Origin of the sequence: Hymenobacter translucens (assembly GCF_020685205.1) — a bacterium.
Taxonomy (GTDB): Bacteria; Bacteroidota; Bacteroidia; order Cytophagales; family Hymenobacteraceae; genus Hymenobacter; species Hymenobacter translucens.
Genome location: NZ_JAJERB010000010.1, coordinates 1 through 112,444, shown reverse-complemented (window position 1 = coordinate 112,444; position 112,444 = coordinate 1). Strand labels below are relative to the sequence as shown.

General features: G+C 56.9%; 109 protein-coding genes (1 of these 109 cut by a window edge). 45 read left to right on the top strand and 64 right to left on the bottom strand.

From position 1 onward, the window contains the following. Positions 1-821, top strand: partial view of a nucleotidyl transferase AbiEii/AbiGii toxin family protein gene (locus LJY25_RS19080; protein WP_227610081.1) — the 3' portion only. Its footprint begins 67 nt before the window's first position; 821 of the gene's 888 nt are visible here — the last part of the coding sequence; its start codon lies beyond the left edge, outside the window; it ends in the stop codon at positions 819-821. On the opposite strand, the gene LJY25_RS19075 is transcribed toward LJY25_RS19080, so the two are convergent. The 5 genes from LJY25_RS19075 to LJY25_RS19055 all read right to left on the bottom strand — a co-directional run bounded on the left by LJY25_RS19075 (position 808) and on the right by LJY25_RS19055 (position 4,852). Then, a complete protein-coding gene (locus LJY25_RS19075) occupies positions 808-1,674 on the bottom strand; it encodes a type IV toxin-antitoxin system AbiEi family antitoxin domain-containing protein (RefSeq protein ID WP_227610080.1) in 867 nt (288 codons plus the stop codon). The genes LJY25_RS19080 and LJY25_RS19075 overlap by 14 nt on opposite strands. Positions 1,675-2,239: 565 nt before the next feature. Further along, positions 2,240-2,716, bottom strand: a complete 477-nt coding sequence (locus tag LJY25_RS19070) for a recombinase family protein (protein WP_317206618.1) — start codon at positions 2,714-2,716, stop codon at positions 2,240-2,242. Positions 2,717-3,071: 355 nt separating this feature from the next. Continuing rightward, a complete protein-coding gene (locus tag LJY25_RS19065; protein ID WP_227610079.1) occupies positions 3,072-3,659 on the bottom strand; it encodes a hypothetical protein in 588 nt (195 codons plus the stop codon). 24 nt (positions 3,660-3,683) lie between these two features. Beyond that, positions 3,684-4,496, bottom strand: a complete 813-nt coding sequence (locus tag LJY25_RS19060) for a relaxase/mobilization nuclease domain-containing protein (RefSeq protein WP_227610078.1) — start codon at positions 4,494-4,496, stop codon at positions 3,684-3,686. Further along, a complete protein-coding gene (locus LJY25_RS19055) occupies positions 4,493-4,852 on the bottom strand; it encodes a plasmid mobilization protein (RefSeq protein WP_227610077.1) in 360 nt (119 codons plus the stop codon). Before LJY25_RS19055 ends, LJY25_RS19060 begins: the two co-directional genes overlap by 4 nt. Positions 4,853-5,347: 495 nt before the next feature. On the opposite strand from LJY25_RS19055, the gene LJY25_RS19050 reads away from it, so the two are divergent. Further along, entirely contained in the window at positions 5,348-6,409 is a 1,062-nt protein-coding gene (locus LJY25_RS19050; RefSeq protein WP_227610076.1) for an IS110 family RNA-guided transposase, read from the top strand. Between the two features lie 66 nt (positions 6,410-6,475). Here LJY25_RS19050 and LJY25_RS19045 read toward each other — a convergent pair whose 3' ends face one another. Further along, the gene (locus LJY25_RS19045; RefSeq protein ID WP_227610075.1) at positions 6,476-6,634 is read right to left on the bottom strand and encodes a hypothetical protein; all 159 of its coding nucleotides are present in this window, start codon (positions 6,632-6,634) and stop codon (positions 6,476-6,478) included. A 330-nt stretch (positions 6,635-6,964) separates the two neighbouring features. Here LJY25_RS19045 and LJY25_RS19040 point away from each other — a divergent pair, with 330 nt between their 5' ends. From LJY25_RS19040 to LJY25_RS19015, 6 genes are all read left to right on the top strand, one after another. Then, complete coding sequence (locus tag LJY25_RS19040; RefSeq protein WP_227610074.1) at positions 6,965-7,258, top strand: putative quinol monooxygenase; 294 nt, start codon at positions 6,965-6,967, stop codon at positions 7,256-7,258. A gap of 95 nt (positions 7,259-7,353) precedes the next feature. Further along, entirely contained in the window at positions 7,354-8,232 is an 879-nt protein-coding gene (locus LJY25_RS19035; RefSeq protein WP_227610073.1) for a helix-turn-helix domain-containing protein, read from the top strand. Positions 8,233-8,423: 191 nt separating this feature from the next. Beyond that, positions 8,424-8,831 (top strand): GlcG/HbpS family heme-binding protein, encoded by a 408-nt coding sequence (locus LJY25_RS19030; RefSeq protein ID WP_227610072.1) that lies wholly within the window; start codon positions 8,424-8,426, stop codon positions 8,829-8,831. Between the two features lie 85 nt (positions 8,832-8,916). Then, positions 8,917-10,146, top strand: a complete 1,230-nt coding sequence (fdhA, locus tag LJY25_RS19025; RefSeq protein WP_227610071.1) for a formaldehyde dehydrogenase, glutathione-independent — start codon at positions 8,917-8,919, stop codon at positions 10,144-10,146. Between the two features lie 225 nt (positions 10,147-10,371). Further along, on the top strand, positions 10,372-10,692 hold the full coding sequence (locus LJY25_RS19020) for an AraC family transcriptional regulator N-terminal domain-containing protein (RefSeq protein ID WP_227610070.1): 321 nt from the start codon (positions 10,372-10,374) through the stop codon (positions 10,690-10,692). A gap of 16 nt (positions 10,693-10,708) precedes the next feature. Further along, positions 10,709-10,996: a hypothetical protein gene (locus LJY25_RS19015; RefSeq protein ID WP_227610069.1), complete on the top strand. Its 288-nt coding sequence runs from the start codon at positions 10,709-10,711 to the stop codon at positions 10,994-10,996. Between the two features lie 101 nt (positions 10,997-11,097). Here the strand turns inward: LJY25_RS19015 and LJY25_RS19010 are convergent, their stop codons facing one another. The 5 genes from LJY25_RS19010 to LJY25_RS18990 all read right to left on the bottom strand — a co-directional run bounded on the left by LJY25_RS19010 (position 11,098) and on the right by LJY25_RS18990 (position 16,760). Further along, on the bottom strand, positions 11,098-13,371 hold the full coding sequence (locus tag LJY25_RS19010) for a xanthine dehydrogenase family protein molybdopterin-binding subunit (protein ID WP_227610068.1): 2,274 nt from the start codon (positions 13,369-13,371) through the stop codon (positions 11,098-11,100). Between the two features lie 6 nt (positions 13,372-13,377). Then, entirely contained in the window at positions 13,378-14,415 is a 1,038-nt protein-coding gene (locus LJY25_RS19005; RefSeq protein ID WP_227610067.1) for an FAD binding domain-containing protein, read from the bottom strand. Between the two features lie 19 nt (positions 14,416-14,434). Beyond that, complete coding sequence (locus LJY25_RS19000) at positions 14,435-15,022, bottom strand: (2Fe-2S)-binding protein (RefSeq protein ID WP_227610066.1); 588 nt, start codon at positions 15,020-15,022, stop codon at positions 14,435-14,437. A gap of 388 nt (positions 15,023-15,410) precedes the next feature. Next, on the bottom strand, positions 15,411-16,079 hold the full coding sequence (locus LJY25_RS18995) for an EthD domain-containing protein (RefSeq protein WP_227610065.1): 669 nt from the start codon (positions 16,077-16,079) through the stop codon (positions 15,411-15,413). A 111-nt stretch (positions 16,080-16,190) separates the two neighbouring features. Next, positions 16,191-16,760 (bottom strand): recombinase family protein, encoded by a 570-nt coding sequence (locus LJY25_RS18990; RefSeq protein ID WP_227610064.1) that lies wholly within the window; start codon positions 16,758-16,760, stop codon positions 16,191-16,193. 151 nt (positions 16,761-16,911) lie between these two features. Between LJY25_RS18990 and LJY25_RS18985 the strand changes: the two genes are divergently transcribed. Next, on the top strand, positions 16,912-19,887 hold the full coding sequence (locus LJY25_RS18985) for a Tn3 family transposase (RefSeq protein ID WP_227610063.1): 2,976 nt from the start codon (positions 16,912-16,914) through the stop codon (positions 19,885-19,887). A 93-nt stretch (positions 19,888-19,980) separates the two neighbouring features. Here the strand turns inward: LJY25_RS18985 and LJY25_RS18980 are convergent, their stop codons facing one another. Beyond that, entirely contained in the window at positions 19,981-20,487 is a 507-nt protein-coding gene (locus LJY25_RS18980) for a hypothetical protein (RefSeq protein ID WP_227610062.1), read from the bottom strand. A 10-nt stretch (positions 20,488-20,497) separates the two neighbouring features. Continuing rightward, positions 20,498-21,655, bottom strand: a complete 1,158-nt coding sequence (locus LJY25_RS18975) for a zinc-dependent alcohol dehydrogenase (protein WP_227610061.1) — start codon at positions 21,653-21,655, stop codon at positions 20,498-20,500. Positions 21,656-22,344: 689 nt separating this feature from the next. On the opposite strand from LJY25_RS18975, the gene LJY25_RS18970 reads away from it, so the two are divergent. Continuing rightward, complete coding sequence (locus tag LJY25_RS18970; protein WP_227610060.1) at positions 22,345-22,575, top strand: hypothetical protein; 231 nt, start codon at positions 22,345-22,347, stop codon at positions 22,573-22,575. A gap of 283 nt (positions 22,576-22,858) precedes the next feature. Here the strand turns inward: LJY25_RS18970 and LJY25_RS18965 are convergent, their stop codons facing one another. Both LJY25_RS18965 and LJY25_RS18960 read right to left on the bottom strand, forming a co-directional pair. Then, on the bottom strand, positions 22,859-23,197 hold the full coding sequence (locus LJY25_RS18965; RefSeq protein ID WP_227610059.1) for a T9SS type A sorting domain-containing protein: 339 nt from the start codon (positions 23,195-23,197) through the stop codon (positions 22,859-22,861). 37 nt (positions 23,198-23,234) lie between these two features. Continuing rightward, positions 23,235-26,306 (bottom strand): Tn3 family transposase, encoded by a 3,072-nt coding sequence (locus LJY25_RS18960; RefSeq protein ID WP_227610058.1) that lies wholly within the window; start codon positions 26,304-26,306, stop codon positions 23,235-23,237. Positions 26,307-26,499: 193 nt separating this feature from the next. On the opposite strand from LJY25_RS18960, the gene LJY25_RS18955 reads away from it, so the two are divergent. Then, positions 26,500-27,111, top strand: a complete 612-nt coding sequence (locus tag LJY25_RS18955) for a recombinase family protein (RefSeq protein WP_227610057.1) — start codon at positions 26,500-26,502, stop codon at positions 27,109-27,111. 374 nt (positions 27,112-27,485) lie between these two features. Here the strand turns inward: LJY25_RS18955 and LJY25_RS18950 are convergent, their stop codons facing one another. The 14 genes from LJY25_RS18950 to LJY25_RS18885 all read right to left on the bottom strand — a co-directional run bounded on the left by LJY25_RS18950 (position 27,486) and on the right by LJY25_RS18885 (position 42,981). Continuing rightward, positions 27,486-27,956, bottom strand: coding sequence for a LexA family protein (locus tag LJY25_RS18950; RefSeq protein ID WP_227610056.1), 471 nt, complete (start codon positions 27,954-27,956; stop codon positions 27,486-27,488). A 182-nt stretch (positions 27,957-28,138) separates the two neighbouring features. Beyond that, positions 28,139-28,504, bottom strand: a complete 366-nt coding sequence (locus LJY25_RS18945) for a hypothetical protein (RefSeq protein ID WP_227610055.1) — start codon at positions 28,502-28,504, stop codon at positions 28,139-28,141. Positions 28,505-28,553: 49 nt separating this feature from the next. After that, positions 28,554-30,242, bottom strand: coding sequence for an LlaJI family restriction endonuclease (locus LJY25_RS18940; protein ID WP_227610054.1), 1,689 nt, complete (start codon positions 30,240-30,242; stop codon positions 28,554-28,556). Between the two features lie 42 nt (positions 30,243-30,284). Next, a complete protein-coding gene (locus LJY25_RS18935; protein WP_227610053.1) occupies positions 30,285-32,390 on the bottom strand; it encodes an McrB family protein in 2,106 nt (701 codons plus the stop codon). Then, positions 32,390-33,655 carry a site-specific DNA-methyltransferase gene (locus LJY25_RS18930; protein WP_227610052.1) on the bottom strand — a complete coding sequence of 422 codons (1,266 nt, stop codon included), beginning with the start codon at positions 33,653-33,655 and terminating at the stop codon, positions 32,390-32,392. The genes LJY25_RS18935 and LJY25_RS18930 overlap by 1 nt, the downstream gene beginning before the upstream one ends. A gap of 4 nt (positions 33,656-33,659) precedes the next feature. Further along, a complete protein-coding gene (locus tag LJY25_RS18925; RefSeq protein ID WP_227610051.1) occupies positions 33,660-35,015 on the bottom strand; it encodes a site-specific DNA-methyltransferase in 1,356 nt (451 codons plus the stop codon). A gap of 457 nt (positions 35,016-35,472) precedes the next feature. Further along, the gene (locus LJY25_RS18920) at positions 35,473-36,918 is read right to left on the bottom strand and encodes a HesA/MoeB/ThiF family protein (RefSeq protein ID WP_227610050.1); all 1,446 of its coding nucleotides are present in this window, start codon (positions 36,916-36,918) and stop codon (positions 35,473-35,475) included. After that, positions 36,896-37,267 (bottom strand): hypothetical protein, encoded by a 372-nt coding sequence (locus LJY25_RS18915; RefSeq protein ID WP_227610049.1) that lies wholly within the window; start codon positions 37,265-37,267, stop codon positions 36,896-36,898. The genes LJY25_RS18920 and LJY25_RS18915 overlap by 23 nt, the downstream gene beginning before the upstream one ends. Further along, positions 37,267-37,611 carry a hypothetical protein gene (locus LJY25_RS18910; protein WP_227610048.1) on the bottom strand — a complete coding sequence of 115 codons (345 nt, stop codon included), beginning with the start codon at positions 37,609-37,611 and terminating at the stop codon, positions 37,267-37,269. The genes LJY25_RS18915 and LJY25_RS18910 overlap by 1 nt, the downstream gene beginning before the upstream one ends. A gap of 379 nt (positions 37,612-37,990) precedes the next feature. Then, the gene (locus LJY25_RS18905) at positions 37,991-39,049 is read right to left on the bottom strand and encodes an XRE family transcriptional regulator (protein WP_227610047.1); all 1,059 of its coding nucleotides are present in this window, start codon (positions 39,047-39,049) and stop codon (positions 37,991-37,993) included. 30 nt (positions 39,050-39,079) lie between these two features. Then, the gene (locus LJY25_RS18900; protein WP_227610046.1) at positions 39,080-39,736 is read right to left on the bottom strand and encodes a hypothetical protein; all 657 of its coding nucleotides are present in this window, start codon (positions 39,734-39,736) and stop codon (positions 39,080-39,082) included. Between the two features lie 187 nt (positions 39,737-39,923). After that, positions 39,924-40,976: a tyrosine-type recombinase/integrase gene (locus tag LJY25_RS18895; protein ID WP_227610045.1), complete on the bottom strand. Its 1,053-nt coding sequence runs from the start codon at positions 40,974-40,976 to the stop codon at positions 39,924-39,926. Positions 40,977-41,173: 197 nt separating this feature from the next. After that, positions 41,174-42,097: a hypothetical protein gene (locus tag LJY25_RS18890; protein ID WP_227610044.1), complete on the bottom strand. Its 924-nt coding sequence runs from the start codon at positions 42,095-42,097 to the stop codon at positions 41,174-41,176. A 545-nt stretch (positions 42,098-42,642) separates the two neighbouring features. Further along, on the bottom strand, positions 42,643-42,981 hold the full coding sequence (locus LJY25_RS18885; RefSeq protein WP_227610043.1) for a VOC family protein: 339 nt from the start codon (positions 42,979-42,981) through the stop codon (positions 42,643-42,645). Positions 42,982-43,129: 148 nt separating this feature from the next. Here LJY25_RS18885 and LJY25_RS18880 point away from each other — a divergent pair, with 148 nt between their 5' ends. Then, positions 43,130-44,509, top strand: a complete 1,380-nt coding sequence (locus LJY25_RS18880) for a phospholipase D-like domain-containing protein (protein ID WP_227610042.1) — start codon at positions 43,130-43,132, stop codon at positions 44,507-44,509. Next, positions 44,484-46,067, top strand: coding sequence for a tetratricopeptide repeat protein (locus tag LJY25_RS18875; protein ID WP_227610041.1), 1,584 nt, complete (start codon positions 44,484-44,486; stop codon positions 46,065-46,067). Before LJY25_RS18880 ends, LJY25_RS18875 begins: the two co-directional genes overlap by 26 nt. Before the next feature lie 110 nt (positions 46,068-46,177). Here the strand turns inward: LJY25_RS18875 and LJY25_RS18870 are convergent, their stop codons facing one another. Then, entirely contained in the window at positions 46,178-46,465 is a 288-nt protein-coding gene (locus tag LJY25_RS18870) for a hypothetical protein (RefSeq protein ID WP_227610040.1), read from the bottom strand. Beyond that, the gene (locus LJY25_RS18865; protein WP_227610039.1) at positions 46,455-47,543 is read right to left on the bottom strand and encodes a GIY-YIG nuclease family protein; all 1,089 of its coding nucleotides are present in this window, start codon (positions 47,541-47,543) and stop codon (positions 46,455-46,457) included. The genes LJY25_RS18870 and LJY25_RS18865 overlap by 11 nt, the downstream gene beginning before the upstream one ends. 116 nt (positions 47,544-47,659) lie before the next feature. Here LJY25_RS18865 and LJY25_RS18860 point away from each other — a divergent pair, with 116 nt between their 5' ends. The 5 genes from LJY25_RS18860 to LJY25_RS18840 all read left to right on the top strand — a co-directional run bounded on the left by LJY25_RS18860 (position 47,660) and on the right by LJY25_RS18840 (position 53,991). Further along, entirely contained in the window at positions 47,660-48,367 is a 708-nt protein-coding gene (locus LJY25_RS18860) for an FtsZ/tubulin family protein (RefSeq protein WP_227610038.1), read from the top strand. Between the two features lie 7 nt (positions 48,368-48,374). Further along, positions 48,375-48,584 carry a hypothetical protein gene (locus LJY25_RS18855; RefSeq protein WP_227610037.1) on the top strand — a complete coding sequence of 70 codons (210 nt, stop codon included), beginning with the start codon at positions 48,375-48,377 and terminating at the stop codon, positions 48,582-48,584. Between the two features lie 156 nt (positions 48,585-48,740). Beyond that, positions 48,741-49,652 (top strand): helix-turn-helix transcriptional regulator, encoded by a 912-nt coding sequence (locus tag LJY25_RS21420; protein ID WP_227610036.1) that lies wholly within the window; start codon positions 48,741-48,743, stop codon positions 49,650-49,652. An 81-nt stretch (positions 49,653-49,733) separates the two neighbouring features. Continuing rightward, positions 49,734-51,623 carry a GmrSD restriction endonuclease domain-containing protein gene (locus LJY25_RS18845; protein ID WP_227610035.1) on the top strand — a complete coding sequence of 630 codons (1,890 nt, stop codon included), beginning with the start codon at positions 49,734-49,736 and terminating at the stop codon, positions 51,621-51,623. Further along, a complete protein-coding gene (locus LJY25_RS18840; RefSeq protein ID WP_227610034.1) occupies positions 51,610-53,991 on the top strand; it encodes a DUF262 domain-containing protein in 2,382 nt (793 codons plus the stop codon). The genes LJY25_RS18845 and LJY25_RS18840 overlap by 14 nt, the downstream gene beginning before the upstream one ends. 144 nt (positions 53,992-54,135) lie before the next feature. Here LJY25_RS18840 and LJY25_RS18835 read toward each other — a convergent pair whose 3' ends face one another. The 12 genes from LJY25_RS18835 to LJY25_RS18780 form a co-directional block, all read right to left on the bottom strand. Then, positions 54,136-54,519, bottom strand: coding sequence for a hypothetical protein (locus tag LJY25_RS18835; RefSeq protein WP_227610033.1), 384 nt, complete (start codon positions 54,517-54,519; stop codon positions 54,136-54,138). 17 nt (positions 54,520-54,536) lie between these two features. Beyond that, positions 54,537-54,926 (bottom strand): hypothetical protein, encoded by a 390-nt coding sequence (locus LJY25_RS18830; protein ID WP_227610032.1) that lies wholly within the window; start codon positions 54,924-54,926, stop codon positions 54,537-54,539. A 155-nt stretch (positions 54,927-55,081) separates the two neighbouring features. Further along, positions 55,082-55,969, bottom strand: coding sequence for a hypothetical protein (locus LJY25_RS18825; RefSeq protein WP_227610031.1), 888 nt, complete (start codon positions 55,967-55,969; stop codon positions 55,082-55,084). A gap of 27 nt (positions 55,970-55,996) precedes the next feature. Continuing rightward, complete coding sequence (gene traM, locus LJY25_RS18820; RefSeq protein ID WP_227610030.1) at positions 55,997-57,412, bottom strand: conjugative transposon protein TraM; 1,416 nt, start codon at positions 57,410-57,412, stop codon at positions 55,997-55,999. A 14-nt stretch (positions 57,413-57,426) separates the two neighbouring features. Continuing rightward, positions 57,427-58,326: a DUF4138 domain-containing protein gene (locus tag LJY25_RS18815; protein WP_227610029.1), complete on the bottom strand. Its 900-nt coding sequence runs from the start codon at positions 58,324-58,326 to the stop codon at positions 57,427-57,429. Positions 58,327-58,353: 27 nt separating this feature from the next. After that, positions 58,354-59,118, bottom strand: a complete 765-nt coding sequence (locus LJY25_RS18810; RefSeq protein WP_227610028.1) for a conjugal transfer protein TraK — start codon at positions 59,116-59,118, stop codon at positions 58,354-58,356. Between the two features lie 63 nt (positions 59,119-59,181). Continuing rightward, positions 59,182-59,808: a hypothetical protein gene (locus LJY25_RS18805; protein ID WP_227610027.1), complete on the bottom strand. Its 627-nt coding sequence runs from the start codon at positions 59,806-59,808 to the stop codon at positions 59,182-59,184. A 20-nt stretch (positions 59,809-59,828) separates the two neighbouring features. Beyond that, entirely contained in the window at positions 59,829-60,950 is a 1,122-nt protein-coding gene (locus LJY25_RS18800; RefSeq protein ID WP_227610026.1) for a conjugal transfer protein TraG N-terminal domain-containing protein, read from the bottom strand. Beyond that, the gene (locus LJY25_RS18795) at positions 60,947-63,562 is read right to left on the bottom strand and encodes a VirB4 family type IV secretion system protein (RefSeq protein WP_227610025.1); all 2,616 of its coding nucleotides are present in this window, start codon (positions 63,560-63,562) and stop codon (positions 60,947-60,949) included. Before LJY25_RS18795 ends, LJY25_RS18800 begins: the two co-directional genes overlap by 4 nt. Then, a complete protein-coding gene (locus LJY25_RS18790; RefSeq protein ID WP_227610024.1) occupies positions 63,531-63,857 on the bottom strand; it encodes a hypothetical protein in 327 nt (108 codons plus the stop codon). The genes LJY25_RS18795 and LJY25_RS18790 overlap by 32 nt, the downstream gene beginning before the upstream one ends. A gap of 9 nt (positions 63,858-63,866) precedes the next feature. After that, complete coding sequence (locus LJY25_RS18785; protein WP_227610023.1) at positions 63,867-64,247, bottom strand: hypothetical protein; 381 nt, start codon at positions 64,245-64,247, stop codon at positions 63,867-63,869. A 102-nt stretch (positions 64,248-64,349) separates the two neighbouring features. Beyond that, positions 64,350-65,138 (bottom strand): hypothetical protein, encoded by a 789-nt coding sequence (locus LJY25_RS18780; RefSeq protein ID WP_227610022.1) that lies wholly within the window; start codon positions 65,136-65,138, stop codon positions 64,350-64,352. Between the two features lie 281 nt (positions 65,139-65,419). On the opposite strand from LJY25_RS18780, the gene LJY25_RS18775 reads away from it, so the two are divergent. Together LJY25_RS18775 and LJY25_RS18770 are read left to right on the top strand one after the other, a co-directional pair. Continuing rightward, positions 65,420-65,830, top strand: a complete 411-nt coding sequence (locus tag LJY25_RS18775; protein WP_227610021.1) for a hypothetical protein — start codon at positions 65,420-65,422, stop codon at positions 65,828-65,830. 104 nt (positions 65,831-65,934) lie between these two features. Beyond that, positions 65,935-69,012, top strand: coding sequence for a toprim domain-containing protein (locus tag LJY25_RS18770; RefSeq protein WP_227610020.1), 3,078 nt, complete (start codon positions 65,935-65,937; stop codon positions 69,010-69,012). 188 nt (positions 69,013-69,200) lie between these two features. Here LJY25_RS18770 and LJY25_RS18765 read toward each other — a convergent pair whose 3' ends face one another. After that, positions 69,201-69,980 (bottom strand): DUF2490 domain-containing protein, encoded by a 780-nt coding sequence (locus tag LJY25_RS18765; protein WP_227610019.1) that lies wholly within the window; start codon positions 69,978-69,980, stop codon positions 69,201-69,203. Positions 69,981-70,172: 192 nt separating this feature from the next. On the opposite strand from LJY25_RS18765, the gene LJY25_RS18760 reads away from it, so the two are divergent. Then, the gene (locus LJY25_RS18760; protein ID WP_227610018.1) at positions 70,173-71,540 is read left to right on the top strand and encodes a PQQ-dependent sugar dehydrogenase; all 1,368 of its coding nucleotides are present in this window, start codon (positions 70,173-70,175) and stop codon (positions 71,538-71,540) included. A gap of 100 nt (positions 71,541-71,640) precedes the next feature. On the opposite strand, the gene LJY25_RS18755 is transcribed toward LJY25_RS18760, so the two are convergent. The 7 genes from LJY25_RS18755 to LJY25_RS18725 form a co-directional block, all read right to left on the bottom strand. After that, complete coding sequence (locus LJY25_RS18755) at positions 71,641-72,567, bottom strand: alpha/beta fold hydrolase (protein ID WP_227610017.1); 927 nt, start codon at positions 72,565-72,567, stop codon at positions 71,641-71,643. A 195-nt stretch (positions 72,568-72,762) separates the two neighbouring features. Continuing rightward, a complete protein-coding gene (locus LJY25_RS18750; protein ID WP_227610016.1) occupies positions 72,763-73,335 on the bottom strand; it encodes an RNA polymerase sigma factor in 573 nt (190 codons plus the stop codon). Positions 73,336-73,550: 215 nt separating this feature from the next. Beyond that, the gene (locus tag LJY25_RS18745) at positions 73,551-74,723 is read right to left on the bottom strand and encodes an alpha/beta hydrolase (protein ID WP_227610015.1); all 1,173 of its coding nucleotides are present in this window, start codon (positions 74,721-74,723) and stop codon (positions 73,551-73,553) included. A gap of 187 nt (positions 74,724-74,910) precedes the next feature. Continuing rightward, positions 74,911-76,569 carry a sensor histidine kinase gene (locus LJY25_RS18740; protein WP_227610014.1) on the bottom strand — a complete coding sequence of 553 codons (1,659 nt, stop codon included), beginning with the start codon at positions 76,567-76,569 and terminating at the stop codon, positions 74,911-74,913. A 572-nt stretch (positions 76,570-77,141) separates the two neighbouring features. Continuing rightward, positions 77,142-78,131, bottom strand: coding sequence for a protein NO VEIN domain-containing protein (locus LJY25_RS18735; RefSeq protein ID WP_227610013.1), 990 nt, complete (start codon positions 78,129-78,131; stop codon positions 77,142-77,144). 16 nt (positions 78,132-78,147) lie between these two features. Further along, positions 78,148-79,839, bottom strand: a complete 1,692-nt coding sequence (locus LJY25_RS18730; RefSeq protein WP_227610012.1) for a UvrD-helicase domain-containing protein — start codon at positions 79,837-79,839, stop codon at positions 78,148-78,150. Between the two features lie 114 nt (positions 79,840-79,953). After that, positions 79,954-80,784 carry a hypothetical protein gene (locus LJY25_RS18725; protein WP_227610011.1) on the bottom strand — a complete coding sequence of 277 codons (831 nt, stop codon included), beginning with the start codon at positions 80,782-80,784 and terminating at the stop codon, positions 79,954-79,956. A gap of 416 nt (positions 80,785-81,200) precedes the next feature. Here LJY25_RS18725 and LJY25_RS18720 point away from each other — a divergent pair, with 416 nt between their 5' ends. From LJY25_RS18720 to LJY25_RS18700, 5 genes are all read left to right on the top strand, one after another. Then, on the top strand, positions 81,201-82,241 hold the full coding sequence (locus LJY25_RS18720) for an ArdC family protein (protein ID WP_227610010.1): 1,041 nt from the start codon (positions 81,201-81,203) through the stop codon (positions 82,239-82,241). A 93-nt stretch (positions 82,242-82,334) separates the two neighbouring features. Continuing rightward, positions 82,335-82,622, top strand: coding sequence for a hypothetical protein (locus tag LJY25_RS18715; RefSeq protein WP_227610009.1), 288 nt, complete (start codon positions 82,335-82,337; stop codon positions 82,620-82,622). Positions 82,623-82,699: 77 nt separating this feature from the next. Continuing rightward, positions 82,700-83,008 carry a transposase gene (locus LJY25_RS18710; protein WP_227610008.1) on the top strand — a complete coding sequence of 103 codons (309 nt, stop codon included), beginning with the start codon at positions 82,700-82,702 and terminating at the stop codon, positions 83,006-83,008. Next, a complete protein-coding gene (locus LJY25_RS18705) occupies positions 83,005-83,904 on the top strand; it encodes an IS3 family transposase (protein ID WP_227610007.1) in 900 nt (299 codons plus the stop codon). Before LJY25_RS18710 ends, LJY25_RS18705 begins: the two co-directional genes overlap by 4 nt. 34 nt (positions 83,905-83,938) lie before the next feature. Next, positions 83,939-84,880, top strand: a complete 942-nt coding sequence (locus tag LJY25_RS18700) for a leucine-rich repeat domain-containing protein (RefSeq protein WP_227610006.1) — start codon at positions 83,939-83,941, stop codon at positions 84,878-84,880. Between the two features lie 757 nt (positions 84,881-85,637). Here the strand turns inward: LJY25_RS18700 and LJY25_RS18695 are convergent. Beyond that, entirely contained in the window at positions 85,638-86,426 is a 789-nt protein-coding gene (locus LJY25_RS18695) for a ParA family protein (RefSeq protein WP_227610005.1), read from the bottom strand. A gap of 838 nt (positions 86,427-87,264) precedes the next feature. On the opposite strand from LJY25_RS18695, the gene LJY25_RS18690 reads away from it, so the two are divergent. The 10 genes from LJY25_RS18690 to LJY25_RS18645 all read left to right on the top strand — a co-directional run bounded on the left by LJY25_RS18690 (position 87,265) and on the right by LJY25_RS18645 (position 95,746). Continuing rightward, a complete protein-coding gene (locus LJY25_RS18690; protein WP_227610004.1) occupies positions 87,265-87,792 on the top strand; it encodes a BfmA/BtgA family mobilization protein in 528 nt (175 codons plus the stop codon). 6 nt (positions 87,793-87,798) lie between these two features. Continuing rightward, positions 87,799-88,818, top strand: coding sequence for a DUF5712 family protein (locus LJY25_RS18685; RefSeq protein ID WP_227610003.1), 1,020 nt, complete (start codon positions 87,799-87,801; stop codon positions 88,816-88,818). Between the two features lie 104 nt (positions 88,819-88,922). Then, positions 88,923-91,196 carry a TraM recognition domain-containing protein gene (locus LJY25_RS18680; RefSeq protein ID WP_227610002.1) on the top strand — a complete coding sequence of 758 codons (2,274 nt, stop codon included), beginning with the start codon at positions 88,923-88,925 and terminating at the stop codon, positions 91,194-91,196. A 70-nt stretch (positions 91,197-91,266) separates the two neighbouring features. Next, positions 91,267-91,536, top strand: a complete 270-nt coding sequence (locus LJY25_RS18675) for an antitoxin VbhA family protein (RefSeq protein WP_227610001.1) — start codon at positions 91,267-91,269, stop codon at positions 91,534-91,536. After that, a complete protein-coding gene (locus tag LJY25_RS18670) occupies positions 91,536-92,912 on the top strand; it encodes a Fic/DOC family protein (RefSeq protein ID WP_227610000.1) in 1,377 nt (458 codons plus the stop codon). The genes LJY25_RS18675 and LJY25_RS18670 overlap by 1 nt, the downstream gene beginning before the upstream one ends. Positions 92,913-93,712: 800 nt before the next feature. Beyond that, a complete protein-coding gene (locus LJY25_RS18665) occupies positions 93,713-94,225 on the top strand; it encodes a hypothetical protein (protein ID WP_227609999.1) in 513 nt (170 codons plus the stop codon). Positions 94,226-94,340: 115 nt separating this feature from the next. Next, positions 94,341-94,613, top strand: a complete 273-nt coding sequence (locus LJY25_RS18660; protein ID WP_227609998.1) for a hypothetical protein — start codon at positions 94,341-94,343, stop codon at positions 94,611-94,613. Between the two features lie 63 nt (positions 94,614-94,676). Further along, positions 94,677-95,129 (top strand): hypothetical protein, encoded by a 453-nt coding sequence (locus LJY25_RS18655; protein ID WP_227609997.1) that lies wholly within the window; start codon positions 94,677-94,679, stop codon positions 95,127-95,129. 8 nt (positions 95,130-95,137) lie between these two features. Continuing rightward, positions 95,138-95,488, top strand: coding sequence for a hypothetical protein (locus LJY25_RS18650; RefSeq protein ID WP_227609996.1), 351 nt, complete (start codon positions 95,138-95,140; stop codon positions 95,486-95,488). A gap of 105 nt (positions 95,489-95,593) precedes the next feature. After that, the gene (locus LJY25_RS18645; protein WP_227609995.1) at positions 95,594-95,746 is read left to right on the top strand and encodes a hypothetical protein; all 153 of its coding nucleotides are present in this window, start codon (positions 95,594-95,596) and stop codon (positions 95,744-95,746) included. Positions 95,747-95,817: 71 nt separating this feature from the next. Here the strand turns inward: LJY25_RS18645 and LJY25_RS18640 are convergent, their stop codons facing one another. Beyond that, on the bottom strand, positions 95,818-96,525 hold the full coding sequence (locus tag LJY25_RS18640) for a hypothetical protein (RefSeq protein WP_227609994.1): 708 nt from the start codon (positions 96,523-96,525) through the stop codon (positions 95,818-95,820). Between the two features lie 656 nt (positions 96,526-97,181). Here LJY25_RS18640 and LJY25_RS18635 point away from each other — a divergent pair. Together LJY25_RS18635 and LJY25_RS18630 are read left to right on the top strand one after the other, a co-directional pair. Further along, on the top strand, positions 97,182-97,499 hold the full coding sequence (locus tag LJY25_RS18635; RefSeq protein ID WP_227609993.1) for a hypothetical protein: 318 nt from the start codon (positions 97,182-97,184) through the stop codon (positions 97,497-97,499). A gap of 113 nt (positions 97,500-97,612) precedes the next feature. Beyond that, positions 97,613-97,954 (top strand): hypothetical protein, encoded by a 342-nt coding sequence (locus LJY25_RS18630; RefSeq protein WP_227609992.1) that lies wholly within the window; start codon positions 97,613-97,615, stop codon positions 97,952-97,954. 9 nt (positions 97,955-97,963) lie between these two features. On the opposite strand, the gene LJY25_RS18625 is transcribed toward LJY25_RS18630, so the two are convergent. The 4 genes from LJY25_RS18625 to LJY25_RS18610 all read right to left on the bottom strand — a co-directional run bounded on the left by LJY25_RS18625 (position 97,964) and on the right by LJY25_RS18610 (position 100,733). Then, complete coding sequence (locus LJY25_RS18625; RefSeq protein WP_227609991.1) at positions 97,964-98,251, bottom strand: hypothetical protein; 288 nt, start codon at positions 98,249-98,251, stop codon at positions 97,964-97,966. A 145-nt stretch (positions 98,252-98,396) separates the two neighbouring features. Beyond that, positions 98,397-99,230, bottom strand: a complete 834-nt coding sequence (locus LJY25_RS18620) for an agmatine deiminase family protein (protein WP_227609990.1) — start codon at positions 99,228-99,230, stop codon at positions 98,397-98,399. Beyond that, entirely contained in the window at positions 99,227-100,243 is a 1,017-nt protein-coding gene (locus LJY25_RS18615; RefSeq protein WP_227609989.1) for a hypothetical protein, read from the bottom strand. The genes LJY25_RS18620 and LJY25_RS18615 overlap by 4 nt, the downstream gene beginning before the upstream one ends. A 199-nt stretch (positions 100,244-100,442) precedes the next feature. Next, the gene (locus LJY25_RS18610; protein WP_227609988.1) at positions 100,443-100,733 is read right to left on the bottom strand and encodes a hypothetical protein; all 291 of its coding nucleotides are present in this window, start codon (positions 100,731-100,733) and stop codon (positions 100,443-100,445) included. A 523-nt stretch (positions 100,734-101,256) separates the two neighbouring features. Here LJY25_RS18610 and LJY25_RS18605 point away from each other — a divergent pair. Further along, positions 101,257-101,649: a hypothetical protein gene (locus LJY25_RS18605; protein WP_227609987.1), complete on the top strand. Its 393-nt coding sequence runs from the start codon at positions 101,257-101,259 to the stop codon at positions 101,647-101,649. 395 nt (positions 101,650-102,044) lie between these two features. After that, positions 102,045-102,293 carry a hypothetical protein gene (locus LJY25_RS18600; RefSeq protein WP_227609986.1) on the top strand — a complete coding sequence of 83 codons (249 nt, stop codon included), beginning with the start codon at positions 102,045-102,047 and terminating at the stop codon, positions 102,291-102,293. Positions 102,294-102,402: 109 nt separating this feature from the next. Here LJY25_RS18600 and LJY25_RS18595 read toward each other — a convergent pair whose 3' ends face one another. Together LJY25_RS18595 and LJY25_RS18590 are read right to left on the bottom strand one after the other, a co-directional pair. Further along, a complete protein-coding gene (locus LJY25_RS18595; protein WP_227609985.1) occupies positions 102,403-102,906 on the bottom strand; it encodes a M50 family metallopeptidase in 504 nt (167 codons plus the stop codon). Between the two features lie 308 nt (positions 102,907-103,214). Continuing rightward, positions 103,215-104,357 carry a replication initiation protein gene (locus tag LJY25_RS18590; RefSeq protein WP_227609984.1) on the bottom strand — a complete coding sequence of 381 codons (1,143 nt, stop codon included), beginning with the start codon at positions 104,355-104,357 and terminating at the stop codon, positions 103,215-103,217. Between the two features lie 1,003 nt (positions 104,358-105,360). On the opposite strand from LJY25_RS18590, the gene LJY25_RS18585 reads away from it, so the two are divergent. The 3 genes from LJY25_RS18585 (at position 105,361) to LJY25_RS18575 (ending at position 107,201) form a co-directional block, all read left to right on the top strand. Beyond that, complete coding sequence (locus tag LJY25_RS18585) at positions 105,361-105,645, top strand: helix-turn-helix domain-containing protein (RefSeq protein ID WP_227609983.1); 285 nt, start codon at positions 105,361-105,363, stop codon at positions 105,643-105,645. Positions 105,646-105,713: 68 nt separating this feature from the next. Beyond that, complete coding sequence (locus LJY25_RS18580) at positions 105,714-106,880, top strand: HNH endonuclease domain-containing protein (RefSeq protein WP_227609982.1); 1,167 nt, start codon at positions 105,714-105,716, stop codon at positions 106,878-106,880. A 3-nt stretch (positions 106,881-106,883) separates the two neighbouring features. Continuing rightward, positions 106,884-107,201 carry a nucleoside triphosphate pyrophosphohydrolase gene (locus LJY25_RS18575; RefSeq protein ID WP_227609981.1) on the top strand — a complete coding sequence of 106 codons (318 nt, stop codon included), beginning with the start codon at positions 106,884-106,886 and terminating at the stop codon, positions 107,199-107,201. Positions 107,202-107,321: 120 nt separating this feature from the next. Here the strand turns inward: LJY25_RS18575 and LJY25_RS18570 are convergent, their stop codons facing one another. From LJY25_RS18570 to LJY25_RS18560, 3 genes are all read right to left on the bottom strand, one after another. Then, positions 107,322-107,723 carry a hypothetical protein gene (locus tag LJY25_RS18570; RefSeq protein ID WP_227609980.1) on the bottom strand — a complete coding sequence of 134 codons (402 nt, stop codon included), beginning with the start codon at positions 107,721-107,723 and terminating at the stop codon, positions 107,322-107,324. 203 nt (positions 107,724-107,926) lie between these two features. Then, positions 107,927-108,790: a sigma-70 family RNA polymerase sigma factor gene (locus tag LJY25_RS18565; RefSeq protein WP_227609979.1), complete on the bottom strand. Its 864-nt coding sequence runs from the start codon at positions 108,788-108,790 to the stop codon at positions 107,927-107,929. Between the two features lie 341 nt (positions 108,791-109,131). Then, entirely contained in the window at positions 109,132-109,956 is an 825-nt protein-coding gene (locus LJY25_RS18560) for a DUF2971 domain-containing protein (protein ID WP_227609978.1), read from the bottom strand. Between the two features lie 181 nt (positions 109,957-110,137). Between LJY25_RS18560 and LJY25_RS18555 the strand changes: the two genes are divergently transcribed. Both LJY25_RS18555 and LJY25_RS18550 read left to right on the top strand, forming a co-directional pair. Further along, entirely contained in the window at positions 110,138-110,473 is a 336-nt protein-coding gene (locus LJY25_RS18555) for a hypothetical protein (protein WP_227609977.1), read from the top strand. Positions 110,474-110,519: 46 nt separating this feature from the next. Continuing rightward, the gene (locus LJY25_RS18550) at positions 110,520-111,077 is read left to right on the top strand and encodes a hypothetical protein (protein ID WP_227609976.1); all 558 of its coding nucleotides are present in this window, start codon (positions 110,520-110,522) and stop codon (positions 111,075-111,077) included. 68 nt (positions 111,078-111,145) lie between these two features. On the opposite strand, the gene LJY25_RS18545 is transcribed toward LJY25_RS18550, so the two are convergent. Together LJY25_RS18545 and LJY25_RS21480 are read right to left on the bottom strand one after the other, a co-directional pair. Further along, positions 111,146-112,015, bottom strand: coding sequence for a phospholipase D-like domain-containing protein (locus LJY25_RS18545; RefSeq protein WP_227609975.1), 870 nt, complete (start codon positions 112,013-112,015; stop codon positions 111,146-111,148). A 77-nt stretch (positions 112,016-112,092) separates the two neighbouring features. Further along, positions 112,093-112,293 carry a transposase gene (locus LJY25_RS21480; RefSeq protein WP_227609974.1) on the bottom strand — a complete coding sequence of 67 codons (201 nt, stop codon included), beginning with the start codon at positions 112,291-112,293 and terminating at the stop codon, positions 112,093-112,095. Between the last annotated feature and the right edge of the window lie 151 nt (positions 112,294-112,444).

Sequence of the window (112,444 nt, the reverse complement as noted above, 5' to 3'; positions counted from 1 at the left end):
TGAGTGAAGCCATTGTGCTAAAAGGCGGCAACGCCATCGACCTGGCCTACAGTGGCCAGCAGGGCGCGGTTTCGCGCACTTCCTTTGACCTGGACTTTTCCCTGGCCGACGGTGACTTCCTGGAAGACCTCCAGGTCATCAAGGACAGAATTGAGAAAACGCTGGTGCAGACCTACGCCGAAAACGGCTACGTGGTGTTGGAATACAACTTTGTCACCAAGCCCAAAACCAAGCCGCAGATAGCTGATTTCTGGGGTGGTTACCTGGTCGAGTTCAAAGTGGTGGAACAGCACGTGTTTGACCAGCCGATTGCGAATCCCAAAGCGCAGCGGCGGGATTTTATCCCCCTGCGCCCCAACAATTCCTCGAAGTTTCAAATCGAGTTCAGCAAGTTCGAGTACATGGGCGAAGGCAGCAAGCGGCCTATTAAAGTGGATGGCTATACCGTGTATGTATACACGGCGGAAATGATTGTCTTCGAGAAAGTCCGGGCCATTTGCCAGCAGCTGCCGCAGTACGCCGGGATAATCCCTTCGCATACCTCACGGGCACGGGCCCGGGACTTCTACGACATCCACTTAATCATGGAGTCCCAAGGCGTAACCTGCAGCTCCGCCGAGAGCCGGGCCCTGCTGCAACACATCTTTGACGCCAAGCGCGTGCCGCTGGCTTTTCTACAGCAGATGCGCCACCACAAGGCCATTCACCGCGACGACTGGGAAAACGTCCGGGCAACGGTTTCCCAAACGGAAGAAGTGCAGGATTTTGACTTCTATTTCGACTATGTGATGGATGCCTTTGAAGGAATTACAGCCCCTTAGGGAAGTAAAGCCGCCAGTCGGCGGAATAATCCTTCTCCTCCATGTCGTACGTCAGGTAGAAATCGAACGCCTTCGAGCGCTCCCGCAACTCGTCTAACTTCTTGCCCTGGTAGCCGGCGCGCTCCAGATAGAACCCGACCGCCTGGAAGTAGGGATAGATGAAATCCAACGCGTCCAGCGTAGCCACCAACTTATTTAACGAGAGCTTGCCCCGGGCCTGGCGATAAGCCTCCAGGACGGCAGAAACGCCCCCGGCGTAGCCGGGCCGCACGGTGCTGTCGAGCAGGGTGCGCTCCACGTTGGTGGTGGGAATGCCGTCCAGTTGATGCACGCCTAAGCGGTTCGTAAAACCGCCGTTGAGCACCACAAACGTGAAGTCCCCGTAGCGGATGCTGGCCGTGGTGCGGCGCTGGGGCTTGGCAAAAGCCGCGTCAATGCCAGCCTGCGTCAGGGACGCCTCCCGCTGGGGCTTCTTGGTTTGCTCAAACGTCACGTAGATAACCTTCGGTACCTGCATGGTTAAGCCGTTCGCCCACACGGCCGAGTAATGGGACAGGTAGGCCCGGGGGGCCAACGCCGTGGCAATGTGCATCACCGCAGACGCGTCCTGCGCATAGAGTTCTTTCGAGGGCAAGTACCCGTCAGACTCCAGCTTTATCTTCTGCAACACCTCCTTGGCCAGCAGCTGGTCAAGCAGCTTTTCCTCCGTGGTGGTCGGCGCAATGTTCCAGGTGGCTCGTTGTTCCTCCAGCACGGCAACCAGTTGCAGCTTGGTAAAGGCCTTCTTGGGGTGCTGCTTAAAGAACGTCCGTATCCGGGCTTCTGCGATAACAAACCGTGATTTACCGGCCATAGCAGCGTTTGAGCATTTCGAAAAGCAGGAAGTATGTATACTTCCTGCAAAGTTAAGGCATAAAAAGCAAAAAGTCAAATCCAAGGCCACTGCACCAGTTAGGTAGGGCCCGCAACGTCATACTATTCACAAATACAAAGTGTATACACTTTGTATTACGCAAAGTTAAAGCTTTTTGTTCAGTAATGCAACTTCCGTAGGTTGTTCAGACGCGTGCGGGCCAGCCACCGGTAACAGGCGCTGCACGGTCGTGGCATGAAATGAGTTGCCACGTCGCGTGCGGTAGCCCGCCTGGTTGAGTTCGGCCGCAATCTGGCCTTCTTATAGCAGCTGGGGGATAAACTTACTCTAAGAATAAAGACTATGTTTTATGTAGCTCATTCTAAACCGGTTCGCATTTTGGCACGGCTCAATAAGTTAGGTCCAATTAACCACAGGGCCATTTGTTTTTGGCCTGATTTTCTGAACCCCATTTTCAGGACATCTTTGCATAACAGGCCACATTTCACGGCAATTCAATAAGTTACGGCTTTCTGACCCAAGCCTTAAACTGCTTAGAGTAAGTTTATCCCCTTTCTGCTATAAGAAGGCCAATCTGCCAGAGGGTATGCCCTTGGGCGCGCAACAGCTCAGCGAGCCGGGCGGCCGGGCGGTTGGCTTGGTGCTCGCGGGCATTGGCCTGCATGGCCGCCTGGCCCTGGGCGATGACAGCCGGCGTGAAATTGGCCGGGCTGCCCAACTTGACGCCGCGGGCCTTCTTGGCGGCCAGCGCGTCCTTGGTGCGCTTGGAGATGGTCTCGCGCTCGTGCTGGGCAATGACGGCGAACAAGCCCACAGTCAACGTATTCGCGTCAGGCATATCGCAGCAGACAAAGTCCACACCCGAGTCGCGCAGGGCAAAAATGAAGCCCGCGTTGCGGCTGAGCCGGTCCACCTTGGCGATGAGCAGCGTCGCCCCCACGCGCCGGGCCTCGGCGATGGCGGCCAGCAGCTGCGGCCGCTGGTTCTTCCTTCCGCTCTCAATTTGGGTGCTGTTAAACAAATAGGGGAAAACCTCCGAGTCCGAGTCTGACCAGCTTGATTGCTCGTGATAAGGTGCTAAAGCGCTGTAAGAGCATCGAAAAGCGCTAGCATTACACGCCCCTTAAGGCAATTGAAAGAGAGTAGCGATAACGAACGTTAACTCTATCGCTCACGCCATTATACTAGGTATACAATTGTTTAACAAGGCATTAAGACAGAAAGGCAGGTATCTGTGCCGCTGAGTCGGAGGTTTTGCCCTATTTGTTTAACAACACCCTTTAAACCACTAGTAGGGCGATTCTAAACCTCTTTAATCGCTCGTCTGTGCTGCCCGGAAATCTCAGCATTTCACCTTATTTCAAAAAGCTCCATACCTACTTTTTGGCCTTTTTAGAAGTTGCCTCCTTTTCCAGTACCACCGCCTCAGCCCGTTTTCGCTGCGCTTCAAGTAGCAAACGTTCGCGTTCCTCCAGGCGAATGGTTTCTTCTTGAAACTTGACCGAATCCTGCCGCCACCGGGCGGTCACCGACGCAGTGTAGGTAGGATTGGTTTGCATAGTCTCACGCCATAACCACGCGCTACGCTCGCGCTGGTCGCGCACGGCCGCCGCGTTCCACCACCCCCACCAACTCGCCAGCAGCAACGCCAGCACGCCCACAAATACCCAGACCCCATACCGCACGGCCTGCGTTAACGGCCGCTCCGGGTGGTTCCGCCGCACTTCCTCCGCCACCGCTTGCCGCAACTGCTGCTCCAATTCCTTGCTCACCCCCACCGGGGGCGGGCTCACGAGGGCCGCCGGCTTGGCCACCGTTTCCTGCATGGCCAGCACCATGGTTGCCATCCGTTCAATACTTGGACGATAGTCTATGGGGGTCTGCTGCTCGGCTAGACTTTTTTTAAGGCTGGCTACGTCGTCGGTCAGGCCCTGCAGAAGTTCACCGATGAGTTCGTTATTCATAGAGAAAGGGTAAATGAGTACTGCTTAATAGCCCAAGCCACGGTCAGACGACCGGGGACTCGGCGTTACCTGTTGGGAGAGTTGCTGTTTCTGCGCTTGCTGCTCATTCTGTTCAAACGCCTTGGTCAGGCCTGCCAACGACATCGCACGCGCCAGCTGGCTCCCTTTGAACCGCTGCCCGTCCTGCTCAAAGCTGATGCCCGTCGCCTTCCCGGCGGCGTTATAATGCAGCTGCACCGTGATGCCGCGCGCTTCCACGGCTTGGGTAAACTCGGGCAAACTCTTGGCCTGTTGGGTGCACGCCTGCACCGCCTCCCGCAGCTGGATGCGAGCCTGGTCGTGGGCGGGCACGTTGGTCAGGTTTTTGCGTTTTTCCAAGCTTATAACAGGCGTCAACTCATACTTCTGCTCCAGCTCCCGCAGCAGCGTTTCACTGCGGGAGTAGTTGTGACCATCTCCCACCGTGTGGCCGTCGTCCGCTACCCGGTTTGCCACGATGTGAAAGTGTGGGTGGGGCCGGTCGTCGTGGCGAATCACCGCGTACTGTCCCTTGGCGAGTCCCATTCCTTCCAGGTAATCCAATGCGATAGCCGCCATTTTGTCATTGGTTAACCGCTCCTTTTCTTCTGGAGGAAATGAGATGGACGTGTGCCATACCGCTCGCCCCAGCGCGGGATTAAGTTGGCGCTGCTGCTCAAAATCCTGGGTCATGGCTTCCGCGTCGTAATCCCGCACACCCCGGCTCAGCAGCACCTCGCCCTCGCCCTGTTCGAGCTTCTTGAACTGGTACGCGACGCAGCCCCCGAAGCTGCGCCCGATAATGGTCTTGCCAATCATACTGCGAGTAGCTTGTTAAGCTCGTCCAGCAGGGCGTCGGCCTTGACCGCGATGCTCCGCACCCCATCCCCATGCGCCTTCTTCATCAGTTGATTCAGCGTATTGCCCAGCGCCCGCAACTCATGCAGGGCCGGCAGCGCGGCCGGGTCCAGCGTGGGCAGCACCTGGCCAGTGAGCACGGCCTGGCGGCAGTACTCTGCTACCGTTAGCCGCGCCGACTGGGCCCGCCGCTTTACCGCCAGGTATTCAATTTTAGTGAAGCGCACCGTAGCCCGGTCCGGGCGGGCCTCCGGGTTGCGGGGGCGGCCGCCATTACGCTTGGGCCGGGGCTCATCAGGAATCAAAGGAGCATCCATAGCAGAACAGGGGGAATAGGTCTTTGGCGACGACAGGAGCCAAAGCCAGCCGTTAATGGCGCAGAAACCGTAGGTTTTTGCCGCCATTAACATGGCTGGCTAAAACACGCGTCAGGGACCGTTGAACAGACGGGAAAGAACGAGGCTAGGTTACAGCTAGAGATTAAATTGTCTGCGCTAGTGAGCTGTGAGCCTGCCAAACTTCGGGTAGATGAGCGTTCCATAAACACCCTACTCTCGTATGATTGCGTGGCCTCAAGGTGAGGCCAGCCGGAAAAGGAAACGGGGACATCATCCTACTCTAAGCGCGGGGCCCTGGTGGTTTTGACGCTGTTCACTAGAAACGGTGCCCCGTTTCCCGTTTTGCCTGAAGACTGCACAGTATGGAGGGAGCTAGCCGGTCGCAGGGCCAGTAGCATCCCGCATTTGCACGAGAAAAGTTGCGGTAAAACCTGGCCTGGCTACGTCCATTTCCCCTTTTACTGCTGGTTGTGTATGGCTGCGTTCCCTTCCCCCACTGCCCCACTCAAATGCGTCGTCGGCATCGACATTGCCAAGGATAGCTTCGTCGCCTGCGTTGGCCACGCAACGCTCAGCCAGCAGCTGCACTTCGGCAAAGAAACGACCTTCGCCAATTCGGTGAGCGGCTTCGCGGCCTTGCTCAGCTGGGTCGTCAAGCAGCACGTTAGCGGTAGCCCACTCTGGTTTGTGGTGGAAGCCACCGGCGTCTACTACGAAGAGCTGGCTTACTTTCTGGCTGATAACCAGCAGCTTCTGAGCGTGCTCCTTCCCAATAAGGTGAAGCATTTTGCCCGCAGCACCGAACTCAAGAGCAAGACCGACCAACTCGATGCACGCCTGCTCTGCCGCCTGGGCCTGGAGCGGGCGCTACCGGCCTGGCAGCCGCCGACCCCCGCCCTGCGCCAGTTGCGCGCCTTGGCCCGCGAACGGCAAGTGCTGGTGCGGCAAGCCGCCCAACTCAAGATTCGGGCCCACGCCTACCAGCATAGCTATCAGCCCGATAGCCGGACGTTAGGGCGGCTAGCTGCGCAGCAGCAATTACTGGTCAGCCAGCTCAAAGCGCTGGACCAGGACCTGGCTGACCTGCTCAAAGCAGAGCCGGAATTGGCCCGCAAACTAAGTCAGTTGACCAGTATTCCCGGCGTTGGGCTCACCACAGCCATCGTGGTGGTCGCCGAAACCAACGGCTTCATCCTGGTCGAAAATGAGCGGCAACTGGCCTCCTACGCCGGCCTGGACGTAGTACAGCGTCAAAGTGGGCTCTCGGCTCATGCTACCCGCATTTCGCGCCGGGGCAATGTGCGCTTGCGCACGGCCCTTTACCTGCCCGCGGTCAGCAGCTTACGCTATAACCCGCAGCAAATTGCCTTCTATGCCCGCTTGCGGGCGCGCCAGCCCAGCGGCAAACCCGGCGTCATTGCGGTCATGCGGAAACTGCTCGTGCTCTGCTACTCGCTCTGGAAAAATGATTGCGTCTATGACCCGCACTACCACCCAGCGCACTTGGCCGAAAAAGAAATAGCCCCGACCGCGTGAGCGGGCCGAGGCTACACAGGATGAACCAGAAGGCTCTCCTTTAGGAAGACTAAAAATACAAAAATCTTACCCGACAGCAAACCCTTTCATCACAGTATCTAGTGAAACCCCGGTAGCGGCGCGCTCCACCACCACCACTTGCAGGCCGTAGTGCCCCAGCCAGTAAGCCAGCGTGGGCCCGGCAATGCTGGCCCCAGCAATCAGTACTCGGTGAACGGTTGGCATACAGGAATGGGGAAGAGCAGACAGTAACCCTGGACCGCCCGCCAGCACCCCGGGCGGCTGGCGGGGCCGCAAGGTAGCAGCGCCCACCCCGAAAGCCAGTTGGCTTCTGCTGGGTGCCGACCCGCTGCCGGGCCTGAAATACTATCAGCGTTTACTACTGGCTCCGAAAGACACACCTTTTGGAGCTAGGTGAACCGTGATAGGCTACCTCATTTAATGATTTGTAAAGGGCATGGTCTTTTTGTCCATCCACTGGTTGCGCCCGTCCATGTTAGTCCTTCAGGGAGGGAAGGACCTTTGTAGTGTCAATTCACCTAACCCCCCACTCCCATGAAGCATGTAGGATTGCTGGTCCGGCTCGAAGCCAAGCCCGGTAAAGAGCAGGCAGTACGCGATTTTTTGACGGGCGCTCTGCCTCTGGCTCAGCAAGAGCCAGCTACCACAACTTGGTATGCCCTTCAATTAGCGCCGGCCACCTTCGGTATTTTTGATACCTTTCCGGATGAAGCGGGTCGGCAGGCGCACCTTAACGGTCCCATTGCCGCTGCCTTGATGGCCCAGGCGGCTGACTTGCTGGCGGTGGAACCCGTCATCGAACAAGTAGCCATCTTGGCTGCCAAGTAGTTGTCTACCCCTAAAGCGACCCGTGCTTGCGTACGGGCCGCTTTAGAGGCAGGCGGGCAGTCAGTCCAAGTAACCAGCTAGTATTTTCCCACGCTATGCCGATTGACTGTCTCGTGCTAACTAACCCGTATACGGGTGAATTGGCGTTTCGAAGCTATTGCTTCACTGATGACACCCCGTTTAACTACCTGCAGCGTAATAATTACTATTCCCTCGTTCTGCTTACGCAGGGCAGCGGCGAGTTACGGGCCAACTTTGCCACCTACCGGTTTGCTGGGAGCACCCTGTGCTGTTTTGGTCCTTACCAACCCTACTCCATCCAGGCTAGCACCGCAGTAGCGGGCCTGGTCCTGGATTTTCATGCGGACTTCTTCTGCATCTACCGGCACCAGCAGGAAGTCGCCAGCAACGGCATCCTATTCAACACGATTTTCGAGCCACCCTTCTTTCTGGTTACGCCGGAGGCTGTGCGTGAATTTACTGCCCTGGCTGACCTGATGCAGGAGGAAATACGGCGCAAAGAAGTAGCGCAACAAGAGTCTATCGTGTTGTACCTGAAGCTCTTTTTGCTGAAAGCCATCCGCATCCGAACCGCACAGCCCGCGTTACTCACCGAGGAGAATCCGCCAGGCCGGGAGCCGTTGCTCCTACAGCAACTGCAGGACGCTATCGATACGCACTACCGTCGTCTGCACACGGCCGGGGAGTACGCCGACCTGTTACGGGTTCCCGCCCGAAGCTTAACGCGCCTGGTCAAGTCCTATTATCGGAAGACACTCAGCCAACTCATCACGGAGCGCATCATCCTGGAGGCGAAGCGCGAATTGTATCTGACTAGTCAATCCGTCAAGGCTATCGCCTTCGCACTGGGCTTCAGAGATGAATACTACTTCAGCCGGTTCTTCAAGAAGAATACGGCCGTGTCGCCGCAGTTTTTTCGCGAATCAGTCGGATTCGCAAAAGCAGAAAGCTAGTGCCTGTTATGAACTTGCGGCGTGTCGGGCGAGCATCAGACAGGCAAGTACCACGGCAGCCGTTGCTCCATGAGGTGCCACACAGCCTTCACAAAGTGCCTTATCTTGGTGGCCATAGGGCTTACAGTAATTTTATCCCCCCGCTGCTATAAGAAGGCCGACTTTCATTTCCTTCATACCCCACCAAACTCATGAGCATTTCCCTCGAACAGGCGCAAGCTGCGGTGCAAGCAGCCCACCAAAAATCGCTCGAAATAGGCGTTAAGATGAACATTGCCATCGTCGATGCCGGTGCCAACCTCGTGGCGTTTGCCCGCATGGACGACGCCTGGCTCGGCTCGCTTGACATTTCAATTAAAAAGGCCAAGACGGCCCGCTTCTTCGACATGCCCACCGGAGCCATCGGCGGCTTATCTCAGCCCGGCGGCCCACTCTTCAACATTGAGGTGTCGAATGGCGGCCTCATCACCTTCCCGGGTGGCCTGCCCATCAAGGACGGCAGCGGCAAAATCATCGGCGCCATCGGCGTATCCGGCGACTCGGTCGAAAACGACCATGCCGTAGCCGAAGCGGGCATGAACGCCGTGGCTGGCAAGTAAGCAGCCCACGTTTTCCGGGTGAAGCGTCGGGCCCGGCCGACTGGGCCTGACGCCTTTTCTTCCATTCTCTTAAACCATCCCCATTATGGCTAGCAACAGAGGCGTTGTGTATCTGGGTCCCGGCAAAGTCGAGGTGCAGAACATTGCTTTTCCCGAACTGAAAAACCCCAAGGGCAAGAAGATTGTCCACGGCGTGATTCTGAAGGTCGTATCCACCAACATTTGCGGCTCTGACCAGCACATGGTTCGGGGGCGCACTACTGCCCCCGCTGGCTTAGTGCTGGGTCACGAAATCACGGGCGAAGTCATCGAAGTAGGGGCCGACGTGGAGTTCCTCAAGGTAGGTGACCTGGTATCGGTACCCTTTAACGTGGCCTGCGGCCGCTGCCGCACCTGCAAGGAGCAGCAAACCGGCATCTGCCTAACCGTGAATGAAGGCCGCGCCGGTGGGGCCTACGGCTACGTGGACATGGGTGGCTGGGTCGGTGGCCAGGCCGAGTACGTGATGGTGCCCTACGCCGATTTCAACCTGCTCAAGTTTCCGAATAAGGACCAGGCGATGGAGAAAATCCGCGACCTGACCATGCTGAGCGACATTTTTCCGACGGGTTTTCACGGGGCCGTGAAGGCTGGCGTGGGACCGGGCAGGACGGTGTACGTAGCCGGCGCGGGCCCCGTGGGACTGGCCGCTGCGGCTTCGGCGCAACTGCTAGGGGCCGCGGTGGTGATAGTAGGCGACATGAATAAGGCACGCCTGGCGCACGCCCGCTCCTTCGGCTGCGAAACGGTGGACCTGAACGAGGATGCCAGCCTGGCCGACCAGATTACCCAGATTTTGGGCGTGCCCGAAATCGACTGCTCCATCGACTGCGTGGGCTTCGAGGCCAGCGGCCACGGTTCGCAGGCCAAAGTAGAAGTACCCGCCGCCGTGCTCAACTCGCTCATGGAAATCACCCGCGCGGGTGGCTCCATCGGCATCCCCGGCCTGTACGTGACCGACGACCCCGGCGCCAAGGAGGCTTCGGCCAAAACCGGCAACCTGAGCATCCGCTTCGGCCTGGGCTGGGCCAAGAGCCACTCCTTCCACACCGGCCAAACGCCCGTGATGAGCTACAACCGCCAGCTCATGCAAGCTATTCTGTACGATAAAATCCAGATTGCCAAAGCCGTCAATGTGGAAATCATCAGCCTCGACGACGCGCCGAAGGGCTACGCGGAGTTCGACAAAGGCGTGGCGCGCAAGTTTGTGATTAACCCCCACAACCTGATTCCGAGCGCCAAGCCGACCGCCAAAAAAGAGACAGCCGCCGTCTAGGTAGCCTCGTCCCCGCCGCTTTCAGCCGGACTGCCCGCAGGGGTGGTCCGGCTTTTTGGGTGATGCGAAAGCGGGAGTTTGCACAGTGCTTGCAATCGGGGACAGAATCCTCGCAAAGAACATTTTTGGGTGGCCGACAGGTTGTTAGGTCGCCGGCCGTTGCGTTAGCTTCGCATTGGTCGCTACCCGCCGCTTTCATTTTCCACTGTTTTTCGCCCCGTTCCCTTGCTGCCTTCCATCCCACTCACCCAACCCCACGAGCTAACCACGCTCATCGACCACCGCCGGGTGCAGACGCTGGAGAAGTACGAGCTGAGCATTCTCGAAACGCTGGCCCCCGGCGACCAGGTGGCGCAGTCCTTCAGCGACCTAGTGCTCACCAACATGCTGCGCGGCAAAAAGGTGATGCACCTGCGCGACCAGCAGGCGTTTGCCTACCTGCCCGGCCACACGATGGTAGTGCCCCCAAACCTGAAGATGCTGATTGACTTTCCCGAAGCCTCGGACGAAACGCCGACCCAGTGCGTGGCTCTGGCCATCGACTAATGAAATTTTTGGCCATTTGAATCAAAATAGAAATGAGCGTTTAAAGGAAGAGTATTTTAGGACTAAGGTTGTCGGTAATCTTAGAGATAAAGGAGTTTTGATTGCGTCAAGCCGTGACGGATATAAAATCCCTACGTCTTTAAAGGATTTAGATAAATTTATAAAACACGGTAAAAGAGTGATTTTGCCAATGCTAAATCGTATTAGAGAGGCTAGAGACACAATTAGATTAGCAACTGGTAATAGTTTAGATTTATTACAGAGCGAAGAATATAAAGAATTGAAAAGATTCTTTGATGCATAGTAATTGCCAGAAAGATTAGCAGTTATTTCAATAGAAAGGCCCCGCAACTAACTGTTACGGGGCCTTTCTATTTTACTCTAGCGGTACTAGTAACTAGGCTGCTACAGCAGCTTATCACTCGTCAACGGTAATTCGCGGACGCGCTTGCCGGTGGCGTGATACACGGCATTAGCGATGGCGGCGGTTACGCCCAGCATCCCGATTTCCCCGACGCCTTTGACGCCGATGGGGCTGGCGATGTCATCTTCCTCCTCCACGAAAATCACGTCGATTTTGTGGATGTCGGCATTCACCGGAATGTGGTACTCGGCATAGTTGTGGTTCATGTAGCGGCCGAGCTCGTTGTTGAGGTAGGTTTCCTCCATCATCGCCATGCTCAGGCCCCACACCGTGCCGCCCAGCACCTGGCTGCGGGCCGTTTTGGGATTCATGATGCGGCCGGCGGCCACGGCATTTACCACGCGCGTGACGTGGATGGTACCTAGGTCCTCGTCCACCTTCACTTCCACAAACACCGCATTGTGCGAGTGCATCGAGTACTTCAGTTGGTTGATGGGGTTGGGGCCAGCTTTGCCGTCGGCCTCAATCTTGTCTTCGCCACTGGCGGCCAGAATGTCCGCGATAGCTACCGAGCGGGTGATGTCCTCGTTTGCGCGGATGTGGCCGTCCACGAACTGCGCGTCCTCGAAATCGACGCCGGCCAGGGGCGAGTCGTCCATTTTCTGGGCCAGCTTGAGCAACTTTTTGCCTACTTCCTGGCAGGCGTCCTTCACGGCCGCGCCCACCGAGTTGGCGGTCCAGGAGCCGCCTTGTACGGGGGCGGCGGGCATGTTGGTATCGCCGAGGCTGAAGGTGACCTGCTGCATGGGTAGCCCGAGAGTCTGGGCGGCCATCTGGGTCATAATGACATATGTGCCAGCGCCCTGGTCGTTGGTGGCGCTGCTCACGGTGAGGTGGCCATCGGCCGAAAGCACGGCTTTGGCGGCGGCTTTCTGCATGGAGGCATCCCAGCAACCGGCGGCCACGCCCCAGCCTACGAGCATACCTTTCTCATCGCGCATCGAGCGGGGCTCAGGGTTGCGCTGGTCCCAGCCAAAGCGGGCGGCACCTTCGTGGTAGCAGTCGTCGAGGCGCTTGCTGGTGAAGGGCTTGTTCTCGGTGGGGTCGGAGTAGGTGTAGTTGAGCAGGCGGAAATCGAGCGGGTCTTTGCCAGCCTTGTATGACAGCTCGTCAATGGCACTCTCGCTGGCGAAGTTGCCAGTGGCCGCGCCCGGTGCCCGCATATCGAGCGGCGTAAACACGTCGATTTTCGACAGTTGGTAGTCAAAGTTGGTATTGGGCGAGTTGTAGAGAATACCCGTCCAGTTCACCACCGTTTCAGTCGCGTTCTCAAACTGCGACGTCTCGGCCAACGCCTTGTGTTCTAGAGCCTGAATGTGCCCTAGGTCATCCGAAGCAATGCGTAGCTTTTGCAGCGTGTGTGGCCGGTGGCCAAAGCTGAACATCTGCGTGCGCGTCATCACGACCCGCACCGAATGCTCCAGCTCCAGCGCCGCCATTACGGCCAGAAACACCTGGTACTGGGGCCGCAAGCCCGAGCCGAAGCCGCCACCCGTGAACTTCGAGATAACCCGCGCTTCATCCGAGCTCAGGCTGAAAATCTTCATCAGGTACTGCTGCACGTTGGGCGCGCCCTGCGTCTTGTCGTAGATTTTCATCTTCTTGCCATCGCCCAGCCAGTCCACGGTCGTCGCAAACATCTCCATCGGGTTCTGGTGCTGCGCGTGGTGGATATACTCGCCTGCTATCTTGTGCGGGGCCTCCTGGTACGCCTTGTCCATATCGCCCTTGGGCTTGGGCGGGGGCATAAAGCCCGTTTTGCCCTTAGGCGCGTCGTAAGCCTCGTCAATAACCGACTCTAGGTCAGTGTTGTGCTTCTCTACCTCATACTCAATGCGGAGCACCGAGGCCGCGTAGCGGGCCAGCTCGAAGGTATCGGCCACCACCAGCGCTACTGGCTGCAAGCTGAACATGATTTCGGGCTCGTGCAGCGGGCGGAAGGGCGAACCGCCGGGGGCCACGTCGTCCTTGTAGCTACGGTCGAACCAGGCAAAGGAGGGCACATTCTCGTGCGAGAACACCTGTTGCACGCCCGGAATGGCCAACACCTCGTCGGCGTGGATTTTGGTAATCTTGCCCTTGGCCACGGGGCTGTTCACGATGTAGCCGTACCACAGCGGGCCGGTCACGCCGAACTCGGCGGCGTACTTGGCCGCGCCGCTCACTTTAGCCGGGCCATCGGTGCGGTTGATGGGTTTGCCAATCACGTCGCTGTCGAGGCGCACGGTAGGCGGGGTGGCAATAGTCTGGCTCATACTAGCTTACGGATTAGAATTTAAAAACACGTTCGGGTTCACTACCTGGCTCATCTCGGTGGATTGCTTGAGCGCCCGCACAATGGCGCGCTTGCCCAGCTCAATCTTAAACGAATTGTGCAGCGAGCCTTCACCGTAGCCTTTGGCCTCGGCAAATACCTTGGCAGCCACTTGGCGGAACAAGTCGGGCGAGGCCGTTTGGCCTTCCAGCATCTTTTCAGCCTCTTGGTCGCGCCAGGGCTTGTGGGCCACGCCACCGAGGGCAAAGCGGGCCTTCTCGATAGTGTTGCCGTTCATTTTCAGTCCTACGGCCACGCTCACCAGCGCAAACGCGTAGCTGCTGCGGTCGCGCAGCTTGAGGTAGGTGAAGTGGTCAGCGTAGCCTTCCTCGGGCAAGTCGATAGCCGTTACCAGCTCGCCCGGCTTCAAGGTGTTGTCCTTCTCGGGGTGGTCGCCGGGCAGGCGGTGGTAGTCGTCGAACTTGATGGTGCGCTCGCCGTCAGGGCCTTGCACGCGCACCACGGCCTCTAGGGCCGCCAGGGCCACGCACATGTCGCTGGGCTGGGTGGCAATGCAGCTTTCGCTGGTGCCCAGTACGCCGCACACGCGGTTGGGGCCGGTGAGGGCTGAGCAACCGGTGCCGGGCTCGCGCTTGTTGCAGGGCGTGGCCAGGTCGTAGAAGTAGTAGCAGCGGGTGCGCTGATTGAGGTTGCCGCCGTTGGTTGCCGCGTTGCGCAGCTGCGGCGTGGCCCCGGCCAGGATGGTCTGGCTCAGCAGCGGGTAGCGCTTTTCTACCTCGGGGTGCCAGGCCGTATCGGCGTTGGTAGCCAGCGCGCCCAGGCGCAGGCCGCCATCGGGCAGGCTCGTGATGTCGGTGAGCGGCAGCAAACCCAGGCTGGTGAGGTGGGTCGGCCGCTCGAGGTTGTACTTCATCAAGTCCACGAGGTTGGTGCCGCCGCCTAGGTAGGCTGCGCCGTCGTGGCTGGTAAGGTCGCGCACAGCCTCGTCGGCGGCCGTGGCTTGGGTAAGGGTGAAGCTATTCATAAGGAGCTAAGGCTAAGAGTTATTCGACCGAGCTGGCTTTGGTAGACGCTACCGGGACGGTGATGAGTACGCCGTTATCCACCACAGCCTCGCCGTCGTGCAGCACTTCCATCACAGCCGACAAGATGTTGGTGTAAGCGCCGCAGCGGCACAGGTTGCCGCTCATGTGTTCGCGCACCTCATCCTCAGTTTTGCAGCGACCCTCGTTAATAAGGCCCTGCGCCGAGCAAATCTGGCCCGGCGTGCAGTAGCCGCACTGAAAGGCGTCGTGGTCTACAAACGCCTGTTGCAGCGGCGAGAGGTTATCCTCGGTGCCTAGGCCCTCGATGGTCTGAATTTTCTTGCCCTGGTACACTGTCGCCAGCGCCAGGCACGAATTGATGCGCTTGCCATCAACGAGTACGGTGCAGGCGCCGCACTGGCCGTGGTCGCAGCCTTTTTTGGTGCCAGTCAGGTCCAGGTACTCGCGCAGGGCGTCGAGCAGGCTGGTCCAGGGTGCAATCTGGATGGTGCGGTCCTGGCCATTGACGTTGAGCGTGACCGACTGGGCGGGCACCACGCGGGGCGCGGTTTTGTCGAGCGGCTCTTGGATGAATTGTAGACTCATGGAGCAGTAGGATAGAAGAAGTGGAGCGAGCAGCTACCTGGGGCAGCTAACTAGGCAGTTCTTCTACGCTACGGCTTAGCCTTGACCTTTGATGTTTTAAAACAATCTAAATAAGCCTATTACTTCGACTGTTAATAGGCTAGTGGCCTGTCTTTCAAGTTGCTTGGAAATTTAGTGGCTAGATGCCAAGCCTTAATCTTTTGTGAAATGCACCCACAAGTGGCAGTAGCTTAGCGTTATGTGAGCGTGTATATAACGAAGAAAATCAATCAGTTGATTTGCATTATGAAGCCCTAGGATAGGCTGCCCGCTTCTCCTACGGCACTCAGCCAGTGAACGGAGGACCGGGCGAACAACTACCCTAGGGCTCGTGGGGCGCAATAAACCCCTAGTAACGAGTGGCTAACTCGGGCAACAAGTGGTTGATAACGCTATAGTTTAAGCCGGTCCAGTACTCGGAGCGGGCGGCATCGGTGAAGGTGGCTTCGTCGGCGGCTAGGGTTCGGTAGTCGTCGGTGACCAAGAAGTCCTCCACGTCGTTGATGGACGCGAAGGCTAGCACCGAGATGGCGTCAATCAGCTCGCCCTCGGGGTCGGGCTGCTGGCTCGAGCCGATATTGTGCAGCTGAGCATAGCGGCGCACGTACTGGTGGGTGACGGGCTGGGCCAGCACCAGCGGCGCGTGTTGCCGCAGCAGTCGCTCCTGGAAAGCCTCGCGGCTCAGCTCGGGCCGGCGGTAGTGCAGCCGCACTAGGCTGATGGGGTCGCGGTGGCGCGGGCTAGGCAGCAGAATATACTCGCGGGTAATCTCGCGCGTCACCAACCGAAACGCCGTTTGCTCGTCGGCAATAATGCGCTCGGCATACTGCGGCTGCTTTAGCACTCGATTGATATCAGCTTCGGCGGCGTAGGCGATGTAGGCAAAGCCGTCGAAGCGGGGGCGCTGGTAGGCGGGCACGCGGGCGTAGGGGTCGGCTACGAGCTTGCCATCGGGCTCGGTCATGGCCAGGTAGGGCGGGTGGAAAAACGACGACGGCCCGCCCGCAATGCGGTGCACCTGGTCGTAGCGCAGTACCGGCTCGTTGTCGGTGCCGGGTTCCTCGTAGGCGGCCTTCTTATAGCAGCGGGGGGATAAAATTACTCTAAGCCCTTTGGGACAGTCATACTGTTAGGTAAGTGCGGCCTGCAGGTGCTTGCGGTATCGTTTGACGCTGGAGAGGCTGATGCCGGTCAGTTCCACGGTTTCGGCCACGGACAGGCCTTTTTCCAACGCCTTTTTTACTTTGCCCAGGTTCTCGGCGTCGAGCCCCTTGGGCCGGCCGATGTGTTTGCCCTGGGCAGCGGCCAGCTGCTGGCCGGCCTTTGTCTTCTCCAGGATGCTCTCGCGGTCGTATTCGGCCAGCGAGGCGAAGATGGAGAGCATAAACTTGCCCGCGGGCGTCGTGGTGTCGATACCCAGGTCCAGGGCCTTGAAGTGGATGCCGCGTTGGTGAAACGAGTTGACCAAGTGAATCACATGGTCGCGGCTGCGGCCCAGGCGGAAGAAGCGCGCCACGAGCACCGTGTCGCCTTCGCGTAGCAGTCCCAGCAGCTCATCGAGCGCGGGTCGCTGCAGGCTCATGCCGGTGATCTTGTCCTGAAAGATGCGGTCGCACCCGGCCTTAGCCAGGATATCAAGCTGCGTGTCCAGGTTCTGGTCGACAGTGGAAACGCGGGCGTAGCCAAAGGTTTTGTTCATGTGGGGTCATAAAGTCAGGTTCACAAAGATAAACCCCTGTTTATTTTTGGCCCGACTTTTTGGCCCTATCTTTTCGACCACTTGTCCTGGGGGCAAGGCTTGGGGAAGCATGGTTCAGGAAGCTTTGGCTTTTTGACCCACGCCCAGACGTATGATTTCCCCCTTTCTCACCGCGCCCGAACGCCAGGGCTACCAGCAGGTGCCGGCCACGCTGAGCGAAACCGACCTGCGCCAGCACTTCCACCTGACGGGAGCCGACCGTGAATTCATCCAGCGGCAGCGCCGCGACGGCAACCGCCTGGGCTGCGCCGTGCAGCTGGGCTTGGTGCGCCTGATGGGCTACCTGCCCGAGGACTGGTTCGAGCAGGTGCCGGCGCCCGTGGCCGCCTTTGTCGGCCAGCAGCTGGGCATCGCGCCGGACGCGCTGGCCAGCTACGGCGAACGAGCCGCCACCCGCAGCGAGCACCTGCAGCTGGTGCTGCGGCACCTGGGCTACCGCAAGTGGCAGCCGCTGGACAGCCCCGGCCTGGAAGCCTGGTTGCTGGAACGGGCCCTGGAGCACGACCAGCCGCGCTTGCTATTGCAGGCTGCCTGCCAGAAGCTGCACCAGGACCGCCTGCTACGGCCGGCTATCTCCGTGCTGGAGCTGCTGGTGAGTCAGGCGCTGCTGCAAACCGACGCGGCCACCTACCAGCGCTTGGCCCCGCTGCTCAGGCCGGCGGTGGAAGCGCAGCTCGACGCGCTGCTGGTGCCGGACCCGGCGTTGCGCGTGACCCCGCACCGCTGGCTGTGCCAGCCGGCGACGGCCAACACACCCGCGGCCATCAACCAGGCCCTGGCCAAGCTGGACTTCCTGCACCAGCTGGGCCTGGCCGACTGGGACACGAGCGGGCTGAACGCCAACCGGCGCAAGCGCCTGGCCCACCGGGCGCGCCACCGCACCAGCCAGGCCATCGGCCGTTACGCGCCGGCCAAACGCTACCCGCTGCTGGTGGCCTTCGTGCTGGAAACCTACCGCGACGTGCTCGATGCGGTGCTGACCATGTTCAGCGACTACTGGGCGCTGGCCCAACGCAAAGCGCAGCGCGAGCACGAAGCCCACCTGCTGGCCATCCGCCAGGCCCGCGAAACGGCCCTGCGCGTCTTCGCCCAGGTGGCGCGCACGGTGGTCGACGAGCAGATACCGGCGGGGCTCGTACGGGAAGCCGTGTTCGAGACCATTCCCCGGGAGCAAGTAGAGCGGGCCCTGCAGGCCTACTACGCCCTGAGTGATACCCGACTGGATTCGCCCCTGGCCTTTTTGGTGCGGCGCTACGCGCACCTGAAGCAGTTTTCCGCCCGTCTGTTGCGGCAAGTTTCGTTTGCCAGCGCCTTTGCCGGCGACCACTTCGCCGAAGCCCTGGGTTTAGTGGTAGACTTGCAAACCGGGGCCCGGCGCAAACTGCCGGCCGATGCGCCGACCGATTTCATTACCCCCTCCTGGCACGGATTTGTGCACCCGCAGCAGGCCCCAGAGCGGTTACCCTACGAGTTGTGCGTGCTGGCCACCTTGCGCGAGCGGCTGCGCTCAGGCGACGTGTTCGTGCCCGGCTCGCGCAAATACGCCGACCTGGAGAGCTACCTGATTCCGGCTGCCCAGTGGCCCGGCCTGCGCGGGGAAGTGCTGCGCCAGCTGGGCCTGCCGGAGGATCCCAGCCAGCGCCTGCACGCCCGTTTGGCCGAACTCGAAGCGCTGCTGCCACAGGTCACGGCCCTGCTGGCCGAAGGCGGGGAAGTACGCCTGGAAGACGGCGAACTGGTGCTCACGGCACTGCAAGCGGAAGAACTACCCGCCTCGCTCCAGGCGCTGGACGAACAGATTCGGGCGCGCATGCCAGCCGTGGAGCTGACCGACATTTTAGTGGAAGTGGACGGCTGGACCGGCTTCTCCGAGCTGCTGCGCGAGGCGTCAGCCAGTGGCCAGGAGGGCCCCGAACCCGTCTATGCGGCCCTGTTGGCCGCTGCCTGCAACATCCCGTTGTCTGACATGGCCCGCAGCACGGGCCTGGAATACCAAACGGTGTGGTGGGCCACGAACCAATTCCTGCACGAGCAGCCGCTGCGGGCGGCCACCACCCGCGTGGTCAACCAGCAGCACCGCCAGTGGCTGGCCCAGCACTGGGGCGGCGGGGGCCTGTCGTCCTCCGACGGCCAGCGCTTCCCCGTCAGCGGGGCCGTGCGCAACGCCAGAGCCCTGCCGCGCTACTTCGGCTACGGCCGCGGTGTCACGTTTTATACCCACACGGCTGACCACTACGCCCAGTACGGCAGCAAGGTCATCCCGGCCACCGAGCGCGACGCGACCTACGTGCTGGACGAAGTGCTGGGCAACGAGACCGACGTGGTCATCGTCGAGCACGCCACCGATACGCACGGCTACACGGACCTGATTTTCGGACTCTTTGACCTGCTGGGCCTGCAGTACTCGCCGCGCCTGCGCGACATCGGCGACCAGAAGCTCTGCCGCATCCGGGGCCGGGAGCTGAGCTATCCGGGCCTGCACTTCACGGGCCACGTGCAGCCCGGCTACATCGAGGCGCGCCTGGACGACCTGCTGCGAATAGCCGGCTCGTTTAAGCTGGGCTACGTGACGGCCTCGCTCTTCATCAGCAAGTTGCAAGCCTACCCGCGCCAGCACAACCTGACCTACGTGCTGCAGCAGTACGGGCGGCTCATCAAAACCAATTTCATCCTGCGCTACCTGCTCCGTCAACCCTTGCGACGCAAGATTCACGTGCAGCTCAACAAGGGCGAGCGGCTGCATGCGCTGCGGGTGTTTCTCTGGTTTGGCGGCGACGGGCTCATCCGCCGCAAACAGGAAGAAGCCCAACAGGAGGTCGTGGGGGCCCTGAACTTGGTCACCAACCTGGTGGTGCTCTGGAACACGGTTTACCTGCAGCAGGTGGTGCAAACGCTGCGGGCCGAAGGCGTGGAGGTGCGCGACGAGGACCTGGCCCGGCTCTCGCCCGCCCGCTACGAGCACATCAACCGCCTGGGCAAGTACACCTTCCCCAGCCAGGTGGAAGTAGAGCCCAATGGGCTGCGCAGCCTGCGAAAGCCATCGGAAGAAGCCCCGATGAGAGCTTAGAGTAATTTTATCCCCCCGCTGCTATAAGAAGGCCGTTTAGGATTAATGCTAGCTTGTGTCGCGGTTGTAACGGTCGCCCGAGCAGGCCACGCGCTAGCCCCGCTTTGGCTTTGAACCCTTGTTATTTGACGCCACCAAGTACACCACGCCGGCTGTCAGGGCGGCCACGGTGCCGAGCTTAATGAAAAGACTCTTCTTGTCGTGTTTCCATTCGGAGTTGTACCCCTTCTCGGCCCAGATATTGGGCACCGTGCCATGCGCCAGGTCATCCAACAGGCCTTCCACCACATTCACCTTGTCGGCCATCACCAGGGGCAGCCAGTGGAGGTAGCTGTTTTCGCTGTACTTGAAGGCGAAGCGCCGAATCATGCCGCTCAGGCCGGACGGCGGCACCGAGTTGCCGACCACGGCCGTGTAGTCGGGCCGCTCGATGGAGTGCAGCACTTCCCGGTCAAGAACCTGTTGGGTGGGCCGCTGCCAGGAGCGGCCGTCGTGTTCCTCGCCGGTGCGGTGCCGGTTCGGATACGTGGGGTCGTTTTTGGGGTCGGCATCAATGCCCCAGCCGGGGATGTGGGCAAAATCTTGTGCGGTCTTTTTCATGAGGCGCGGCTTAGCGATTAGCAGTGGGGGGGATGAGGACCGTCTTGATGCAATTGTCAAGCTTGGCCGAAAAAATGTGGTAGCCTTCGGCCACTTCCTCCAGGGGAATGCGGTGGGTTATCAGCAAGCTGGGCTTGAGGATTCCGTTCATCACGTGGTCAATCATGCGGGGCAGGTGGCGCTTCACCGAGGCCTGGTTGGCCCGAATGGTCAGGCCCTTGTTGAGCACGTTGCCGATGGGAATGAGGTTGTCGGTCGGTCCGTACACGCCCACAATGGAGATTACGCCGCCTTTCCGCACCGCGTTGATGGCCCAGTGCAGCGCCGTGGCCGAGCCACCCTGGAGCAGTAACTTGCGCCCGGTGATGGTTTGCATGACGTTGCCTTCGGCCTCGGCCCCCACGGCATCGATGCAGGCATCGGGGCCAATCCAATCGGTGATTTTCTTCAGGAACATGACCGGGTCGTCCATGTCGGTTCGGAAGTTGTAGGCTTCGCACTTGGCGAAGTTCTTGGCAAATTCCAGCCGGTAGTCGTACTGGTCGAGGATGATCACGCGGCCCGCGCCGAACAGCCAGCAGCACCGCGCCGCCATAATGCCCACCGGGCCTGCGCCAAACACCACCACCGTATCGCCGGGCTGAATGCCGGCCATTTCGGCGGCCTGGTAGCCGGTTGGCGTGATGTCGGTGAGCAGCACGGCGTCGTCGAGGTCCATGCCCACCGGAATCACCGTGGGACCGAAGTTGGCGTAGGGTACCCGGGCGTATTCGGCCTGGCCGCCGTTGTGGCCGCCCCCGGTATGCGAATACCCCAAAAAGCCGCCACCGGCCGTAGACTCGGAGTTAGACTCGTAGCAGTTGCCGTACATGCCCTGCTTGCAGCAGATACACCGACCGCAGGCAATGTTGAAGGGCACCATCACCCGGTCGCCCACTTTCACCTCGGTCACCTCGGCACCGATTTCCACGATTTCCCCAATGAATTCATGGCCAAACGTCATGCCGACGCGGGTATCCGGCACATTGCCGTTGTACAAGTGCAGGTCCGACCCGCAAATACACGTGCGTAAAACCTTCACAATCGCATCTTCGGGATGCAAAATTTCAGGCATGGGTTTTTGAACGGCGCGGACCCGCCTAGGGCCCCGAAAATCCATTGCTAACATTGGAAGACGCTTTAAAATTTACAAATAGAAAGGAAAACTATCCGTATACTCTCCTCCGATTCTTAAGTTGTGTCCGCTGCCCAAATCCGTGGGTCGAGTCGGGGGCTTTGCGTACGGGCCCCAAAGCAATTTGGCTTACCAAGCGAGTGCGGACACGGTGCTCGGCCTCCATGAAAAGGATGCGCTTTCCCACCGCGGGCGACGTTCACGAAACTTATCTCTGGACGAGGTTTCGTAAACTTTGAATCGTAGACGAGTTTCTTAAACTCGAAAACGGCAAACAGCCCCCTTGCCGCTCCAAATGGGTTCGGGCAACTGCCTGGTTTAGCGGTTCAGGAAAAGGAGCGTTCGAGTCAGACAGTGCATTATTACTTACTAGGCAGTCGAAGTGTCAAGGGGTAAGGAGTGCCCTTCTATCTTGCACCATGGTTTATCGGATTGGTTCATTTGTCTTCACTGGGCTGCTCTTGGGTGCCTGTGCATCTGACCGCTGTAACCCGCAGCAACGCAACCTTTCCCATGGTGGGCACCTCTACTTTAAGCTAGTTGATGCCCGCACGGGAGAACCGTTATGGGCCACCGATTCAGCCGCGCCCTCCCGCTATGTACTCGATTCAGCCCGGGTGTTTCGCGGCGAAGAACGGAGGTGGACTATCCATGATGAAGCGCGCCCCGGACAACTCGGGATTGTGGTGGAGGGCCTGGAGCGGGACAGCCTGCCACTGAAGACCGGTCTGGCCCAACGCTTCCTGCTCTGGCCCACCCGGTCCGATGCCGATACCATTGAGGTCCATTATTCCCTCCAAGAAAACGAGTGCGGCTTTCGCGAGTTTCGGCGCATCCACGTCCTCTACAACCGCACTACAGTATACGTTGACAGCGGCATCATCCGCATCCCCACCCTGACCTTTCGCAAGTAGAAAGTTTACTGAAACGGTAATTAGCATAACCGCAGTCCTTACCGGATTTTCGATTTTACTCTTGTACTATCCCTAACTGAGCTAGAACATCTAATGCGAGAAGGCGGTGATTATCGGAGGCTAATCCAGCCAAGAAAACCCTGACAATTGCTCCCGCGCAAAAGGCGGTCTGTCGAGTTACATTCCGCTTGGCAGACGATTACCTTATCAGCGTGGCGGGTGGGCTACGAAAAAGCCCCGCCGGCAAGTGCCAGCGGGGCTTTTCAATGGGTGCCTACGGCGACTAGTCGCGCACCAGGCGGCGGGTTTCCACGCCGTCGGTGTTGCGCAGGCGCAGCAGGTACACGCCCGTGGCCACATCCTTCAGGTTAAGGGTGTGGGTGCGGGTGGCGGTCCCGGCGTTGGCCGGCAGCAACTCGCTAATGAGCACCCGGCCCAGTGCATCCAGCACTGTGAGCTGGGTCGCGAGGCGATAGCCGGTCAGCTCCATGGTCATCTGGCCCGTAGGAGTAGGGTTCGGGTACATCTGCAGGCTGGCTCCAGCAATGCCGTTGCGGGCCGCTGTGATAACCAGCACTGCGGAAGGCAGCGACACACAGCCGTTGGCGTTGGTCGTCGTCACGGTGTAGTTGGCCTTGGTTAAAAGTTTGGTCCAAAAGTTAATCGGACGGGCCCGGAGCCTGCTCCCAGTTAAAAGCGTAGAGGGCTTCGAGGTCAAAGCGGAGGGAGTCTTTGAGGGCCTCGTCCGAGAAGTCGAATTCGCCGTGCAGGTTGAGGTGCTGCCAGCTCACGGGCGAGCTGGCGGCGATGGCGTCGGCCACCGCTTGGCGCTCGGCCGCCGGGGCCTGGAATAAGTACTGGTTTAAATAGAGGCAATTCCAGCACACAATCGCGTTCTGCACCAGTTGCTTGCAGGCATCGGCCAGCTGCTGCTCCTCCTTGCCGGCGTAGGGAATCTGGCCGTTTTGGCCGTAAAACACGGCCCGGGCGAAGGTATGGGTGCTTTCGAGCTTGTCCAGCTGGTCTTCGATGCGCTTGCGTAGGGCCTGGTCGTCCATGTAGCGGAGCAGGAATTCGGTGCGCACCACCCGGCCCAGTTCCCGCAGGGCCAGGTACACGGGGTGCTGTTGGGAATAGGAATTGAGTCGCCGCAGCAGGGTGGAGGCCGTCACGTGCTTCTGCTTGAGGCTGACGACCAGCCGTAAGAGTGTGTCCCACTGGTCCTCGATAAGGCCTTGGTCGATGTACTTGACGGGCGCCAGGCCGTAGGCCGTCAGGTCGGGCACGTCCATCCCGGCAAAGGCGTAGAGCTGCTGGTCCTGAAAAGACTGGATGCGGGGCGCGAATTCGATGCCCAGAAAGGCGGTGAGGGCGAAGTTGACTTCGGTGAAGCCGTGCGTGTCGGTGCTGTGAATGGTGGACTCGACCACGTCGTTGTGCAGCAGGCCGCCGACCAGGTACGGGGCTTCCCGCTCGGACGAGCTGAAGGTGGTGGAGTAGAAGAGACGGTGGCGGTCGTCGAGAAAGCCGTAGGAGACGATGCCCTTTTCCTGGCCGAAGTATTTATAGGAGTAGGTAGCGTGAATCGAATCCACGGCCACGTAGTACTTCTGCCCGTCGGAAGAGGTGTGGACCACCTCGGGGTGGCGTTTAAACAGGCGGCTGACGGGCAGCTTGCCGGTCAGCGCAATGACGGCGTCGTTGGCGCGGCGCAGGTTCTCCAGCGAGAAGTACCAGTTGACGGTGTTTTCCAGCGAGGCGAGCGCTACGTGCTTGGTGGCGTGGGCCATGCGCGTCAGGCCCAGGTTGCAGCCGTAGGCCATGAGGCCGGCAAAGAAGACGCGCTCGGCGGGCCGGGGCGGGCGGTTGCGGGGGCTCCAGTGTTCGAGGCAGTCGGTGAAGCGACACGCTTGCTGGACGGTGTGCAGCACCTCGTGCAGCGACACCAGCCCCGGCCCGGGAAACAGCGGCCGCGGGGCCGGTGCGTCCTCGTCCACGGGCCGGGCCGGCGTCAGGAAGCGGGGCCGGCCGCCCCCGGCGCGCGGGCGCATGCCGGGGTTGGTGCCGGCGGCCAGCCGCTCGCAGGTGCGGGCGAAGGCGGTGGCCAGCTTGGTCTGCCACTCGGCCAGCAAGGGCCCCGGTGCGCGCAGGTGCATCAAGTCGGTCCGGACGAGCAACGGGTCCCGCTGGCGCTCCCAGGCCGCGGCGTCCAATAAGTACGTGTCGAAGGGCCGGTAGCGCAGCGAGTGGGCCAGGTTCAGCTTGCCGGCTTTCAAGTGGTCGGCCACGTGGCCCGCCAGCAGGGCCTTGTAGAGGGTGACCGGGCTGTCGGCCTGGGCCAGGGCGGCCCGTTCGGCCGCTTTCAAAAAGCCGGTGGTGGGCGGGCTGCCGACCTGCCCGTCCCGCGCCCGGTACTGGGCCAGGGCCTGGGCCAAGGGGCTGTCCGCTGCGCCTTCGTACGCCACGGTCCGCAGAATCTCGCCCAGCCGGTGCTGGAGCTTGCGCGAGCGGTCGGCGATCACCTGGTAGTAAGGGCCGCTGGTGCTGCCCCCGCCCCCTTTGCGTAAGTGCTGGGCCGTCTGGCGGAGCTGCGCGAAGGCGGTCACGTCCGGCGTTTGCAGCCAGGCCAGCAGGGCCGCCACTTTCTCTTCGTTGGTGCGGGCAAACGAAAAGGCCACGTCTTCGAGCCGGGCCAGGGCCGCGCCGTGGCTGACCACCCCGTCGAGCACCTGGCGCAGCTGGTCGGCCGAGTCCTGCTGCTGGCGGTAGACGCGCTCCTGGGTTTCGCGCTGGGCGGCATTGCGGTGGGTCTGCACGGCCTGCAGCAGCGTTTCGGTGAGCAGGTCGCCCACCTGGTAATACTGGTAGACCACGAAGCAGAGCACCATCAGGTACTTCTTGTCGGCCTGCTGCTGCACCTGAAAAACCTGCGCCCGCTCCACGTAGCGGGCGTAGTAGCGGACCATTTCCTCCGACAACTCCAGGGCCTGCACCACGGGGTAGACCTGCGTAAACAGGGCGTGGAGCACCCCGTAGTCCTGTGCGTTGGCGCGGATGGCGGCCGGACGCATCAGTTCCAAGCGCCGCTTGAGGGTGGTCAGGCGGTAGGGGCGGTGGGAATGGGCCGGGGCGTCGTCGGGTGTAGTGAATAAGGCATCCAGCTGCTGGCGCAGGGCGGGCGTCAGGTGGTGCACCAGCTGGGTCGTGAGCTGGTGCTCGACCGTACGAAAGGCCTCGGTGACGAGACCGGCCAGGGCGGCGTAGGTCGGCAGTTCCCAGCGGTGGGCGCGGATGTAGTCGGCCGCGGAACGGAACACGGCCACCGGGTTCATCTGCTGACGCGCAAAATGCGTCACTTGCTGGCGCACGTCGGCTTCGGCCTGCTCGAAGGGCCGCACCCCGAACTGCTGCAAAATCTGCTCCCGGTGGTGGAAGCGGGTGGTTTTGTCGTAACGCGCCCACTCGACGGGTCCCAACTGGTAGCGCTGCTGTACATACACCCGATCCGCGGGCACGAACCGGTCGGCGGGAAAGAAACGCCCCGTGGCCTTGAAGTAGCCGACTTGCAACACGAAGCCGCCCCGGCTGTGTGGGGCCAGCAGCGAATCCAGAAACCGGGTGGCCCAGTCGGGCAAGGCGAAGAAGAGTTGCCGTTGTGGCGAATTGAAGACCGGGGGCTGGTCGAAGGCGCGACGCTGGGTCGCGTCGAGTAAGGGCAGGTGGCGGGCCATGGGGCAGGAAGTAAATCCTAAAAGTAGCCCGCCGGGTTGTACAGTGAAACGAACGTATTTCTGTACAAATAAGCAGGCGGCGCCCGCTGGGGTAAGGTAAAGCCAAAACCAGGCTATTTGGTACAGAAAACTTGTTCAGCAATCAAAGTACAAATAAGGGTACCTTCGCAACGGATAACCTGTACTTTGCCCCATGAAAATCGGCTACGCCCGCGTCTCCACCCGCGACCAGAACCTGGAACTGCAACTCGATGCGTTGAACAAAGCCGGCTGCGAAGTCATCTACCAGGAAAAGGTCTCGGGCGCCAGCACCAGCCGCCCGGAGCTGGAGCGGCTGCTGACGCAGCTACGCACCGGCGACACGGTTTACATCTACAAGCTGGACCGCCTGGGGCGCTCGCTCAAGCACCTGCTGCAGGTGGTGGGCGACTTCCAGCAGCTGGGCGTGGGCCTGGTTTCCCTCACCGATGCCATCAACACGACCTCCGCCCAGGGCCGGCTCGTGTTTAACTTGTTTGCCTCGCTGGCCGAGTTTGAGCGGGAGCTGATTCGCGAACGCACCCACGCCGGGCTGGCCGCGGCCCGGGCCCGGGGCCGGGTGGGCGGCCGCCAGCGGGGCCTCTCGGAGCAGGCCGAACGCACGGCCATCATCGCCGAAACGCTCTACCGCGAGCAGCAGCTTGGCGTCAACGAGATTGCCCAGCGCCTGAACATCTCCAAGGTTACCCTTTACAAGTACCTACGCCACCGAAAGGTGGTCATCCACGCCCACCGAACGCCGGCAGCGGCCAAGACCACCGATTAACTTTTGTACCAAACTTTTAACCAAGGCCAAACTTCAGCCCCAACACCGACCACGGTCCCTTTTGGGTCAAGCCTATCGGCATCCTTTGGCTTGGTCTGCATAACGGCGTTTGCGAAGGTTCACATGTGTTAGCCCTGTCATTCACGCTAGTCCTATTCCGCGTGATGCTCACGGAACCACCGTTCCCTCGCGGGTCAAGTGGGTTTCGGTCCATTGTCGGAAGGCTTGGCACGACTGGTTACCCAGCCGCACGTCTTCCTAGCGTACAACCAGTGGAATGGCTGGTTTTGTCCGGGGTTTCCCCCGGCAAAACAGTTCAGCATACGACTTTTCACGTCGCACAAAATTGTTGCAATCGACTAGGCCGAACATAGCTAATCAAGGCTTTGGACTAGCGCAGTCAGCTTACCGGGAATCAGCTCATGCACGACATGGGTAACCACTCCCCAAATCCGCAGCTCGTCCGTATCGGTAATCTCATAGGGCTGGTAGGCCGGATTTTCAGGTTTGAGCCACCATTTCTGCCCTTCGCGCACCAAGCGCTTTACCGTGCATTCGCCGTGCACCACGGCCACCACGATATGATTGTGGTCAGCTTCCATGTGCTTGTCCACGGCCAGCAGGTCGCCGGTATGGATTTCTGCGCCCGCCATGCTCTCCCCGCTAACCCGCAGCAGGTAGGTCGCGTCGGGATGCCGAAGTAGTAGCCGGTTTAAATCAAAGAGTCCTTCCAGGTGGTCCGAGGCCGGTGAAGGAAAGCCAGCGGGTACTAAGTAGCTAAATAGGGGGAGCAGGGATGGATTCAGGCTGAGTGCCGGCACAGGTATCAATTCAACGTTTTTCATGCAGCTGTAGCGTTTAATAGGCCGCAAGTATACGTTGTTGCTAATAAAATTAGTTTTGTAATGACTAATTAAATTGGCAGAATAGATTAATTATAGTGTTTAATAGTGATGATGTTGGATACCCTAAAGCTATGTGAGGGGTAGTTTTAACGTCCTCGCAATTTGGCAAATAAGGAAAGGGCTCACGTGTGGGCCAATTCTAAGTGAGCCTCGTCTTCGTTGAGTGCCAGACGCCAAAAAGTCAAGAACTGAAGCAGGGCGTATCCCGGTGGCCATGTTGTGGCATCTTCCGGGTCGTCGGTGTGCTCGCAGGCTAACTCCCAGACCAACTCCTCGGCATCCGCCCAAAAATTGGCCTTGCCAGGGCTACAGCCGGGAAATAAGGCATCCGGGCCATCATAAAACAGTTCCTTAAGACCCTGCGCATCGGCGGCTTCTTGCAGGGCTTGGACCGAGGGAAAAATGAGGGATGCAGGCGATTCCCACGTCGCCAGCGGCTCACCCATTGGGAAACCCTGCGCGTGCCGAAAATACAGGTGAATAGCCATTAGCAGCCCATCATATGTATAGAGAATGTAAGTCTATAGACGTTTCGCGTTAAGCAAGTAGCATCTTCGGCGACCAATCATTTAGTGATGCAGTGCGGCTCAATTCGGCCTTAAACATCGCAGATTCCTTATGGGGTATGGCGACCAACATAGACTCCGTATAGCCTGAGGGCCGATACATCCGGCCGATTAGCTTGCGGAAGTTTATCGTGACATACTCGTCCAGCGTGCCCGTGAGTGGCTGCAACTCAAAGAAGGCATACTCATCAGCCAAGTAGTGTAGTAGCTGTTCACGAAAGCGTTTATGTGCATCGCTTTGAAACCTAGCTATCTCACTTGCTTTGGGCGAGACATAAGCAGTTATTACGTACAAAAAGTTGATGTCGTATTGCTGAAGCAACAAGGTATCACGGTCAAATAACCGTGCGTGGAAATGATAGCTAGGGCTGTGGCTTTCCTTGAATTGTAGACCAGGGGTGCTAAAGCTTAGCTTTTTGTCATAGCTAGCGCTGATAAAGAAGTTAGGTGTTGGATTATACCCTTCTGTCAGCTCATCCCGATAGCGTAAAGGCGTAGGTAAGCTGCCTTTATTGAGACGCTTGATGTTCTCGAATATCAGATTGCGGGCGTATGTATATTGCTTATATACAGCTAGCTTCCCAACAGGTGCTCCTATCTTGTAGTACTTGCTATCCCCAATGTGATAAATAGTATCTATCTCGCTGGTGAGGTCTTTGTACTCATACAAATGGTCGATGATTTTGTCATCCTGCTGGGTTTTCAACCGCGCTGGCATTCGCGAACTGAATGGGTCCGATAGCAGTGAATCAATCATGTCCTCGAAGACAATGTTGAAATTGCGAACCAGCGTTTTCTCTTGCTTACTGATTTGAGCATTTAGTTGCTCTGCCTGCTCGTAATAAAGATGAAGCAGGTTCCACAACCTGACTAGCTGGTCGTTAAAATAGCGACCCCTTATCTGTTTCAGATGGCGTGTAGGAGCCTGTTTGAACTTACGGAAGGCATGCCTGGTAAGCGGTTCGTAAACCGAAGTGATTTCAATACGAAACCCGTATTCAGCTTTTAAGTCTGCGAGTGTGGAAACGAAAATGCGAATCAGCTCCTCGTCATAATTTATATGTTGCTGCTTAACAATTGGCTGTGAATAAACCGGGGTGCCATTCTGTATGAATGGAGTCGTGCGGTTTACTGTACGTGACCAGTTTACGGTTCTTTGCTGATTGGTATTGTATCGCTTTATAAAGGTCAATAACGATTGGTTCTCCCGGTAAAAGTGCAGCAGGCTTTGAATGACCTCAAGTGCTGACCGTCCGGGGCCTCCTTCGCGTGAGACGATATGAAGTTCTGTTTGCTGGATTAAATCGGTGCCTTTTTTGCGCCGGGCAAATTGTCCGATGGATTGATACAGCCAAACCGATATGCGAAACAAAAACTCTAACGTGCCGGAGTGCGCCAACTGGGCCCGTAGCTCGGGATTGGTAGAGAGCTGGAGTAGGTGTTCTGGCTCATAAATACCGAGGGCTTTATTGTCTTCCGATAAGAAGACTTTGGGTAGCATCACTACCGCTTGAGCCCCGGTCACGCCGGGGGTGGGGCCAAGGTATCCAATATGAATAACCTGAGCTTGCCCGTTTGACAATTCGCGAATGTAAGCATCCGACAGAACCGTGCGCAGCAGGTTGCTTGGGTAAGTGTAACCCTCAAATACAATGTTCATTGTCTAGCAAGCAGTATGCATTCACTGTTCTTTCGCATGTCCTTACGCAGGAGTAGCGCTGCTTTCTGGACTTACGGTAGCCTCCTCAGGACTACCTGCTGCCGTGGATGATTCCGTGGTAGCCAAGCCGCCAGATTCCTCGTCAGAGGGTTCCAAGTCCAAGCCTTTCATGAACGAACGTAAGATGCGCTCATCAGCTCCCGGCTTGTACAAATCAGCGAATGTAAAGGGTATGCTTTCCGAGCCATCTCCTTCGGGGCGATAGAGGAAGATGCTTTTTCCACTCTCGGTTTCGAGTTTGTAAATCTCGCTCCACAAGTAAAATAGAACCTTAGACTTAAAATCACTTGTCGTTATAACCCGCGGTATTGTTTTAGGGTCGACGAAGCGGTTCCCAAGCTGCTTGTCTTCGCTTTCTAGCAGCTGGTAAATACGCTTGTTAACCTCTTCAATGAATTTGCCCCAGTTATACTTACCAGCGCCCCCTAAGTCGATTGTTACATCATTGGCATCCTCTAGGTTAATCGGAATGTATTGCCAGTCCCAACGCCGCTTAAAGGCGCTATCCATGGGGTAGAGTGATTGGTCTGAGGTATTCATGGTGGCCCAGATGTACAAGTTGGCAGGTAGTACTATCCAGTCAACTCCACTCAGGCCGCGCTCCTTCATCTCCTGCTCGTACGCAGCGAGCGCATCTGCATCGGTTGCGAGTTCGGTATTGAACCAAGTAGCAAAGTCGGCGTCGGCGCGTGCTTCGTACCGGGAAGAACCGTGTTCGTTACGGTCAAGGCTTTGAAATAAGTCCCCAAAAATTTGAGCACAGTTGCCTCGGTTTATCTCCTCAATAAGTAAAAATTGGGCTTTGGCTGGGTTCTTCCATGCCGCCAGGTATGCTTCAGCAAAAACCTGTGGGCGAAATTCATAGGAAATGGTGCCGGTTTTCGAGACGGGCTTGTAGCTTCCTACAAAGCTTGCGTAGTCAGCGTCCGGATGAAAGGTGGTTCTCTTAACGGAGTACCCTTTTGTTACTTTTTCAGCTTCATGGGATTTGCCAGTACCAGGAGGTCCGAACAATATCTTCTGATAGGGTAAGTCCGTCGGTAGGCTAGGGGGCCGTGGTGGAGGCGAAGCCTCGACAACTGCATCTTCGCCATACAATTGCCTTACGGCTTCTAACGAACCTTCACGCAAGGTTTTCATAAGCTTCTGAACTGGTCGGGCAAGCGAAGGAATTTCGCTTAGCCTCTTTGTTATGGAAATTATATCCTGAGTTTCTTGGCTGGCGTCCTTTGTGAGAAAACGCTCAAAAGGCTCGTTACGATGGTGGCCGGAGAGGCGCAACAGCCTCGTCTCCTCTGCCGCGAATGAGCTTAAGAAGTCCCCACAATTCCGCGCTGCTTGCGAGTAAAGTCCACGCTGGTCAGAAGGTGAGCCTATCCAAAACAGGGAATGCTTACGCGGTTTTATGGTGACTAAAGAGGGCTCATCTTGCAGCAATTGACAGAAGGCAGCATAGTCTACCTCTCTGCTTTCCGTATCCCAAATGAAATGCAGCTTTACATCAGATGCAGGGCGATTTAACAGGAAGCTTGCTGCAAGCTCTTCACCCAGGGCATCCTGTTTAATGGTGCAGAACATCCCAGTAGACAAGTAGCGTAGCCACGTTACTGTCGGAATGCTCAATGGACGGGGAAAGATATTCTTAAGCCATTCAAAGAGGGATACATAGGAAATCCTCACCCCGCTAGCCAGAATAATATGGCTCTGCACAGCTATGAGAGCGGAAAGTGCCGATAACCCGGCCGCTATGGGAGGACTCTGATTGGACTTGTATGCCTCCCCCAGTAGGTAGCCTAAGTACCCAAGGGAGGTATGGGCATGTATTCCATCAGAAACAAGCTGCCAGCCTAATGGTGTATTTCGTCCACCACTCTGCGGAGGAACCAATGGTCCACGAAGAAACCCAACGTTGTAAATCTCCAAAGCCCTAGAACGGTCGCTAGAGCCAGAGCTTCCTGCTATGTCTTGAAAACCAGTTCGAACTCGAAACTGAGGTTCAGGTTGCTCAGCCAGATGCTCGTCCGACCAATCCGCCCATGTCTCGGCTAGCTTGTCAGGGTAATTGTAAGGAATGACGTCTTGCGGCATTAAAGGATTGGCTTTAACAGCGTTATGACGTGTTCGTGTTCGATTTTCCCCCCTGTAGTATTGTTTTGCCTTGGGATGGAAAGCCGGTGGTCCTTAAGCTTGTATCTAAAGTAGTCAGACCACTCGAAGCCCATTTCCTGGCCTAGCTTAGCAGTTAGCTCGTGGGTAGGGATTTCAAGCCCGCGCATGATACTGTTGCCAATGATTAGGTGGTAGCATCCCCCTGGGCGCAATGCATCAAACACACACTGGAGGTTGCGACGCATATCGTCAAAATAGTGAGCCGCAATTCCAGCTCGGCGCTGGTCAAGGGCCTCCAACTCATCCAAGTAGGGCTTGATGAAGACCGGAATTTCTACGCCTTTGCCTTTTCTGCTCTCATCTCCCACTTGTCCGTTTTTAACCTGCTTTATCACCTTGTCATCAGCACAGTCCAGCCAAGCACTTTCAATCTTGATGCATCGAGTGTAATCAATGGAGTTCAAGTACGGAGGCGAAGTAATCGCTAAGTCAACAGACTTTTCTGTGCTGAATTGAACAGCATCGTTACCAACCCATGTAAAGTTGGCGGCCTTGCCAGCCATCTCCTCACTGAACTCAGACAAGGCCGTAAAATAGTTCTCAAAGCTCTTCTCAAAGGTGGCCCCTACGGGTGCAGGGGTCTTTGTGAATTTCTTGGAAATGTACGGCTTAAGCGTTTGTCTTTCAGCACGTGAGCACGGCCGAATAACATCAGCAAGCACTATTAGGAAGAAATTTAATGCAGGACCACTCGGGCACACTTGATGGATGGCGTGCTTTAGTCTCAAGAGGTGCTCGAAATTCTCTTCACTGAACCAGTAATCGATGTTTGCCAGCTTTGGACGCAGCTTTTCATCAACTGGAGTGGATGGCCAGGAGAGGGCGATTTCGCTAAAGTATTGCCGAAGCTCAACCAGCTCAGATTTGGTAAAAGGAGTCGTACTCACTTCTGCCACTAAACGAGCGAATGGGTCAATCTCTACCCCGAACGTTTGAAAACCAGCCAATAGTCCTTCGATTGCAGTTGTGCCAGACCCCAAGAATGGGTCTAGTACCCGGCCAGGCCCATTCTTTTGCTTGTAAGCATGCAGGAGTTGCCGAGGCACCAGGTTAATACTTCTCGCCGGGTAACGATTGAAGATTCGATGCGTGTACAGGCGCATCGTGCGGGTTGTTGGATAAGAAAGGGTATCGCCCCACGCGAGATTTTGGGGAGCTTCTGCAAACGGCAAGACTAAAGTCATGTGATTACTTCTTTTTGAGAATCACCAAGCTTTCCCGCATATACTTGCGGTCCGTGGCTCGGGTAAATTGTTGTGAGGAAACCACCACGTTGCGATACACACTAATCTTAATTGGCTCGAAGCCATGCTGGCGCCCCAGCATACTAAGAATAAGGTCGGTAGCGATGGGAAGGGACCCATAATAAGAGTTGCCCACTACTAGGCCAATGGGTGCACCAGGACTGCAACGGGAAGACAGAAGATGTAGCAGATACCCCATATCAGCAAAGTATCCAGCCAGCATCGAGGGAATCTGGTTGGACCACAGCTTCTGAGTGGATAAAAATTCAAATACTTGGTTGTTAATCAGCTCACTGCCATACGTCGTATGCCTGTCTGCCCAGCGGGCATGAACATGTGACCGTAGGGACTGAGCACGGAATTCCTTTTGGCTGCTTTTATCCAAAAAGAAATCGCCCAGCCATAATTCAACCATGTATATTTTGCTGTAATCAAAGCAGTTGGCATACGGTGGTGAAGTAAGAACGGCGTCGAACTGAATCCCATCCGGATAGAGCGATTCATCTAAACAAGACCCAAGAGTCAACTGAAATGGTTTGACAGCCGGTTCTTGAGCTAAGTCCTTGCGAAAGACCCGCAAATCATTCAAAACCGTGTTGCGAATCTGTTCTATTGGAGACTCAGGTGAGCCTGCATAAGCAAATTTTGTTTTGCGCTTAACCCCGTTGCCAGCCTTTCGGTGAGTGGAATATCGCTCCAAACAGTTGAGGAAAGCGAGTTTGAACAGCGCGCTGACTTTAGGATTCTCTAAAGCGATATAAAAAGCTTTGAGCCGTAGTAAAGCGGATAGATAAGCAGGTTCAAAATAAGAAATGACAGTATCATTCTCTGGAGACGGAGCGACAAGTTGAAGTTCTGACTGCTGGAAGTCTTCCACTATGGCATCCAGTGACACTAAGTCAAGAGCATCAAAGCCTGCGGCTTTGGTTGAGGCAATAAAATGGCTCATTGGACTAACCTCAAAACCAAAGGCATTAAGGCCTAGTCTGCTGGATTCGATGAGCGTCGTCCCTACGCCACCGAAGGGGTCAAGTACATTTTGAACGGCACGTGGAGCATGGTCCTTTAAGAAGGACTGGACGAAGCTTGGTGAAAAACCCTCCTTATAAGGAAACCAGCGATGCCGGGGAGACAGCATTGACTCACGAAAGTTGACTGGTGATGCGTAGGTAACCTTACCAAAAACGCTCTCAACCTCCACTTTAGCTTCTTCAGCCTCATAGGCTGCTATGATTTCTTTATATAAGGCTGATGTAGATATGGTGACCTCTGGTTCAGCAAATAATGTTTCTTGACTCATTCCCCTGTCTTTTCGAGCGCCATGCCGCTAATTTAATTAGCAATATGCGACTTTTTGTAGTTAAAAGCTAACCGCGCACTTTGCGGGCAAGATGTTCAACCTGTCTACTAAAGTAAGCTTAAATACGCTGCCAGAGAACCCGCTTGAGACATATGAGAATGTCTATAAAACGCATTGGTCACGCTAACCAGCCCCCTATTACACAGCAGCACACTCTATTGTAATGCTACAGGTTTATGGGCGGGGCCATAAGGACTAAATCACTCTAGGCAAAATCAGTCTTTGCCCTACTACGCCACGAGTACCCCTGATACCTAACCATCTCTTGAGCGATGTGGCTGAGACTGGAGGGGCTACCTTTCAAAGGCATTGGTTTGTTTCAACCCTTTAGTTATAAGATAATACTGCCTGAATTCGAAAGAGGAAGACTGGTATTAGCCTTCCTCTTTCAGGTATTTCAATATGAATACTGCCTTTCTCGGGCCTTTACCACCGAATGGTCGTGCCCGATAGGCGGCGGAAACTGGGTGTCTCCGGTGGCTATGCCAGTCTGAAACAAACAACCTTCTTCGCACTTGCGGTCGTCGTGCACCCGGATGTAACCGTGCTTGTAGACGTAGCGCTGGGTGCCAAAATAGTATGCGTTGGCAATCCCCGTCACCTGCTCAATGAGCTGCATAACTTCCATCGAGGCCAGATTGGCGCTGAACGGAAAGATGTTTTCATTCCGCTTAAACCGATGGTCGGCAGGCAGCCCTTGCAAATAGGAGGGGTCATCCAGCTTGCCATCCCGCTCCGTAGAGACGTCCGCGCTTTCGTAGGCTCCCAAGCACTGTAGGCAGGGGCGGTTGGGTCCCACCGTCTGTACCTGCCAATCGGCCCCTTCGAAGTGGCCGGTAACCGGATGAAGCTTTACCCGAATCCCCCCGTCAATGACGGGAATGAGGTGATTATAGGCCAGATGGTTCAATACATAGCGCGGCCAGGGCCGGTCCACACAGCTGAAGATAACATCACAGTCTAACGCAGCTTGATAGCCGGCTTCTTCCGTTACACCGCTTAATACAGGCACTGGGGCCACTTCGCCAGCCGTAGCAGCGCGAGCAATTTGCCGCTGGGCTACGGCTATTTTGGTTTTGCCCAAATCCTCCTGGGTAGCACCTAGAAGGCGGTCAAGGTTGTGCTCCTGCACTTCATCGAAATCGATGAGCACAAAACGTTCCAGCCCCATGCGCGCCAGCGACTCAGCTACGATGCTGCCCACGCTACCCAGGCCCACAATACCCACCCGTAACCGGGCAAGTTGCGCGTGATTGTCTTCGCCCCACACAGTAACGGTGCGCTTATAGGCTTCTTTGAACCGCGGACGGGGCCGCAGCTGGTCGTGATACGACATGGCCAACTGCTGACCTACTACGCGCACAGTAGCGGCCCACCGGCGCTGGTACACATCGTCGGTGTATTCCCAAACCCGGGCGCTCCATGTCTCATCCGTGCCCAGCGTCAGGCCGACGAAAGGTAAATCTGTTAGCGTAAGGGCGGGAGCAGAATAGCTGTGTTCCGTCTTAATGTCATCGCGGCTCATATCCTGCCAACCGGGGCCTAAATGGCTATGCAGGAGCACCACCCCCGCCTGTTGAGCCGCCGCCAGCCGGCAGGCTCGGCGGAAGTATTGCGGTTGCAGGTCCACGTTTCCGTGCACGTCCCGGTCCCCCTCTTCGGGCAAAATCAGCTCAAAAATGAGTGCGGTAAAGCGGTTTCTGCCTACGGAAGGACGGTAGAGGGCAAAGGTGGCATCCTCTTGGTCATCGTCGCGCAGCAAATGGTGGCACAAAGCCACATGCAAATCAGCCGGAATGGCGACGCTGATTTCCCCCTGTTCAATTCTTTCGAAAGACTGCATTGATTTGGGTCATTAGCTCTCCCGTCGGATTGGCCGGGCGATTGATGAATTGATAGCTCCAATACTGCCAGTCAGGACCCAAGGGACTGTTAATCACATTGCGAGTGCCAGTGTTACCGAAGGGAACCAGGTGTGGAGTAGCCCGTAATTGAATGGATGAGTGCAGCACCCGCGGATAATCCGCCGGCGCTGGAATGGCCAGGTCGATAACCCGGCCGACAAAACTGCCGGCCGGGATTTCGAAGTTGGGTAGCACAGCATACGCTATGCCTTGGCCATCGGAGAGCGTTTGCACGTGCTCGTAACCTTGCTCACGCAGGTCGTGCACCAGGCGCTCAATGCCAATCATTACGAGACCGGCGTTGAGGTGTCGTCGAACAGGGCAAAGTGCTGGGCGCTGTGCAGCTCAATCACCTCCTCGAGGTTTTTCAGTTCCCGGAAGCCGCCATCCTGCTTTTGGGCCAACGTTTTGGCCGTAGGGTCCACTTGTGCGAAGTCCACCAGAATCTGGCGCACGGTCAGCGTAGGCTGGTCCGTTTCGTATTTCTTCTTCTCGATGAAGAAGTTATACTTTTTACGAACTGGAGCACTTGGCTCGGGTTTGTCCTGTTTCAGCTCAGCGGGCTGCGGTGCTGGCGTTGGGGAAGTAACAAGGGCTTTTTCGTCTTTCTCTTCTTTCTCTTTGTCGTTCATGACGGTTGGTTGTGCAATGGCACAGTAAGGACCGCCGGGGTGAAAACCACTCCCGGCAAGCTAGTCTTGACCCTATAGTTTGGGCAAGACGATGACTGCCCCCTGAAAATCAGCGGGAACAATAGCCGGGTCAGAACGAGAAGAGTTGTTGCGTTGGAACGGGAACCCGTTACCTTTGCACCCTCGTTTCAATTCACGGTAGGATTGCGCGGCCGGGGGACAACTCCCGGCACCAGTAAGGAAGGCGCCAACCAAATTTTACTGCAACTCTACCATGCCGGCTGTCACTGACCTGTGGCAGCCGGTTTGTGTTTTAGCGGTTCTTAGTCTGATATAGGGTGTTTAAGCAGTGTAGTGAAAGGGTATACCCCGTTCAGAATTATCGGTGAGAAACATACATGCCGCCTGAGCCCAGGCCCAGAGACAGCATTAACTGACTAAAGTCGCCATCGTTAAGATGGAGCATATCCCTGATTTGAGTAGTTGTCATACCAACCTCATCCAGGTGGTAGCGCATCATCAGGCTCATCAGTTGTGGTTGCTCGACAAAGCCATGCTTTGTCAAATCCACCGGTTCCTTTTTGCGGTAGGGTGAGAGGCCGATTAGCAGGCTCTTGTATCGGTCCTCATTTAGGAGCCCAAGGTCTCGACCCCGCCTAACCAAGGCAGTCATGGAGCTGCCCCAGCGGGCTTTTAAGGACATCAGGCCTTCTATGCGAAGATTGATTAGCTGGTCATGAATATCATGGCTGGGCATCAGAAATTCAGCGGCAAACCGGTGAGCTTCCTTCTCGCGTGCTTCATCAGGTAGGCAATCGGAATGCATGACGAGGTGGCCAAGCTCGTGCGCAATGCTAAAGCGCATCCGGTCAATGCTCATTTCCCGATTCACATAGATGACGGGCATGCCGGAATTTGTATGAAAGCTATAGCCATCTACGTTCTCGTTGAACATCCACGTTTTAGCTACCACAATTTTGTGGTTTTCCAGTAGTGTCGTCAGGCTGCGTATCGGCCCATTCGGCACCCGCCATTTTGCCCGAAGTTGCCGAGCCAAGTCTTCAGGAGAGGCGTCAGAAGGCGTGTCGTCCGAGAAATCAGGGCTGGCAATGCCATCCTCCACTTCTATTGCATCTTGGAGCTTGTTTACCCAGCCGCCCAATAAGCGAAAGTGGGATTCAAGCTGTGTACGTGATACTGCTTTAAGGGCGGCCTTTTTGCGGTAGTGGCCTTGCACGGGCGGCAAGTACACGTCGATTTCTTGCTGATAGAAAAAGCTCGTAGGGTAATTCAGTACGTTGGAGAGCAATGAAATATCCTCTTCGTTTGGCTCGCGCAAATTGTGCTCCCATTGGGAAACAGCGGCCTGCGTGCGATTTATGAGGGCCGCTAGTTCTTTCTGGGTGATTCCACGTGATGACCGGGCTAATTCCAGCATTTGGTAATTGAACCGAGTCTCCATAATTGTTTATCCTTTCGCTTGGCGTGTTTGAGTGGGTTTGCGTTTTTGCGGGGTAACCGCGGCCGTTTTGTCCTTCTTCTTGAAGCGGATGGTGAGGCCAGGTACCAGCTCCTCTACTACCTCTGCCTTCTTGGTAATCGCCAAGCCAGCTTGCTGAGCCGAGTTCTGGTGTAGAATATCAAAATCCTCAACCAGCTTGCCTCTTACAAAAAACAAGGCGTGGAAGCCAAGGAGCTGTGAATTCATTCGGTCGGAGAAGTGCTGCAGAATGACGCTCGGCAATTCTTCTAGGTCCCCGTAGAGTTCACCCTGAACGATGGCCTTTTGACGTTTTGAGGTCGCCTTAAAGGATGAGGTGGCGTTGCCCTTGTAGAAGTGAAACTGGCACACATCCTTTTTGATAAGGGTGAAGGTCATGCGGCTCTTCTTTACCTCCCATGATTCCTGACCAGCGAATACTTCCTCCAACTTACCCCAGATGCGAGGGAACAAGCATGAGGAGTATATTGCCCGAAATTGCGGAATGAATGGGTCCACCCCTTCAATTTCTACTGTCATCTGCATGGCAGCCTCCACAGCGCTAATAATTACCTGCAGTTCTTCGGCAGGAATTTGGCTTTTGAAGTCAATAAGGTTGATGGCAGGTCGTAGAGTCGGGTTCATAGATTAGTTTTTCATGATGCTCAAAAGTATCACGAAAAATATAACAGGCAACATCACAGAAGACTGCAAAACTGCAATTAATTGACTATGAGCGCAATAATTTTCAAAGTTTAGTGCTTCTATAAGCTAAACTGTGTGCCATCCTGCTATTAGGAAGCTTGCAGGTGCCACAAGGACCATTGAGTGGCTAAAGCCCCAGTGCTTGAGCGGCATTATAGGAAACAACATTGTTGAGCTGGGTATAGCGCTCAATCATGGCATCCGTTTTCTGCTTGGTTTGGTTCTTAATGGCCTTGTGGGACTGCCCGTTGAGCACGGCCACGGTCACAAAAGACACACGTAGCGAGTGGGCCGAGTAGCCCAGTCCCAGGCGCTTCTGCACCAGCTTGTTGATGGAGATGTCGGAGAGCCGCTTGTCTGATGGAACGGCCATTTGTCCAGGAGCTGCCCGCGGTATCTTCACGAACAGCGGCCCCGTCGTACGAGCCGATAGATTGAGCCAGGCCCGCAGGCAGCGCACGGGGCAGTAGTCGGCATTGGGAGCGTAGAAAATGGCTTTGTCTTCGACCGCGCCGTACTGGTTGGTTTTGCTTTTGGTTAGATGCACCAGTAAGGCCCGCTCCGTGAATTCCAGTTGCTCGATGTTGAGGTCCACCAACTCTGAACGGCGAAAGGCCCCCGCGAAGCCCAGCAGCAGCAGAGCCCGGTCGCGCATGCCCGCCGCCGTTTCTAGGTCGATGCGGCGAACCGCCTGTTTCAACTCCTCGACGGTAAATGCCTGCGCTTGGTCCTGGCGCTTGCCCAAGGTGCGGGCAATGCCTTCCATGACAATGTTAAGCGCATCTAAGGTGGCCGGCAGCCGGTGGCCAGCGAGTTGATGGGCTTTGCGGATGGCCGCTAGGTGTCGCTTAATCGTGGCCAGCGCGTGCGGCCCGGTTAGCGGCTGCTGGCCCTTCTTTTTTCCCCGACCGCCCCCAGTTTCTTGTTCCGGCTTCTCGGAAGCAAGGTGTGCGACGTATTCAGTGAGGGTATCCACATCGGCTGGCACTGCCACGAAGCCGTGCTGCTCACAAAAGGCCACGTAGCTTTTTAAGTCCGACGTGTAAGCGCGCTCCGTGTTGGCGGCGCCCTGCAAGCCAGCCTCTAGAAATCCAGCAACTTTGGCGGAGGCTCGAGCCAGTTGGGTGCTGACGGAATGGTTGGCGTTGGACGGCGGGACGAGGGATAAGTCTTCGCTCATGCGGGAAGTTGGAGGAGTCAAAGTGAGTACGAGCGCACACCTTATATAATAGGTGTTAGAACCGGTCGGAAAGCCCCTCTTTTCACGAGCAAATATAAGTTATGATAACTAAACCTTATCATAACTTAAAATCAATCCTACTCCTAAGGTTAAGTCGTGAAACCAAGAGCGCAGCCGAAGCGGTAACAGATGCAACGCTACAGCCGCGCAAGCAGCCGGTCGATTTGTTGACGCATTTCGACTAACTCTTCCCGAATGTCGTCGCGGGAGACATACAGTTCGGCCGGTGGGGCTTCCTCGCTGAGCGAGGCTTCTTCACCTTCTTCTGGTTCCTCGTAATCATCGGGCAGACCCGGCGAGTTGTCCGGGTCCCACCCAAACTGTACCGCACTGCTGGCATACGGACCGTACCAGCGCCGGTAGTCGTTGGGCGCGCCATCCAACCGGTCGGCGTTAGCTGGCCCGGGATACGGACCCGCGAGCAGGGCCTGTATCTGAGGGTAGGCCGCGGCTGCGGAAGCAACCAGGGGAGCTAGCTGGCTGGAGTGGCAAGTATAGCTCGGCGGGCCCACGGCGTTCAGCATGTCCCGTAAGGCCTCCCAGTTCGCCGCCTTGTCAATTTGTTCCGAGCGTGTGCACCAGTCCCGCGCTTCAGCTGTGGTCAACCCCGCATCTTCCAGCAGGTACTGCCGCCGCAGCATCTTGTTTAAGAGTGGGGGCAGTTGCCGGCGCAGCTGCAGACCCTGCTTGCGTAAGGGGGCCAACCGCTCTTCGTTTTCGTATTCTACCTCCGGGGCATGGGGCAACGGCAGCGGCTGCTGCGTTTGCCGGTTGAGACAACGGATAAGGCCAGGGTACGCCGTTGACATCAGGGTTCGCCGCACGAGCGTTTGCCCCAACCGGGCGATGACAAGGTCCGTTTTAAGGTTCCGGCGCCGCAATTCTACCCGGGGCTCCATCCACCAGGTTGCGTCAGAACCCGCGTATTGGGTGAGCAGCTCCAGGGCTTCCGGCAGAAAAATGGCGTTTAAAGGTTTATCGTCAGCAGGTATCATTGCAACAACAGTTAGTAGACTTATGTAGGCCTTGGATTTTGCAACATAGGGCAACGTCAGCTGCATAAGCAGCCATTCGTTAGACTGCTACAGGTATCCCAGTCCTTGGTATTACTGCAGGCACAAGCCGGTTAGGTTGCGGGCATTATGGATGTCCCGGATGGAGTCGCCCTCCAACTTTACTAGTAGGCCTTTGCCGTCCCAGTCGATGCCAGCGGAGTGTAGGTGGCCAGCCGTAGCTACCGGCACGGAGTATTGAGCTAACTCTTCAGGAGTTGCATCCGTGAAGTACAGCGAACGTAGCTGCAGCTTATACTGCCGGCCCACTTGGAGCTTCTGACAATTAGGCACGGTGGCTTTGTCTGAGACTACCTTATATAAGGTGTCGCTGCGTCGAGCGTAAATCAGGTAAACCGATTGAAGCGAATCGATGCGCACGACCAGGTAACCGTGAGTTGGGTCAACGAACGCAGGATGGGTTATATGATTAGGAACGGCAGCTGATTTTTGGGGAAGAGCAGCCCTATGAGGCACAGTAGATGGTGAGCAGCTGACCAGAAAACTAATCAGTGAGCATAGGAACGCCTTCATAATGCCACAGGGAGTTAGGTTTAGCCGGCGGCGACGTTGCTCTGGTCGAGTGCCATCACTTGGTTTCCAGCCGGGTCCCGGAAGGAGGCAGAGTCGCCTTCATCGTGGTTGCCCATTAACCCAAGAACTTCTTCCAGTTGTATCCCCTGCTCTTTGAACCGTTGCCGGGCATCTTTAATGGAGGAGACCATCAAGCCAAAGATGCCTTTGTCTCCGCCCGGACTTAGCACCAGGGAATGCGTGCCAAAGTGGTACCGTAGCCCATAGTCTTCCTCCGTTGGCTCAAAACCAATAAGCGCGGTGTACCAGCGCCGGGTTGCATGAATATCACGAGCAAAAATGCGTTGAGCTGGTTCCATGAGAGATGGGGTTGGCATGAGGATACGAGTGATTATAAGCGAAAATAACTCTTAAAAAGCGCGACGCTGTAAAGGACGCTGGTTAGCTTTGAATTCTGCTAACAACAATGCCTCGCTTTTCTTAGTGTGCTTTTAACTCTGCTTAAAAATGCTTGTAGTCACAACTGAAGCTTATTTCAAAGGCATTAAAGAGAAGCTCTTGAGTGAAATCGGGCTGGCGCAGCAGTCCATTTATATCGCGGTTGCCTGGTTCACCGACCGTGACTTGTTTGCCGCGCTGCTGAGCCGTCAGCAAGCGGGGGTGAAGGTGGCACTGGCTGTGACCCGTGATGAGATTAACACCAACCTAGCGTATGAGACACTGGCTGCTGCCGGGGGAGAGTTCTACCGCGTAGATGGGGCTCTGATGCACAATAAATTTTGTGTGCTTGATGGGCGGGATGTCGTTACAGGCTCCTACAACTGGACGTACCGAGCCGCCACCGAGAATTATGAGAACATTGTCATCACCGCTGGTGACTATGATTTGGCATATCGGTACATCGCCGAGTTCAAGCGAATTACTGGTAGCGTAGGCGTGGCAACGGACACCCATGTTGATTTAGGGAAAGTCATCCGTCGGTTACAAGTAGTGCGGAGTTTGGTGCAGTTGGATGAGCGCGATGATGCATTACGCCAAACCCGCCGTCTGTGCACCGAGTGGAGCGACCCCTTAGCAGAGCAGCTCCTGACTCATCTGGAGGCCGGACACTATGCGCCGGCAATGGTGATGGTCGACGAGTTCATTCAAGCGCAATCGCGGGTTCTGGTGTATGAAGACCCGATTTTAGCAGTTTTGCGGCTCGAAATACGCGACCTAGAGTACCGGATAGTAGCTGTGGAGTCAGAAACGAGCGAGGCGGAAAAGCTGCTGAGTGACTATAACCACGCCTTTACCGCTAGATTGGGAACACTGGCTGAAGAAATTCTGCGGCTTAAAAAGGAGTATGCCTTTTCTCACCGGCAGGAAAGCCAGTATTCGCAGCAGGAATATGACGAGGCCCACCGGCGGTACGAAGAGTTTCGGCAGGAACGGGAAGCCGAGGCCTTGCAACCCTTTTTTGAACTCGATGCCGGCGGCCGGGAGCAGCTCAAGAAGTTGCACCGGCAATGTGTGTTGCTTTGCCATCCTGATAAAGTCGCTGACGAATTGAAAGACGCCGCAACGTATATCTTCCGCCAGGTGCAGGAATGTTACGAGCGTCAGGACTTGGCTCAACTCTCCACTTTAGCGCAGCAGCTGTCTCAAGGGCAGTTCCGTGCTGCCGCGGACACCTCTCGCATCGATGTGTTACAGGCCCGCCGCAACCGGCTGCAGCAGCAGCTAGCTGTTCTTGTCAAGCACCTAGCGAATCTGCGCCAGGGGGAGGCCTTCCGGCAGATAAGCGCTATTACCGATATGGAGGAACACTTCACGGCCCTCCACACTCAATTATCCCAGGAACTTACCCGCTGGCAATCCTATGCAGTCCAATCCGAACCTGCCTGAGCCCCGTCGCCTTGGGAATCTCGCCCGCCGCGCCGAGGTAGGCCTCAGTGCGGTGCATAACATTCAGTTGGAAGCAAGTGCACATCATTGGTTCGAGCGGGGAAGTAAGCACAAAGCGGCACTGGAATGGGAGGCTGCACGCTATTGTTTTTATAAAGCCTTAAGCATTGACCAATGGCATTGCCGGGCGTGGCTGTTCAATGCTGTGGCCAATTGCATGCTGGATAATGCAGAGGAGTTTTATGCTTGTATTGTACAGGCCTATTTGAAGGGGGTATTTGAGCCAGAGCGTTGGTTCGTTTCTGCCTTGGAAAAATCAGAATGGGAGCTGATTCAGAAAAAGGCAAAGCGCAGGTACTTAACCGGCCAAGTGTTGGATTACAGCTATGACTATGGTGAGTGGCCGTTTGACTGGACAAGCCTAGATACCCTTGAAAAGTCAACCAGCTTCCTGAACAAAGTACTCTCGGCGGCCATAGTTATATACAACGTTTGGCTTGACAAAGGGGGGTATTATAGCCAGTATCATGAGAATGATAATGATTTCTCCGGAGGCTTTTACGATAAAGCTCAGCCCATTGCGTTGGGCGAGTTGATTGACCGCATCCTCGACTGCTCAGGTATTGCTACAGAGTTCTATTCCCCTTGCCCCAAAGAAGGGAGAACTGTCTGGAAGCAAGATACTCAAGGCAAATATGCCGAAACCAATGAGTTTGAGGACAGGTCCCTGACGAAGCAGTTTACTGGGGAGCAGATGCAAAATCTGGTCGACGTAACTGCTTCCTTGGTTGGCGGTGCCAGGATGCGGCTACCTCGCTTTCAGAAGCGCATCGCAGAAGCCGGTTACGATAGCGCCTACATCAACTTTCACTTGGGCTTGTCGCTCCTGCATTTGGAGAAGTATGCTGAAGCGGTAGAGGCATTTGAGCATGCTCGTAGTTCTGAGCCCAGATTCAACAACAGTTCATTGTTTTGGGGCAAGATGGCTACTGCTAAGCTCCAGAATTACAGAGTTGTATGGGACTCTGATGCAATAGAATACCACCGGGTTGAATCTAAAGAATTATTGGGGCAACGTGATGTGGAAGAAGCAATTAACTGCTTAGAGAAAGCGGCAGTACTGAGTGGAAATGAGCCGATTAAATGGATAGCGGCAGGCAATGCAGTATTGTGGTATCAAAATGATTTCACTAAGGCAATAGCCTGCTATCAGACGGCTATTGCTTTATGCAAAGAGCTTGGTAGTGAAGAAATGATAATGCCTAAGCTTTGGGCATTGTATAACTGTTGTAGAGCACATTTTGCAATGGGTTATAACAGTCAAGCTCTTATCCTCTATCATTCACTTGCCTTAACATTGAATGTAGTTTTGGGAGAGTACTATGGTCAACATCATTCAGATAAAGCTTCATACGAAGACCAATTGGTTTTCTTAGAGGCAACAGGTTTAGATGATTTGATAAAAAGCCGACATACACTCAAGTTCGTGTCAGAGCATAGTTATCTGTTCTTTTATGAGCTTAATGAAAAAGCACTTGGACAAGCAATAGAGTCTTAGACTGGTTTCTTTTGATAACGATGGAAAATGCTAATTGACAAATCAATATCGTTATTGATTTGTTGGTCTGGTGTTAGAGATTGCTGCAGTAAAAGCTGCTGGAATGACCCCTATTGTATTCCATTAAGGTAGTCCTGCCAGATGTCTTCCCACTCGCTCAAGTGCGCCTGTGCGGATTCATAGCTGGGAAAGTCGTAGGCAATGACATCGGCCAGGTATTCCTTCTCCCACTGCTTCGTGCCCGGGTGCAGCACATATACCGGCCGGGTCTTGTATTCCACCAGCAGTTGCCGCGTGTCGTTGCCGTCTATGAGAAACGGCGACAGCTTGAAGCACTTAATTTGCGCCAGGTCGAGCGTCAGGCCCGCGTGCGTGGTAATGGTTGCGTTATCGTTCATCGGATGCTTTCTGGTTAAGGCCGTGGGCCCGGGAGCCGAGCTTTTTCATAAAGAGGTATTCGCGTTTGATGACTTCGGGCCGGGTCATGGTTTTGGGCAGGGTCATCAGGACCGTGAATTGGAAATGCCGGCCGTGCTGCGCGTCGGCCGCCAGGAGCTTGACCAATTCCACGTTGCCTCCGTGGCCCTGCGTGGCCACGTAGTCTTTCCAACGGCCCCAGATACCTTCCGTACCGGAGGCGGAGCCAATGTATTGCTTCCCGCTGGACTGGTCCAGTATCAGGTACACCCCGGCCGTGGCCGAGAGCATCCGGCACCACTCGTCGCGGGGCGACTGGCTGGTGACGAGCTGCGTCAGCTCCGCGAACGAAAGGGTGAAATCCAGGTAGTCGGTAAAGGGCTGGCTAAACGGCTTGGGCTGAATTTCCAGTACCGTCTTGCCCACTTCCGGCCGCAGCCATTGGTGCCAGCTGATGGCGGCCCTGCCCCAGTCAAAGATGACCCGCTCTTTCAGGTCGGCAAAGCCGGGCACTTCGACTAGGTTGTAGTAGTAATGTTCTTCGGTTTCGCGCTCGATGCCCTGTACCTGAAACACCCCCACGAAACGGGACTGGCTGCCCGGCTCGCCCAGGCAGGCCACGAGGAAGTCGCATTTGTCAAATACGCGGTTCCCTTGCTGGCGCTGGTAGTCGAGGAAGGCCGGCCGGTGATTGCGGTAGAGGTCGTGGATGTCAATCGTGCCGCTGGTATCGCGGTGCCGCACCAGCTTCGTTTTGGCCGTGCGCGGGAGGCCGCGAGCATAGAGCAGTTCCTGCAAGGTGATGGGATTACTGCGTCCGGCTTCATCCGGGGCTTCCTTATAATGATAGGCGCAGCCATCGAGTATCCCCTGGTCCAATTCGGGGTAGCTGAAGACGATTTCCCGCCCGTTGGCGTCCCGCAAAATGGTGCACAGCTGTTCCGGGCCAAACCCCATCATATAAGATAAGGGGCTCTCGGCCGCTGGAAACTTCTCCTGGTAGGCATCCAGCAACGCGGTAAGCTCGCTTTCCTGGTCTGAAAGTAGTGGGTTGGTCATTCGATTTGGGCCGTGGAATTAGCAGCCGGGCCTAATAAGAGCCAAAGAATCGGTCAGCGCAAATCGAAGATATCCCGAACATTTAGCTTAACCCCGGCAGCGATTTTCCGGCCCGGATGAGAACGACACGTTCTGTCGTCGCCCGCCTGCACCTTCGTTTAAAATTGGCACCTGAACCCATGCAGACCCCACTCATCCCACCCCTCGCAAGCCGCCTAGCCCAGGCGGATGCCCTGTTCACGTCCTGGCTACAGAAATGCGCCGACGTGCCGGCCGTACAGGCATTGACACCGGCCACAAAATCCGGCCTGTTGACCGTCTTGCAGCACATCCTGGCGGATACCGGGGATATCAATGTAGACCACCAAGACCTATGGACATTGCTGGCCGGGGCTACCTCTCTGCAATTTGGCATGGCCAACGGGGAGGGCCACAGCCGCGCCGCAGTTGTCGGACAGCAACTGTGGGCAGATTCTACCATGCTCGGAGATGCTACACTACCGGCCCACCGGATTTTGCTGGCCATTCAAAGCGGAACGGCGACGGAATTGGAGATGGACGAGCTAACCTACCTGCTGGAGTACGTGGTGAGCCAGGCCGGCGACCAGGCCGAAGTTGTTTTTGGGCACAGCCTCAATCCGGCCCTCGTCGAAAGCATCCAGGTGATGATGCTCGTCAGCCGGCAGGAAGCCCACTCCTACTCTTCAGAGTATCCCTATGCTACGACCGCTGCGCATTGTAAGACTGGAATGTCAGACCGAGGAAGACCGGCAAGCCCGGGAGGAAGTGCTGAACACTCCGGTACCTCCCGGCCTGCCACCTAACACCAACATGCTCCTGGTTTCCGTTGCCCGCCGCTACCGGGGGCGGGGCCTGAACTTAGCAGAACTGGTCGAGGCCGGAAAAGATGGCTGGCAGCGGGCACAGCGCTACTTTGGAGCGGATACCGACAAGTTCGAGCGGTGGGGGTTGCTGTGGGTTCAGGAGAGCATGTTGATAGCCCTTTACGACAATGAAAATAAGGCCGGCCCTCCATCATAAAGGGAGTTTGCCGGCCGCTACTAATCCTTACCTTGCACCTTGCTTACGCTTCTTCAGGAGAGCAGGTACCGTCCGTTTGCCTTCTACTCCAGGGGATGAAATAGGGCAGCGTATCCGGTTAAAATCCTGGACGAACGGAAGCACTTGCTTTCCTCTGTGACGACCCACGCCCATTTTCTTCGTCAACTGTTAGTGGTCCTGCGCCTGCAGCACCTCAAGCGGGCGGTGCCTTTTGAGGAGTTGCGCGACTACCTGTTGGAGCAGACCTCGCTGCGGGACCTAGCCGCTAACTATTCGCAGCGAACCCTGCAGCGGGACTTGCCCCAAATCGCCGAGCGCTTTGGCGTTATCATTGGGCACGACCGGCGAGCCGGCGGCTACGTGATTGTCTCGGCAGACCCGTTGCCCGAAGGCTACCAGCGGCTGCTCGATGCCTTTGAGCTGCAGGAGTTCCTACGCCTCCCAACGGCCCTGAGCCCGTTTGTGCAGTGGGAGTCCCGTCGGCCCTTGGGCACGGAATGGTTGCAACCGTTGCTGCGCGCCGTACAGCTGCGCCGGCAGGTAGCGTTTCAGTACCACAAGTTTTGGGATGAAGCGCCCACCGCTCGGACCGTCTCACCTCTATTGCTCAAAGAATTCAAAGGCCGGTGGTACCTGCTGGCTCACGACCCGGCCCGCCAGGGGCTGCGGTGCTTTGGGCTGGACCGTATCCGGGCGCTGGAATCAAATTCTCATTCATTTGAGCCGCCTGCTGACTTTGAGCCCGATACTTACTACGCTCACAGCTTTGGTATTATTCGCCCGGACCACGAGCCGCCGGCTGAGATTGTCTTGGCGCTAGAGCCAACCCAGGGCCAGTATCTCAAATCGTTTCCACTCCATTCCTCGCAGCGCGTGCTAGTTGATACCGATGAAGAGTTGCTGATTCAGTTGACCGTGTACAACACCTACGACCTGCTGATGGAATTGCTGTCCCTTGGCGACCAAGTGCAAGTGCTGGCCCCTGCGTCTCTAAGGATGCAGGTCAGGCAGATTCATGCCGCTGCAGTAACAGGTTGTCCCATATAGTTACCCGGAAGTGCCTAAAACCAATAAACCTCCAAACTCAGACTGTCTCATAATCAACATCATATTAATGCCTTGTGCTTCATGGAAAACGCTGTACGACTCTATTCCATAGGCGAACTACTTGGGAAAGATTTCTTTATCCCGTCTTATCAACGCGGCTACCGCTGGGATAAACAACAAGTAGTTGACCTGTTGAATGACATATCTGAATTTGCTAATAAAAAGAACAAGAACTCTGGTGAGTTCTATTGCTTGCAGCCTATTGTAGTTCGGTCCTGCCCTGAAGTTGCTACTGCAGCTGAACCAGATGACCTAAAGGAAAGCTGGGAAGTTGTTGATGGGCAGCAACGGCTCACAACCCTGAAAATCCTGTTTGTGTATCTGACGCGGGTGCATCTGCCGCAAGATGAGTCCTTTGCCAGTGCCTATGGTAATGATGTATTTACGCTACGGTATGAAACGCGGAACGATACCAACCGCTTCCTAGAGCACATTAGCGAAGGCAATGAGGATAGTATTGATTCTCATTACATATCCCAAGCTTATAGCTATATCCGGGAGTGGTTTGAAAGCAGAGGGCCACAGCGGCCAGCCCGTGATACAATAATCGGGACGCTGGTAGGAACCCCCGAGCATCCGAATGTACAGGGCATGGTAAAGGTCATCTGGTATGAGCTAGCTAAAGACGAAAACCCCATTGAAAGCTTCACCCGCATCAATCTGGGTAAGATACCTTTAACTAACGCTGAGCTAATCAAAGCCTTGTTTTTGCAGACCCGAAACTTTGGTCATGATGCCAATGAGTTAGGAAAACTGCAACAACTCGAAATTGCCGGCGAATGGGACCGCATAGAAAATGCGTTGCAAAACGATGACCTGTGGTGGTTCCTGAACAAAGGAGCAAACGATGCCAGCGCCCGTATTGAGTTTGTTTTCGAGGTTATTCGTCAACTGGAGCGGCAGAAGGACCCTGAATTAGATAAGAAGACGGGTACCGATAGCCACGCTACCTTCCGCTTCTACTACCTGCGGGCCAATGCTGACCCCTCGCATGATTTTATCAAGCAGGAATGGGGAACGGTGGTTACTCGCTTCAATCAGATGCTGGAGTGGTACCTGCATCCTGAGTGGTACCATTACGTAGGCTTTCTGATTCATTGCGGGGAGCGCGTAGAAGACTTATTGGCTCTTTACGATGCACCTACCAAGAGCGACATTACTAAGCGCTTAAAAGCCAAGATTGCGGCTAAGCTGGTGGATAAATCAGTCGGTGTGGTGGAATGGACCCACGATGCTAAAGCCGGGGAAGCCTACCTGAATGTAAGCTATGACAACCGTGAGTTGGTTCGCCGGGTGCTGCTGCTCTTCAACCTGCAGGAAGTAATCCGGCAGCGCCACTCTTCCCTGGGCTTCACACGATTCCCTTTTAAAGCCTTCAAACTTGAAAAGTGGGACATCGAACACATTGATTCATCCTCGGAAAATCCGCTTATCGTGTTGCAAGACCAACTTAGCTGGTTGGACGCGGCACTGCACGATTTGCCCCAACTCAGCAATAATGCTGACCTAGTTCAACGCATTGAGGACTTCCGGGCAGCACAAAAGAGTGAAGACCGGGAGGAGTTCCCGGATATCCAGCAGGATATTATCAAACTGGCGGGGGAAGAAGCCAATGATGAGCTAACGAAAAACAACATTGGTAATTTGACCCTGCTGGATGCGAGTACCAACCGCTCCTATGGAAACGCTCTTTTCGTAACCAAGCGGAGAATAATTATTGAAAATGATGGTGCCGGGAAGTTTATCCCGCCTGCTACTAAGAATGCCTTCCTAAAGTATCACGACAAGAAGGGTATCCACCGAACCAGTTGGGGCATCGACGACATTCGTGCTCACCGCAATCAGATAGCCACCGAATTACACGATTTTTTGCCCACCAAGCCGACCAATAAGCAAAATGAGAAAGTATAACTTGGAAGAGCTGCTGGCCGGTGAAATTGGCATGGCGGCGCAGGAGCCTATCAGCTTTGCCGGCGTGCAGGTTCCCATGATTCAGCGCGACTACGCGCAAGGGCGAAAGTCGGAGGAAGCTGTGCGAAGCCGGTTTCTGTCGGCTCTGTTCGGAGCGTTGGGGGGAAACAATCAACTAACACTCGACTTTGTATATGGCTCTGTCCAACTCTTGGACAAAAAGCCATATTTCGTGCCACTTGATGGGCAGCAGCGTTTGACAACGCTGTTTTTGCTTTACTGGTACATCGGAAACCGCGAGCTGACCGGCGAGCATAAGACGAGACTTAATGCCTGGCTGGGCAAGTTTAGCTACGCAACCCGCAGCACTGCCCGTGACTTTTGCGCCAAACTCACAAGCGTAGACATAGACCCTGCTTCCAAACCCAGTCAGACGATTCGCAACCTTGCCTGGTTTTACAGCAGCTACCAGCAGGACCCAACCGTCCAAGCCATGTTGGAAATGCTGGATGCCATACACAAGAGGTACGTCGAGGCAGCTGCAACAGACCTGTTTCCTGCGCTAAAACAGTTGTCGTTCTATGTACTGCCACTTGACGGTTTCGGACTTTCGGATGAGCTGTACATCAAGATGAACGCCCGAGGCAAGCAACTCACAGGCTTCGAAAACTTTAAAGCGGATTTCATCGACTGGTTGCGAGCCGACACAAATCCGGAGCGCGAGGAGTTTGCTGAACCTGTTGCTTTGGATGGTCGCAGTATTCCTTTCGTTGATGCCTTCACCATCAAGCTGGATACTACCTGGACCGACCTTTTCTGGCGAAACACTAGGGTCGACAACACAGTCGATGCAGCATACATGCGCTTTTGGCAGCGCTTTTTGCTGACTATGCATTATGTGGACCCAGAACAAAAAGGCAACTCATTAGCTGAAATCTTGGATAATAGTGCAAATAGCGACCCTTATAAAGGGTTTGCGCTATATGGTGCACTTCTTGCGAAACCTGGTCGTGTAAAAGCTGCAGCTTGGCTTTTAGATAAACTAGTTGACAACTACGATGCGATTGGCGTGGTTATCACAGAATCTTGGGGTGAGCAATCCAATAGCTGGCACTTACTGGCGGCTTCCATTACCCAGCAGCAACGCATCCTATTCTACGCAGTGATACGTTACCTGGAGGCCGAATCATTTGACCAGCAAACGCTACGGCAGTGGTTGCGCGTGATTTGGAACATCAGCGTCGACCCCGAAATGCGCAGCATTGAGGCCATGGTCGCCGTTATGCGTGTGGTAGGAAAGTTGGCATCAGGTGCCGGCAACATTTATGAATTTCTGCTGTCTGACGAATGCGCTAACATAATCAACGCCGAAGGCTCTCGTTTCATCAAGGCTCGACTGACGGAAGAGCGCACGAAAGCGCAGCTAATACAGGATGATGCCGCTTGGGAAGCTCTACTGGTAGTAAGTGAGAAGCATCCGCTTTTCCAGGGAAGCATCCAGTTTTTATTGCTCGGGGAACTGACAATTGACCGGTTCCAGCACCGGGTGGTTTTAGCTGAGCATTTGTTTTCCGCAAGGGGTACACAAAGCTTTTATAGAGAGAACCACTTATTGCTTCGAGCTACCATCAGTGCCGCGCCCAAATGGAATCATTTACGTTACCTCGAAATGCGCGATGATGCTGATAACTGGCGGCTGTTGCTCAGAAAGCCATGGTATATTCAGGGTTTTATTGCAGGATTAGTGGATTTAGAAAGCGAAGAGGCTATAAAAGATGAGCTGAATCACTTGGTGACCCAGCGTTCTACTTTCAGTTCAAGCCGTGAGCAGCGTCATATGCATGAGCACCTTTATCTCCAAGCTGACCTGCAAAACTGGATGCAAAGTTCAAATGTGGACGCTACGGTCCTCAGGGAGCGATATGAACACGTTTTTGCCCACAAATATTATGGGCGTGACTATACAAGGGTTAGACTTGACACATATCGCAACGAGTTAGCTAACGGCCTGATAACACATCTAGGATTTACCACTGGGCAACGCTGTGGTACCAGTAATTGCTTCTGGGGCGACACAGTAACGTTGAGTCGAGGTGAAGGCGATTGGACGATTACGGCCCTCTTCAATGTGTTTCAAACCTTGTATATAGGAGTGCTTAGGTCTGATGGGCTGGTATTAACAGCTAATGAATCTGTCTCGGAAGCGCAGCAGAATGAGTACTGGTTGTTACGTAAACCCTACGTTTACAAAAGTGTCTCCAGCGCCGAAGAGGCATCTGAATTTATCCAAGGTATTAAAGAAGAGCTGTTTGATAGCGGGTTTTTTCAAGCTCGCATTAATGTCCAAGCAGTTGCTACAACAAGCTGACACTCGCTTTTCTAGTTGCAACTACGTGTGATGCTAGTGCCCGTGATGAGGGCTGATTTTGATAGTATAGCAAGACTCCGATAATGACAAAGCCTAACCAGTCACTGGTTAGGCTTTGTCATTATCAGGAACGAACCTGAAACTCTATTCACCGATTACATACACCGGTACGGCCTGCGCGTCGACGCCACGGCCAGTCGCCTTCTTGACCTCTTTGCCATCCAGCAGGATAGCGCAGGTGATTTCTGAGGCCGCCGTGCCGCCGTCGATACTGGCCAATATGGTCAGGTTGTCCCCCTGCTTCATGGTCCGCTTAAACTTGTAGCTCACCGGCAGCGGTGTGTTGCTGAGCGTCGTATTGCCGCCGCTTTCGTTGGTGTAGCTCAGGTAGTCCGAGGTCGGAGCATTGGATGTAACCTTGTACTCTACCTGATACTCTTTCGGCCCGGAGGGCGTGGCATCGTTGTCCTTCGAGCAGCTCGTGGCCAGAGACGCGCAGCTCAGCAGTAGATAGGCAAATCGTTTCATAGTTCAGAAAGTGGAGATTAGCGGAAATGGTAGCGCAGACCAACGCCGGCCATGCCAGGCCATTGGTCCACCAGTGGATTATTGAAGAGGTAGCCTTTGGTACCAGTGGCGACCAGCGAGAGCCGGTTGCCCAGGAAGAAATCTGCTTCGAGGCCGGCTTGCGGGCCATAGGTGAAGCGTTGGGGTTCGTTTGAGCCATTGGCCGCTTCGCCCGTACCATTCTGGTTGGTCCATTCGTAGCCGGCTCCGGCTCCCACCAGCAGATGCACGTAGGCAAACTCCCCAAGACGGAACAGTTGGGGCGAGAGCAGCACCCGGCCCTGATAAACCGAGTACTCGCCGCGAGAAGCCAGGGCGCCGTGTTCATACCCGCCGCTCAGGCGCAGGGCCAGGCGGTTGGTGAGCATAGGCGTGTAGCTTAACTCATAGTAGTCGCCGGTTTCCGAGCGGCCGAGATGTGCGCCCCAGGAGGCAAGATGTTTAACGTGGCGTTGGGCGGAGGCCGGCAAGACGCCGGCCCCTGCCATTAAGAGCACCATCAAAAGAAGCTTTTTCATATTCGCTAGCGCGGCCGGTTACGGTCCATTTTAATGAGCGCGTTACGGCTAAGCGTCGAAGCATACACCGCTTCCGCGGCCTGGTGGGCCGGACCTGCCTGCGAAGCCTCCATGAACAGCCGGTCCCCCTGCTCGCGCAGCTGCATGGCTTTAATCATGTTGTCGTTGGAAGAGTTGAGCGCCGCTATCCGCTCCCCTTCTGTCATGGCGTAGCGGCCGGGGTTTTTGAGCGTAGCCTGCATCTCTACGCTTTGCGCGGTCATCTCGTCGGCAATCTTGTAGTAGTTCACGGCCATGGCCAGCTTGCGCTTGGCCATCATCTCTTCGGCCGCAAACAAGGAAACCGTCGACTCCTCGCGCTTGGCCTGGTACTGGTCGCTGGTCATGTTGCCACTAGGGTCCGTCGAGCTGGCCCCGAAGCGCGAGAACACGTCGTACATGGTGTTCACGTCCTGCGCGGGGTTGGTCAGCTGCAGGGCCTGCCGCAGGCGCTGGGCCTTGGCATAGACCGGCATCATCTGGTTGGTCTGACTCCGGCCGGACATGGAGAGCGCCCGCGCAAACAGCTCCTGCGGGTTGGAGAGCCGCAAATCCTGGATGCTCTGCACCTTTCGCAAGTCCGCCTGCACCTGCTTCTGCAGGTCCAGGGCTTCCTGGGTCAGGCTGCGGACCTCACTGGTAATGTCCTTGGTCACGCCGGCAATCTGGCGGGCGTCCTTCACGACCTGGTAGTTTTTGACCGTTTCGGTCCACTGTGCGAGGCGCTTGGCGAAGTCACCAATGTGCACCCCCATGTGCACCGGGTCATTAACGACCATCTGCGCCCGGGCTCGACCAGCCGGGGCGAATATCAACGCGACGGCCACCAGGGCCGGAAAAAGAGTCTTTTTCATTGTCGTAGAATTGGTGAATGGAAAGGTTTAGCGTCCCGACGCCGTGGCCGGCCCCATCTGGCCAGCAGCAGCCGTGGTAATCAGGATGGGGTAGCCGTCGGGCAGCAGCACCTCCCGCAGCTTGGTGCGGGTTTTCGGGCGGCTTAGCACGTTCATGGCCACGCGCCCGCCCACGCCCACCACCGAGTTGGCCGCAGAGGCCGAGCGGTCAATGGCGGTGCTCACTTCCTGCATGGATTGCTGCTGCAGGTCCTGGCCGGCCAAACTGGCGTCTTTGGCAACCCGCTTCACCGGGTCAATCATGATGCCCGGCATGTAGTTGTAGTCGTAGATGCTGGCCGCGACCCGGGTAGGCCCGAGACGGTTGACTTCCAGCATCACGTTGTTAGTGCCCACGCTGGCAATGCCGGCGAAGACGGAGTTCTTGGGAAAGGTGACACCGGACACCACAGCGTCTTCCTGCAGGCGCAGCATGACCACTGAGCCTGTGCGTACTTTCTGCTCTCCGTTGATAACGCACTTGAAGAATACGTCGGGCGCCAGCTCAGCCTGGTTGCCCTGGGCCATCATTCGGGCGGAGTTGCCCACCTTGACGGTGTTAAAGCCATCCATGCCCGCGGCCCCGGTGCGGTTAGCAAGGGTCTGCGCGGCCGCTTTTGGGTCGCGAAAGCGCTTGCCGGTCATGCGCTCGTAGGCGGCGCGGGTTTCGGGTGGCGAGCTGCCCAGCATGGCCAGCACATCCGGGTCTGTTTCAAAGGGGGTACCGTCAGTATCGGTCGGGGGCAGCAGGCCTGCCCGTAGACTACGGCCGGCCCGGGAGCTGACCCGGCGGGCCGTTGAGCCTACTACCTGGCCGGGGCGCCGCCGGGGGACTACCAGCGTTTGCGCATGGTAAGAACCCGTGGTGGGGTCCTGCACCGTCGTTTCAATCGTGTCCACGTCGGCCGCGGCTAAGCGGGCTTCCTCCTGCCGGCGACGGGCGGCCAGCGTAGCCGCCGCGGCCCGCCGCTTCCGGCGCAGGGCCTGACCCAGGGTATCGGCCACAAAGGCTTCCACCACCTCGTCGGTATTGGGGCGAGCCGGGGCACTCTGGGCCTCCTGCTCCAGTCGCCGCTGCTGCTCGATTTGCGCCGAGGGGGAAATGGCAGCAGCCGGCTCTTTCGGAGCGGCCTTAATCTCCGGCTCGATGTTCTCCGAAGCCGCCGCCACGACTTCCTTTTGTTGCTGCGCGGCCTGGGTAGCGGAGCGCAGCCAGAGAAAGAGACCCCCGCCGACCAGCAGGACCAGCAGGCCGGTCAGGAGTATCCAGTTGTTGCGTAGCACCTCCATCGGAGTTGCTTTCGCCTTGTCAGCCGCGGGCCGTTCCGGGCCAAAGCGCTCGTGGCTATCGTGCTCGGCCGAGCCCATGGATGGGGGTTGCGGGTTTGGGTTTGCAGGTTCCATAAGGGAGTACAGCGTTAGATGGTAGAGGCCCGATTGATGACCCGCGACGGCACGGGCAGCACCAGCACCCGCGCCCCGTTCAGCTCCCGCAGCGTCACTTCCAGGTAGCCCCGGTCGGTCGCCGCGTAGAGCGGAATGGCGTAGGTCAGGTAGCCCGTGGTGCGACCCGAAACAACCTGGTTGGCCAGGCCACCCGAGGGAGCCAGCGGACGCCGCGCTTCGTTCTTTTTCTTGGCCAGAAACTTCTTTTGGGCATTTTCAACCAACTGGAAGTCCGTGAAATCGACGTTGTAATCGATGGCCGAGTGGTTGATGACTTTGAAGCGCAGGTAGGTGAAATCCTTGTCGTTGCGCACGTTTGCCAACGAGAGTACCAGGTCGTTGTCGACCACGGCCACCGCCTGGTGCTCCTCCTTAGACTTGCGGAGCTTGCCGAGCTTGCTCTCAACGGCAGCCTTCTTCCCCCGCTCCTTGTCCAGGGCCAGCTCATTTTCCGGCGCCGAGCCCGCAACAGCGCCAGTACCGGTGCTCATGCCCAGGGCTCCGTCTTTTTGGAAGTCGTAGAGTTGCAGCACGGGCCGGTTCACGTACACCAGCCGTCCCATCCAGTACTTGCTGCCAAAGCGGATGAGCATGGGCGTTGGCGGCGCGGACTTGCGGCGGGCGCGCACAAACACGGCGTTGGCTTCAATCTTAACCAGGTAGTTGTTGGCCATGCCCACATCAACCAGCGAGACGGGACCGCTAAAAACGAGGTAGGTGGTGGAGCTATCCGATACGGCCACGTCCAGCAGTGTCGGCGCGGCGTGCACCGCCGAGGAGGCCGGCCGCAGCATGGCCGACGTGGTTTGAGCTGAGCTGGCCGAAGCCAGCAGTAATGGCAGGCCCAGGGCCAGCAGAAGGTTAGACAACATAGAAATACGCTTTAGGAAGGAAGAGACTTATTTGCCCGGAGCCGCCGGCAAGGCCTGGCCCGGGGCCGATTGGGAAGCGGGTACATTGCCGGCGTCGGGAGCCAGGGCTCCTGCGCTGCGCTGTGCTTCCAGCAGGGCCCGCTGCCGGTCGGCTTCCTGCTCTTTCAGGGCCTGCAGCTCCTCCCGCGATACCTGCGGGTTGTAGGGGATGTAGTCGAAGTTGGTAATCAGCATGCCGTAGGGGTTGGCATCCGAGCGGTTGGTTTCGGCCAGGTTGAACTTGGCGGCCAGCGGCAGGGGCTCCTTTTGCTCGCCCCCGATGAAAATGCGCTGCTTGATGTACACCCGGCCCGACCAGGGGCGGTGGTTCATGTCGATGCTCACGCTGTCCACCGTCACGACGTTGCGGGCGGCGTAGCGCTCGTAGTTCTGCAGTACCTGACCCCGCGTGAACCCGTCGTAAATGCGTCGGCCCCCGCGGCCTTCGATGAGTGGCAGGGCCGCATCCAGGTTGGCTTTGTAGGTGTATTGGTCGTGCCCAAACATGGTCAGCATGAAGTTGCGCACCAGGTTGCGGGCCTCGTAGGCGGTGTGCGTTTCGGTGGTGGGCGCGGAGAGCGCGGCCACCGAGCCGGTTTGGCCGACCACGTACACGCGGCGGCCGCTGTTCTCATAGGCGCGGTACACGAGAAAGCCCGCTGCCAGCGACACGAGCAGGAGGGCAAAAACGCTCCCCATCGCCAGGTTGCGCATGGTGGAGAAAGAGGTACTTAGGTTTTTGGCTGAATCCATTAGAATGGTGGTTAAGTCAACATGAGGGAGTTTAGGAAGCGGGGCTTTTCTTCCCCACTGCCCCTAGTTGGCCAGGTTCAGGTACACTTGCTTGTTCTGGTAGGGGTACACCAGCAGCCGCTGCGCATTGTCCCGGTCGATGTAGGTATAGAGCACGCCCTGCACCGTTACTGGCTCTCCCGGGCGCACCTGCACGACCTTGCTGCCCAGACCCATTTCCGAGATGTGAAAGCGCATCAGGGAATCTTTCGGCGTCTGCATGACCAGCAGGGCGGACTTGGGCTTGGTCTCGACGTAGCCTGTGGGTTTCCAGTGCAGCACCGCTTCGAAGGGAATCTTGTAGCCGGGCCCTACTTTAGGGTAGCCGGGCTTGACGCCGATGCGCCACGCCGGCGGGAAGCCGATGGTGATGGGTTGCAGGTTTTGGCCCTTCACCGAAACCAGCTCCAGGTAGCCTTCTTCGGGCAATAGCTGCTGGACACCGGCTCGCACATCGACGGCCGACGCCGGTAGGGCCGGGGGCAGAACGTAGGCAGCTTTTTGAGCTGCCATGCGGGCCTGCTCGGCAGGGCTCTCAGCCTGCGTCTGCAGCGCGTCAGCGAGGGCAGCATTGGCTTTTTCCTCCTTGGATTGGCAGGAGGCAGCCAGGCCCAGGGCCAGCAGGGCAAAGTAGCGGGTTGAGTAGTTCATTTGGAAAGGAGAGGTAATAATTAAGCCGTCCACAGCCCCGAAGGCCGCTGCCGGTAGGAGGGATTCAGGGCGTCTGACATGGTGATGGAGGGCAGGCCTGCGGAGGCTGAGCTGCCGCCGCTCGGAGCCGGCGTAGCCCCACCGGAGTTGCCGCCCCCACTATCGCCACTCCCACCGCCAGAACTGCCACCACCCGAGTTGCCACCACTGCCCATGGCGCGGCCGATGGCGCCGGAAACGCCGTGCCCGCCGCCGGCCATGCCAGCTGAGACACCGGCCCCGGCTGCCGCTGCCGATGCGGCCATGCCTACCACGGAGCCCACAAAGCCCTGGGCGGCCGAGGAGCCAATAAAGAGGCTCGTCAGGTAGGGCACCATCAGGTAGAGCATGATAAATGCCACCGATACAATCAGCTGGCGGGTATCCGACTCAGCAGCTACCGGGGCGGAGAACACCCCGCCGAACGTGGTATTGGAGGCCGTGTAGAATGTGTAGAGCAGGTCCAGCAGGGCGAACGAGAGGCCCCAGAGCTGCACGGCAATGAAGTTTTGCAGCCACTTGATAGCCAGCTGCCCAAAAGCCGGCACCACCGACAGGCACAAAGAGATGGGGCCGCAGACAAACAGAAACCCGAGAATGAATTGCTGGATGAACTGCATGATTTGCCGAATCAGCAGGACCACCTCTCCGGTAATGAGCTGCAGCAGGATATTGGTCAGGCTGAACGAGGTGATGGTTTTGAGCAGGTTCGTGATTTCCTGAACTCCTTGCTCAACCACCGTTTTCTGCGACAGCGTTTCCGAAGTGCTTATGGTCGCGCCCAGCGCCGAAGCGGCCGTGGAGCCGTCGGGCGTGGCGAACATGCGGGTGAAGCCCGCAATGCCCATGCTGAGCGTGTCAATCAGCTCCTTGTAGAAGAAAAGGAGGAAGAATATCCACACGGCCTTCAGGATGGGTCCCCAATCCATGGCCAGCCCGTGACCCGAGATAAACCCTCGCCCAACGGTGTAGAGCAAGGCAATGAGCATGAAGGTGGGCGTGATGTAGCGGCAGGCCCGCAGCACGATTTGCAGGGTCTGGTCGCAGGCGCTCAGAAACCCCGGGTCAGCCCCGTAGGCGACCATTAGGTAGCAGCCGCTCATTTGGCCAGGACGCCCGTGCGGGCCTGTTTATCTTCCACAAACTGGTCGACCGCGTAGTCCAGGCGCTGCACCTTGACTTCCTCGTATTGCGGGTTTCCCTCGGCGTCCACCTTCAGCCGCCCGCTCTTGTCGAGCACCGGCTTAAGGTTGGTTTGCTGGTAGAACTTGACCAGCTTGTTGAGGTAGTTGCGCTCCACGGGCTTGGAGGTGAGAATGGCATCGAGCTGCGGCGAGGCTTCCACCCCGAATATCTTGCCCTTGGCGCCCTGCTTGATGAAGATTTCGCGCAGCGCGTCCGTGGAACGCACCGACTTAATCAAATCCATCTCGTGACCCGTCAGGCCCAGCGGGGGCTGCAGCTGCGCCAGTGAATCGGGGTTGATGTGCCGCAGGATGATTTTAGTCGCCGAGTTATTAATGATGGCCGGGCCAATCTTGCTGCTGGTAATCTCCGTGATGCCCTGGGTGATAATGGTGACCGAGCCGTTGGTTTTGCGGATGGTGCGGTACATCGACTCGATGAATTCCGAGAGCACCCCCGAGAGCATGGTCCAGGCCTCGTCCAGGGCGATGTACTTGACGTCGTCGGGAAATTTGCGGAACAGGTCTAGGCTCAGCTCGGTGATGAGCATGGCCACCACGGGATATAGGTCCGGGTCAGCCTGCACCTTGGCCAGGTCGAAGCAGATGAGCCGGTACTCGCTCAAATCCACGTCGCGCTGCGCATTCAACACCTTCTCATAGCGGCCCCCGGTTACGTACTGACCCAGCACCAGGAAGAACTGGTGCATGTCGATGTACTTCAGGTTTTTCTGGTACTGCCGGCGGGCGCCGTCCAATGGGTCGGCTTCCATGCCTTCGCCGGGCACGGCCACGGGCTTCTGCATCTCGTGGTCGAACTGCTCGACGAAGCGGTAGAAGCTTTCCATGCCGGGAAACTCCTCGTCTTTCTGATTAAGCCGGTCGCTCTCGTTGAGGCAGGCGTAGTACTCAATCAGAAAGCGCGAGAGAATGGTCCGTTCCGACTTGTCAAGGCCGGTATCCTTGCCTCCCTTCCAGAGTGCGGCCAGCAGGGCCAGGTGGAAGTTGGTTTTCTCGTCGTTGTAGAGCCACTTGCCCGAAGCGTCCCGTGGCACAATGAAGGGGTTGAACTCAATCGGCCGGGCAGGGTCGTACTCGAAGTAGGTGTTGTCGAAGTCTTCGCCGTTGAGCGACTGCAGCACGTTGCGGTAGGTACCGCCCACGTCCATGATAATCTGGCGGGCGCCCTTCTCGAAGCGCTGCACAATCAGGTTGCCGAAGGTGTAGCTCTTGCCCGAGCCCGAGGGGCCGATGACAATGGCATTCTGGTTGTCCAGGGCCGTGTTAAAGAGGTTTACCTGGACCAGATTCCGGAACCTGTCGGTGAGGTACTCCCCTACCGGGTCCGTCTTGTAAGTAGCCGTCCAGTGCGTGTAGCAGGCACCCCGGTCGGAGGAACAGGTAAGCCAGCGGTCCGGCACCTGGTAAGCGTTACCCGGCAGCAGGCCAAAGAACACGGGCAAAGCCAGGTAGCTTTCCACCACGCTTTCCGTGCCGAACATGTATCGGAACGCCGCCGTGGCCTTCTCGACGTTTTCGCGCCGGCTGTTGTCGTTGGTATCCCAGAGCAACAGGGAGAGGTGCAGGCCCACAATCTGCTTGTTCTCGGCCCTTACTTCAGCGGTGAACTCCTCGACTTCTGCCGCCCGCAGCGCATTGTCCTGCGTGGAGAGAAACGAGAGCGAAGCGTTCAGCTTGCGGTCGGTATCCAGGCTGCTTAGCTCGGCGCGGGTGTCCTGAACAAGCATGGCTTGGGTCAGCACGTGCGGGCACTGCAGCACGTGGGTGAGCGGGTAGAGCATGGGCGCGGTAACCCCGTAGCTGTTCTTTACCGCCGCGTGGGCCTCGCTGCCCTGGCCTACCATCGAGAGGATGTTGACCTTGTGCTCGCCCACGCTGAGCGTGCCCAGGTCGTTGCCGATTTCGCGCTCCTGCCGGGTAGGCTGGCCGTCGAAGTTGAGGTTGAAGTACTGCAGATACAGCTGGTGAATCTCGCGGCTGTTCATGCGCTCAAAGGCCACGCCTCCCAGGTTTTTGATGCCTTGGGTAAATTCCACGGCGCTGGATTCGGCTACCTCCAGGGTTTGCACGAGCTGCGCGAAGGGGTTCTTGATGAGGGCTTCTCCGGCCCGGGCCACCAACGCATTCACGGCATTGGTCCGGGTGGTTTTCACCGCCACCGGCGCGAACGAGAGGAATAGGTAGGACTTCTGGAACAGCACCAGCCGCTCAAAGAAGTGCTTGTTCATCTTGCCCTCGAAGTAGGTTTGCTGCGTCTTGTCTTCGCGGTAGGGCCGGTCGTAGTAGACGTCCGTTTTCTGCACGATGGTGCCCACGGGGAGCGGGCGCATCACGCCCACCAGCGTCGTCTGGAAGGCGTCGTAGTCTTCGACCGTCCAGCTTTCCATTTCGGCCGGCTCAATCACGAAGCCCACGGCGACGCGGCCATCCTTGAAGACCACTTTGTTTTCTTCAAAGGAATGCACCGGCATCACCGCGTTAAACGCGGTTGTTTTGGGTGTTTTTGCCATGGGCGGGAGGAGGTAATGGCCCCACCGCCAGTCGGCGGGGCTGAATGAAGGTGTAGGAGAGCCACCCCATCAGGAAGCCGGGGGCCTGCGTCCGGGTGAGGTAGCGCAAACCCAGGATGAGTCCGATTTCCGACAGGATGACCAGCAGGTAGAACATGCGCGGAATCTTGACCGCCATGCCCAGAAAGCCGAGCAGCAGCACCGAGCCGATAAATAGGCCCACCAGAATGCCCAGGTCTTGCAGGTTCATGCCCAGCACCTGGGCGGGCCGCTCGATGGATTTGTAGGAGCGCATGGCAGCGGCTTAGTTGGTTAGCCCACCGCCTTCGCTGCCACCTACGGCACTCACCAAGTCGTCCTTGAAGAGCTGGAAGCCAAACCAGAGCAGCACCCCGCCCACGAGCCAGCCCAGGGAACCCAGCGCGTCCGGCGAGCCCTGCACGAACTTCATGACCACCCGAATCAAGCCGATAATCAGGATAATGGCGAAAATGACCTGCACGATGCCAATCACCTTTTCCTTGACCTGCGTGAGTGCTGCTTCGGCACTTTGGGCCTTTGCTGCGCCGGTAGAGAGGGCCAGCACTGTCAGTAGTGCGTAGCCGCGCTGCTCCAATTTGGAAGGCTGGTAGGCTTGGCCGGCGACCATCAGGTTAGCCGCCAGATTGAGGGGTTTCTTAAACATAAGAATGATGGAAAGGGGGTTTGGTAGTGGGGTGCTTATCTCCCAAAAAGCAGGGTGAGAAATGCGCAGAAAGGAGGTGAGTCGTCAGTATCGGCGAGGCCTTTAGCCAGGCGCAGCGGCTTCGGTGATGAGAGCCGCAAGGGCCGCTTTCTGGCCATCCGTGCCCGTGCGCAATGCCGCCCGCTTGCGCTTCTTCAGCTCCACGGCAGCCTGGCGGTTTGCCTCGTCGTTTTTGGTGCCTGTCGCTTCCGTCAGCGGGTTGTTGAAGAGCGTTGCTGGCACGGGAGCATCTTCGGCCTTCGCACCGGCTGGCTGGGCAGGCTCCTCCCCTACCCCCGGATTCACTTCAGCAGCGGCAGTAGCTTGAATCTTGGCTGTGGCCGCCTCATCGGTGCCAAGCATATCCAGCACATTGAGCTTTGCGCCTGGTGCGTGACGAGAGGAAAGCAGCTGCGCCGCCGGCGTATCTCTTACTGGGTCTTCTTTAGCCTCTTTTGGGATAGTGGCTGTCGACGACACTGCTGTTGCCGCAGGAGTAGAAGCCGCTTCGTCGGCCTGCTCGGTGGGTTGAGGCCGCACTTCATTTTCGAGTGCCTGAGCTTCCTCGACACGAGCCGTTTCCTCCGCTTTTACTTGTTGTTCTTTTGCCTCAATGTCCTCCGGTATGAGTTGCGACAAAGGGCTGTCTGCCCCAGAGCGCGGGGATACTTTCGCAGTCTCCCGAATAGGAATGACTGACGCCGGGCCATAGTGAAAAGACCAAACAGATTTATGGTTGCTCTTTGCCACGAGGTCTGCTTTCGGCCCCTTGTTCCTGCCACGCCTCCAGGCCAGGCCGGACAGCACTCCAATTAGGAAAAGTGCAAAAGCAACGAGCAGAGCCATTTTCATATGAGCCCTGCTTACGGCCCCTCTTCTGAAATAGTTCTGAAAAATTTCTGAAACAATTCTTTTATGGTTCTTTATAACCTCTGAAAAGATTCTGCGTTAGGGCTAGTCAACCGGGCCCTAGCTGGCTGACTCCTCGGAGTTACCAGTTAGGCTCGGGGTATTATTGCGGGTTTTGGGTTAAGGTATTTGCAGCGATTGGCTGCAATTCGTGTCTTTGTGAATTATCCTTCGTTTACAGTTCACTGAAACACACCTTCACCCCTAATTCCTCACCACCCCGCATGGTACCATCTCCACACATCTCGGCCCCCCTGGGCTTCCCTGACCTACAGCTTACCGTTCCCTATGCCGATGTTTTACGCTACGCCCAGTTTCGATTACTAATGCTTGCCAAAGGGGAGCTAAAATCGTTTTGCGACCAGCACGAGCTTCCCTACACCAGCATCGTTGGCCTGAAAAACAACTCCCTCAAACGCGAAGAGCCCCGCCTGCTGCAACGCCTGCTGCGCAGCCTTGACGTCACGACGGAGCTAATCAGGATTCCCCCCAATAGCGTGACCCCACGCTTCCTGTTTGCCAATTCGGAGGCCCTGTCCACTTTTCAAAAGCAGCTCAAATGCTTTGACAGCGGCACCCCTCCCCTCCCCGATGCCGGGCATGCCGACGGCGCCCCAGCTTCTCCTGCCCCGTAACCACGACCGGATAGTATTCTTGGTAGCGTAGCGGTCCCACCCACCGCTACTCTTTCCCCGCCCGGAGCTACTGGTCAACAAAGACCACCAGTAAGCTTCCCGCAATGAATGCACCTACCCGAGAAAACGACCCCACCGAGCTTGACCGGTTCAAGCGTGACATTGACCTTGTCGACTATGCCGAGCGCCAGGGCTACCAGGTGAAAAAGGAAGGCAAGCGCGGTGATTGGCACCAGCTCGTCAAGGACGGGGAGGTGCTCATCGTCACCCGCAAAGACGACCATCAGGTTTACCTGAACACCGGCGACGACCGCGACAAGGGCAGCATCATTGATTTTGCGAAAACCCGGGGTGGCGATGGCCACGGGCTGAATTTGGGGCAGGTCCGGCAGCAGCTACGCGAGTACCTGAATGACGGGCCTGCCCCAACGCGCATCTATGCTCCCCCAGTGGACGTGAGCCGGCTTAACGCGTTGCCCGTGGGCGACCCGGACCACGAGCGCCAGCAGCAGGAAGACCGCAAAACGCGGCTGATTGCCGAGGTGCTGGGCGTCAATAAGGAGTTGACGGACCGCACGTATCTGCACAGCCGGGGTATTACCGATAGCACGATTGAGAGTCCCGCTTTCCAGGGCCGCATCTTCACCGCGCAGCAGAACGAGCACAAGAATACGGCCTTCCCGCTCTATAATGAGCAGGGCTTGGCCAGCGTCGAGCAGAAGAACGAGCACTACAAAAACCTGCTGCCGCTGCCTAAAAATGGCATTTGGGTATCGCACCCCACGCAGGGCAAGGATACGCCCGTCGAGCGCGTGGTCGTGTCCGAATCAGCCATTGACTCGCTCTCCCATTACCAGCTCAAACACGAGCAGGACCCTAAGAATACGATTTACATTGCCACCAGCGGCACTCCCACCGAAGCGCAGGTAGCCTTGATTCAGCGGGTCATTGACAAGCAAGAGCCCCAGGAAGTCGTGCTGGCCAATGACCGCGACGCCGGCGGGCGGCAGTTCAACATGAATTACATGAATGAGCTGCACCCAGCCCGGCCGCTGATTCCTGTAGCCGACCAAGAAGCCTACAAGGAAGCCAGCCGGCCGGTTCAGTGGCACGCCACCAGCGACAAGTACCACACCGCGCTTAAAGTGAGCTACCACCACGAGAGCGCCGAAAGCGGCGCCGCCCAGGTTCAGCAGCTCACGGACCGGGTAGCGAAGATGAACGGCACCGGGGAAGCCGGTCCTACTATTGAGTTGGAAGTCCAGCGCAGCACCGAGCGGGAAACCGTCCTCCGCTTGTCGGTGGCTAAGGCCGACACCGCCCAGCTCGAAGTCATCAGTCAGGAGCTTTACCGCCAGCGGGAGCAGCTACGGCCCGAGCAGGAGCGCAGCCAGGAAGCCTTTATTCGCGTTGACTATCCGCAGGCCAAGGACTGGAACCGTGACCTGGAGCTAACGGCCCAGGGCATGAATGCCGAGCAAATCCGGGCCCAAGCCGCGCTCGATGAGCAACAACGTGCCGCCGAGCGGGAACAGCGCCGGCAGCAGGAGGACCAGCAGCGCCAGGCGGAGTACGCCCGCTCCACCGCGATGGAACGTGATGAGCAGGAAACCCGCCGTCAGTACGACGAGGCCCAGAAACAGCGGGCACGGGATAACACCCCGGAAGCGCAGAAGGAGCGTCAGCAGGAGGACCAGCGGTTTAATCAGGCGGTGATGGGCGCGGCCGTCGCCGACGCCGGCAGCCCCGACGACGGGCGACCATTCCGCTCCTACCGCAGTGAGCAGGAAGCGGCGGAGCAAACCGCGCAGTTCGTGCATGCAAAAGATGCTGGCCTAGTGCTGCTGAAGGAGTACATCAACGATAACCCCCCTCCTACCGGCCGCAAGGTCGATGAAGCCGAGCAGGAAGAGCTTCGCAGCCGGGCCCGATATGCCGAGCCCGCAGCCGCCATCAACTTGCCCATTGGCCCGCCCGCTGAGGAGAAAACGGCAACGTGGAAAATTGACGAGGTAGCCGCCAACACCACCGGTCGTGCCGAGGCCTGGAAGGAAGTCCTGGATAATTCCGGCTACTCGATGCGCACGAGCGAAGTGCGGAGCACTGTGGACGAGCAGGGTATCCGCCGGGCCGAGTTCGATATGACGTATCGGAACGACCAGCCGGACATTGCCATCATTCACGCCATCGTGACCAACACCAATGCCCGCGCCGAGGCCGGCAATGAAAAGTATGCCGGTGTGAGCGTAGCTGAAAGCGAACCGGACCGCGCCGCTCGTCAGGCCGCAGCGGAAGCCGCTACCATCCAGCCCCATAACCGGGACCGCAGCCAGGACGTTGCGGACAAGCCTTCCGAAGTACAGTTGAGTTCCACGCCGGAAGCCGTATCAGCCGAAGCGCAGCAGCCCGAACGCAGCTTCACCGCCGCTCCCATCTATGTCAACGCTGTGCCCACCGCGGAGGGCCAAATCAACAGTCGGGACACCAGCCCGCAGGCGGCGAGTTACAGCCTCTATCAAATTCAGGTAGACGCGCATAACCCCGACCGGGCTGTACTGTTGCCTGCCCCCGGGGCCGACCCGCAGCTACTAAATGGTTATCACACCGTCATGCAACCGGCCTACAACCTGAGCGGCGCACCGAAGCAGGGCGATGCATACGTAGCCGTGAGCAGCCCCACGCAACTCGAACGCACCGAGGAAGGGTGGCGCATTGCCCAGCGTGGCCAAGCTGGCTTCTCCCCCACTCCTGCCCCGGGGCTGAACACCGGCCAGGAGCGCAGCACCGTGCCTACCCCTTCCGAAAAGGAAGCGGCCAATGTCAGTGCCCAGGGCAAGGGCAGCGAGAAGCAGGTTATTATCAAGGTGGACGAGCCACCTATCAAGGCGGGCGAACGGGGCCAGGCCGAGGCCGTGAAAGCGGCTATCACCAGCAGCGGAGCCAAAGTCGGCGACATTCAGAGCACCACCGACGAGCAGGGCATCCGTCACTCGGAAATGAAGGTATCATACCGAACCGAACAACCCGAGCTTAACAGAATCAGTCAAACGCTTGACGCAGTGGCTAATCAGAAAGGCAGCCAGGTAATCGAGCACAGCAGCGACCGGGCCGAGCGGAAGGATATTAGTCGGGGCCAGGAAATATCCCTTAAACGGACGCGCACCGCAGAAATCACCCGGTAGACGGTCACTTTGCGCCCGCCGACCGCGCCTAGGACAACTTTCGCCATGCCTTTTAGTGAATATCCAGTCGGCTCACGCAGGGGGACATCCAGACGAAATCCACCATTTTTGAACCGCCCTGTTCACATTGGTTTGCAATGTGTAGAATCCAGGGGCCCCTCTCGCTTTTACGCTGATGCGCCGAGCTTCTACTCCGAGCTAAAATCCAGGTTGTACAGGACGTTGAGCCGAAAGCCCTGGTTATGCTCAAACACGGGCCGGTTGGTAGCCGGGTCAGGAGTGGCGTGCTGGCTGATTTGGTAGAGGTAGTTCAGCTCGACTTTCGCATGCTCTTTAAACCGGTAGCCCAGGCCGCCGGACAGCCGGTTCTGGTTGAACACGTTGGCGCCGACGTTTTGGCCAAAGCCAATGAACAGCTCGTCGAATGCATTCAGGTACCATTCGCCGTCGTCCACCGTGGGGCCCTGCAGCGCCCACTCGCCGGCCAACTGGTAGCGGATGCGGTGCTGGTATTCCCAGTCCAGCACGCGGCCCCGGCCATCCTCGCCACGGGAGCCCAGCCAGCGTTGCTCCAGCCGCAGGCGGTGCGTCAGGGTCAGGCGCCCCAGCGGCTCGTCCTGCAGGGTCAGGTCCTCGTACAGCCGCTGCTCGGGCGCAGCCTCACTCGTCACGGTGGGGTAGCGGCCGTAGCGGTGGGTCTGGAAATACGTGTAGCCACCCGAGGCCTGTACCCGCTTGCTGAGTGTGCGCACCAGCCCCAGGCGGGCGAGCTGGTTTTGCGGCGCCTTGAGCCAGTTCACCCGCCGCGCCTGGTACTCGGTGTGCACCGCCCACTTTCTAGTTACCTGATGGTCGCCCGCGTACACAAACCAGCCCAGGGTGTTGTGGTCCGTAAGCCGGGGCGTCTGGCCGAAGCCAGCACGAGTTGACAGCAGGAACAGTCCAGCCAGCAGCAAAGGGCGGCTCATCAGCCCGTGGTAAAAAAGACGAATAGCTGGTGGTGTCATTTCAGGGGGCAGCCGTTGGTGCGCACAACAACCTGTTTTGCTTCGCCGTAACCGATAAGCTGCCTTTTACGGGCGTAACGCAACAACGCCGGTGCTCACTCCGCCCTCAAGGGCTTCCGGGCACTGGTTTATGGTTCTCAATCCTTTCCTTTCATGGTGATAAAATCTCTTCGGCTTCTGCCCCTGCTGGGCTTGGTGGCCGCCTGCGGCGGGCCTTCTGCCCAGGAAAAGCAGGAGGCCGCGGCCACGACGCCCGCGCAAACGGTGGAAACGGCCACCAAGTCCCTCGACCTACCAACGCCGTACGCCACCGAGTCCGCCACGCGACGCAGCCACGTCACGGGCTGGCCCGCGGACAAAACGCCCACCGCGCCGGCTGGTTTTGCCGTGGCCGAGTTCGCCGGCAGCCTCGACAGCCCCCGCTGGGTGTACGTGGCCCCGAATGGCGACGTGCTGGTGGCCGAGTCGAACACGGTGCCCAAAACGGTGAAGAAAAAGGTAGCCGCCGCGCTGAAACTGGACCCTTCCAAAGCGATTAAATCGACCAGCGCCAACCGCATTACGCTGCTGCGCGACGCCGACGGCCGGCCGGAAGTGCGCACGGTGCTGCTCTCGGGCCTTAACCAGCCCTTGGGCATGCTGGTGCTCGGCGATGCGCTGTACGTGGCCAACACTGACGCCGTGCTGAAATATGCCTATAAGGCCGGGCAAACCAAAATTACCGGGCCGGGGCAGAAAATCATGAGCCTACCGGCCGGCGGCTACAACAACCACTGGACCCGCAACCTGCTGGCCAGCCCCGATGGCGCAAAGATTTACGTGACGGTGGGCTCGGCCAGCAACGTGATGGAGCACGGCGCCAAGGAAGAGGAGCGCCGCGCCAACGTCTTGCAAATCAACCCTGATGGCAGCGGCGAAAAAGTGTACGCCAGCGGCCTGCGCAACCCCGTGGGCCTGGCCTGGGCCCCCGGCACCCAAACATTGTGGACGGCCGTCAACGAGCGCGACGAACTGGGCGATGAGCTGGTGCCCGACTACCTGACTAGCGTGAAAGAAGGTGGCTTCTACGGCTGGCCCTACGCCTACTTCGGCCCCAATGAGGACCCACGCCGCAAGGGCGAGCGGCCCGACTTGGTGCAGAAAACCCTGGTACCCGAAGTGCCCCTGGGGGCCCACACCGCCTCGCTGGGCCTGGCCTTCTACGATAAAACGGCTTTTCCTGCCAAGTACCGTGGCGGGGCCTTTATTGGCCAGCACGGCTCGTGGAACCGGACAGCTTTCTCGGGGTACAAGGTGGTGTTCGTGCCTTTCGCGGGGGCCAAGCCCAGCGGTCCCCCCGAGGACTTCCTGACCGGCTTTCTGGCCGGCGGCGACTCGGACGATGCTTACGGACGGCCCGTGGGCGTGGCAACCTTGCCCGATGGCTCGCTGCTCGTCGCCGACGACGCCGGCAACAAGCTGTGGCGCGTGAGCGCCACCTCCAGTACCCAGGCGGGTGGAAGCGGACGCACCAGCCACTGAGCAGCGGCTCGGCCGTGGGTCCCGTTTAGTTTACTTCAAAAAAGCCCGGGCAGTATACACTGCCCGGGCTTTTTTACCTTAGGATTCTTCAACCATCCTTTCAGCGCTTGCGGCGCCGTAACAGCCAGACCACACCGGCCACCAGGGCCAGGCCCGCGGCCGCCACGGCTGCTTTCGGCACGGCGCGGGAAGCAACTGTCCCTTCGGCGGGTGGGGCAATGTCTTCGTCCCGGTACGCCTGGCGGGAGAGCGTGGCCAGAATGAGCCGGGTGGCTTCGGCCGGCTGGTCCCACTGCGGGAAGTGGCCGCAGTTTTCAAACCAGTACAGGCGGGCATCCGGGAATTTAGCCAGGGCCCGCGGAGCCTGGCGGGGCAGGCATACCCAGTCCTGCCGGCCCCACCCAATGACCACGGGCGCTGATAGACTGCCGGCCGGTGCCCCCTGCTGCACTTCGCCGTGGGCCAGCTGGTCGAGCATCTCTCCAAACACGGGGGTGTGGGCGAAGGAGTGCATCTCCGCTTGGGCCTGGTCGGCGTCCACGGCCCAGGGCCGGGCCGAAAACTGGGGCAGCAGGGCCGTGCGGCCCGCGGCCGAGTGCATCAGCGCGGGCATGAGCGGCTGCAACGCCGCGACCAGTTTTTGCGACACGGCCACCGAATGATAGAACACGGGCACTTCCCAGCCCTCCCAGAACCCGCCGGGGTCCAGTGACACCACCGCGCCCAGCACGCCCCCGCGCCGGGCCAGCTCCAGCACCAGCCGGGCGCCCATGGAGCTGCCCACCGCGTCGATGCCCAGCAGGTGCTGCTCGGTGAGAAAGTCCGTCAGCGCATCGGCCAGCGCGCCAATGGTCTGCGCGCCGGGCAGGGGCGCCGAGTCGCCGTGGCCCGGCAAATCCACGGCGATGACCTCGTGCTTGGCTGCCAGCGCGTCAAGAATGGTGTTCCAGGAGCGCCAGCTGCCGCCAATGCCGTGTACCAGCAACAAGGGCGTCCCGGTGCCGCGCCGAATAAAGTGTAAGGCCATGGAGGGGTCGTATAGGCCACCCGGCAGCGCAAGGTCTACGGGGCAGCGATGGATGGTTAATGAGAAGAATGTAGTGCCTGCGGGCGAGGCACAGTGGAGCCTTTACGTGCCCGGTGATAGAACCGCCGTGGAGCGGTTGTCTTTTGGTTGCGGTATTGGTTGGAGCCGGGATGGCATCACGGGGCGCATGGCCCGCTAGTCGCCCACTCCGCCCACCCGTGCGACTCGGGCCAGCGCCACCAATGCCGCCCGCGCCCGGGTCTTCACCGTGGCCAGAGGAATACCCAGCTCCTCCGCTGCTTCCGCCTGCGTGTAGCCCCCGAAGTACAGCAAGTCGATAACCGCCCGCTGCGCGGACTTGAGTTGCAGCGTCAGTTCACGCAACCCAATGTGCTCCGGCCTAAAGGACGGTGGGGCCGGGGCCCGCTGCGCCCCGGCGACCTCCAAGGATTTGTTGCCTTTGTGAAAGCGGTAGCGCGGGCTGCGCATCGCGTCAACGGCTTGGTTGCAGCACACGCGCACCATCCAGGTAAATAGCCGCCCCTTGTCCGGGTCGTAGCTGCCGATGCTCAACCATACCTTCAACAGCCCTTCCTGCAGCACGTCCTCGGCCAGCTCCCGGTCGCGCACCAGCCGAACCAGTACCGAGAGCAAGTTGCGGGCATAGCGCGCTTCCAGCAGGTGCAGCGCCTGCTCGTCCCGGGCTAGTAGCCGCCGCACCAGATTTTGTTCGTCGGTATGTTCAGGTAGCGGTACCGCAGGCAGCATAGAGAAAAAAGGAGAAAGGCAACCTAAAATGGCCCGCCGGTAAGCTTAAAAAGAAATATAATGGGCCATAAAGGAGGCAAAAGACCAGAAATGGCGCCAACACGTTTAAACGTTTGAAGTTCCCGCCCGACCAGTCCCTCGCCAGTTGCTCCCTCGCCAAAAAAGCCCCAACTCCAAGGAGTCAGGGCCTTTCGGTACGTCAACGTCGGGGTGCCTTATTTCAACGCCCCTTTCAGGTCCCCGGTGGCTACGCCTTGGGCGTCCTTCGCCTCGGGCACCACGGCCGCCATGCCAAAGAATTCGTGGGTTGTGCCATCGTAGAGCTTGTAATTCACTTTTACGCCCGCGGCGGTGAGCCGGTCGGCCAGGGTTTTGCCCTCGCTGGTCAGCGGGTCATACTCAGCACCGATGATGGTAGTGGGGGGAAGTCCTTTTAGGTTGGCCGCCACCAAGTTGATGCGGGGGTCCTTGGCGTCGGCGGGGGTGCGCAGGTAGTTCTTAAAGAACCACTCCATGCCGCCTTTATTAAGGGGCGCGGTTTCGGTGTTGGCCTGGTAGGAAGGCGTGTTGGTGTCGGAGCCGGCAATGGGGTACACCAGCACCTGATATTTGGGCATGGCCACTTTCTTGTCGCGGGCCATGATGCTCATGTTTAGGGCCAGGTTGCCGCCGGCGCTTTCGCCCACCACGGCCACCCGGTTGGGGTCGCCCTTCATAGTGGCGGCGTTTTTCAGCACGTACTGGTACGCGGCAAACGAGTCGTCGTGCGCCGTGGGGAACTTGCGCTCGGGTGCCTTGCGGTACTCCACCGACACCACCACGGCGCCCACCTGCTCGCACAGGGCCTGGGCCGAGGCCGCGTAGGTGTCGTTGGTGGCAATCACCCAGCCGCCACCGTGGTAATACACAATGACGGGGTACGAGGCCGCGCCGCCCTTGGGCGTGTAGATGCGGGCCCGCACGCCGGGCATCAGGGTTTTGGTCACCGTGTCGCACGCCATGGGCGGCGGGGTGATGCCGCTGGCGCGCATCTGCTTCATGGCCGCGTCGGCGGGGCTGGGCTGCTTGCGGGCCTGCACGGCGGTGAGTTCGGGCAGGGGCTTGTTTTTGAAGCTCATCAGCTGCTCAATCACGGCCTGCATCTCGGGCTTGAGGTTAGGCCCCCAGCCCGGCTTGGCGCCGGTGGGCTGCACATTGCCGTTGCCGCTGGAAGCAGTGGCCGTGGTGGCAGCGCTATCCGATGCCGCGTTGGTTTCTTCGGAAATAACGGTGGCAGTCTGGTCAGTTTCGGTTGCCTTGGGTTTCGAGTCGCAGCTGCTCAGCAGCAGGCCACCGGCCAGGGCCGGGGCTAGCAGCCACGCTGGCCGCGGGGAAGAGGGAGAAAACATCATCTGAAAGAATGTCGCGTAAGGTGAAAGAATGGAGATGCTTGTCACCTGCTTACGGCCACGGGATCGCGCAAGTTGACGAAATGCCTACCCGCCGCTCATGCCATCAGCCCCGTCCCGGAAAGGCGCGTTGCGCCTCGGACCGTTTCGGTTTACTGTCCGCCACAATAGGCATTTGAAATGCATGCTACTGGCTAGCGTTCCCGGCCTGCTGCGGGGCCTGGCCCAAGTACACCCGAAACGTGGCCCCCTCGCCCACGCGGCTGTCCACCTCCAAGCGGCCGCCGTTGGCCTGCACCAGCCGGTTCACCAAGTAAAGCCCCACCCCCGTGCCCTCGGTGTGGTCGTGGAAGCGCTCAAACAACTGGAACAGCTCCGCGCCGTGCTTTTCGGCGTCGAAGCCCAACCCGTTGTCCTGCACCCACAGCACGGGCTGGCCCGCGTCAAGCAACAGCGAGACGTGCACCCGGCCCGGCCGGGCCGGGTCGGCGTACTTGAATGCGTTGCTGAGCAGGTTGAGCACGATGGTGCGCAGCGTGGCCCGCGGGTAGACCACCACGGGCCGGGCCGCAAAGTCGGTGGTGACGCGGGCGCGGGCGGCCCGCACCTGCGGCTCGAGCACCTGCAGCACGTCCGCTACCACATCGGCCAGCGCCACGGCCTCAACCGACGCGGTGTGTTGCACTTGCCCCAAGGCGGCTAGGTCGTCGAGAGTCGCGGTCAGTTCGCGCAGGGTTTTCTCAATCAGGGGCACCATCACTCCTTCTTCGGCGGGGTCAACGAAGGTGACGCTGCGGCGCAGTTCGCCGATGAGGCCGGCCAGGTTGAGCACGGGCAGCTTCAGGTCGTGGCTGGCCGCGTACACAAAGCTGTCGAGGTTGGCGTTGGTGCGCGTGAGCTGGCGGTTGCTCTCCTGCAGCTCCTCGTTGCTGGTTCCCAGCTCCTGCGTGCGTTGCTGCACGCGGGCCTCCAGCTCCTGGTTGAGCTGCTCGACCTGCCGGCGGGAGCGCACCTGCTCGCTTACGTCGTACGTGAAGTCCATCACGCCGTCAATGTGGCCCTGCACGTTGCGCAGCGGGTGCAGGGAAATGTTGAGAAAGACCTGCACGGGCTGGCCGTTGCCGTGAAAGTCGAACCAGCCTTCCATTTCGCGGAGGTAGACCGGCTCCCCGGTCTGGTAGACCTGGTCAAACAAGGCCACTACCCCCAGCGCTTCGGCCTCCGGGGTGCCTTCGCGAAATGGCTTCCCCAGGAAGGAGCGGTGGGGAAACAGGCTCTGGTAGGCCGGGTTGACAAACTGGTAGATGTGGTCGGGGCCCTGGTAGACGGCAATGTAGGCCGGCATCTGCGTGAGCACCTCGCGGAAGCGCTGGCGCTGTTGCTCGACCTGGGCGCGCGCCGCCTGCTCGACCGCCTGGCTTTCCTCAAGCCGCGCCTGGGCCTGCACTTCGGCCGTGACGTCCACGGCGGCGTGAATAATCTGCACCACCTGCCCGTGGGCATCGAGCACGGGCGCGTTGAGGGCTTGCCAATGGCGCTCGACGAACAGCCCGGGGCGCTCCGGGTCGGGCATGTCGTAGTGCTGCTGGGCGATGCGCTGCGGCTGCTTGGTGGCGAGCACCTGCGTCAGCGAGGCGTGCACGTTGCGGCTGCTATTGGCCTCGGGCGTGTCGGGGTTATCGGGAAAGGCGTCGAACATGTACTGCCCGACCAACTGCTCGCGCCGGGTCAGCGTGGCGCGCAAGTAGGACTCGCTCACGGCTTCGATGACAAACGCCGGCGAGAGCAGCAAGTGGGGCGTGGGCAGGGCGTTGAAGAGCAGGACCGACTCGGGGGAAGCAGGCATAGGGGAGTCAGTAAAAAATAGCCAAGGCGAAGGTATACGCCTTGGTTTCCGGGGGATGGCGCCCCGGAGCGCTCCCGGCATTGGTATACTACCCGTTCAGCCAGCTTCCATACGCACGTAGTCTTTCGCTTGGCTCTACAAGGTAAGGGGATGAAAAGTAGCAGCTAGGTTCGCTTTTCAGACTGCTCGGACCGGCTGAAGGAATAGCGTCTCCAGAGGCCTTGTGGTAGCTCCCGAACCGGGGCATATAAAGTAACACGTGGACCCCAACAACACGCGGCAGGAAAGTTTACGAACCTCATCCCTTTGGTACATTTCGTAAACTAAGAATCGTAGACGCGTTTCTTAGACTCAACCCGACCTTTAGAAGGCACTTTGCCACTGGGCGCAGGCAGGCATGCGTGGTTCAGGGAAAAGAGCCAATCGGTTGACGCATTAGCCAACCAGAAAGGCAGCCAGATAATCGAGGACAGCAGTAACTGGGTTGAGCGAAAAGACATTAGTCGGGGCCAGGAGATATCCATCAAACGGACCCACACCGCAGAAATTACCAGTTGAGAGCTTTTAGCTGCTTAAATGGCAAATACCCGGGCACTGGTTACTTCTTCAAATGCCAATTCAACCCCTTCTTGACTTACCCAACAGCCAGCCGTTTTGGAATAGGAGAAAATATGAAGTAGCGGTTTGATAAGCGCATTGGTGACAATGCAGACCCTGTAATTTGGCTTGTCAGCTAACAAGTTAGTGAACTCGTTTGCAGTCAGCTCAGCGACTACTGATGTTCCGGAAAGACCTTTTACTTCCAGCTTCAACTTCACCTTCCCGTTGGTTGCGGTAAGGTCCCAGCCGACTTTTGCCGCTTCCACCGACTCTAGGGTATATCCCAGCTTTTGATAGTAATCCCACGTTGTTTCAACGGCCTTCTGTTCTACGGCCAGCCGTTTTAAAAGGTCGGGCTGCCTAGGAGATTTGGTCTTTTTGCGGGTGGTCGGAGTCGTTAGGATTCCATCGTTGGCAAGGTATGCCACGACCTGTCGAACAAAGTCCAGGTTTGCGTCATCATCAGCGTACCAGACATTGCTTTGGCCCATGCTCTTGGGCTTACTGCGGGGAACGGAAAACAGTCTGGAGTCGCAGGGTAGCAGTACCACGTCAGATGCGGCAGCCGTAGCATAGTACCCCATCAGGTGCTCATTCCACAAGTGGCGCGAATTGGTGGGACGCTGCTGCTCTGCGCGGAAAAGAGTTGCGTTTTTGTACCACCCTACGATGCAGCTGCCCCCTCCTTCCTCAACTGGTCGGGGTGCTGTCCAAACGACGGTTACGCCTTCAATCCGGTCTGCTGCTTTGGTTGCGCCCAGCCTTTCCAGCCTGATGTCGCCGCCATGAGTAGTTCTGACATAGCCGTAATACTTACCCCGGTAAGGCTTGAAATTGAAAATTTCACCTCCCCAACCCTCCACTTTGGTGTGAGCACCTCCTCCCGTGATGGGGTCCAGGTTTCGAGGGTTGCCAGCGTAGGAGTCCATCCAGCCGGTGTTAAAAAAGATAAGACGCGGCATGAAGTGAATAGGTCTATTAGCTATTAGACGATTTGCTGCTAGCGTCCAGCTTCTGTTGAAGCGAAGCAAAGCGAGGGTCCAAAGTACCCTGGGCAAGTGCGTATTCTACCCACTCTGTTCGATGTACAGGGACCACAACGGGTGGTCGTGAGAGTAGTACCGTACCGCCCGTGCCCTGGAGGCTGTGCACGGCCGCATGTGGCTTAAAACTGCCGGGAAGGCACTCTGCCGGAACATATACCTTAGTCTTGGCCCGGGTCAGGGCAACGTAAAGCAGGTTGATTTCCTCAAAGACACGGGCTCTGACCCCTGGTTCCGGGGGCTTGGCTGCGAATTCCTCTTCCAGCTTGTCAATGGTGACCTGCGTGATAAAGTCCGGGGTGAGTTGCACCTGGTCGTATTCTAAGCCTTTGCACCGGTGCACCGTGGAAAAGTAGAGCTGCGCCTGGTCGCGGGCACCATCGGCAACGTGCAGGCGCTTCAACTCTTTGATAAGGTCGATGACATCGTTGCCGTAGTCTTCCACAATGGTGATGAGCATCTGCAACTGACCGTCTTCGGTCTGTTCGGCGTAGTCGGCCAGCTCGTCCAGGTTAGCCATTTTCCGAATCAACGGGTCTTTGATGGCTTCGCTACGGCCATTATAGAGAGCCAGCACGTCCGTTAGACTCGCTCCTTCCCCCGCGTAGGTATAGGAATTGATGTTGCCCTCGAAGTACACCCGGCGCAGCTGCTGCCGGTGTTCCTTGACGTACTCAATGGCCTTAAGCAGCAGCCCCAGGTTGGTGCGCCCAATGACGGCGCGGGTGCTCCCCTCGCCCAGGTCATCCGGCGCGGCGCCCGTCACCACGAGCTGCGGTCCCGCGCCGAGCTGCGTTTTCCAGGCCAAAACCTGCGAGGCCAGCTCGGCGATGGGAGGCCCAAATCGGAAGCTGGCGCTTAGTTGAAGGCTGGGGTAATCCGTTCTTTCCAGTGAATTGACCGCGTGCCGCCAGCCGTAAATCTGCTGATGCGTATCTCCGACAATCACTTTGGTAGCCGGCTGCCGAAAGAAAATGTCCAGCATGGCCCCGGAAGCATCCTGACCCTCGTCGAAGAGTATGACGTCAGCCGGCAGCACCGTGTGGCTAAGCTGAAACTTTTTCAGGTAGAAGTCGTGCGTGATGGCAATCTCACCGCGGTCCATGCGGGCCAGCAGCTCCCGGCAGCTGCGCTCAATCGTGGCGTAAAGCTTTCCGACGAACTCGCGAGCTTTGGGGTCGGATATCGTAGCCAGGTAGTCGAGCCGTTGCACCTGCGCCTGGTCACTGTTGCAGAAATACGTCACAAACTTGGCGATGTGGTTGGCCAGCACATATTCCTGGTGGCGCTCTTTCCCGGTGCCCCGGGGAAGCTTAAGCATTTCCACCAGGTCATGCGCCCGGTAGCCCTTATGATTAAGTTCGTAGCGGCTACCGCGCACGACGTACCGGTACGCTAGCGAGTGGGCGGTTTCCACCACCACGTTTGGTAGACCGGCCGCCTGAAACTTACGAATAGCTTCCTGCCGCACCGTTTTGTTAAAGGCCAGATACAGGATGCGGGCCGTTGCCGGTTGGGCACGGGCATACTCGACCATCGTAGTGGTTTTACCACTTCCCGCAACGGCATTGATTTTCAAGTGGCCTTGCGAAGCCAGGATGGCAGACTGCTCAGCCGTGAGGTTCATTGCTTAAAGGTTGTCCAGGGAGCGGTTACAGATAGGCAAACAAGTATGCGCTGCTTGCATTGGTCAGTGCCCGCGTATGCTAGAAATAGGGTGTAAAACGAAGCAAAACCTTTTCTAAACGCCGGCTTGGACCTCATCGCCTGAGAGGGAGAAATAATGGTGCCATGCTTGCCAAATCTCTGGCCTGGCTTCACTACGGTTCATTGTTTCGGAGTCGATATTGCGCATTTGCTCATCAATAGTACGCGACGTCCATACGCCGTGCTCGATGTTGGACTTATAAAACTTGAGCAGCTTCTGTCGGTCTCGCTCCACCACAAAGAGCCAGTCATCTTCCCGGAAGTAGCCTGTCCGTACCGTGAAGCGATAGCTCTGGTCAACTTCCTCACTATCCAGGAAAGGCCGCTCATTATCGGCAAATGGGTTTTCCAGAACTCCACAGGCTCGGCCTCCCACAAAACGGCGTGCTTGTTCGAACTGGCGGCTCCATACCTCAATAAGCTCATCTGCTAGTTTTGGCTTGTATGGGGAATAATAAGCCATTGCAGCATGCTTGATTTCGGGAAGTAGCTTGCGCCACATACTATCACGCCTGCAGTGAGCTGCATATAAGGCGGCCATCCAGTTTACTACTTGGGCCTTTATCTCGTCAAGTGAATACGCTGCCAGCCAGGCCCGCAATGGTTCGGGCATGGCCAGCACGAATGGAATCCAGCTTGGCGACAGCTCGAAATCAGTCGGATTAGTGAAGAACTTCTCGGTATGAACCGCCTGATGGAGCGCTTCGAGTTGCGCCATGCCCCGAGCATCGCTGATAAACAAGCTTATGTCCGACTTCTTCCGGCGAATTGCTTGAATGTTGGCAACCCGGTCTAAAAACTGAGTTTTGCTCAGCTTGGCTAGTTGAGGGAGTTGACGGTTGACAACGATACCGGAGTGGGTCATAGCTGGGCGTGAATTAGGTGACAATATCGGGATGAACTCGCTTTATGAATTTGAGCCTAAACAATAGATTTTATAAGTCAAAAGCTATGGTTTGAAAGGGGGCAAATAGCAACAGCCCTGAAAGGCCATCTCATCACCTAATCGACACTTCTGCTTGCTGAGCATGGGCTATGCTTGCCATGTTCCTTGTCGCGACTATTAGGCAGGCCTTAGTGCCCGGTACAGCGAGATTATTAGCGCTACGCGGTAAGAGAATAAGATTAGGTAACTATTGGGGCAGTGGGGAAAAAAGTTGGTTATGAGAGGTTGAAATTAATTGTAATTAATACGAATAATAATTGTATAAAGTGCAACTTGTGAATGGCCATTTTCGTTTAATAAGTATAACAAACAAACGGAATAACAGCCCATTAGCCATGAAAAAGACCAGCAAGCCTTCCGCTAAGAAAGCCGCCAAAGCGACCACTAACCGTCCCGACGTGTACCAGATTGTGACGGACCGGATTATCTCGGCTCTGGAGGGTGGTATCATTCCGTGGCGCAAACCGTGGAACGCGGTTTACGGCCTTCCCCGCAACTACACCACCGGCCGGGTATACAGCGGCATCAACTTGTTTTTGCTGCACTTTAGCGGGGCTTTGCCGTTTTTCATGACTTTCAAGCAGGCGCTGGCGTTGGGCGGCAACGTGCGCAAAGGGGCTAAAGGCCATCAGGTTGTTTACTACAACATCAGCAAGCGCGAGAACAAGGAAACCGGCAAGGAGGAGAAAATGCCCTTTTTGAAGTATTACACTGTGTTTTCAGTGGAAGATATTGAAGGCATCGAGTTCAACCTGCCCGAAGTACCCAAGCAGGAATTTACCCCTAGCGAAGTTGCCGAAGGCATTGTAGAGGCGTGGGACGGCAAGCCCACCATCCAGCACTTGCACCAGCGCGCCTACTACTCCCCTTCGCTGGACTTTGTGAACATGCCCAAGCCCGAGACCTTTACCACGTCGGAGGGATACTATCAAACCCTATTCCACGAGCTGACCCACAGCACCGGCCATAAGTCCCGCCTTGACCGAGCCGACCTGACCGCCGGTGACGGAAAACAGAGCATCAGCTATGCCCGTGAGGAGCTGACCGCCGAAATGGGCGCTTCGTTCCTGAGCGCAGCCGCTGGCATTGTCACCGAGCAGACCGAAGAAAACGCCGTAGCCTACATTCAAAGCTGGCTGGAGCGGCTGAAAAATGACAAACAGCTAGTGGTAAAAGCTGCCAGCAAAGCCCAAGCCGCCGCCCGGATGATTCTCGGCACGACTGAAGAGCCTGAGGGAGATACCGAAGAGCAGCCCACGTCGGCTACGGAATCCACGCCGGCAGCGGAGACCGAGGCAGGTAAGCCCGCTACAATTCTCGACGACACCGACCGTGAATTTTTGGCCGCTGAGCTAAGCTGGCTGCAGCCAGTGTAGCATACCCGGCAGGGGTAGCAGCGACAAAGCTGCTACCCCCTAGCCTAGTCCTACCCCTAGCTCCTAGCCTTAAACTCTCACTTTTTATAAGCCATGAAAGCCAGCGAAGCCCCGACTATCCAAAGCCCGGCATGGAACCAGTACCGCAACCAAGTTATTGCCGCCATTGCCGATGTGGAGGTGCAGATGCAGCAGCTTGATAAAGGGATTAACAGCGAAGTGCTGACAGAGGAAGTAGCCCAGCGGCTTGAAATGGAAATTGATACGCCGGCCGCCTACGAAGACCTGCTGAAGCTAGTAAAAGCCACCCGGCAAATTGCCCGCGAAGGTTTACGCCGCATCTGCGAGGAGCAGGGCGGGCAGTTCTCCCTCTTACTCTAATCAGCTTTTTCAGCAATAGCTCCTCCTGAGGTGGTCGGATAATTCTGGACAGAATAGGGTCTTACCTTTCGCACGTCATGAAAGACAGTCCTCCACCTGCCAAACGTCGGCGCTACGATGCCGCCTTCCGAGCCGAAGCCCTGCGTCTAGCTGAGCAGAGCCGCTCGACGCAAGCTGCGGCGCGCGCCCTCAATATCGACCCTAAACGCATTTATAAGTGGCAAAAAGAGGCTCTTACGCCGGTGGCTGCCGCCCGAGGCGCAGAACTCGACCCGGCCACGGCCGCCGAGTTGCGCCAGCTGCGGGCTGCTAACCGGCGGCAGGCGCAGGAGTTGGAAATTTTAAAAAAAGCCATCGCCATCTTTTCACAGACACCGGACCAGTGAGCCGTTACCGCTTTATTGAGGCGCAGCGGGACCACTATCCCGTGCGGCTGCTCTGCCAGCTGATGGCGGTGCCGGCCAGCGGTTACTATGCGTGGCAACAAGCTCAACAGCAGGTAGTAGCACAGCTAGAGCCAGCTTGGGAAACGGCACTGGTCAAGGTATTTGGCGTGCATAAGCGCTGCTATGGTACGCGGCGGCTGTGCGTCGAACTGCGCCGCAAGGGCTACCGCGTCGGACGGCAGCGCCTGCGCACGGCCATGCGCCGCCGAGGCCTGTATGCGCTGCAACCCAAGGCCTTTACGCCCCGCACGACCGACTCCACCCACGGGCTGCGCTGCGCCCCCAACCGCCTGCTGGACCAGCCTAAACCAACGCAGGCTAACCAGGTATGGGTCAGTGATATCACCTACTTGCCCCTCGCCAACGGGGACTGGGCCTACCTGTGCGCCTTTCAGGATAGGGCAAGCAAGCAGGTAGTGGGCTGGCACGTGATGGCCACCATGCCCGAAGAGCTGATTATCACGGCCTTGCAGCGCGCTTTTTGGGCCCAGCCGCCCACGCCGGGCCTACTCGTGCATTCCGACCGCGGCGGGCAGTACTGCGGCAATGCCTATCGCAAGCTGCTGCACGACCAGAAGGCGCTGCGCTCGCAAAGCCGCCGCGGCGACTGCTACGATAATGCGCAGGCCGAAAGCCTCTGGTCGCGCCTCAAAACCGAAGTGCTCGAAGTGCGTGAGCGGCCCGTTTTTACCGACCTGGCTGACGCCCAAGCCAGCGTCGCCGACTATTTTGACTACTACAATTACGAGCGCCTGCATTCCAGCATCGACTACCAGACCCCGTATCACGCTCACCAACAGCTTCTTCAACTTAATGCCCTAAACTGTCCAGCGTAATCGGACCACCTCATCTGTACTGTCAATACCAGATTTGGAGCTTACTGACACTGTACCAGGCCAAGACGACGTTCTCCTGTTTAAGGAGGGTGTAAAGGACTTCTCTCCTCTTTATGCTCTTAGGGGACTTAAAAAGCTGATAATCAAAAATAAAAACTTGATTAACTTGAGCTTTTTAAGTTCTATGACTGACTTGAATGAGTTGGTAATTGAATCCGACTCAGTTAAGTCATTTGTTGAACTGGCTGCTTGTCAACAATTAGTTAAGGTTACTATTAAGTCTAACTCATTAGTGGACTTAGGTTTTGCCGTCAGTTTGGGAACATTGAATACCCTTTTTGTAACTACAAATAAGGAACTCAACTTAGAACCTTTAGCTCAATGCAAGGGATTGATAATGTTAAATATACTTGATGCTAATATAAAGTCTTTTGAGACTATTGCTTCATTGCAAGAGCTGTCTAGTCTTGGTTTAGTGAGAGCTACTGTAGACAGTTTCAAGCTTAGGAAACAGCTGCGCAACTTGAAGAGGTTTACGTTTACAGGGTCAAATCAAAAGTTCGAAATGGGCTTTCTGGACAAACTGCCTAAAACACTTGAGGATTTAAGTATAGAGAATATTGACGATATTAATAAAGTGTCGATACTTTCATCATTTGTGAGGCTTAAAAAACTTTCAATTGAAAAGTCTAGAATTGGGGATTTAAAATTTACTAAGAATTTGATTGATTTAGAGCAGATTAGTATTAGAGGTACATCTATTTCTGATATTAGCCCATTGCTTAAGTTACCTAAGCTCAATTTTCTATTCATCTGGGATATTGACATCCAGAATGTCATTTCAAGCCCAAATACTCTCTCTAATCTATTCAAGAGTGATGAGGAAAAGCGTAAGGATAACACGAAGACTGAACTCAAAGCCTTTAAAGCGAAGATGCCACAATGCTATATTGGTCACCCCTGGTTTGACAATTAAGTACGTGTTCAGCCGCTTATGATGTGACGCCCTCATCTACTTTATATCTTTTGTTCCCTACCGCCCAAAACATAAGGGCAGCCCGTACTTGGCTGCCCTTCCTTGTTCATTTGAAACCGCCTCGCGAGATATGCATGATATGCGAAATGCCGGCAACCAAACCGGCCATTCCCTCAACCAGCTTGTAATCTGACTTAGTTGCCCGCGGGTAGCTTTCCCTGCTTGCGAAGGTGTGCTTCGTAGTGCCGGTGGGCTGCGTGTATGTAGCCGATGATGTTGGTGGGCATATCCGGCCCTTTGGGTAGCTGAACGATAATCTTGCGAATCTCAGACCAGACAGATTCCGCAATCCGTACCCCTTTTAGCTCGCCTGCTGGCTCTGCGTCTGCTGCCGCAGGCTTGCGCCCGCGAGGGCGGCGCTCGGTTGGAGCCGGAGCCACAAACGGTGCCGCAGGTGCCGCAGGTGCCGCAGCGGCTACAGGCTGCTCAATGGTGGGGGCTGGCGTTGACTCAGGTGTAGATTGAATTGCAGGTGCAGGCGCAGATACTGGCGTTGGCTCAGGAGCTACTACCGCAGCGGGCGCGGCTACTTCTTCCCTTGGAGCGGGCGCAGCCGGAGCAGGTGCTTTTACTTCAGCCTCCAGTCTGGTTTGCTCCCCTCCCATTCCGGCACGAGCTTCTGCCCGTAGTGCTTCATCAACCGGGATGCGCTTCCGGGGGGCTTCGATTTTTGCCTTTACAAATGGAGACTTTGCCATTACTTGGTTTCGGTTGGGGAGATGGTGGTATCGGTTGCTTCTTCCAGCTCAGCGGCTACTTCTTCAACTTTACGCTTGGGCAGGTCCAGCTTCTCTATCAGCTCGTCGCACACGCGCCGGATTTCCTCTGAGCTGTCTTTGGTACCCCCAGCATAGTTGCGGAACGCCGGAGTGAGGAGGCTATGCAGCGTCGAGGCGCGGGTATAAGCCATGCGGTGGCTGAGGTAGGACTGAAAGCGCGACAAGCCCAACTCGTCAATGTAGTCGTCCATCTCTTTCTCCTCTCGCCGCCCGGCAATTCGCTTGGTGGCGAGGCCGAAGTATTGGAAATCCACGTCCGCCTTGTCAGCGGCTTTCTTAAGGGCTTCAAGGATGCCCATGAATTCAGCCGTAGAGGCGCGGTCCAGGTAATCCGATACCAGCGGCACAATCACCGCGTCGCAGCCCGTGAGCGCGTTGAAAACGTCCTCCCCGTCGGCCCGGCCGGGAATGTCGATGATGATTAGGTCGTAGTCGTTCTCCGGGTTGTCAATGAAGTCAAAGATGCTTTTCAGCGCCATTGGGAACACATCGTAGGGATAGGCAGCCGTGGGGTCCGTTTCCTGAAGGATGGCCAGGCTAGGCTCGTCCAGCTGCTTCCGGGTTTTAACGATGCTTTGCTGGTAGTCACAATCGAGGATGGCGATTTTCAAGCCGTACTCGGTAGCCAAGGGAGCCGCCAGGACAAGGGCCAGAGTAGACTTGCCAGAGCCGCCTTTTTGGGTGGCAAAGCTGATGACTTTCGACATAGGGTAACTGGTTAAGGGATGTTGGCGAGGATGCCTCCAGGTGGTCAGGCCGGAGATGAAGCAAATGTAATAGCAAATGTCGTAAAGTAGTAAAGTCGCCTTGTTGTAAAGTTGTTAAGTTGTAATAAAAATATGTAGTAAAGTATTAAAAATAACAAGTTGTATTTACTACTTGTTGCAAAATATACTTGTCGTAAAGTAGTAATGCGGTGTAATTGTCTTGTTTTGCGATTCTCAGATTGTCGTAAAGTTGCATTGTCGTAAAGTAGTAACGTAGTCAAATTGAGTTAAATCTAGTTTGGTCGTAAAGTAGTAATGTAGTAAAGTCGTAATTCAAATAAGGGCAAGAGGGGGGAGTTGGGTTTGTCGTGATGGTGAGGACTACTTTTTTAGTTGTAAAGTTGTAATGTTGTAAAGTAGTAAAATAAATAGGAAAAGCTTACTGTTAGAGCTACCAGGCAAGATTGCCAAGGCAAGCGAGGGGTTGGCGATAGAAGTTAGGTAGGTGGAAGAAGTGAGGGGTGTAAGTCAGATATGCAGGTTGGGGAGGAGTAACTGGGACCTGTAGATGGGCCCGATAGAATAATAAAGCCAACCTAATCCCCCAGACGATACGTATCCGGGGTTCTGAAACAGTTCTGAAAGTATTCTAAAATGCTTCTGAATAGTTCGTGTAGTTTGCTTAGCAAGAAGAGTAACACAATTAAGAGGCTAAACCTCTGTAATTGTGTTACTTGTGATTCAGCAGAGCTGAAACTTGTAGGTTTGACTTCATAACTGTCTGATTAGCAAGACTAGAATAACCTATGAGAGCTGCCCAAAGCTTAGTTTTTAGCCGATGCCCACGAACCCCGGAACGAAGAGTGTCAATGTCCCTGCCGATACCCACCATTTGCTCAGTAAAGAGGCTAAACGGCTGCAGATAAGCCAGGCTGATTACACGGGAGCAGCCATTCGCTACTTCGCGGAGCGCGGATTGCACCCGGTGGAAGACGTAGCCCGCGAGGGCCAGCTGATTATGCAGCAGGTGAAAAAACTAGGGGACCGCGTGTTTGGCTATTTGCAGGAAGAGGAGCGGAGCCTATTGATGCCGATGCTGGCAGAGATGCTGCGCAGCCGCGTGACGTTAGAGCGCGTGCTGCGCCTGAATGAAATCTTGGTAAACAACCTGACGCAGCAGCTCAGCGGCCTTAGCGAAGCGCAGCTAAACGAGCAGCGAGAGGGGCTTAAAAAGCTCCGGACGCAGAACGAAGATATGATAGACCGGCAGGTAAATGAGGCCTTAACCACGGTGCAAAAGGAGGGGCCGGGCAAGCTAAATTCCGAGGTGCAAATGGGCAAAACTGCCGCTACTCTGAGCCAGTAACAGCCCATGTACGTCAAGCTAATTAACCCCGCTACGCACGGGAAAGCCGCCTATAATAACAGCGGGAGCAGCGCACAAACGCTCAATTATTTGAAGCAGGAAGCCGGCCGGGATGGGGAGGAAGCCTCGTTTTTTGGGGCTGACCGAGACGGCCTCAGCGCCGCTGAGTTGAGGGAGGAGATTGATTCTAATATCAAGGGATTGCGGGCGGACGACGCCAAATTCTACTCCCTGGTGATTAGCCCCAGCGAGTCAGAGCTGCTCCATATCGGCAACGACGAGGACAAGCTAAAGGCCTATGCGCGGAAGGCAATGGAGTTGTACGCGGCCAACTTTCAGCTTAAGGACGGGCGGCAGCTCAGCAGCCAAGATTTGGTTTGGGGAGCTACCATTCACCGGGAGCGCAGCTACCGGGGCACCGACCCGGAGGTGAGCACCGGCAAGGCCAAGATAGGAGAGCAGCGCCCGGGCCTGCAGACCCACATTCACGTCATCGTGAGTGCCCGCGATGCAGAGCAGAAAATAACGCTCAACCCCGGAGGACGCCGCAACCGGTTTGACCTGATGAAGTGGCAGACCGCCGCCGGCCGGCAGTTTGAAAAGCAGTTCGGTTATACCGCCCAGGCCCACGAAAAGCTGCGGCCGAAGCAGCGGGACGCCAGCCGCGATGCCGGCCGCGCAGTCAAGATAGCAGAGCGGGTCACGGCCCTCAACCTGCGGGTAACGAAGGAGGAGCGACTGGACCCGCTGCGGGTCCAGCAGATTGCCCAGGGCCGCGAGTACGACAAAACCTTTTATCGCTCCCTGGCCACCGTCGAGCGGCGGGCCCAGCAAGGGCAGCCCATCGACAACGCTTACCATCTGCTGAGCACGGGCCGGGAGCGCCCTGAGCCGCAGCGTGCCGCCAGCACCATGCTCCAGGCCGTGCAGCAAGCGGTGCGGTCGAATACCGGCCGGGAGGAAAAGACCGAGCACATCAGCGAGAAAAAAGGCCGCAACAGCGCTGAGCTGGATATAGAAATGTAGGGCGCCCGCCGACCAGGATACTACCAAAACAAACTTCCCTTCCCGAACCTATGAGCAGTCCAGCACCCCGGCCCGCGGCCAGCACCCAAAACGCAGGATTCATTATGGTCCTGCTACTATTGGCCATCATCGGCGGCGATTACTACGTACTCATGCACGGGCCCGAACTTGCGGAGGCCCGGCGCGTGCAGCTTGTCCAGGCGGCTGAAGCGCCGACTGAAAGCCTGACCCCCAAGCAGCGCCTGGCCGCCACGACGGCGCGGATAGCGGAGCGTCAGCGGCAGGCGCGCATTGCCAAAGCCGCCGCAGCGGCCGGTCCGGTGATAGGGGAGGGGGCCGCGAGCGGCGCGGTAGCCCTCACGCATTCCACCGACCAGGCGCTTGCCAAAACCAAAACCGGGACCAATGCCTTAGCGAAAGCAGGCAGCAGCATTGGCAGCAAGCTGCTGGTGAAAGCGGCCAGGTTCTACGGGCCAGCGGGGGTGTACCTTCGGGCGCTGCTGCTGCTGGCCGGGCTTGTGCTGGTATTCGTTCAGAAAGCCCCTGAGGCGAAGCCCGGACAGGCCAAGCGTAAACCTATCGACCCTAAGGCCCTGCGCATCGTGGCGGGCTTGTGCGGGGCCGTATTCCTGACAGCTGGCTACGCGCTGCTTAACATGCACCACTACACCCCGGGCTTCATCGAGTTTGGCTATCCCGGGGCCACCATTGCCGTGTTGGGCAGTGGGGGACTAGTGGGCCTGCTGTGGGCAACAACGAAAAAGCCGGCCTTTGGGCTAAGCACCGAGCGCCGGAAGGTGGAGAGCCCGGATGCGGTGTATTTCCCCACGGCGGACGGGGGCTGGATTACGATAGCCAATCCATTCCGGGGCACCATGGTCCTCGGCGGCGCCGGTGCGGGCAAGACCTACTCGATAGGGGAGCCCCTGATTGAGCAGTTTGCCTACAAGAACTTCGCCGGCCTGGTGTACGACTTCAAGTTCCCAGTGCTGGCCGAGGCGATGCAGAAAGCCCTGGTACTGGCCGAGCGCCGGAAGGAACGCGAAAGCAAGCAGGCAGACAGCTACGCGGACAGTTTTCAGGGCAAGCTGCAAGCCAAACTGACGGCTCTGCTCACCAAGCCCGAGCCGCTGCCAGCTGAGGAGCCGCCCGTGCAGCTGCACATCATCAACTTCCGGGACCTGACGCGCAGTGAGCGGGTAAACCCGCTGCGGCCGGCCGATATGCCGGTGGTGGCCTTTGCAGAAGAGTACAGCAAGGCCATTATCAACAACCTGAACCCGTCCAGCATTCGCAAGATGGAGTTCTTTGATACCAGCTCAGTCGCTTATCTGACCGGCATCATCTGGTTTTACAAGAAGCATTACCCGCAATACTGCACCATTCCCCACGTCGTGGCCACGGCGATGTACAAGGACTACACCCACGTGCTGAGCATGCTGGAAACCGACCTGGAGTGCGGTGACCAGGCCCGCAGCCTTATCTCGGCGGTCCAGACCAAAGCCGACAAGCAAGTGGGCGCGGTACTGGGCACCCTGCAGGTTAACCTGACCAAGATTAACAGCCCCGAGGTGGTGTGGGTGCTGACCCCGGATGAGGAAAACGAGGAAGGCTTTTCGCTGGACCTGAACAACAGGAAAAGCCCCAAGCTGCTGTGCATCGGCAACGACCCGACGCTGAAGGATACGTTTTCGCCGGTCGTCAGCTGCGTGGTGACGGTGGCCCTGAAGCTGATGAACCAGCAGAATAAGCACCGCAGCTACGTGTTTCTCGATGAGGCCGCGACCATCTACGTGCCGGGGCTGGAAGTGATTCCAGCCACAGCCCGCAGCAACAAGGTGGCGATGGTGTACATGACGCAGGACTTAAGCCAAATGACGGACGCCTACGGCAAGGAGAAGATGCAGGTCATGGTTTCCAACCTTAACAACCAGTTTTTCGGCAAGGTGAACTCGCTGGAGACGGCCAAGTTCATCTCCGAACTGGTGGGTCGGGAGGACAAGGAAATGGTGAGCACCAGCACCGGCACCAGCCATGGGAGGGGAGCGCGCAACAACTCCACCAACCAGAGCACCAGCTACCAGGAGCGCAGCCTGGTGCGGGTGCAGGACACCATTGGCCTGCAGCAGGGCGAATTTATCGGGCAGACCGTGGAAACCGGCAGCACCTTTTTTCAAGGCACCATTTCCCGGGCTGACGTCACGCCGGAGCAGTTTCCCCTGCATCAGATGGTGAGCTTCGGTGGCCCCAACGAAGACCCGGCCAGCGCCCTTTCCCGCACGGTGCAGGAGAACTTCCTGCGAGTGCGCCAGGAGGTAAAAGAAACTTTGGCCAAGCACGTAAACACCTTAGCAGGAGGGACAAAAATTGATGCCTAAAACGGCCTAGAAGTGATGTTTAAGGCCGTTTTTACGTTATAGAAGTACCACATACCTTTCCCCAAGAGCCATGAATAAAGCCTTCTTTGCGCCCGCTCCGGCCGGCCTCAATGCCGAGCAGTTAGCCGCCCGCCAGCAGCGTGAGCACGACAGCAACAACGCCATTGCCACGATGATGAGCAACGGTCCCGCACCCAGCCCAGAGGCCCTGGCCCTGATGCAGCGCCACGTTGACGGGGAATTGACCATCGAGCAGGTCATTGAGATGACCGACGAGATGCTGAAGGCCCGCTACGCGGCTAAGGCAGCTGCCGGCTCTCCCACGAACGATGGGTACTAATGGCAGTGCTCAATGACCAGTTCAGCGACGAGAACGGCGTTCGGCTGAACAAGCTCGGGATTACCAACCATCAGGATTTGGCGCAAGCTGAATCGGACTCCTCCATTCCCCGTCTGAAGCTGCTCAATCAGCAAGGCGGCATCCCGGGCGGGCAGTATGACCAGGCCCACCTGAAGCAGGTCCACGAGCGGCTGTTTGGTGGCGTATACCAGTGGGCTGGGGAAACCCGGGCGGACCGCGAGTTTCAGGGGCACAAGGACACCAGAGTCACCGGCTTCCGGGAAACCATGACTTACGCTCCATACAAGGAAATCCCTGAGCGACTGGATGCCATCGGCGCGCAGCTCAAGAAAGAGAACAACCTGAAAGGCCTGTCGCCCGACCAGTTTGCCGAGCGCGCTGCCTACTACCTCGACCAGTACAACCACACCCACGCGTTCCGGGACGGGAATGGCCGGACAATTCAGGCAACGTTTACGCAGCTTGGTAAAGAGGCGGGCTACGACGTGGACTTCAATCGGGCGAGTCCTGAGATTCTAAACCGCAGCCGGGACCTGGCCATCGTGCGACAGTACCCCCCGGCCGAAGCCGAGAAGAATCTGCAGCCGCTGAAAGCGATGTTTCAGCAAATCATTACCCCAACCCCGGGGGCAGAAGGGGAGAGGTTGCGCGACCCCGGCCAAGCAGTTACGCCCACCCCGGAGCTAAGCCCGGCCATGAAGGCGATGGATGCGCGGCGGGAGCTGGAGGTGACTGGCTACCGGGCAGCCAGCATTGTGGCCAACATGCCCGGAGCCGGTAACCGGGAGCAAGGCATCAAACTGGGGCAGCAGGTCGAAGCCGTGAACCGGGACCCCAAAGCCATCCAGGGCGAGGCCATTACTGAGTTTCAGCAGGCCGCGGATAAGATTCTAAAGCACCCGGCCATGAAGGATACCCCGCTCGACTTAGCCGACGCCCAGCGGTTGAAAGTGGCCTCGGTGCAGGTGCTACAGCTGGCCGAAGGCAAGGAGCTGGTAGCCCCGCAAAGACAGAAGCAGCCGACTGCTGTAATGCTCAAAAGTCATGCGGAGGCCCAGCCCGTATTTGCCACCGCTGCCCGCGAAGTGGCCGAAGCACTGGAAGCACACGGGCAGAGCCCGGCCGGTGCCCGCTTGCGGGAGGTAGCAAAAGACGTCGAGCGCAACCCGGTGATAGTCGGACCCAACGCCGAGAGCTTTAAGAAGGCGCTTGAGGCGGCCGAGAAGTTGCCCGGGATGGGGAGCAACAAGTTTCTGGATGAATTGCGTACCTCATCCCGGGTTCTGGAAAAAGCTCCTGCCCAGGAGCGCAGCGGTTCCAGCGCTGGCCGCAGCAGTGGCGGCATCGAACGCTAACCCTCGTAACTTACCGTCATGGAGGACGACGAATTAACCTTTTTAGAGGACCAGCTTGCCGGCACGGAGCTACTCGCTTGCGAAACGTGCGGCGACGACACGCTCCATGCCCACACGGAAGTGCTGGAGGTGTACCCTATGACCACCGAGTTGTTAATGCAGTGTACTTGCTGTCAAACCGAACGAACGTGGATAGATTGGACACCACCTAAGCCGAAGGCCCAGAGCAATTAAGCCAGCTTGTTTCTAATGCATCTGAACTGAGAGCCCTGCTATGGGTGTTGTTAAACAAATAGGGGAAAACCTCCGACCTAGGGGCACAGTCGCCTAAAATTCTTATCAACACCCTGTTTTACAATTTATTACCCGAAATGCGGCTAAAACGATAGCGTAAATGTTCGTTTTCGCTATTCTATGTCGATTGTATTAAGGGACATGTAAAACAATCAACACTCGCTACTCTTACGGCGCATTTGTGCCTTATCAGCAGCATTCAAGCTGTCTGGCTTCCGAGTCGGAGGTTTTGACCTATTTGTTTAACAACACCCTGCTATAGCTAGCGGGGCTTTTTTTGCTCTTATACTTGTATTTAATACGAATAATAATTGTATAAAATGCAACTAATGAAAAAACCTAAGCGTTTCCTAATAAGAATCAAACACCCATTTAAAACGCTTATTGTAATGGAACAGACCACCCGGACCGCCGTCACTACTCGCCCAGCCGAGCCTCTTTTATTCAGCTTGCACAGCAGCCAGATACTAGTTGGCAACGAGCAAGGCCAGCCCTGCTGGAAGCCCTTGCCCCCGCGTCTGTTTGTGCAGGTGCAGCCCGAGCAACCCGACCGGTCGTGCATTGTGGCCTTGTGTGGGACCACCGGCAGGCGGTACGTGATTCATGCCTATGAGCACGGTTCTTTTCAATTAGAGGACGGGCAGCAATTGCCTACCGTGAGTGCCCTTGGTGAGTACTTCGCCAGCCAGCACCGCGCCATGTTTCCGGCCGAAGGCGCAGCCATGCTGCTAGGGGTTGACGGGAGCATTCAGGAAATCCGGCCCACGAAAGGAAAGACCTTCAAGCTGGAACAGATATACGCGGCCCTTAGCTGCGACTACATCGACGTGCATCATCCCCAGCACGGAGCCTATCAGGACTGGATTCTGGTGTTCGACGACGAAGGCAAATTCAAGGAGCGGCCCATCAACCCGCTGGCTACGGCCCTTTGGTATGAAACCTACCCGCTTGACCACTATTCCCCCGTGGACGTGGTTGCCGGCCCGGTGCTACTGATGAAGTCCAAAATGATGAAGTAATACTCGCAGCATCCCGGTTGGCCAGTGGCCGGCCGGGATGTTTGGCAATCGGGTTTATTCGAATGATGTTTGTAGTGAGTGCAATCTGTTTTTGTACATTGTGCAAAGTATGGCTATGGCTGTTTCCTTCCCTACCGCCCACTTTATTGCTAACCGGCCTACGCTGAAAGCTGCCAGAGCCCGGCTTTCGGATGTACTCATTCACCCTGCTTTCTCTGCCGAGCGCCGGCAGAAGGCCAAGCAGATGATGATGACCGCTTCTGATGCGCAGCAGGTATTTCATTGGGCTAGGTTGGCCCTGGAGGAAAGTGAGCGATGGGAGGATGCCGTACTGGCTAGCGAGGAATCACAGGCCGGTCCACCGGCTCATCCTGCTTATCCCTACTAATGCCCTCATTTGTGCGTAAACCAAACAGAACACCTGATTTTCCATTCCAGACTTCCCGCACATTTGGAAACCTTGCTTAGCATTCCTGGCCTCCAACAAGCCCACCCATTCCATTTTTTCGATATCCGAGCGCAGCCGACCAGATGCGACCTGGTGGTACATCCGGCCCATGGATGGGCCATTGCAACGGAACTACCGGCAGCAGGAAGGTCTGGCATTCTTGACTGCGCGGAAAACCTGGCAGCCAAGATTTGCGACGAGTACGGCATTGCCCCCAACGAGCTGGTGCTAGTGGTGCGCTACGTGTACCCCAAGACCGATAGTTACTTCCTGTACCGCTTTGTGCACGGTGCCCGGGACTTGTTCGGTGGTTTTACCTTTATTGGCGCGCATCGGGAGCCGCTCGACCCGGAATACGCGGGCCAGCTGCTGGAGCGCTTCCTACTGGGCGAAAAGCCAGGACCCGAAATGCGGGCCATTCAAAACCCAGTGCTTCCCCACCCCAGCAGAAAATAACCCTACTCATGACCCGCCACCTCATTTCTATTCAAGCTCAGGCCGCAACCGTCACCGCCAGCACTCTCACAGAGCTGCTACGGCAGACCGGTACCAAGATTATGCAGTTCAGCGAGGGGCTGGATATCAACCACCGCACGGCCCAGCGCCGCATGAAGGAGCCCGAGACGCTAACCATTAAGGAACTGCTGGCATTGTCCGCGCTGCTTCGGGTGCCGGAGCAACAGCTGCTCGACCTTATCCGCGACGAGTATCAGAGTCGGCCCGCGCAATCAACTGCCGAGCCAGAAGTGGAAGCAGTGGTGTTACCACCAGCAAAAAAGGCAGCCCCTAAAAGGCAGCCCAAGCCAAGCAAATAAGGCCCCATTTACCTTTCATCTACTTAGGCGAACAAACGCGCAGATATACCTTCAGATATGAAACAACGGAAGCAGCGACCTTTACAGGACGAATTGACGGAGGCCATGCACAGGGAGTTCACGGTCGACGCGGAAACCGAGCAGCGCCACCGGGTGCAGACCGCCCGTTCTACCGTGGCGATGGGAATGTTCACGCCGGCCCAGGCCGCGGAAGCATACGACGTGCCTTTAGCCGAGGTCGAAGCTCCTGCTTCCTAAGGAAGTTGCCATAACTAATTCGGTGCTGACAAGGCCGCTTAGCGTTCAAGCATTTGAGGAACGCTGGGGAATTACATGCTCTGCAGCCAGGCGCGGCCCGAGGCCTGAGACCCGTCTCCCTTGGAGGCCAAGAGTAAGCGGCCCGGAGCCACAAAGCGAATGCGCTCGGGCTGCTCATGCGGAGCCAGCGTTTGCCAGTGGCCCCCGGGAAAGGCAGTGCGGCGGCGTAGGTCCACCTCTGGACAATCGGCTTCCGCGCTTGGCACGGGAGCAGGTGGGGATGGAAACGCCTGCAAATCGACGTACAGCAGCGCCCCACTGCAGGCCAGCACCAACTTATGGTCCTGCAGGGCCAGGTCAAACGGACGTTCATCCAGGGACGGTGACTCACCGGCTAGTTCCTGGTCCCAGATTTCAGTACGGGACTGTTCAAACGCAAACACTACTACCGGTGCCCAGTCCCCTCGCCGCAGCACCGAGACGTAGATGCCCACCCCGCCCTCACCGGCGCTTGTGGAAAGCAATGCCACGTAACCAGCGCTCATTTGGCCTTTCTCGATGTGCTCATACACCCGACTGAAAGGCAGTTCCACAACCTGCGGGTCTGCAGGCAGGCAGCCATCCGACGGCCAAGGATAAACGAACAGGTACTTGGGAAAGACAATGTTGTCAACCAGGACCAGGTTCTGGTCATCGGCTAGTACATCGTCAATCGCCTTGCCCGGCTCGCAGGGACCGGGCAGGACCAGCGGCTCCCATCGGGGCTGCTCTTCGCGCATGTCCAGCCGCCCACCAGTCGCGCCGGCACGGACTGCTGACCGGCGTGGCCAGGCGAAAGCTCCGCCCACATAGAGATACGGCCCGTGCAGGGCTAGAGCGCACACCTTCAGGTGGGGCGGCAGGACCAAATCGGGCTGGCGAACCAATGACCCGTCCATTTCCAAACGGGCCCTGAATATCCGGGCCCGCGTAGCGCGGGCCGGCAACAGGCCTGCCACGTAATGCGCGCTAATAGCTGCTGGTTGGGCAAAATCAAACCCGAGCCGCGCCCCATACTCTATCACGTCACCCACTAGGTAGCCCAACCGAGCCCGGCCCGATGGCTCTGCTGCTGGCACTAGGAAAGGCGATGTATGCATGAGAAGCGAAAATGAGTGGGTGCGGGTGTGCTTCTTGTGGAAGACAGCGAGACGTTATAAAACGGTTTGTAAAGCTATTCCTCTTTCCACGTTGGTGCTGGAGCTACTGCAGAGTCGGCCTTTGACCAGGCCCACGTTCCCAAGGAGGACCGCACCCAGAGCCCGAAAAATGTGAACTGCATATCGCGAGAGCCGCGTATTCGGCCGCTACTCGGAGCAGGCTACAAAGAGGCGACTCTCGCAGCCTTTAAACCGCGTTTTTGCGGTGGCGCGGGCGTTTTTTCGTATCTTGTAGTATGAAAAATGCCTCCGAAAAAGTGCCGATTCCGCCTCATGTGGCCGATTTTAGAACCGCCCATTTGCAGCCGGTCATCGACTTTCTGAAAGCCCAGGGCAACGAGCCGAGCACCGGCGACCAGTTTCATTACAACCGCGACGGCTTGGGTGTGTATGGCTTCGCGCAGCCGCTCGATACGCAGCTCCTACAGGAGCACTTCGACTTTCCGCCCAGCATCTCACTTTCCGCCGATGGCTTGCACGACAGCCGCCATTTTGTGCGGATTCAGCACACGCCCGACCTGCCGGTGCGCCGTTTTTCCTTTGAAGCATCCTGATGTGCTATACGCCCCAATTCCACGAGGAAGAACAGACCCCCGCGCAGCGGTGGGAGACGGTGCGATGGGCTATTTGTATAGGGGCCAGCGACCGGGCTGTGCCCTCCCGGGAAATGGCGCAGCTGCAATTGCGCTACATCGCGGGCGAGATTGACCAGGTGCAGGTGCACGACGAGTTGATGCGATGGTACCGGCCTGACGTGGCCCCAGCGGCCGACGTGCGCCCGCTGCCGCCCGAGCAGCCCGGCCGGGTGTATCCCTACGCGGCAGAAATGGTTGCCCTAATGCAGGAAATGAACGAGCTGCCGCCTTACGTGCCCTATACCGTGATGGACGAAACGGTGCCGTCGTTAGGCTCACCGTTTGAAGCTGACCAACCCATGTCAGACCTGTTTTCGCTGAGCGTACTACTCGATACGCCCGCTTTTCCTCCCGCCTCAGGGGGAACACCCTAAGTTTTTAAACTAGGATTTTGCGTATCGACTGCCAATCGACAATTCAGTGAGCTGGTCTGCTGGTGTAGATTGGATATAGGCAATTACAGCCTGTACACGCTCTAGTTCATCCCGTGCTTCATCGAAATTGCTGCCAGTTAGAGCGAAAGACGCCGTATATGCGGTCATATCGGTCGATTTAAGCATGCCATTGATAATGGCTTTATGTGCCTCATCAGTGCTTTGAACTTTGGATTCGAGCAATGGGAGCATTTTAACAAAACTATCTAAACGAGTCTGTTTTTGTTCTTCGGTCATAAGATGGATTTTTAGCGGTATTGCCGATTGAAAGGACAAGGTAGGTTTTAACTAAGGCTCACTGGATGCGCACAGCAAAAAGCTTCATAAACTTACCCCGAGAATGAGGCCCAGAATCGGAAAAGTACCACGCCTGCAGAGGTTCCTAATGCGTTTCCCACGTCACGCAGTGAAATACCCCGCCTTGCCTGGCGATGTCTTTCCCGTACAGTGGAATCAGGCCAAAGCCCGGGTATAGCTCCTCCAAACGGCGTAGCACCACTTCATCTTCCTTTTGCTGGTAAACGGGAACAATCAGGGTTCTGCCGACGCACAGGAAATTGATGTATTCGCCTACGGCTGACATATAATCAGCGTTTTGGTAGGGATTGTAGGGTAGGGGCACACAGTCAAAGCCAGCACGTCGTAGCGCCTTTTGCAAGCGCTGCCAGATGATGGGTTCCTCGCGTCGGCAGTCATTGATTAGAGCCGTTCGTTCATCGAGCAGCTGCACCAGCCCATCCGCGTGGCCCGTGAAATCGTCGGGGTGGGCTGGTATCAAATCAATCCGGTCTACTTCAAGGGCATTGGCCAGTGAGGCGAGTAGTTGGGAGCGGGGCACCGTTGGGTTTTCGCGCAGCACCTTATCCGACATAAGAACTCGGCCGAAACGGCTAACCACATTGCCACCGTCCACAACGAGTGGGCACTGCTCATATGGTAATCCTAGCTGCTGAACGAGTGTAGCACCGTCGGTAATGCTTGAATGCCACCGTTTGGGCCGTAGGTAGTCAGGGAAGTAGCGAAACTTCACCAACTGGCCGCTGGCCGTGAGTACGGGCATGTAATCCCGTGCCCAAATGTCACGGGTACCGGAGAGAGTTGCCACGTCGGCGCCACTGATGCGCAGCGCTTCCGTGAGAGCGGCAGCTGTTGCAGGATGCCGCTGCGCGAGGGTGTCGGCCAGGTAGAAGCGGCTAATGGGACTGGCCAGACTCATAGCCAGTTAGGCTTATAGCCAAGGATGCGGCGAACCGTGTCTGCGTCCATGTTCTGCTGCTGGCAAATTTTCTCCTTGTTCTTTAGGTGGAACAAGTAGCCTTCATCGGCCAGGAAGCGGTAGGGCCGCGATAGGTACGGTCGCGCCTGGTCTTCATCGTCAGGGCGGAAGGATAGCCCCACGCGGGCCGTGCGCCAGGGTGAAGCCGGCGCTTCCGTCGGGGTGGGGTTTTCTTCCAGGCCCAGGTAGGTTGCTCCATGCAGCGCGCTTCCCCAACTGGCTATCAGCGCCCGGGTCAGGAGCTGAGGTCCCATCAGGTAGGGGTAAGAAGGCGTCACCTCGTCGGTGGGGTCTCTGCTCAGCAATTGGAGCCCACGCAGCAGGATGCCGCCGAAGCTGTTGGTGTCCCGGTCTCCGAAGGTCAAGTCCAGACTGGTGGCTTGGTTGAAATACCAGTGCAGGTGCTTTAGCTGCTCAGCCCCCTTGTGCACGTAGGGGTCGGGGTGGTTTCGGCTGTGGTAGTAAAACTCCAGTTCGGTGATGCGGAATGTTTTTGACTCAGTCCGAACAATGAGCTGGTTCTGCAGCGTGGCCGCTATCTCTGTAAAGAAATAGTCCACGTCCTCCGGTTGCGCCTCATGAATCTGCTGCGTCAGGTGGTGGAGCCATTCTTGCGGCCTCCCGTGGTTGCGGCGGTCGGTAGCTAGTAAGTACTCGCTGAACTCAGCTGCGAAGGGTACTTGCTGCTCAATCAAATAGCGCGTCTTGGGCAGTCTCCCCGCCAGGGCAGTGTGGTAGTACTGGCAAATGAACCCTCCTAGCTCGGGAGAGTTGGCTACGCGCAGACCTTCTAACAACTCGGGCAAAGAAGCCTGGTCGGTAAGCCAGCACTCGTCATACAGGAAGTAGGTGTAGGTGGACGAGGGCAGCTCGGCTTGGGTGATGACACGGCTGGCCGGCAGGTGAGCAGCTTTCCCTTCTTTTAAAGCATCAATTTGGCGGGGTGAGAACATGTGTGGTTGTGGGCTAGAATGATGAGTAGCGCCACAACATTACAGCAGGAAAAAGCCCCTTCCTAACGAATTAGGAGTATTTCATAATTGAGTTAAGTTGCTGTTTTTGTAGCAATTATAACTTTCATAATTGCTACAATAGCAATTATGAAAAACAGGATTTGTTCGTCATCCTTGAGGAGGCGAGATGCTCACCGCATCAAGGCTGGTCCTCCTCCTCCAACTCCAGATTGTTGAGGTTAAGAAGGGAATCACAGGTTTTCTCAACACTGGTAAGCAGCGAGGTTAGGAGCTGGACATTCGTGTCGCTGCAGCTTTCCAATAGTTCTTTTGAGAAGGTATGGACTTCCCCTACCTCCACCGTGTCGGACCAATCCTTCAACTCATTGGTGATAGCTACCTGAAAAGTGGCGTCAAACAGCAATTCGCGAATGTGAATCAGCTTAGCCGCAGCATCAGTTAAGCTCTGCTTGTATGGGTCCAGAATCATAAGGCTAAAGCGGGGGATATGGTGGGTAAGTACCTATCGACAAATGCTGAAGCGAAGCTAGTGCTTTGGTAACGCTTCCGATTTGGTAGATGCTTTAAGCAATGACTCCCTAAGGACCCGGCTCCTATCCGAATGTCAGCCTTGCTGCCCAAATGAAATGGGGCAGTTGGGGAAAAAGCTGCGCAGCAGGAGTCAATATCCAGGTGGGCTAGGCATTCTTGAACTGCCCTTGTCATGCTTAATTATTTGTATTTAATACAAACAATAATTGTATAAAATGCAACTTGTGGGGGTCTGTTTTCGTTTAATAATTATAAGAAACGGACGTAAAAACAGTCTTCAGTTATGTTCTACGACGCTTTTGAGCTTGCCCCTGGAGAGGTGCCAGCGGACCGCTACGACCCGGCTGACGAGCAACTGCAACAGTGCCCTAGCCCCGCAGCCGACGAGTTGACCGAGTGGGATACTGACCCCTGGTTCGAGTCAGGTTTTTCTCTTCTCATTTCTTCCCAACAGCCCCGCCATGAATACCACCCGCGCCTTCCGTCCCGCCCGCCGCATTCCCGCTGACCGTTTGGCCCTAATGCGCGCCAAGTCCGCCGCTGCCGCCCAGGCCCGCGAGGACGCCTACCAGCAATCCCTGGCCCCGGTTGAGGAGTTTGCCGCTGCTCCCCGCCTGAGCATGCTTCCTGGTGGGCTGCATTGGTCGGCCCAGCGGCCGGTGCCCGCCGTGGGAACCCAAGTGGACGTGTACCAGAGTGGGCGGCGCGACGTGGTGAAGGTGCTTGGTTATTGCCACGCGGCCGGCTTTTTGGGCCTTGTGACCGAGCCGTACCACCCCGGCAGTACGCGCTCCCGCAAGATGCACCCCCGCGCCCGGTGCGTGTTCGGCAGCCAATTAGTTCAGGCCGCTTAGTCCCCTGCTTTCCTCACTTCTTTCTTTCCCGCGATATGATGATTACTCCCGCCCCCGCCCCGAAGCAGCCCGAAATCAGTTCCTCGCAGTGGCTCAACTCCGTGACCCCTTGCCCGCAGTGGGTAGGCTATCCAACTCGGCTGAGCTTGCCAATAGACTTGGATTGGTCTGGTGATACGGCAGTGCCCGAAATTGGCTCCCGCGTTCATATTTACATGAATGGCTTTGGCCCGGCCGAGGTGAAAGCGTATTTCCATGCTGATGGGTATTTAGGCGTAATCTGCCAGCCAGACGAAATGCCGGAATGGTACCAGAAACAAGCCCCGGGCATTACGTTAGGTCACTTTTTTGGCCGCGAGTTAGAGCCTCGCACGCCAACGCCGGCCGGTGTAGTATTGCCGCGCCCGCTGGACGAGTTGGGCCGCTTGTCGGACCAGCTAGACGCCGCGCACGCGGCCAACGGCAACGACCCCTGCATCAACCGGGCCGACGAGTGGATACCGGACTACCCCGACGACAACCAGGACCGCGAGGAGTACCCTGAGCACCCCGAGGACGAGCAGCGCGACTACCCGGAGGAAAACTACCAAGATGCCGAAGCGGAGGCGTTAGGGGAGCTTTACAATAGCCAGTATGAGGATTAAACCTGCTGGCCATTCCGAATCAGTTCAGCCGTTTAGCACATCCATTGCCAGCACCTTATGGTAACCAGACTTTTAACCAAGGCCATTACACCTTCTCTTCAGCGGTAGTTTACCCCTGCTTGCTGATTCTCAGCCGACGCCAAGCGTCCCGGATTTTCCAACCGTCACTGGGTGTATCATACGCTTGCAGCTCTGGTTTGAGGTTAACTAAGTCCATCACGAGGTAGAACACTGATACACAAGCTGCCGCGATGTTGACGGCGGTGGTTTCGGTAAGATTCACTGCATAGATAGCAAACACTAGTGCCATTAAAGCGCCGCTTATCGGCCCCGCTAGGTTGAAGATGATTTGCTTAATTGGGTGCTGACTGAATGGAACCCCTGATGTGGTGACATACGACAACAGGCTATTCGCTGCCAAATAGAACTTGGTGCCACCCAAGGTAAACAGAGGCTTTACCGGGCCTTTTCTCAGGTCGGTTACAATCACGACTTGGTGGATGGTTAAGCCCACTAACTTACCTGCTATGGCATGCCCTAGCTCATGGGCCAGGGCGTTAATGATAAAGGATAAGGGAATGAGAAATAGCAGTAATAGTGTATCGGCAAGCATAGAGCGTTGGGCTTGATTAGAAGTCCGGTACAGATGCTACATCTCCCTTTTGGACAATAGTTGCAGCAGCCGCAGGAGGCAAATAGGCATAGGGAATAGCATTCTGCTGCCTGAGCCAATCGTGAGCCAATTCATCTATTGGAAAAAGTGTCTCCACAGCGCTCATTCAAGCATTTGCTCTAATGTATTGGCTTGTGGTGAGCCAATCATGGGCCAATCAACCGGTACCTCGTCCCGGCTTCGTGGGACTCGGTGTTCGGCTGTTCGCCGGCGGTGCTTATGAGTGACGTAAACGGGCGAAGGTTATGCTAGAGGTTTAGGGCTTGCTGCACGATTAATTGAGCCTCTGCGGCCTCCTTCTTTGCCTCCAGCTTGGCTTGCTTGGCATCTTCCAGCGCCTGTTTACCAGCCCGTACAAAGGCGGCGTTGCAGTAGCGGAGCTTGTCATCAATGTGGCGGTTCGAGCGGTTCTTCAGGTCCCAGGCCCGCAGCAGCTCCAAAGCCCCCTCCTGCTTAAGGATGGGCGCGTATTTGACGATGTTCGCATCGGTCACTTTCCACTCCCGGAGCCGCTGAATGATGCTGCCGGTCGCCGAGTTTTCCAGCCATGATTCTGGAATGTCCTTCAGCGTCGGTCCTTTCTTCAAATCAAACCGAAAGCGAATGATTTTCTTCCGTCCCCGGGTAGGCCGGGTCGTTTCGTAGATGGGGGTGAAGGTAAACTCGTAGTCGGTGCCGGCTAGCTCCTTTTCCGGCTCCTTCATGGTATTATCAATTAGCAGCTTTGTGTTCGGGTACTTCAGGAGCGGCTCCCCGTCTTTGCCCTTCTTGACCTGGCCGCGCTTATCGTACTCGTGCCAGCAGTCCATGTACTGCCGGTATTCCTCCACCGGGACCTCCCAGCGTCCTTTGTCCTGCCAGGCTGCCAGAATCTCAAAAAAGCGCATGCTGTACCAGCTTTTCAGGTTCATGTAGCCGTGCAGCGGAAACTTGCTGTAGTGGGCGGCCTTCACCAGGTAAGGGGCCAGCTGCGGGTTGAGCAGGATGGTGATGATACCATCCTTGTAGCCGACCCGCTGCTCTTTGGTGGTATCAAGCAGGTGCCGGAAGTACCATTCCTTACGGTCAATGCTCTCAAACTCCCACTTCATATCGGCCAGCTCGTAGAGCGCGCCCTTGATTTTGGAGTAAGCCGTATCGGCATCGATGTCGGTCCCTTCGATAATGGAAGAGATGTGCAGCTGATAGAACTCCCGCAACTGGTAGTCATTGTCACGGATTTGGTCGATGACCCGCGCCATGATGCGCTTGCCATAAACAGAAATCTTCTTCTGATGGGCAAAGGTGACGTTCCAGTGCTGCTTGACTTCGCCCCGATATTCGGGCTCATACTTGAGGCCCAGCTCCAGCATCGGCGTGGAGGGGGCGCGGGAAATGCGTTTATCGGCCATAGGAGGATAGCTGCAGCAGTGGTCCTTTCCTACGCAAGGTAGCAAACAAAGTCTAATACGCTAAGGTGTAGATTTTGCCACCTTACCTTTTAGATAGACGTCAACCGCACCGCTATTAGATGGGCTCCTGCACCTGTCCAAACCTTAGCTTTTGAAGGGCGAGGTCCCACGATATATCTGAGATAGCACCTGTCCAAACCTTACTTTTTGAGGCCTGTGAGTGTGGATAAGTACCTGTCCAAACCTTAGCTTTTGCCTGTCTAAATCTTACTTTTCTAAGGTGATAACCTGTCCAAACCTTAGCTTAAGATGCCTCAGCACCTGTCCGAAGCTTAGTCTTTACCTGTCCAGAACTTAGCCTTTGGCCGTTTACTCCTTATAGTAAACTAGTATGTTCTTTTTAACTATTCAGTGAAAAAACAACTACCTAGTTTGCCGGAACAGAAAGGTATATAAAGCTCGTAGGGATGTACCCCAAGGGCACAAGGGGAACAAAAAACAAAGTCCAAAAAGGTAAAAAACAGTGATTGCACTTTTCTACTATTTTATACTACTATTCTTATAATGGCAAGCTTATTTACTACGCCTCTAAGCTAAGACCTAAACTTATCATTTGACCCTCTTCTATCTCCATGAAGCAGAGGCGCCCCAACGAGCCAGCAGGTAGCGCCCGCTTTCCCCATGGCCTCTAAAAAGCCCACACAGCGCCCACACACTGCGCAAGACCTTCGATTAAGGGAAAGCCACGCGGCTAACGTTTCGAGTGCTGCAGAACGCAAATACGGATACAGCAGCGAGCTATTGCTTCTGAAGGCTATTAAAGTATTACAAATGGCCTTAGAGGCATCACTAAGCGCGTTTATACCATTAACCGAGGCATTGCTTATATCACCAAATAGTTCGAAGTAAAGCCCCGGGCGTTGTAGCAATGCCAGGGGTTCAGAAGCGAGACCATACCTTAACTTCCTGCCAGCACAAATGGGAATGTTCAAACTTAGATGTGATGCAAGCTTTCTTATTGATTCCGGAATCAGAGTGGAAAGAGGTCTTGGAACGCCTGGTGCGTCTGGAAGAGGCCGAGCAACAAAGGACCAAGGAAAAGGAGGCGCTACCAGCAGACGAAATCCTGAATGTGCGTCAAGCGGCCGCCCTGCTGAAGGTGACCCCAGGAGGCCTTCGCAGGGCCCGACGTGCCGGCCGGGTTAAAGGCGTACGCATTAACGAAAAGGAATGGGGCTTCTACACCTCTGAATTACACCGCTACTTGAATCGCTACAACAGAATGTGAAAGGATGGGCTGAATGCGCACTGCGTGCCCGCTGCCATTCATATGGTCTCCGATAATTTTTCAGCCCTATGCCTGTCCTTCCAGGTGAGCAGTCTATTGCCACCATCCTCAAGCACGACAACAAAACCACTAGCTACAAAATAGCGCTGCTCCGAGCCATCAACGACGTGGTACTGATGTACCCCGATGTGGCCCACCAGGGCCAGCCCGTAGCCGTGCCGTTGAATCGCCTGGCCGAGCTGTGGGTCGCCTACTACTGGCCCTTCGCCGATGCTCAATTCCCCATCTACCAGGGTGCCCGGGCCATTCGTAGCGAAGCCATGCGCAACGACATCGCCTTCCGCCCGGCCCTCACCAACCTGCGAACTGAGTGGCAGCAGTTGGTGCAGCTCGCGCCCCAGCCCGCCGACGGCTTCTTTCTGCTCACGGAGATGCGCACGCCCCGCCGGCGGGCCACGTACTCCCCCGCGCTGCAGCAGGCTTACCGGCAAGCCGTAGCCGCCACGGCCAAAGCCATTCAGATGCCCATTAAGTACGCCGGCCCGGGCCACTGGTCGTTATTTGATGCCCCTACCCGCTATGACCAGCTGCCGCCCTCAGTCCTGCCATTGCCCGGTACCCAGCCCCAGGATACCTGTGTCGTGGTGCCGGCCAGCTTGTGGGAAGCCTTTCACCGGCTTTCGCTCTATGTGGAAGCCCTCTGCCTGCACGAGTGGTGCTTGTTTACCGAAGGTGTCACCCAGGATAACGACCGCCAAGCTGCCCGCGGGGAGGTCTACACCCTGCTCACTGCCCGCCCCGACAACCGCCGCCCGCTTTCATGGGAGCGCAACCAGGTCGACATACTGCTGCACGAAAACCACTATTTCACCTGCCCCTGGACGCAGAAGCGCCTCACCCAGCCGCAACACTACGACCTCGACCATCTGCTGCCATTAGCCGTGTATCCCGTCAACGAGCTGTGGAACCTGCTGCCCGTCGACCGCGAATTCAACCAGCATACCAAACGCGACAAAGTACCCGACGCCAAGCGCCTGGCCGCCGCTGAGCCCTTACTGGCTGCCGCTTATAGTACCTATCACCTTTCGCCAGCGCTGCAGAAAGCCGTGCGTGAGGATGCCGCTCTGCGCTTTGCCGGCCTGAGCACCGACCATACCTTCGCCGCTACCCTGGCCAGCCGCGCCGTGCGTTTCATCGACGACGTGGCCGCCGCCCGCTACATCCAGCGCTTCTAGCCCATGCAGTACCATAAGCTCATCCGCGACCACATCCCCACCATCATTGCGGAGTCCGGCCGCCAGTGCCGCACTACAGCCCTCACTGAGCCAGCATTCCGAGCCGCCCTGCTGACCAAGCTGGTCGAGGAAGCAGAGGAAGCCCAGGCTGCAAGCCCCGAAGAGCTACTAACCGAGCTGGCCGACGTTCTGGAGGTGTTTGATACCATCCTTGCCACGCACGGCTTCACCCTGACTCAGGTCCGCGAACTACAGCGGCAACGCCGCCTAACCCGCGGTGGTTTTGAATGCCGACTTCAACTCGATTGGGTAGGGGAGTAGAACTGCGTCCAATCTGCAGATATGAATGCACTCTCCATAGCCGCCCATGTTCGAATCTAAAGCGGGAGCCCACTTTCGTTAAACAGCCTGAGTGGCAGAGCTAATATTAACGCGACTACTTTACTTGTAAAGTGGGTCCGCGTCGAAGTCAGCCAAGTCCTGTTTGAAGCGTTCCAGGCGACCTAAAGTACTCAAAAAGAGCATGTAGCGCACCTTGCCTCGTATCGGTCCCACGTCGAAGCCCAGCAGCATGGCCTGGTAGCCGAATACCCCCAACAGACTCTGAATCAATTTGGGCTCCTGCTTGGCGAGAGGACCATAATACACGCGGTGAAGCTGGTCGGCGTCGATGGCAAGGTTTAAGTCCGTGCAGCACGCCAACAGGCCTGGCAACCCAGCCGGCTCATACGAGCGAAGGTGACCACGCACCAAGCGCAGCGCGTCCTCGTAGGTCACGCCTAGAGTCGCATCAAACGTGGGAAATTCAACTTCGAACTCGTCATCAGAATTATCATCAAACATAGAGCAAGGGCAGAGCAGTGGAACGGAGTTTCAAAAAAAGCCCGCCGCACCATTACAGCGAGTCGGGCTTTCGGGGCGCTCCTATGAGCACTGTAAATTTGGGTGTTTTTAAACAAATAGGGGAAATCCTCCGCGTCGCCGGTTTCCCGGTTTGTTTAGCAATCCCCCGGGCCGGAAGGGGGCCGTTGGGTAGACCGCAGCGGTTAGCCCAGGTACGGTTTCAGTGCTTTCGAGCGCGTAGTGTGCTTGAGGCGACGAATGGCCTTCTCCTTTATCTGCCGCACCCGCTCGCGGGTCAGGCCGAACTGCTCGCCAATCTCTTCCAACGTCCGCGCCGCGTGACCATTCAGCCCGAAGTGGAGCGTCACCACATCCGCCTCGCGCATGGTCAAGGTCGAGAGGGCCCGCTGGACCTCCCGGCGCAGCGAATCGTTCAGCAGGGCAGCATCAGGGCTTTCCGCGTCCTCGTTCGCCATCACGTCGAGCAGGCGGTTTTCCTCGCCCTGCACGAAGGGCGCATCCATCGAGACGTGGCGGCCGGAGATTTTGAGCGTGTCCACCACTTCGGAGGTGCTCAACTCCAGCAGCTCGGCAATCTCGTCGGGCGAGGGCTCGCGCTCAAACTTCTGCTCCAGCTCCGCGAACGAGCGGCTGATTTTATTCAGCGAGCCCACCCGGTTTAGGGGTAGGCGCACGATGCGGCTCTGCTCGGCCAGGGCTTGCAGGATGCTCTGGCGAATCCACCACACGGCGTACGAGATGAACTTGAAGCCTTTCGTTTCATCGAAGCGCTTGGCGGCTTTGATTAGCCCCAGGTTACCCTCGTTGATGAGGTCGCCCAGGGTCAGGCCCTGGTTCTGGTACTGCTTGGACACTGATACGACGAAGCGCAGGTTAGCCTTGGTCAGCTTTTCGAGGGCCATCTGGTCGCCCTCGCGAATGCGCTGGGCCAGCTCGACTTCCTCGTTTATCGACACCATGCTCACTTTGCTAATCTCCTGCAGGTACTTGTCCAGAGACTGGCTTTCGCGGTTGGTAATCTGTTTGCTGATTTTGAGCTGTCTCATGCGGTAACGCTACTACTTGTTTTGGTTTCTGAATGGGGAAGAACCCATCCCTGGCACTTGGCACTGCGGCCGGGTCCAATGGGTATCAAGATGCTGGCCTGCGGAAAGGTTCACGACGAGCGTGAAGTCCCGGTTCTGGCTGGCAACTGCTGGTGCTCCCCGAAATCGGCAGCGCAGCCGAATCCGCTTCACTGGTTGCAGGGAAGTACTCGGGACATACCCAGAAGTAGGCGTAAGCAAGCCATTCATTTAACGCTTGTAGCAAACGTTTAACCAAGGCCCTAATAAACCGTAGCCTGATACCTGTCGACTGTTCTATAGTGAATTAGGATTGTGACACCTCAGCTAATCGTAATTGAGCCGTTGGCATTCAAAGAAGCCTGCCTCATCAACACATGAGGCAGCTCACTTGCTATTAAGGTGGTTAGTGCTTGTTTTTCGTTGTCTGGCATCAAAGCACCAAGTATAACTTCTTTTATGGCTGCTTTTGGAAGCTTAATGGTTCTATCTGAATTAGTTGCGTTCTTCGTGAAGAATAGCTTTTGCGCTCTGTATTCTTGTTCGAATTCCCATTTTTCTTCCTTGGAATAAACCTGAGTTACTATTTGCTCTTCGATTGAGTGCCTCGGGCTTGGATAAATTATAGGTAACGTTTTATAGTAGTTGACTTTCCCGCCGCCACCAAAAAAACGGAATGTAAGTCTGGAGTCAAAACCTACACATATGCCCGTATGGCCACCAGAGTATTTCGCCCACATTTCGGGTAGCGCATTCTTCTCCGTAAGGCTTAGTACCCCAAACCGATTGCATAATTGCACAAACATCTGCTCCATGTATTCCTTCACCGATGTTTTGTCTCTCAGTGGGCTTTTCTCAAACCAATGAACAGCAAATGCTTTGTGCTGCTCGGGAGTGAAATTTGGGTGACGTTCTAAAGAATCGGCTAAATACCTCTCATAAATTTCATCGTCTGTAAGGAGGTCATACCGGGTCAGGTTTTTGCAGTCTACAGGGTCTTCGAATGTCAGGGGCGAAGCAAAAAAGACTTCCTGATGCGTTAGGATGGTTTTGTGAAAAGGATGAGAATCATCCCAAAACCTATACTTATATACGATATCCGGTAACTCAATTTTATCAAGTGATGTCTGCTGAGTGAAAATCGCCATGGATTAAATTGTCAGGATAGATGTACTAACATGCTCAATAAGGTATCTCGCTCCCGGTGGTTCAATTGAAAAAATTCAGAGTGCCAATTCTAAACGTGGACCACAGAAGCTCTTCTAACAACACCCAAATTTACGGAGCCAACCGGTCAGTATTACCTCGTTTCCTTCAGAGGGGCCTCCCATGACCAACTCCTATACGCCATACCCCAACTACCGTAAGCCGCGCTCGGAGGAAAATGAATGGTTCAGTACTACAATTTTTCTAGGTAAGACGAAGGAAGGATTGGCCATCGTCGCGTTGGGTCTGCACAAGACCCTGGAACCGCGGACAGTGGAAGCACTCGTCATCGACCGGCAGGATGCTCCTGGGGAGAAGCCGATGCTGCTTGGCCGGCTATTAAAGTTTGACCCCTACTTTGATTTGGTGTTTGACCAGAAAGCCCTGCAGTACCTGCGGCAAGAGCATGGCATGTGGGTAGGAAAGCCCCGGCCGGCCCGCCGTTGGCGGACAGACTAAATCCAGCAGACGCTATACTTTAACCGAAATCCTGTCACCTTGCGCTATGAGCTTGACCTATCCCAGCCTATTGAGGCCCACCACGACGGAAGTCCTTATGAGCGATGGCCGGGAGTTGACCGTCCCGAAAGTTGAGTTGCAGCTGCGCCGGTGGGCTGGTGCTCCCATCAGCAACACCTTCGGCAACAAACCGCTGATTGACTTCGGTGGCCGGCCGGTTTTCGCCGAACTCTGCGTGTTCGAGCTGGTCCGATTATCCGGCTGGCAGGCCCGGTGGGTAGAAACCTACGGGGCCGGGGCCATGACTCCCAACCATTTTACTACTTGGGCCGATGCTGGACTAAGCGGCCAGCAGCACGAGCCAATCACTGACCCCAGGATTCATGACCTTCTGCAAAAAATTGCGCAGGCCAACGGCAACAGCTACGCCGGGTGTTGGGATGTTGTTGGCTGGAGCAGCGAAGCCATTATGTTTGCTGAACTCAAACGCCTTAAAAAAGACCGAATCCGAGCCACGCAGCCGCGTTGGTTGGAAGCAGGCTTGCAGATGGGCTTGCAGCCAGATAATTTCCTGTTAGTCGAGTGGGACTTGAGCGGCGAATAAGCAACTGCGATGCCTCTTTTTGGCTGACCTGAGTGAGTAAATCTTCCCTACGGAAGCACGAGCACTGCTTACAAGTGGGGTAGAACCTTCTCAATGGCTTGTAGCTGGTAGGCGGCTACTACTGCTTCATCCGTGTAGTCAAAGCTCTTGGCTGCGTAAATCTGAAGAACGTCGCGGTTCCAATAGCAGCGGTAATCCGCTAGGAGCCTATCAATGCTTTCCTGCTTGCTCTTCTTGAAGGATTGGTATTCGTAACTCTTGGCGAAGTCAAAGCGAATCGCACCGTCGTATTTGAAGTGAATGCCCTTCCGGGGAAAGTCAGGCGCGTTTATAGTAGAGGAGGAACCGCCACCAAATGCGTGCGCAACGGTTTCGTAAGTGAATTGGTCGGGGTTAGAAGTCAGTTTTTTGAGCAATTCATAGACGAGCCTAGATTTGAGGGCGTAATCAAACTCTTTGGCCGCAGCCGCAGTGGGGCCTTTGGTGGGTTCGCCTGCAGATTTCGGTTCAGAGACAACCCGTGCTGCCGCGATAATAGACTGAGCTTCGGCCAGGGCATCGGCGAAACAGGTTGAATCTTCCCGCCGGGTTAGGACGATGCCCATTTCCCGATTGTTCTTCTCAGAGAACTCGTACAGGTTCATGGAGCTGACAATCAAGGTTGACTCGTTGTAGTAGCACTTGGCGTGCAGGTTCTCCAAGTAGAGCAGCGAGAGGTTGGAAAACGTGTCGAGCTGCTTCTTTTCACTCGGCTTCAGCTCTGATTTGCCATACACTAGCTTGACATGCACCCCCCGCTGATTGGCTTCGGCGAGCCGTTCCGAAAGAATCCGGCTAAGCTTCAGGTAAGGCGTAATCAATACCAGTTCTTTCTTCGCCTTTTTAATGATTTCCTCAATGAAATGAGAAGTGCCCGACGTCGTCAGAAACTGTGGCATGGAAGGGGGAACGTAGCAGTAAAGGAATGAGAGTACAAGTGGCCTAAAGGTCGCGTTAGAACAGTAGATAGGCCTTCTTATAGCAGCGGGGAGATAAAATTACTGTAAGCCGTTTCCAGTGGCTTTCGCAGGCTGCGCAGCCCATTGGGCTGCACCTCTACTTGGCTGGGGAAGGTGTACTTGCCTAGGCAGTTAATGTGCTCGTAACGAGCGGGCGAGAGGCGCGTTAGGTCTTCATCGCGCACCTCGATACCCTCCGCTCGTAGCGTTTGTACCACCTGTTGCACGTTTTGCGAGACACCCCAACTCGCCCGAAATTCGACCAATTGTCCTTAACGTTGTTTTCTGTTCTTACTCTCGTATGATTGCGTGGCCTCAAGGTGAGGCCAGCCGGAAAAGGAAACGGGGACATCATCCTACTCTAAGCGC

Coding starts and splice junctions, on each gene's coding strand:
- LJY25_RS19075 (WP_227610080.1), bottom strand. CDS start 1,674: ATGGCCGGTAAATCACGGTTTGTTATCGCAGAAGCCCGGATACGGACG.
- LJY25_RS19065 (WP_227610079.1), bottom strand. CDS start 3,659: ATGAATAACGAACTCATCGGTGAACTTCTGCAGGGCCTGACCGACGAC.
- LJY25_RS19060 (WP_227610078.1), bottom strand. CDS start 4,496: ATGATTGGCAAGACCATTATCGGGCGCAGCTTCGGGGGCTGCGTCGCG.
- LJY25_RS19055 (WP_227610077.1), bottom strand. CDS start 4,852: ATGGATGCTCCTTTGATTCCTGATGAGCCCCGGCCCAAGCGTAATGGC.
- LJY25_RS19050 (WP_227610076.1), top strand. CDS start 5,348: ATGGCTGCGTTCCCTTCCCCCACTGCCCCACTCAAATGCGTCGTCGGC.
- LJY25_RS19045 (WP_227610075.1), bottom strand. CDS start 6,634: ATGCCAACCGTTCACCGAGTACTGATTGCTGGGGCCAGCATTGCCGGG.
- LJY25_RS19040 (WP_227610074.1), top strand. CDS start 6,965: ATGAAGCATGTAGGATTGCTGGTCCGGCTCGAAGCCAAGCCCGGTAAA.
- LJY25_RS19035 (WP_227610073.1), top strand. CDS start 7,354: ATGCCGATTGACTGTCTCGTGCTAACTAACCCGTATACGGGTGAATTG.
- LJY25_RS19030 (WP_227610072.1), top strand. CDS start 8,424: ATGAGCATTTCCCTCGAACAGGCGCAAGCTGCGGTGCAAGCAGCCCAC.
- fdhA (WP_227610071.1), top strand. CDS start 8,917: ATGGCTAGCAACAGAGGCGTTGTGTATCTGGGTCCCGGCAAAGTCGAG.
- LJY25_RS19010 (WP_227610068.1), bottom strand. CDS start 13,371: ATGAGCCAGACTATTGCCACCCCGCCTACCGTGCGCCTCGACAGCGAC.
- LJY25_RS19005 (WP_227610067.1), bottom strand. CDS start 14,415: ATGAATAGCTTCACCCTTACCCAAGCCACGGCCGCCGACGAGGCTGTG.
- LJY25_RS19000 (WP_227610066.1), bottom strand. CDS start 15,022: ATGAGTCTACAATTCATCCAAGAGCCGCTCGACAAAACCGCGCCCCGC.
- LJY25_RS18990 (WP_227610064.1), bottom strand. CDS start 16,760: ATGAACAAAACCTTTGGCTACGCCCGCGTTTCCACTGTCGACCAGAAC.
- LJY25_RS18985 (WP_227610063.1), top strand. CDS start 16,912: ATGATTTCCCCCTTTCTCACCGCGCCCGAACGCCAGGGCTACCAGCAG.
- LJY25_RS18980 (WP_227610062.1), bottom strand. CDS start 20,487: ATGAAAAAGACCGCACAAGATTTTGCCCACATCCCCGGCTGGGGCATT.
- LJY25_RS18975 (WP_227610061.1), bottom strand. CDS start 21,655: ATGTTAGCAATGGATTTTCGGGGCCCTAGGCGGGTCCGCGCCGTTCAA.
- LJY25_RS18960 (WP_227610058.1), bottom strand. CDS start 26,306: ATGGCCCGCCACCTGCCCTTACTCGACGCGACCCAGCGTCGCGCCTTC.
- LJY25_RS18955 (WP_227610057.1), top strand. CDS start 26,500: ATGAAAATCGGCTACGCCCGCGTCTCCACCCGCGACCAGAACCTGGAA.
- LJY25_RS18950 (WP_227610056.1), bottom strand. CDS start 27,956: ATGAAAAACGTTGAATTGATACCTGTGCCGGCACTCAGCCTGAATCCA.
- LJY25_RS18945 (WP_227610055.1), bottom strand. CDS start 28,504: ATGGCTATTCACCTGTATTTTCGGCACGCGCAGGGTTTCCCAATGGGT.
- LJY25_RS18940 (WP_227610054.1), bottom strand. CDS start 30,242: ATGAACATTGTATTTGAGGGTTACACTTACCCAAGCAACCTGCTGCGC.
- LJY25_RS18935 (WP_227610053.1), bottom strand. CDS start 32,390: ATGCCGCAAGACGTCATTCCTTACAATTACCCTGACAAGCTAGCCGAG.
- LJY25_RS18930 (WP_227610052.1), bottom strand. CDS start 33,655: ATGACTTTAGTCTTGCCGTTTGCAGAAGCTCCCCAAAATCTCGCGTGG.
- LJY25_RS18925 (WP_227610051.1), bottom strand. CDS start 35,015: ATGAGTCAAGAAACATTATTTGCTGAACCAGAGGTCACCATATCTACA.
- LJY25_RS18920 (WP_227610050.1), bottom strand. CDS start 36,918: ATGCAGTCTTTCGAAAGAATTGAACAGGGGGAAATCAGCGTCGCCATT.
- LJY25_RS18915 (WP_227610049.1), bottom strand. CDS start 37,267: ATGATTGGCATTGAGCGCCTGGTGCACGACCTGCGTGAGCAAGGTTAC.
- LJY25_RS18910 (WP_227610048.1), bottom strand. CDS start 37,611: ATGAACGACAAAGAGAAAGAAGAGAAAGACGAAAAAGCCCTTGTTACT.
- LJY25_RS18905 (WP_227610047.1), bottom strand. CDS start 39,049: ATGCTGGAATTAGCCCGGTCATCACGTGGAATCACCCAGAAAGAACTA.
- LJY25_RS18900 (WP_227610046.1), bottom strand. CDS start 39,736: ATGAACCCGACTCTACGACCTGCCATCAACCTTATTGACTTCAAAAGC.
- LJY25_RS18895 (WP_227610045.1), bottom strand. CDS start 40,976: ATGAGCGAAGACTTATCCCTCGTCCCGCCGTCCAACGCCAACCATTCC.
- LJY25_RS18890 (WP_227610044.1), bottom strand. CDS start 42,097: ATGCAGCTGACGTTGCCCTATGTTGCAAAATCCAAGGCCTACATAAGT.
- LJY25_RS18885 (WP_227610043.1), bottom strand. CDS start 42,981: ATGGAACCAGCTCAACGCATTTTTGCTCGTGATATTCATGCAACCCGG.
- LJY25_RS18880 (WP_227610042.1), top strand. CDS start 43,130: ATGCTTGTAGTCACAACTGAAGCTTATTTCAAAGGCATTAAAGAGAAG.
- LJY25_RS18875 (WP_227610041.1), top strand. CDS start 44,484: ATGCAGTCCAATCCGAACCTGCCTGAGCCCCGTCGCCTTGGGAATCTC.
- LJY25_RS18870 (WP_227610040.1), bottom strand. CDS start 46,465: ATGAACGATAACGCAACCATTACCACGCACGCGGGCCTGACGCTCGAC.
- LJY25_RS18865 (WP_227610039.1), bottom strand. CDS start 47,543: ATGACCAACCCACTACTTTCAGACCAGGAAAGCGAGCTTACCGCGTTG.
- LJY25_RS18860 (WP_227610038.1), top strand. CDS start 47,660: ATGAGAACGACACGTTCTGTCGTCGCCCGCCTGCACCTTCGTTTAAAA.
- LJY25_RS18855 (WP_227610037.1), top strand. CDS start 48,375: ATGCTCCTGGTTTCCGTTGCCCGCCGCTACCGGGGGCGGGGCCTGAAC.
- LJY25_RS18845 (WP_227610035.1), top strand. CDS start 49,734: ATGGAAAACGCTGTACGACTCTATTCCATAGGCGAACTACTTGGGAAA.
- LJY25_RS18840 (WP_227610034.1), top strand. CDS start 51,610: ATGAGAAAGTATAACTTGGAAGAGCTGCTGGCCGGTGAAATTGGCATG.
- LJY25_RS18835 (WP_227610033.1), bottom strand. CDS start 54,519: ATGAAACGATTTGCCTATCTACTGCTGAGCTGCGCGTCTCTGGCCACG.
- LJY25_RS18830 (WP_227610032.1), bottom strand. CDS start 54,926: ATGCTCACCAACCGCCTGGCCCTGCGCCTGAGCGGCGGGTATGAACAC.
- LJY25_RS18825 (WP_227610031.1), bottom strand. CDS start 55,969: ATGAAAAAGACTCTTTTTCCGGCCCTGGTGGCCGTCGCGTTGATATTC.
- traM (WP_227610030.1), bottom strand. CDS start 57,412: ATGGAACCTGCAAACCCAAACCCGCAACCCCCATCCATGGGCTCGGCC.
- LJY25_RS18815 (WP_227610029.1), bottom strand. CDS start 58,326: ATGTTGTCTAACCTTCTGCTGGCCCTGGGCCTGCCATTACTGCTGGCT.
- LJY25_RS18810 (WP_227610028.1), bottom strand. CDS start 59,118: ATGGATTCAGCCAAAAACCTAAGTACCTCTTTCTCCACCATGCGCAAC.
- LJY25_RS18805 (WP_227610027.1), bottom strand. CDS start 59,808: ATGAACTACTCAACCCGCTACTTTGCCCTGCTGGCCCTGGGCCTGGCT.
- LJY25_RS18800 (WP_227610026.1), bottom strand. CDS start 60,950: ATGAGCGGCTGCTACCTAATGGTCGCCTACGGGGCTGACCCGGGGTTT.
- LJY25_RS18795 (WP_227610025.1), bottom strand. CDS start 63,562: ATGGCAAAAACACCCAAAACAACCGCGTTTAACGCGGTGATGCCGGTG.
- LJY25_RS18790 (WP_227610024.1), bottom strand. CDS start 63,857: ATGCGCTCCTACAAATCCATCGAGCGGCCCGCCCAGGTGCTGGGCATG.
- LJY25_RS18785 (WP_227610023.1), bottom strand. CDS start 64,247: ATGTTTAAGAAACCCCTCAATCTGGCGGCTAACCTGATGGTCGCCGGC.
- LJY25_RS18780 (WP_227610022.1), bottom strand. CDS start 65,138: ATGAAAATGGCTCTGCTCGTTGCTTTTGCACTTTTCCTAATTGGAGTG.
- LJY25_RS18775 (WP_227610021.1), top strand. CDS start 65,420: ATGGTACCATCTCCACACATCTCGGCCCCCCTGGGCTTCCCTGACCTA.
- LJY25_RS18770 (WP_227610020.1), top strand. CDS start 65,935: ATGAATGCACCTACCCGAGAAAACGACCCCACCGAGCTTGACCGGTTC.
- LJY25_RS18765 (WP_227610019.1), bottom strand. CDS start 69,980: ATGAGCCGCCCTTTGCTGCTGGCTGGACTGTTCCTGCTGTCAACTCGT.
- LJY25_RS18760 (WP_227610018.1), top strand. CDS start 70,173: ATGGTGATAAAATCTCTTCGGCTTCTGCCCCTGCTGGGCTTGGTGGCC.
- LJY25_RS18755 (WP_227610017.1), bottom strand. CDS start 72,567: ATGGCCTTACACTTTATTCGGCGCGGCACCGGGACGCCCTTGTTGCTG.
- LJY25_RS18750 (WP_227610016.1), bottom strand. CDS start 73,335: ATGCTGCCTGCGGTACCGCTACCTGAACATACCGACGAACAAAATCTG.
- LJY25_RS18745 (WP_227610015.1), bottom strand. CDS start 74,723: ATGTTTTCTCCCTCTTCCCCGCGGCCAGCGTGGCTGCTAGCCCCGGCC.
- LJY25_RS18740 (WP_227610014.1), bottom strand. CDS start 76,569: ATGCCTGCTTCCCCCGAGTCGGTCCTGCTCTTCAACGCCCTGCCCACG.
- LJY25_RS18735 (WP_227610013.1), bottom strand. CDS start 78,131: ATGCCGCGTCTTATCTTTTTTAACACCGGCTGGATGGACTCCTACGCT.
- LJY25_RS18730 (WP_227610012.1), bottom strand. CDS start 79,839: ATGAACCTCACGGCTGAGCAGTCTGCCATCCTGGCTTCGCAAGGCCAC.
- LJY25_RS18725 (WP_227610011.1), bottom strand. CDS start 80,784: ATGACCCACTCCGGTATCGTTGTCAACCGTCAACTCCCTCAACTAGCC.
- LJY25_RS18720 (WP_227610010.1), top strand. CDS start 81,201: ATGAAAAAGACCAGCAAGCCTTCCGCTAAGAAAGCCGCCAAAGCGACC.
- LJY25_RS18715 (WP_227610009.1), top strand. CDS start 82,335: ATGAAAGCCAGCGAAGCCCCGACTATCCAAAGCCCGGCATGGAACCAG.
- LJY25_RS18710 (WP_227610008.1), top strand. CDS start 82,700: ATGAAAGACAGTCCTCCACCTGCCAAACGTCGGCGCTACGATGCCGCC.
- LJY25_RS18695 (WP_227610005.1), bottom strand. CDS start 86,426: ATGTCGAAAGTCATCAGCTTTGCCACCCAAAAAGGCGGCTCTGGCAAG.
- LJY25_RS18690 (WP_227610004.1), top strand. CDS start 87,265: ATGCCCACGAACCCCGGAACGAAGAGTGTCAATGTCCCTGCCGATACC.
- LJY25_RS18685 (WP_227610003.1), top strand. CDS start 87,799: ATGTACGTCAAGCTAATTAACCCCGCTACGCACGGGAAAGCCGCCTAT.
- LJY25_RS18680 (WP_227610002.1), top strand. CDS start 88,923: ATGGTCCTGCTACTATTGGCCATCATCGGCGGCGATTACTACGTACTC.
- LJY25_RS18675 (WP_227610001.1), top strand. CDS start 91,267: ATGAATAAAGCCTTCTTTGCGCCCGCTCCGGCCGGCCTCAATGCCGAG.
- LJY25_RS18670 (WP_227610000.1), top strand. CDS start 91,536: ATGGCAGTGCTCAATGACCAGTTCAGCGACGAGAACGGCGTTCGGCTG.
- LJY25_RS18660 (WP_227609998.1), top strand. CDS start 94,341: ATGGCTGTTTCCTTCCCTACCGCCCACTTTATTGCTAACCGGCCTACG.
- LJY25_RS18650 (WP_227609996.1), top strand. CDS start 95,138: ATGACCCGCCACCTCATTTCTATTCAAGCTCAGGCCGCAACCGTCACC.
- LJY25_RS18645 (WP_227609995.1), top strand. CDS start 95,594: ATGCACAGGGAGTTCACGGTCGACGCGGAAACCGAGCAGCGCCACCGG.
- LJY25_RS18640 (WP_227609994.1), bottom strand. CDS start 96,525: ATGCGCGAAGAGCAGCCCCGATGGGAGCCGCTGGTCCTGCCCGGTCCC.
- LJY25_RS18635 (WP_227609993.1), top strand. CDS start 97,182: ATGAAAAATGCCTCCGAAAAAGTGCCGATTCCGCCTCATGTGGCCGAT.
- LJY25_RS18630 (WP_227609992.1), top strand. CDS start 97,613: ATGGCGCAGCTGCAATTGCGCTACATCGCGGGCGAGATTGACCAGGTG.
- LJY25_RS18625 (WP_227609991.1), bottom strand. CDS start 98,251: ATGACCGAAGAACAAAAACAGACTCGTTTAGATAGTTTTGTTAAAATG.
- LJY25_RS18620 (WP_227609990.1), bottom strand. CDS start 99,230: ATGAGTCTGGCCAGTCCCATTAGCCGCTTCTACCTGGCCGACACCCTC.
- LJY25_RS18615 (WP_227609989.1), bottom strand. CDS start 100,243: ATGTTCTCACCCCGCCAAATTGATGCTTTAAAAGAAGGGAAAGCTGCT.
- LJY25_RS18610 (WP_227609988.1), bottom strand. CDS start 100,733: ATGATTCTGGACCCATACAAGCAGAGCTTAACTGATGCTGCGGCTAAG.
- LJY25_RS18605 (WP_227609987.1), top strand. CDS start 101,257: ATGAATACCACCCGCGCCTTCCGTCCCGCCCGCCGCATTCCCGCTGAC.
- LJY25_RS18595 (WP_227609985.1), bottom strand. CDS start 102,906: ATGCTTGCCGATACACTATTACTGCTATTTCTCATTCCCTTATCCTTT.
- LJY25_RS18590 (WP_227609984.1), bottom strand. CDS start 104,357: ATGGCCGATAAACGCATTTCCCGCGCCCCCTCCACGCCGATGCTGGAG.
- LJY25_RS18585 (WP_227609983.1), top strand. CDS start 105,361: ATGCAAGCTTTCTTATTGATTCCGGAATCAGAGTGGAAAGAGGTCTTG.
- LJY25_RS18580 (WP_227609982.1), top strand. CDS start 105,714: ATGCCTGTCCTTCCAGGTGAGCAGTCTATTGCCACCATCCTCAAGCAC.
- LJY25_RS18575 (WP_227609981.1), top strand. CDS start 106,884: ATGCAGTACCATAAGCTCATCCGCGACCACATCCCCACCATCATTGCG.
- LJY25_RS18570 (WP_227609980.1), bottom strand. CDS start 107,723: ATGTTTGATGATAATTCTGATGACGAGTTCGAAGTTGAATTTCCCACG.
- LJY25_RS18565 (WP_227609979.1), bottom strand. CDS start 108,790: ATGAGACAGCTCAAAATCAGCAAACAGATTACCAACCGCGAAAGCCAG.
- LJY25_RS18560 (WP_227609978.1), bottom strand. CDS start 109,956: ATGGCGATTTTCACTCAGCAGACATCACTTGATAAAATTGAGTTACCG.
- LJY25_RS18555 (WP_227609977.1), top strand. CDS start 110,138: ATGACCAACTCCTATACGCCATACCCCAACTACCGTAAGCCGCGCTCG.
- LJY25_RS18550 (WP_227609976.1), top strand. CDS start 110,520: ATGAGCTTGACCTATCCCAGCCTATTGAGGCCCACCACGACGGAAGTC.
- LJY25_RS18545 (WP_227609975.1), bottom strand. CDS start 112,015: ATGCCACAGTTTCTGACGACGTCGGGCACTTCTCATTTCATTGAGGAA.